This is a genomic window from Micrococcaceae bacterium Sec5.7 (genome assembly GCA_039636785.1).
GTDB lineage: Bacteria > Actinomycetota > Actinomycetes > Actinomycetales > Micrococcaceae > Arthrobacter.
The window spans coordinates 1-95400 of record CP144170.1; the positions used below are offsets into that span (position 1 = coordinate 1).

The 95400-nt window shown below is 60.4% G+C and carries 93 protein-coding genes; 61 read left to right on the top strand and 32 right to left on the bottom strand.

Features of this window, described 5'->3' with window-relative positions:
* The first annotated feature begins 246 nt into the window (after positions 1-246).
* The 6 genes from V3C33_20605 (at position 247) to V3C33_20630 (ending at position 4784) form a co-directional block, all read left to right on the top strand.
* Entirely contained in the window at positions 247-1269 is a 1023-nt protein-coding gene (locus tag V3C33_20605; GenBank protein ID XAS69834.1) for a DUF4192 domain-containing protein, read from the top strand.
* Positions 1270-1333: 64 nt separating this feature from the next.
* Positions 1334-1639: a hypothetical protein gene (locus V3C33_20610; GenBank protein XAS69835.1), complete on the top strand. Its 306-nt coding sequence runs from the start codon at positions 1334-1336 to the stop codon at positions 1637-1639.
* 128 nt (positions 1640-1767) lie between these two features.
* Positions 1768-2928, top strand: coding sequence for a DNA polymerase III subunit beta (locus V3C33_20615; GenBank protein ID XAS69836.1), 1161 nt, complete (start codon positions 1768-1770; stop codon positions 2926-2928).
* A 187-nt stretch (positions 2929-3115) separates the two neighbouring features.
* A complete protein-coding gene (gene dprA / locus V3C33_20620; protein XAS69837.1) occupies positions 3116-4027 on the top strand; it encodes a DNA-processing protein DprA in 912 nt (303 codons plus the stop codon).
* Between the two features lie 105 nt (positions 4028-4132).
* A complete protein-coding gene (locus tag V3C33_20625) occupies positions 4133-4342 on the top strand; it encodes a hypothetical protein (GenBank protein XAS69838.1) in 210 nt (69 codons plus the stop codon).
* 4 nt (positions 4343-4346) lie between these two features.
* Positions 4347-4784, top strand: coding sequence for a hypothetical protein (locus V3C33_20630; protein XAS69839.1), 438 nt, complete (start codon positions 4347-4349; stop codon positions 4782-4784).
* A gap of 101 nt (positions 4785-4885) precedes the next feature.
* Here V3C33_20630 and V3C33_20635 read toward each other — a convergent pair whose 3' ends face one another.
* The gene (locus V3C33_20635) at positions 4886-5629 is read right to left on the bottom strand and encodes a hypothetical protein (GenBank protein XAS69840.1); all 744 of its coding nucleotides are present in this window, start codon (positions 5627-5629) and stop codon (positions 4886-4888) included.
* A gap of 297 nt (positions 5630-5926) precedes the next feature.
* On the opposite strand from V3C33_20635, the gene V3C33_20640 reads away from it, so the two are divergent.
* The 7 genes from V3C33_20640 (at position 5927) to V3C33_20670 (ending at position 9742) form a co-directional block, all read left to right on the top strand.
* Complete coding sequence (locus tag V3C33_20640; GenBank protein XAS69841.1) at positions 5927-6271, top strand: hypothetical protein; 345 nt, start codon at positions 5927-5929, stop codon at positions 6269-6271.
* Positions 6272-6332: 61 nt separating this feature from the next.
* Positions 6333-6725 carry a hypothetical protein gene (locus tag V3C33_20645; protein XAS69842.1) on the top strand — a complete coding sequence of 131 codons (393 nt, stop codon included), beginning with the start codon at positions 6333-6335 and terminating at the stop codon, positions 6723-6725.
* Positions 6726-6872: 147 nt separating this feature from the next.
* Positions 6873-7604: an HNH endonuclease family protein gene (locus tag V3C33_20650; protein ID XAS69843.1), complete on the top strand. Its 732-nt coding sequence runs from the start codon at positions 6873-6875 to the stop codon at positions 7602-7604.
* 27 nt (positions 7605-7631) lie between these two features.
* Positions 7632-7838, top strand: a complete 207-nt coding sequence (locus V3C33_20655; GenBank protein ID XAS69844.1) for a hypothetical protein — start codon at positions 7632-7634, stop codon at positions 7836-7838.
* A 62-nt stretch (positions 7839-7900) separates the two neighbouring features.
* Positions 7901-8524 (top strand): hypothetical protein, encoded by a 624-nt coding sequence (locus V3C33_20660; protein ID XAS69845.1) that lies wholly within the window; start codon positions 7901-7903, stop codon positions 8522-8524.
* Between the two features lie 129 nt (positions 8525-8653).
* Complete coding sequence (locus V3C33_20665; protein XAS69846.1) at positions 8654-9403, top strand: hypothetical protein; 750 nt, start codon at positions 8654-8656, stop codon at positions 9401-9403.
* A 54-nt stretch (positions 9404-9457) separates the two neighbouring features.
* Positions 9458-9742 carry a DUF2314 domain-containing protein gene (locus tag V3C33_20670; protein ID XAS69847.1) on the top strand — a complete coding sequence of 95 codons (285 nt, stop codon included), beginning with the start codon at positions 9458-9460 and terminating at the stop codon, positions 9740-9742.
* Positions 9743-9939: 197 nt separating this feature from the next.
* On the opposite strand, the gene V3C33_20675 is transcribed toward V3C33_20670, so the two are convergent.
* Positions 9940-12708 carry a DNA methyltransferase gene (locus V3C33_20675; protein XAS69848.1) on the bottom strand — a complete coding sequence of 923 codons (2769 nt, stop codon included), beginning with the start codon at positions 12706-12708 and terminating at the stop codon, positions 9940-9942.
* A complete protein-coding gene (locus tag V3C33_20680) occupies positions 12705-15989 on the bottom strand; it encodes a helicase-related protein (GenBank protein XAS69849.1) in 3285 nt (1094 codons plus the stop codon). Before V3C33_20680 ends, V3C33_20675 begins: the two co-directional genes overlap by 4 nt.
* Positions 15990-16281: 292 nt before the next feature.
* Between V3C33_20680 and V3C33_20685 the strand changes: the two genes are divergently transcribed.
* The 7 genes from V3C33_20685 (at position 16282) to V3C33_20715 (ending at position 20474) form a co-directional block, all read left to right on the top strand.
* Complete coding sequence (locus V3C33_20685; GenBank protein ID XAS69850.1) at positions 16282-16662, top strand: DUF3846 domain-containing protein; 381 nt, start codon at positions 16282-16284, stop codon at positions 16660-16662.
* Between the two features lie 141 nt (positions 16663-16803).
* Entirely contained in the window at positions 16804-17760 is a 957-nt protein-coding gene (locus tag V3C33_20690) for a DUF3560 domain-containing protein (GenBank protein XAS69851.1), read from the top strand.
* Between the two features lie 119 nt (positions 17761-17879).
* Complete coding sequence (locus tag V3C33_20695; GenBank protein XAS69852.1) at positions 17880-18089, top strand: hypothetical protein; 210 nt, start codon at positions 17880-17882, stop codon at positions 18087-18089.
* Between the two features lie 41 nt (positions 18090-18130).
* Positions 18131-18352 (top strand): hypothetical protein, encoded by a 222-nt coding sequence (locus V3C33_20700; protein XAS69853.1) that lies wholly within the window; start codon positions 18131-18133, stop codon positions 18350-18352.
* Positions 18353-18870: 518 nt separating this feature from the next.
* Positions 18871-19365, top strand: a complete 495-nt coding sequence (locus V3C33_20705) for a hypothetical protein (protein XAS69854.1) — start codon at positions 18871-18873, stop codon at positions 19363-19365.
* Positions 19365-19655 carry a helix-turn-helix domain-containing protein gene (locus V3C33_20710; GenBank protein ID XAS69855.1) on the top strand — a complete coding sequence of 97 codons (291 nt, stop codon included), beginning with the start codon at positions 19365-19367 and terminating at the stop codon, positions 19653-19655. The genes V3C33_20705 and V3C33_20710 overlap by 1 nt, the downstream gene beginning before the upstream one ends.
* Before the next feature lie 93 nt (positions 19656-19748).
* Complete coding sequence (locus tag V3C33_20715; protein ID XAS69856.1) at positions 19749-20474, top strand: hypothetical protein; 726 nt, start codon at positions 19749-19751, stop codon at positions 20472-20474.
* 44 nt (positions 20475-20518) lie between these two features.
* Here V3C33_20715 and V3C33_20720 read toward each other — a convergent pair whose 3' ends face one another.
* From V3C33_20720 to V3C33_20730, 3 genes are all read right to left on the bottom strand, one after another.
* The gene (locus V3C33_20720) at positions 20519-21124 is read right to left on the bottom strand and encodes a hypothetical protein (GenBank protein XAS69857.1); all 606 of its coding nucleotides are present in this window, start codon (positions 21122-21124) and stop codon (positions 20519-20521) included.
* Positions 21121-21810, bottom strand: a complete 690-nt coding sequence (locus tag V3C33_20725; protein ID XAS69858.1) for a hypothetical protein — start codon at positions 21808-21810, stop codon at positions 21121-21123. The genes V3C33_20720 and V3C33_20725 overlap by 4 nt, the downstream gene beginning before the upstream one ends.
* Before the next feature lie 119 nt (positions 21811-21929).
* Positions 21930-22385: an HD domain-containing protein gene (locus V3C33_20730; GenBank protein XAS69859.1), complete on the bottom strand. Its 456-nt coding sequence runs from the start codon at positions 22383-22385 to the stop codon at positions 21930-21932.
* Positions 22386-22933: 548 nt separating this feature from the next.
* Here V3C33_20730 and V3C33_20735 point away from each other — a divergent pair.
* The 5 genes from V3C33_20735 to V3C33_20755 all read left to right on the top strand — a co-directional run bounded on the left by V3C33_20735 (position 22934) and on the right by V3C33_20755 (position 24819).
* Complete coding sequence (locus tag V3C33_20735) at positions 22934-23161, top strand: hypothetical protein (GenBank protein XAS69860.1); 228 nt, start codon at positions 22934-22936, stop codon at positions 23159-23161.
* Between the two features lie 74 nt (positions 23162-23235).
* Positions 23236-23493 carry a hypothetical protein gene (locus V3C33_20740; protein ID XAS69861.1) on the top strand — a complete coding sequence of 86 codons (258 nt, stop codon included), beginning with the start codon at positions 23236-23238 and terminating at the stop codon, positions 23491-23493.
* Positions 23490-24080 carry a hypothetical protein gene (locus V3C33_20745; protein XAS69862.1) on the top strand — a complete coding sequence of 197 codons (591 nt, stop codon included), beginning with the start codon at positions 23490-23492 and terminating at the stop codon, positions 24078-24080. Before V3C33_20740 ends, V3C33_20745 begins: the two co-directional genes overlap by 4 nt.
* Positions 24081-24142: 62 nt before the next feature.
* Positions 24143-24382: a hypothetical protein gene (locus V3C33_20750; protein XAS69863.1), complete on the top strand. Its 240-nt coding sequence runs from the start codon at positions 24143-24145 to the stop codon at positions 24380-24382.
* A complete protein-coding gene (locus tag V3C33_20755; GenBank protein XAS69864.1) occupies positions 24379-24819 on the top strand; it encodes a hypothetical protein in 441 nt (146 codons plus the stop codon). The genes V3C33_20750 and V3C33_20755 overlap by 4 nt, the downstream gene beginning before the upstream one ends.
* A 122-nt stretch (positions 24820-24941) precedes the next feature.
* Here V3C33_20755 and V3C33_20760 read toward each other — a convergent pair whose 3' ends face one another.
* Both V3C33_20760 and V3C33_20765 read right to left on the bottom strand, forming a co-directional pair.
* Positions 24942-25235, bottom strand: a complete 294-nt coding sequence (locus V3C33_20760) for a hypothetical protein (GenBank protein ID XAS69865.1) — start codon at positions 25233-25235, stop codon at positions 24942-24944.
* A gap of 25 nt (positions 25236-25260) precedes the next feature.
* Complete coding sequence (locus tag V3C33_20765) at positions 25261-27576, bottom strand: hypothetical protein (protein ID XAS69866.1); 2316 nt, start codon at positions 27574-27576, stop codon at positions 25261-25263.
* Positions 27577-28287: 711 nt separating this feature from the next.
* On the opposite strand from V3C33_20765, the gene V3C33_20770 reads away from it, so the two are divergent.
* Both V3C33_20770 and V3C33_20775 read left to right on the top strand, forming a co-directional pair.
* Entirely contained in the window at positions 28288-30273 is a 1986-nt protein-coding gene (locus V3C33_20770; protein ID XAS69867.1) for a hypothetical protein, read from the top strand.
* A 138-nt stretch (positions 30274-30411) separates the two neighbouring features.
* Positions 30412-31968, top strand: coding sequence for an IS1182 family transposase (locus V3C33_20775; GenBank protein ID XAS69868.1), 1557 nt, complete (start codon positions 30412-30414; stop codon positions 31966-31968).
* A 186-nt stretch (positions 31969-32154) separates the two neighbouring features.
* Here V3C33_20775 and V3C33_20780 read toward each other — a convergent pair whose 3' ends face one another.
* Complete coding sequence (locus tag V3C33_20780; protein XAS69869.1) at positions 32155-32892, bottom strand: hypothetical protein; 738 nt, start codon at positions 32890-32892, stop codon at positions 32155-32157.
* A gap of 220 nt (positions 32893-33112) precedes the next feature.
* Between V3C33_20780 and V3C33_20785 the strand changes: the two genes are divergently transcribed.
* The 5 genes from V3C33_20785 to V3C33_20805 all read left to right on the top strand — a co-directional run bounded on the left by V3C33_20785 (position 33113) and on the right by V3C33_20805 (position 35717).
* Positions 33113-33667, top strand: a complete 555-nt coding sequence (locus tag V3C33_20785) for a hypothetical protein (GenBank protein XAS69870.1) — start codon at positions 33113-33115, stop codon at positions 33665-33667.
* A 518-nt stretch (positions 33668-34185) separates the two neighbouring features.
* Positions 34186-34368: a hypothetical protein gene (locus tag V3C33_20790; protein ID XAS69871.1), complete on the top strand. Its 183-nt coding sequence runs from the start codon at positions 34186-34188 to the stop codon at positions 34366-34368.
* Positions 34369-34563: 195 nt separating this feature from the next.
* Positions 34564-34824, top strand: a complete 261-nt coding sequence (locus V3C33_20795; GenBank protein XAS69872.1) for a hypothetical protein — start codon at positions 34564-34566, stop codon at positions 34822-34824.
* Positions 34825-35079: 255 nt separating this feature from the next.
* The gene (locus V3C33_20800; protein XAS69873.1) at positions 35080-35358 is read left to right on the top strand and encodes a hypothetical protein; all 279 of its coding nucleotides are present in this window, start codon (positions 35080-35082) and stop codon (positions 35356-35358) included.
* Positions 35355-35717 (top strand): ribbon-helix-helix protein, CopG family, encoded by a 363-nt coding sequence (locus tag V3C33_20805; protein XAS69874.1) that lies wholly within the window; start codon positions 35355-35357, stop codon positions 35715-35717. Before V3C33_20800 ends, V3C33_20805 begins: the two co-directional genes overlap by 4 nt.
* A gap of 140 nt (positions 35718-35857) precedes the next feature.
* Here V3C33_20805 and V3C33_20810 read toward each other — a convergent pair whose 3' ends face one another.
* From V3C33_20810 to V3C33_20830, 5 genes are all read right to left on the bottom strand, one after another.
* The gene (locus V3C33_20810; GenBank protein XAS69875.1) at positions 35858-37372 is read right to left on the bottom strand and encodes an acyl-CoA synthetase; all 1515 of its coding nucleotides are present in this window, start codon (positions 37370-37372) and stop codon (positions 35858-35860) included.
* A 157-nt stretch (positions 37373-37529) separates the two neighbouring features.
* On the bottom strand, positions 37530-39452 hold the full coding sequence (locus V3C33_20815; protein XAS69876.1) for an FAD/NAD(P)-binding protein: 1923 nt from the start codon (positions 39450-39452) through the stop codon (positions 37530-37532).
* A 3-nt stretch (positions 39453-39455) separates the two neighbouring features.
* Positions 39456-39854, bottom strand: coding sequence for a cupin domain-containing protein (locus V3C33_20820; GenBank protein ID XAS69877.1), 399 nt, complete (start codon positions 39852-39854; stop codon positions 39456-39458).
* Positions 39855-40303: 449 nt separating this feature from the next.
* Positions 40304-40840 (bottom strand): DinB family protein, encoded by a 537-nt coding sequence (locus tag V3C33_20825; GenBank protein ID XAS69878.1) that lies wholly within the window; start codon positions 40838-40840, stop codon positions 40304-40306.
* Positions 40841-40855: 15 nt separating this feature from the next.
* Positions 40856-41398: an HPP family protein gene (locus V3C33_20830; protein XAS69879.1), complete on the bottom strand. Its 543-nt coding sequence runs from the start codon at positions 41396-41398 to the stop codon at positions 40856-40858.
* A gap of 79 nt (positions 41399-41477) precedes the next feature.
* On the opposite strand from V3C33_20830, the gene V3C33_20835 reads away from it, so the two are divergent.
* Entirely contained in the window at positions 41478-42035 is a 558-nt protein-coding gene (locus V3C33_20835) for an ABATE domain-containing protein (protein ID XAS69880.1), read from the top strand.
* A gap of 211 nt (positions 42036-42246) precedes the next feature.
* Here V3C33_20835 and V3C33_20840 read toward each other — a convergent pair whose 3' ends face one another.
* Positions 42247-42660, bottom strand: coding sequence for a helix-turn-helix domain-containing protein (locus V3C33_20840; protein ID XAS69881.1), 414 nt, complete (start codon positions 42658-42660; stop codon positions 42247-42249).
* Between the two features lie 82 nt (positions 42661-42742).
* On the opposite strand from V3C33_20840, the gene V3C33_20845 reads away from it, so the two are divergent.
* Positions 42743-43555: an NAD(P)H-binding protein gene (locus V3C33_20845; protein ID XAS69882.1), complete on the top strand. Its 813-nt coding sequence runs from the start codon at positions 42743-42745 to the stop codon at positions 43553-43555.
* A 266-nt stretch (positions 43556-43821) separates the two neighbouring features.
* Positions 43822-44400: a recombinase family protein gene (locus V3C33_20850; protein XAS69883.1), complete on the top strand. Its 579-nt coding sequence runs from the start codon at positions 43822-43824 to the stop codon at positions 44398-44400.
* A gap of 19 nt (positions 44401-44419) precedes the next feature.
* Here V3C33_20850 and V3C33_20855 read toward each other — a convergent pair whose 3' ends face one another.
* Complete coding sequence (locus tag V3C33_20855; GenBank protein XAS69884.1) at positions 44420-47503, bottom strand: Tn3 family transposase; 3084 nt, start codon at positions 47501-47503, stop codon at positions 44420-44422.
* Positions 47504-47604: 101 nt separating this feature from the next.
* On the opposite strand from V3C33_20855, the gene V3C33_20860 reads away from it, so the two are divergent.
* Positions 47605-47784 carry a hypothetical protein gene (locus V3C33_20860; GenBank protein ID XAS69885.1) on the top strand — a complete coding sequence of 60 codons (180 nt, stop codon included), beginning with the start codon at positions 47605-47607 and terminating at the stop codon, positions 47782-47784.
* A 771-nt stretch (positions 47785-48555) separates the two neighbouring features.
* On the opposite strand, the gene V3C33_20865 is transcribed toward V3C33_20860, so the two are convergent.
* The 8 genes from V3C33_20865 to V3C33_20900 are packed head-to-tail and all read right to left on the bottom strand — an operon-like array spanning position 48556 to position 57448.
* On the bottom strand, positions 48556-49260 hold the full coding sequence (locus V3C33_20865; protein XAS69886.1) for a hypothetical protein: 705 nt from the start codon (positions 49258-49260) through the stop codon (positions 48556-48558).
* 18 nt (positions 49261-49278) lie between these two features.
* Complete coding sequence (locus tag V3C33_20870; GenBank protein ID XAS69887.1) at positions 49279-50850, bottom strand: peptidoglycan DD-metalloendopeptidase family protein; 1572 nt, start codon at positions 50848-50850, stop codon at positions 49279-49281.
* Between the two features lie 12 nt (positions 50851-50862).
* Positions 50863-52803, bottom strand: a complete 1941-nt coding sequence (locus tag V3C33_20875; protein ID XAS69888.1) for a hypothetical protein — start codon at positions 52801-52803, stop codon at positions 50863-50865.
* Positions 52800-55289 (bottom strand): ATP-binding protein, encoded by a 2490-nt coding sequence (locus V3C33_20880; protein ID XAS69889.1) that lies wholly within the window; start codon positions 55287-55289, stop codon positions 52800-52802. Before V3C33_20880 ends, V3C33_20875 begins: the two co-directional genes overlap by 4 nt.
* Before the next feature lie 9 nt (positions 55290-55298).
* On the bottom strand, positions 55299-55856 hold the full coding sequence (locus V3C33_20885; GenBank protein ID XAS69890.1) for a hypothetical protein: 558 nt from the start codon (positions 55854-55856) through the stop codon (positions 55299-55301).
* Positions 55857-55861: 5 nt separating this feature from the next.
* Positions 55862-56206: a hypothetical protein gene (locus V3C33_20890; protein ID XAS69891.1), complete on the bottom strand. Its 345-nt coding sequence runs from the start codon at positions 56204-56206 to the stop codon at positions 55862-55864.
* A 7-nt stretch (positions 56207-56213) separates the two neighbouring features.
* Positions 56214-57224: a conjugal transfer protein gene (locus V3C33_20895; GenBank protein XAS69892.1), complete on the bottom strand. Its 1011-nt coding sequence runs from the start codon at positions 57222-57224 to the stop codon at positions 56214-56216.
* A complete protein-coding gene (locus V3C33_20900) occupies positions 57224-57448 on the bottom strand; it encodes a hypothetical protein (protein ID XAS69893.1) in 225 nt (74 codons plus the stop codon). The genes V3C33_20895 and V3C33_20900 overlap by 1 nt, the downstream gene beginning before the upstream one ends.
* A 296-nt stretch (positions 57449-57744) precedes the next feature.
* Here V3C33_20900 and V3C33_20905 point away from each other — a divergent pair, with 296 nt between their 5' ends.
* The 17 genes from V3C33_20905 to V3C33_20985 all read left to right on the top strand — a co-directional run bounded on the left by V3C33_20905 (position 57745) and on the right by V3C33_20985 (position 72603).
* Positions 57745-58500, top strand: a complete 756-nt coding sequence (locus V3C33_20905) for a hypothetical protein (GenBank protein ID XAS69894.1) — start codon at positions 57745-57747, stop codon at positions 58498-58500.
* Between the two features lie 124 nt (positions 58501-58624).
* A complete protein-coding gene (locus V3C33_20910; protein XAS69895.1) occupies positions 58625-58912 on the top strand; it encodes a hypothetical protein in 288 nt (95 codons plus the stop codon).
* On the top strand, positions 58912-59343 hold the full coding sequence (locus V3C33_20915; GenBank protein XAS69896.1) for a type II toxin-antitoxin system VapC family toxin: 432 nt from the start codon (positions 58912-58914) through the stop codon (positions 59341-59343). The genes V3C33_20910 and V3C33_20915 overlap by 1 nt, the downstream gene beginning before the upstream one ends.
* 492 nt (positions 59344-59835) lie before the next feature.
* A complete protein-coding gene (locus tag V3C33_20920) occupies positions 59836-60729 on the top strand; it encodes a ParA family protein (protein XAS69897.1) in 894 nt (297 codons plus the stop codon).
* Position 60730: 1 nt separating this feature from the next.
* Entirely contained in the window at positions 60731-61384 is a 654-nt protein-coding gene (locus V3C33_20925; GenBank protein XAS69898.1) for a hypothetical protein, read from the top strand.
* A complete protein-coding gene (locus tag V3C33_20930) occupies positions 61381-62043 on the top strand; it encodes an SAF domain-containing protein (protein ID XAS69899.1) in 663 nt (220 codons plus the stop codon). The genes V3C33_20925 and V3C33_20930 overlap by 4 nt, the downstream gene beginning before the upstream one ends.
* Before the next feature lie 2 nt (positions 62044-62045).
* Positions 62046-62876 carry a hypothetical protein gene (locus tag V3C33_20935; protein ID XAS69900.1) on the top strand — a complete coding sequence of 277 codons (831 nt, stop codon included), beginning with the start codon at positions 62046-62048 and terminating at the stop codon, positions 62874-62876.
* Positions 62873-64393 carry an ATPase, T2SS/T4P/T4SS family gene (locus V3C33_20940; protein ID XAS69901.1) on the top strand — a complete coding sequence of 507 codons (1521 nt, stop codon included), beginning with the start codon at positions 62873-62875 and terminating at the stop codon, positions 64391-64393. Before V3C33_20935 ends, V3C33_20940 begins: the two co-directional genes overlap by 4 nt.
* A gap of 1 nt (position 64394) precedes the next feature.
* On the top strand, positions 64395-65267 hold the full coding sequence (locus V3C33_20945; GenBank protein ID XAS69902.1) for a pilus assembly protein TadB: 873 nt from the start codon (positions 64395-64397) through the stop codon (positions 65265-65267).
* Positions 65264-66139 (top strand): TadC protein, encoded by an 876-nt coding sequence (locus V3C33_20950; protein ID XAS69903.1) that lies wholly within the window; start codon positions 65264-65266, stop codon positions 66137-66139. Before V3C33_20945 ends, V3C33_20950 begins: the two co-directional genes overlap by 4 nt.
* Before the next feature lie 72 nt (positions 66140-66211).
* Positions 66212-66442, top strand: coding sequence for a hypothetical protein (locus V3C33_20955; protein XAS69904.1), 231 nt, complete (start codon positions 66212-66214; stop codon positions 66440-66442).
* Between the two features lie 16 nt (positions 66443-66458).
* On the top strand, positions 66459-66878 hold the full coding sequence (locus V3C33_20960) for a TadE family protein (protein XAS69905.1): 420 nt from the start codon (positions 66459-66461) through the stop codon (positions 66876-66878).
* Positions 66875-67300 (top strand): pilus assembly protein, encoded by a 426-nt coding sequence (locus V3C33_20965; protein XAS69906.1) that lies wholly within the window; start codon positions 66875-66877, stop codon positions 67298-67300. Before V3C33_20960 ends, V3C33_20965 begins: the two co-directional genes overlap by 4 nt.
* 47 nt (positions 67301-67347) lie before the next feature.
* Entirely contained in the window at positions 67348-67710 is a 363-nt protein-coding gene (locus tag V3C33_20970; GenBank protein ID XAS69907.1) for a pilus assembly protein TadG-related protein, read from the top strand.
* Positions 67711-67877: 167 nt separating this feature from the next.
* Positions 67878-68480, top strand: a complete 603-nt coding sequence (locus tag V3C33_20975; protein XAS69908.1) for a hypothetical protein — start codon at positions 67878-67880, stop codon at positions 68478-68480.
* A 221-nt stretch (positions 68481-68701) separates the two neighbouring features.
* Entirely contained in the window at positions 68702-69403 is a 702-nt protein-coding gene (locus tag V3C33_20980; protein XAS69909.1) for a hypothetical protein, read from the top strand.
* Positions 69404-69492: 89 nt separating this feature from the next.
* Complete coding sequence (locus tag V3C33_20985; protein XAS69910.1) at positions 69493-72603, top strand: LysM peptidoglycan-binding domain-containing protein; 3111 nt, start codon at positions 69493-69495, stop codon at positions 72601-72603.
* Positions 72604-72726: 123 nt separating this feature from the next.
* Here V3C33_20985 and V3C33_20990 read toward each other — a convergent pair whose 3' ends face one another.
* Entirely contained in the window at positions 72727-73173 is a 447-nt protein-coding gene (locus tag V3C33_20990; GenBank protein XAS69911.1) for a hypothetical protein, read from the bottom strand.
* A gap of 212 nt (positions 73174-73385) precedes the next feature.
* Positions 73386-75167, bottom strand: a complete 1782-nt coding sequence (locus V3C33_20995) for an SIR2 family protein (protein XAS69912.1) — start codon at positions 75165-75167, stop codon at positions 73386-73388.
* A 220-nt stretch (positions 75168-75387) separates the two neighbouring features.
* Between V3C33_20995 and V3C33_21000 the strand changes: the two genes are divergently transcribed.
* Both V3C33_21000 and V3C33_21005 read left to right on the top strand, forming a co-directional pair.
* Complete coding sequence (locus tag V3C33_21000; protein XAS69913.1) at positions 75388-76566, top strand: AAA family ATPase; 1179 nt, start codon at positions 75388-75390, stop codon at positions 76564-76566.
* A gap of 9 nt (positions 76567-76575) precedes the next feature.
* Positions 76576-76905 carry a hypothetical protein gene (locus V3C33_21005; GenBank protein XAS69914.1) on the top strand — a complete coding sequence of 110 codons (330 nt, stop codon included), beginning with the start codon at positions 76576-76578 and terminating at the stop codon, positions 76903-76905.
* Positions 76906-77085: 180 nt separating this feature from the next.
* Here the strand turns inward: V3C33_21005 and V3C33_21010 are convergent, their stop codons facing one another.
* The gene (locus V3C33_21010) at positions 77086-77475 is read right to left on the bottom strand and encodes a hypothetical protein (GenBank protein XAS69915.1); all 390 of its coding nucleotides are present in this window, start codon (positions 77473-77475) and stop codon (positions 77086-77088) included.
* 542 nt (positions 77476-78017) lie between these two features.
* Between V3C33_21010 and V3C33_21015 the strand changes: the two genes are divergently transcribed.
* From V3C33_21015 to V3C33_21025, 3 genes are all read left to right on the top strand, one after another.
* Positions 78018-78848 carry a nuclease-related domain-containing protein gene (locus V3C33_21015; GenBank protein XAS69916.1) on the top strand — a complete coding sequence of 277 codons (831 nt, stop codon included), beginning with the start codon at positions 78018-78020 and terminating at the stop codon, positions 78846-78848.
* A 405-nt stretch (positions 78849-79253) separates the two neighbouring features.
* Positions 79254-79724 (top strand): hypothetical protein, encoded by a 471-nt coding sequence (locus V3C33_21020; protein XAS69917.1) that lies wholly within the window; start codon positions 79254-79256, stop codon positions 79722-79724.
* A gap of 50 nt (positions 79725-79774) precedes the next feature.
* Positions 79775-80713, top strand: a complete 939-nt coding sequence (locus V3C33_21025) for an endonuclease/exonuclease/phosphatase family protein (protein ID XAS69918.1) — start codon at positions 79775-79777, stop codon at positions 80711-80713.
* Between the two features lie 867 nt (positions 80714-81580).
* Here V3C33_21025 and V3C33_21030 read toward each other — a convergent pair.
* The 3 genes from V3C33_21030 to V3C33_21040 all read right to left on the bottom strand — a co-directional run bounded on the left by V3C33_21030 (position 81581) and on the right by V3C33_21040 (position 87259).
* Positions 81581-84019 (bottom strand): hypothetical protein, encoded by a 2439-nt coding sequence (locus tag V3C33_21030; GenBank protein XAS69919.1) that lies wholly within the window; start codon positions 84017-84019, stop codon positions 81581-81583.
* A gap of 424 nt (positions 84020-84443) precedes the next feature.
* Positions 84444-85625: a hypothetical protein gene (locus V3C33_21035; protein XAS69920.1), complete on the bottom strand. Its 1182-nt coding sequence runs from the start codon at positions 85623-85625 to the stop codon at positions 84444-84446.
* 158 nt (positions 85626-85783) lie between these two features.
* Positions 85784-87259, bottom strand: a complete 1476-nt coding sequence (locus V3C33_21040; protein ID XAS69921.1) for a hypothetical protein — start codon at positions 87257-87259, stop codon at positions 85784-85786.
* A 651-nt stretch (positions 87260-87910) separates the two neighbouring features.
* Between V3C33_21040 and V3C33_21045 the strand changes: the two genes are divergently transcribed.
* The 3 genes from V3C33_21045 to V3C33_21055 all read left to right on the top strand — a co-directional run bounded on the left by V3C33_21045 (position 87911) and on the right by V3C33_21055 (position 94218).
* Entirely contained in the window at positions 87911-88141 is a 231-nt protein-coding gene (locus tag V3C33_21045) for a hypothetical protein (protein ID XAS69922.1), read from the top strand.
* A 218-nt stretch (positions 88142-88359) separates the two neighbouring features.
* Positions 88360-93618: a CHC2 zinc finger domain-containing protein gene (locus tag V3C33_21050; GenBank protein XAS69923.1), complete on the top strand. Its 5259-nt coding sequence runs from the start codon at positions 88360-88362 to the stop codon at positions 93616-93618.
* A 12-nt stretch (positions 93619-93630) separates the two neighbouring features.
* Entirely contained in the window at positions 93631-94218 is a 588-nt protein-coding gene (locus tag V3C33_21055; protein ID XAS69924.1) for a helix-turn-helix transcriptional regulator, read from the top strand.
* Between the two features lie 10 nt (positions 94219-94228).
* Here V3C33_21055 and V3C33_21060 read toward each other — a convergent pair whose 3' ends face one another.
* Together V3C33_21060 and V3C33_21065 are read right to left on the bottom strand one after the other, a co-directional pair.
* Positions 94229-94501 (bottom strand): hypothetical protein, encoded by a 273-nt coding sequence (locus V3C33_21060; protein ID XAS69925.1) that lies wholly within the window; start codon positions 94499-94501, stop codon positions 94229-94231.
* Positions 94502-94917: 416 nt separating this feature from the next.
* A complete protein-coding gene (locus V3C33_21065) occupies positions 94918-95202 on the bottom strand; it encodes a hypothetical protein (GenBank protein XAS69926.1) in 285 nt (94 codons plus the stop codon).
* Positions 95203-95400 lie beyond the last annotated feature (198 nt).

The following is a 95400-nucleotide window of genomic DNA, read 5'->3' on the forward strand; positions in this document are numbered from 1 at the left end:
TCGGTGCTGCGCACCTCGTGGCCCCATTTAGGGCTTTAGACAAGGGGCTGCGCCCCTTGTGTCCGGCCTTTGGCCTTGCCCCTCCTGGCTCCTCCGGGGGGTTCCTCATATGCCCTCCTGGGCTGATTTGGAGCTGCTTATAACTGCTCTTGCGTTATCCGTTTGTTATCGAAAGTGGGTTGACAGCTATCTATGGTCCGGATATATTTGTTATGTCAGATCAAGTTAAAAGAAAGGTTCATTCAGATGCCCTCCTCACTTACGGTGAAAAGCTCTGCCGATCTCCTGGCTTTCGTGCCCATCCAGCTCGGCTTCTGGCCAGCTGATTCCCTCGTTGTCATGTCCATTCAGGACAAGCACCTTGGGGCTACGCTCCGCACGGATCTCCCCTCTACAGGGGGTGACCTCCTGGCCTTTGCGCACACTATTGCGGAGATGATCTCGGCCGATAAGGATGCCACCGGCTACGTAGCTGCCCTGTACTCCAATGACAGCCCGGATGGTGCTTACGATCCCCACTTCCGGACCCTCATGAATTGCCTTGCATTTGCGCTTCCCCACGAGCTGACAGGGGTCTTTTTGGTTCAATCCGAACGGGTCTACGCTCTGGACAGTGACGAAACCTTCCCGGTCTCTGACATCAAGGCCAGCCCTGTGGCTTTGGAGCTGGCTTTTCGTGGCCGCGGTTACGCGCAGACCTCGGAGGTCCACATCCCCGCGGCTCCGCCAGCTTCAGAACGGGAAACCGAAACGTACTCCGCACTGTTGGACGCGTTCCGGAGCGCACCCCCACTCAAGGCGCAAGAGCTGGTCCGTAACGTCTGGCGGGACAGCATCCAGCAGGAGACCTTGAGCGAAAGCCAGCTCAAGGGCATGCTCTCGACCCTTCAGGACAAGCTATTCCGCGATATCGCTCTCGGGAACGCATTCAGCCCTGACCCCATCCCCGTCGACGATCACAAGCACCTCGTCAACTACCTAATGGGATCCAAAGAGGTCCAGCCCGACTGGAAGCGGATAGACGCGACAGAACGAGCCCTCAACCAGATGCTCCCGTTGGCGCCGAACGCGTACCGTCCGGCCCCTCTGACAGCATTGGCCCTGATCCAGTGGCAGAAGGGCAAGGCCTCGGCAGCGACTTCCTACCTCAAGGCAGCGCTGGAAATCGACCCCGGCTTCCGTCTGGCTGTTTTACTGGACGAACTCTTTAGGCGGGGCACCATCTGCGACTGGGCCACCTCGAGGTCCACCGCCTACACCCCGTCCTAACCACCGGCCGCTCCTGCTCTTCAGACCAGGAGCGGCCACCACCGCCCCAACAAAAGGAGCACAAATGGCCCGCTTCGGCCCCGTACACACAGCCTCCCTGGATGCCGAAAGCAGCACCCGGAAATTCGCTACCACCACAAAACGCCGGCGGAATCAAGGAACCCCCGCCCCCGGCGAATTCGCCATGAACGCGTACAACGTGCGCCGGAACCTCATCAACCTCAGCGAAGCGCTCACGTACCTGATTGACGAACATGGCACTCTGCCCCAGGAGAGGGCGGGAATCCCCATAGACGGCCTGCAGGCCGCTGCCAGGCACATTTCCGCAGCCATCGACGAACTGCCGGCCGCCATGCCTGAGGTGAGCTAGCCCGCCTGCACGCGTGGCCGCGCCTTGCGTCCCAAGACGAATATTCCTGATGAAACTAGGTTGACAGATCGTGCCCTGTGGCATAGATTTATATATGTCAGATCAAGTTACATGAAAGGCTCACAAACATGGCTACAACAACTCTTGAAAAAACCGCCGTTCCCACCAATGCCGTTGCCACCGGCGCCGAATGGCTGGCAGCCATCGCCGCAATAGCACCCTCGATCTCCGCGAGGCCGGCCACTCCTTTGATGTCATACGCCAAGGTATTCAGCGAAGGGTCCAAGCTCTATCTCCAGGGATACGACTGGGAAGTATCCGCCACCACCGAGATCGCTGAGGACTGCGCACCGATAGAACCGTTCCTGGTCCCCTACAAGTGGCTCACAACCACCCTGAAAACCCTGCTGGGCAAAGACAAGGCTTCACTGGTCGGCCTGGGAGTCGAGTCCGGCAAGGTGGTGCTTCGGTGCGACGGCTACGAGATTCCTGTCGAAGGATCCTCAGTTGCTGACTACCCGAACATTCCGGCCACTGGCCGGGTTTTCGCTGAAGTGGACTCCGCCAAGCTCAAGCCAGCCATGGCACGAGTGGCGACCACCGCATCCCCGGATCACACCCTGCCCATCCTGACCGGGCTGCAGGTGGACGCACATGGGGCTGGCCTGGACATCTGCGCCACTGACCGATACCGGCTTGCCTATGACCACGTTTCAGCTTCGGTGCAGCACGACCGCAAGTTCCTGGTCGGCGCCAAAACCTGGGCTGCAGTGGCTAGGAACGTGTCGGGCGGGAATCTGATGTTCACCGACGTTCCCACGAACGAATACGCCATCGGCATCATCACTGGAAAGACCGTCTACACGGTGGTGGAAATTCAGGGCGACTACCCGAAAATACGCAGTCTCATCGGCGAAGGCCACTCCACCGTAGTGGAGCTGGACCGCGCTAAGCTGCTGGCCATCACCACGGTCGCAGCGAAGCTGACCGAGCGCAACCTCCCTGTCCGGCTGACCATCAGCTCCACAGGTGCCATGGTTGTCGCCGACCCGGATGCCAAGTCACCGCTCGCTGCAGCGAACTGGGTGGCCGGACCCTACTCCGATGGCTGGGTTGTCTCGTTCAACCCCGCCTACCTGCTCGACGCGATCAAGGCGTTCACCACGGACATGATCCGCTTCTCCCAGCAGACCCTGCCCAAGCCCGCCGTATTCACCGAGGCCGGGGTGGCCGCTGAGGACAACGAAGCGTTCCGCCACATGATCATGCCAGTCCGACTGCCGGCCTGATCCCTGTCCGCTCCTGCCCCACAAGGCAGGAGCGGTAGCCCGCACCTTGAATGCCACCAGCCCGCCTGCATATACGCCCTGCTTTGCGTCCCAAGTGGAATATTCCTGATGAAACTAGGTTGACAGATCGCCCGCATGGGCATAGATTTATATATGTCAGATCAAGTTATCAGGAAGGTTCGTTCCAATGAATGAAGACCGCATCGCCCGCGCAGCCCTCACCCGCCTCTTCGAGCCCGGCGACACCGTCGGACTGGCCCTCGTTGCCAAGCACGGCCCCCACGCCGCGCTGCGCATCGCCATCGGAGCCCGCCCATGCTTCCCTTTCGGCGACATCACGGCCGAGCAGCTTTCACACGGTCTTGACCGCTGGAACCAACGCTTCCGCGACCTCTCCCCCGAAGAGGACCTGGCCACCATCGAACGACTCGGCGGGGGATTCCTCACCCCCGACGACGAGCACTGGCCCACCGCACTCAATGACCTCCCGGACGCTCCCCTGGGCCTCTGGTACAGGGGAAACTTGACCGGCGAGATCCCCGCCCCCAGCCGAAGCGTGGCCCTCGTCGGCTCACGCGACAGCACCAGCTACGGCGCATCCGTCACCGGAGACCTGGCCTACACGCTGGCGCAGCGCGGAATCTGTGTCATCTCAGGCCTCGCCTACGGCATCGACGCCCACGCCCACCGTGCCGCGCTGGCCGGAAGCCACGGCGGAGGCCCCGCGACCATCGCTGTACTGGCCGGAGGCCTTGACCGGGACTACCCGTCAGGGAACGCCGACCTTGCGGCCGCGATCCGCGCCAACGGGCTCACGATCTCAGAACTGCCCCCAGGATCCGCCCCCACGCGCTACCGCTTCCTGGCCCGGAACCGCATAATCGCAGCCCTCGCAGGCGTGACCTGCGTTGTGGAAGCCCGCTGGCGCTCCGGCGCCCTGAATACCGCTCACCACGCCGAAACCATCGCCCGGCACGTTGCAGCGGTCCCCGGCAGCGTTCACAGCGCGAACTCCGCAGGATGCCACCGGCTCCTGAAGGAAGGCAGCGCGGTACTGGTCTCCGACGCGGCGGAAATCACAGAACTGCTGGCCAGCTAAAACCCCAGGGAGCCGGCAGTCGCCGGCTCCCGCGAAAGTGGGTTGACAAGCCCACCTCTTTGACGATAGATTATTAAGGTCAGATCAAGTTAAGGAGAGTTGAAGATGGCTTTTGCACCCACCGCAGACCAGGCGAAGTACCTCCAGGATTCCCGCGATGCGGCCGCGGCCGCGCACCAGGGGCATTACCCCGACTATCCGTTCGGAACGTACACCCACGAGGCTTACCTCGATACAAGCTTCAACGAGTACTTCTGCAAGCACTGCGAGGATTTCATGGGCTACGGCCCCCTCCACCCCCTGGCGGGAAGCTAAGTCCATGGCCAGCACCAAAGCGGCCACAAGCCCCGCCAAAACCAACCGAGAAGGATTCCCTGTGGTGCCCTGCTACCGCTGTGGCGGCACCGGCGAATTCTCCTTCAACCAGGTTGACGGCAAACGCTGCTACGGATGCAACGGCACCGGCTGGGCCATCAAACGGGGCAAGACGACAAAGGCCTGGAAGGCCTACCAGGCCGCCCTTGAAGCAGCCAGGACAGTCGCCTGGGAGGATGTCCAGCCCGGCGACGTCGTAGAGATCCAGCTCCGCCGGTTCGCCAAGGTTTTGACCAAGCATGAAGATCCACTCAACCTGGGCAACCTGACTTTCACCTTCGAAAACAACACCACCCGGCTCGGCACACCAAGGCATTTCACGACGATCCTGCGCGATGCCGGCAACCTTCCGGACCCCGCCGAATGCACCAGGGACCTCTAAGTCACTGCTGCCATCACAAGCAGACTGATAGTCCGTTGAGCACAGAAAAGCGGGCGGCCCCTTCCCTGGGGGCAACGGGGCCGGCCCGCTTCGACATCAGACTACATTCCAGCCTCTACCGCGCTTTGCTCGGCGATAGCCAGTGCCTGGGCAAAATTTTCGACCGCTGCGGCGTAACCCTGCGGATCGTGAATAGTCGCGGCCAGCTCGGCGTGCTTCATGGCCCGGATCATCTGGGCAGTCGCCGGCACCCTTAGATCAGACATTGCCGGGGCTTTCATCTGCAGCTCCGGATCGATTTCATATCGAACCCAACGGGCCTTCAGGATCTGGTGCTGGCCGTGGCTATTCCGGAAAGTGTCCAAGCTGGAGGTGGAGGCCCCCATAAGGAACCGCCTCGGTGTACCTGTCTGGTCTGCCACTTGCTTGACGCGTCGACGTTGCCGATTCAAGGCCTCGCGTTCCCACCAACCCGTTCCGGATCCATGAAGCAGCGCCAAATTGTTGGCGTAGATGCGGATTTCTTCGGGCGTCATGGCGTCCAGCTCCGCAGCGTTTTTCGACTCGACGCGCCGCGGCCCTCTGGAACTGGCCACGCTGACGTCCGGGATCGGGAAGACAAACTTCCCGGCGGCGTACCCGAAAAGGCCCGTAATCAGAACACCCCAGTGACTAACCAGCCCCGAGCCAGCCCCCATGATTCCGACGCCGAAAAATCCTGCCGTTGTCAGGAACATCTCGGTCGTCATGCAGATACGACTGCCATTGATCACGAACACCGGCCGGAACATCTTGCGCCGCCGTACATGGAACGCTGCCGCCCTTTTGCTCCACGTCATGATCATGATCGCGCCGTTCCTCTGCTCGGTTGGATGGATACACCAACAAGAGGTGCCGCCACCAGGAACTTCCGGACACCACAGGAGCGGTTTAATTCCTGCCATCCGGGGCGCGGCCGCCAGCGGCCATCTGGAGGCACCGATAAACCCCCGGGGCACCAAAAGGGCCGGCCCAACATCCTGCCATCACCAGGGCAGCCAGGCTTCCTCACAAAGCGAGCACAACAAGGGCGAAAGTGAGTTGACACCTTTAGCGATCTCACATATATTTATATATGTCAGATCAAGTTAAGGAGTTGCGAAATGTCTTCATCCCACGCCACCCAGGGCATCTTCATCACAGGTCACCCGCTGACCGAAGCGGTCTACATCCCCAATCCGTCTCCCGACGAGGACGTCGAGGGCGAATGGCTGCTGAACATTCCACAGGCCGAGATCGTCCTGGACGCCTGGGCCAGCGCCCCGGCCGAGGAGGACGTCATCCGCAGCTGGGAGCGGTTCGAAATCGGCCTGCTGGTGACCGCCCTCGCCATGGAAGGCGAGATCAACATCTCGGGCTGGGAATCAGTCACTGGATCAGACGGCACCGACATCTACAGCACCGACTCGATGCCGTTCGACTTTGAAATTACCCCCGTCCACAACTAAGCGCAGCACGCGGGCCGGAACAACCAACCGGCCCGCGCCCACCCCTCGAAAGGAAATGATTATGTCCTCAACCCCAGCCATCACACCCGGCGCGACCTGCAATGTCGGCAAAGGAAAAACCAGGTGGGAAGTGATCGCCACCGAAGCCAACGGCACCGTCCTTCATCTTTCGAAAGTTGGCGGCGACGGCTACACGAACAAATGGGCACGCCCCGACGAAGTCACCAACGTCCTGGAATCCACACTCAGCGTCACCCTGGGGCAGGTCCTCTCCGCCAGGGAAAAGGCCTCGAAGGCGGCAACGCTGCTCTCGGACCAAATCCGCAGGCATGCGAAGCCGGACAAGTTGACCGAGCTCCTCGCCACCAGCGTCCAGCTCACGGAGACCTACACCTCCCTGTACAAGCAACACCTGGCGGACTCAGGCACCCAGCAGGACCAAATCCAGGACTAAGCCCCAGCCGGTTCGGCCTGCCCAGCCAAGGCAGGCCGAACCCGGGCAGCCCAGTTCAAAAACACGTTCCCCGGGCGTCCGGTTCCCCCGGACCACGGCCACCTCTTGTTGGTGGATCACCCCCCCAATTTCCAAGGAGAGACGGCCATGACGCCCACTCAAACCCCCCAGCATCCCGTCCACCACAGGGCTGTCCGCCTCTTTCGGGCCGGCCTCTGCCTGCTGGCAACCATCGCACTGGCCGGATGCACCCTCACCTGGTCACCACCGGCACCGGAACAGGCACCACCCAGTGCAGCGGCAGGCCCCACCATCACCCCGCAGGCGGCCGCCTCCGCACTGGAAACACTCCAGACGCTGCGGATCCAGGGCCGGGCACCCAAGACCGGCTATGACCGGAAACAGTTCCTCGACGGCTGGCCCAGCGTCAAAGGCTGCGACCTCCGCAACCGGACCCTCGCCCGCGACCTGACCGACATCCAATTCAAGCCGGGAACCAACAACTGCGTCGTAATCTCCGGGATCCTCAACGACCCCTACACCGGACAATCCATCCCCTTCACTCGCGGCCAGGACACCAGCTCCGCCGTCCAAATCGAACACGTCGTCAGCATCGGAGACAGCTGGCAAAAGGGTGCCCAGCAATGGGACGACGACCGCAAGGAAGCCTTCGCCGCAGACCCCGAGAATCTCCTGGCAGTCGACGGTCCCGCCAACATGCAAAAACAAGACTCCGACTTCGCTACCTGGCAGCCCCCCAACAAGAGCTTCCGCTGCCAGTACGCCGCTATCCAGACCCACATCAAGGCCAAATGGGGACTGTGGGTCACACAGGCTGAACACGACGCCATGAGAAACACTCTGTCCGCCTGCGCCTAAGCCACGCCGCCCCTCGAAGGAGAAGCCATGCCAGTCCCTGAGAACCTGAAAATCGAAATCATGGCCCGCGCGCGCACCGCCCAGCAGAGCGCCTCTCCCATGCAGCAACCACCGTGGCTTGCCCGGCTCGTTGCCGACGTCGTACAGACGACCCTGGACCTGGTCGAGCCCCATCTCCACCACACTCCCGGGGGAGAGACCGGCCCCACCGAGCCCGCGGCGAAAGTGGGTTGACAGACCTCCTCAAGTCTTGATAGTTTATTTATGTCAGATCAAGTTTATGGAGGATTTAGAAAATGAGTTGCTACGAATGGGAAACTGCCAGGATCACACTGCCGGCCGCTTCGGTCGCCCCACTAAAGGGGACGTTGCGCAATTATCTGAACGCCACGCACTCCGAGGTCTACCAGTTGGCACTGATGCTGCATCGCCCCCTCGCCAAGCTCACGCCGATGGAATACCGCAACCACCTGAGGAACACCGCCGAGGCGGGCGGAACCGATGCCCGGACAATCGCGATCGAGTTGCTGCGCCACAAGAGCCACCAGCTGTCCGTGCGGCGCCCCACGCATTCCGACGTTGACCGCTGGGCACCGCGGGTTACCGGTAGGAGTGCGAACTTCCCCGCGATGGACCTGCAGGGCTGCGAGGCTGCTGCCATTGAAATCGTGGGGCAGGAATTGAGCTGGCACGTCGAAGAGAACAATCACGCCGTCGAGAACGCCCACGAAACGCCGCTGGCCCGGATCCTTTTCGCAGAGCTGGAGCGGATGGAGTGGCCCGAAGGGGCCGGGGGCTACGGCGTGGGCAACAACGAGTACAACGCCGACTCTGGCGGCCTAGGGGGTGGCGGCAACTACAAGACGTTCGCCTATGGCCCGCTGGGGATATCGGAGGCCATACCTCAGCTTCAACACTGACCGCAGCGGGAGGTGCCGGCAACGGACGCCTCCCGCCCTTCGGCCCGGCAGTGAGCGAAAGCTGGTTGACACCTCCCGCTTGAGACGATAGATTATATATGTCAGATAAAGTTAAGAAAGAGTAAGTCAATGCCCCCAGCTGCCGTCGTTTCGACCCTCTGGGTTTCCGAATGGCTCACGGAGAACCTTCACCATCTGGAGCCAGCCGAGATCGTCACCCTCAGCCATCAGCTCGACGCCGGACGGGATCTGCGGGACTTCGTTATTGAAGAGGCGTTCCAGGCCCTGTATCTGAAGGCCTACGGGCACAGCGAAGCAGATGCCTACATTTTTGAACGAGCGGTGGAGTGCATGCAGGAAGCCGGGAACGCCGATCTGGCCGAGGCCTGCCAGCGCTACGTCCGCGCACTAAAAGAACGCGCAGCCGCCCATACCTCTACCAGCGCCGAGTCGAACGCGCTTCAGGGCGCACCCAAGCGGCTGGCAGGCTTGACGGAGCTGAGTGGGACAACCACTGCCAACGAGCCGTCCGCCTTTGCCTTCCAGGCAGACCGCCCGATCTCCGATGATGAAATGGCCCAGATAGCCGCCATCATCGGCTACGGCTACCGTGCCACCATCTGCGGAGAAGCCATGGGACTGCCGGAGAGGATCAGCAGCTCCGCATTCACGGTGGCTGCCGACACCACCAAGAGCCGGCGGGATGACCTCTCTCAAGCCATCGAACAATTCCTGGACCTCATCCCCACGATCCTCAAAGAGGGCTCCCCCATCCGCGCCACCAACCGGCAAGGGCCCGGAACCAAGGGAACCCGGCTGATCGACGGACTGGGCGAGCTGACACCCTCGCTGACCGTCTTCGCAAACGACGTCATCTAAACCACCGCAAAGGGTGGTGGGATATTAGCCCGCCACCCGGAAAGGCACCACGCCATGAACACGACCCTGATCGATGGCTGCAAGCGCAACCTCGAAAACCCCGACAGCTTTCCCATACCGGAGCCGGAAGCCAAGGAACTCATCCGCCCCGGCTCCTACGTGAAACTGATGTTCGCAACAACTGCCTGCGCAGAACGAATGTGGGTGCTGACCACAGCCCGCAACGGCGCCAAACTCAAAGGCACCCTCAGCAACGAACCCTTCCTGCTCTCAGACGACCTGGCGCTCGGTGACCAGGTGGCCTTCACCCTGGACAACGTCATTGACATCCAGGACTAGGTTTCTCGCCAGCTGGCGAGGAGAACAGCCTCGAACCCGCCGGCTGTCGATATCTTTCCCGCCCCAGCCACCTGGAACGGGCGCAAAGTAGCAAGGATCCCCTGGTAATCCATCACGATTCCCTTGCTTTCCCTGTCCGCCCCACGTTTGGCCGACGTGGTAGTAGTGGGCGTCTCACGTGCTTATGGCATCCACCCTCAAAATGCGGTGGCACCTAGAGATTCTTCGTAGTACCGAAGCAGGGTTCGTTGCCTTTCCTCTTCGGAGGCATGGCTTGCCATGCCGAAACACGCATAAACGGCGTCGTCCAATGACAGGTGGGATTCCTTGATCCCAGAAGGCATTCGCTCGGGATCGTAGAGCGATTCGAGGGTCGAGCCCTTGTACTGCGCTCTGACGGAAATGACGTTCTCGCCTGCATTGATTGTTGCAGTGCGGGAGGATTCGTTTGGAAAGACCACGGGAAAGGTATTCCATACCAGCGTGTTCGAGAAGTTGGTGTCCGCCCGAGTGTGGCCGCCGACGAGCCGCTGCCATGTCGTGAACATCCTCGATGACACGATCGAGAATATGTACCCGTCTGGGTCAGCAGCGGTAAACAGCGTGTTGTTCACGATCATTTCTGGTGAGCCATGCGCTGCAGGGACGTATTCACGGTTATGACCGGTCACTTTAGGGATAGCAAGGAAGGGCGTGTCTGGTTGACGGATACTTGTGAAAAGGTGCGGAGTTGCGGCCTTGGCATTGGCTTCCTTGTCAGAGCTTCCCAGGCGAGCTTGGCGAACAAGTTCAAGACGGTCCCTCAGGACAGGGCTCTGGGACCGCTCTGCCTCGCTGGACTCAACCAACCACAAGACCCATCTCTCGGACCCTTTGAGAAGCGTCGTGTTCGACAGGAACGGCCTCAGATATTTCCTTGCGATTGGATCAGACTCAACTTCAGCCAGCTCCTTAGGCCTGACAACGAGGTGCCCAAAGTCCCAGAGCTTACTCCCCTCGGTCATCGATGGCGTCTTCTTTGAGACTGGCTTACTTGAAGACCGAACCACGATGTTGGGCAATTCCAGAAGGTAGGGGTTGATCTGGGAAACAGACACTTCCTCGGCCTCTCCCTTGCCCGACGGCGAGTAGTCGAATAGTCGGGGCTTCTTGATATTGCTTAGTTTGGACACGCCGACAATAACGACGTGGACTCCTGCCTTTCCTGACGCTTCCGATACCCAATTGAAGGGTCGGTGCGCGAAAGATATACCCCAGCCAGAATCCAAGAGGGGTTGCCAGGTCGCTGCTACTGGCTGCCCTTGGCAGATCGAGCTCGTCGAAACAAAAGCAAAAGACGCCTCCGTGTGCTTCAGGTAATCGGCCGCCTTCTTGTACCAGGCGGTTACGTAGTCCATGTAGCCATGGTGAAGCGATCCCCAGACCGTCTTCATGTCCAGAACCTTGTTCCGGTCCTTTCCGACCTCTTTTTGGCCGGCAAAAGGGGGATTTCCAACGACTATCATGCCGTCATCAGGGTCCGCGATGTCCTTCCAATCGATGCGAAGAGCGTTGGCTACCGTGATTTTGGCGGACTCCGATATAGGAAGGCGCTCTGGAGCTTGACCAAACTTCTCAATCAGCCGCAAATTGCATTGGCGATCCATGAGATGCAGCGCTGTTTCCGCTATTCTGGCCGGCCACTCATCGATTTCAATCCCGAAAATCTGAGTCATTGAAACCCTGAGGTCAATGGTCGCATCCAACGAGCGTTGAACATATTCATCGCCCCGGTGTTCCTGGAGGGCTTCCATTATCTGGAGTTCGAGCTCGCGCAGCTCGCGGTACGCAACAATGAGGAAGTTGCCGCATCCACATGCCGGGTCCAGAATCTTCAGTTGACCGAGCCTTTCACGGAGCGCCTTCAGCGGCCGGGTAGGGTCCTTAAGCTTCTTGGCACGCTCGAACTCCTCGTGCAGTCCGTCCAGGAACAACGGCTTCAAGGTTTTGAGGATGTCCCTTTCGCTGGTGTAGTGGGCGCCGAGTTCGCGGCGGAGATCCTTGGACTTAACCGCTTGAAACATGGAGCCGAAGATTGCCGGGGAGATGTTTCCCCAGTCGAAGCGGCTCGCGTCAATAAGGAGGTCACGCATCTTGGCGCTGAGCTTCGGGAGCTTGATGTCTTCGGAGAAGATTCCGCCGTTGACGTACTTGAACCGTGCAAGGTGCCCGGTTAGTTCAGGCCGGTTTTTCTTATCGGTGTTGAGAACCCCGAATAGTAGTTCGAGCTTGGCCGCAAGGTCAGAGCCATCTCTCTCGGTCTCGAACGCTACAAAGTTCTGGAAGAGGTTTTCTTCGTCCCACATCATCGTGTCGTCTGCAAAGACGAGGAACAGAATTCTCGTCATGGTCACAGAGATCTTGTGCAGATTGCCGGCTGCCTCGGTTCCCTCCTGGGGAAGGTGGGCCTCGAGCTCGTAGTAGAGCTTGGCCATGACCTTGGCAGCCTTGGACGATTCTTCGGATTCCTCGACGTCGAAGGCTGTCCGCATTTTTTCGAGCAGCTTTACGAGGCTGATTTCATCATCGATGTCCAGAGCGATTTTCTCCAGCCGCCGCTCAAGGGCCGAATGATCATTGCCGATGGTGTGTTCGTGAACGAGGAGCTTGGACATATTGGTACCGCGATTTTTGTTGTACCGCGGCCATCGCCACTCTTGTTTGCTGCCGTCGTGGAAGATGATTAGCCGCTCTGTTGAAGTGGCCGATACTTCCCGGTCAATCTGCGCCTGAGTGGATCGATCGGGCAGGCTGTCGCATGACCAAACGTGAAGCCCGTGGTATCCCGCCACCGGGGTCACGTGAAAGGAGTCGTCATCCATTTCAACGATCAATGGTTTGGCTGTTGGCTGATCCCAACCGAGTTCCTCGATGAAGAGGTTCTTGAAGTCGGCTCTGTCGACGTAGGACATGAACTTGGAGGTCACTGTGCTACTCCCATGCTGCAGACGATGCGAATGGAATCCGATTGTTCCTGGTTGCTGAGAACGAGGCGGCCTTCTCTGTGCAGGAGGACGAGGAGGTCGCTCAATTCCGCATCCGAGTACTTTTCAGAGAAAGCCCGGGTGAATCGGCGCTCGGCTTCTTTCGTGAGCGGGCTCCGGTGGACGGCAGTGAGGGCCTTCTCTGCGTCATCATTGGCTTCCATGAAAGTGTTGGCGAGCTTCGCCCACAGGCGCTTGCGTACACCCCTCAGGCGACCTTCCTGGACTGTTTGCAGGGCCATAGGGCCGTGAATGAGCGCTTCCTGGAGGTCTAGGTGATCCGGGCGTTCCGGTGCCGTCGGTGTGTCAATGTCGGCTCGGAAGACTTTGAGTGCCTCGTGGCCTGTAAGCATTTTGAGGGATTCGAGATCTGAGCCGAAGCCGAAGGTGTCCATTGAGTCACCTACGCGGACAAAGCAAGCAACTCCGTCCGCGTTGTCATCATCGTTCAGCGGGCGCGTAGAACTGACGAGGTCCGGCATGGCGATTACACGTTCGGCCAGACCCGGATGGTCCGTTAGGGCCTTGTTCCAAATTTCGAAGGCGAGAGAAGAGGAATCCACGGCGTCGTCGGATTCATCCGCGTCTGATTTCCCGGAGAGGACTTCATCCAGATCCCGGATCTCATCAGCTGACCCGAAGAATTGTTCGTCGGATCCAAAAGCTTGTGCACTGGCGGCCAGCCGGTTGGAGATCCGGGAGCGCAGCTTGAGGACAGTTTCTACGTTCTCGTGGAAGAACGAGTAAATGGTGACGGTGTCCGACTCCTGGCCGACGCGGTCGACACGTCCGGCACGTTGGATTAGGCGGATGATGGCCCAGGGGAGGTCGTAGTTGACGACGATGTGGGCGTCCTGCAGGTTTTGCCCTTCTGATAGGACGTCGGTGGCGACAAGTACCCGGAGCTCGTCGGTTGCGATCGTTGCAACTGCTTCTTGGCCAGGCAGTTTGTTGGAGTGGGGTGAGAACCGTTTTGCGAGAGCCGTTGGATCGTCCGTGTCGCCGGAAGCGACTCCAACGTTTTCTACGCCGGCCGCTCGGAGGGCCTGACCAACGTACTCTGCGGTGTCCTTGTATTCGGTGAAGATGAGGACTTTTTCGTCTGCGTGCACGTCTGTGACGAGGGCCAGGATCTCTTTCATCTTTGAGTCCCTAGCGGGCGTCCAGGCCCCGAAGGAATGAAGAAGCTCCCGTAGATCTTCGTTGTCTCGCTCCAGCGCGGCCACGAGAGTAGTCGAGAAAAGCCTTGAGGCCACCCATTCAATGGAGGCCGGAGCTTTCGCCCTGAGGTGTTCGTACGCCGCGGCTGTGTCGGCGTTTTCCTCGACGTCGATGTCCTCGTCCTTGTCGGAGATGAGCATGTTTTCTAGGAGCGTTCCGACTGGTATTTCAAGGTTGTTCGTCACTGCGTAGGCATAGAGCTCGTTTCGGGCCACGATGCGTTTCAGGGACAGGATGAATGCGTGTCCGCAGGAGGAAAGGCGTTTGTAAAGGCTCGTGCGGATGAAGCCGGCGACGTGGCCGCGTCCTCGCTCGAGCCGATCAATGAAGTCTTGCTCGCCCTCTGTGTAGGTGAGGCCCTTCTTCAGATAGTCGAACAATCGGTAGCGGGGCAGGATGAGATTCTGCAGGGTGTCCAGAGTCTCATCTGATTCCATGATGAACGCAGGATCGTTTGGTCCGAACGTGTGATTGACCGGGATTGCTTTCCGCTCAGGGAAGTAGAACTTGTGCCCGTTGGAAAAGGTGAGGAATTCGCGTTCCACCGCTCCGGAACCATCCGCTGCCTCTTTGAGCTCAGTCTGTGCGTAGTTCTTGCGGATGAAGGACCGTGTGCGACGGACCAGATGCTCGCTCATCAGCCGTTTCCAGTCGTCGGCCTCTTCGGAGCGCCGAAAAGCAGCCAGGGTCCGGATTTTCCCGTCGACTTTGTCGTAAAGCCTGTCGTCGCTGGCCAGCGCCGCAGTCGGTTCGATGCCTAGGTCCTGGTCGACACCGATATAGAGGCCGAGTTGGTTGGCGACGTCTTCAAAGCGCAGGTTGTAGGGAGTGGCAGTCAAAAGTAGGACCTTGGAGGAGGCGTCCTCGATGTATTTCCTGATGGCCTGATAGTCACGGCGCGTGTCGTTGCGCAGGGTGTGCGATTCATCGCAGATGACGAATCGGTATGGGCGCAGATCCGGTAGTTCTTTGTGAGCCCTGGTGTAGGAAATGACCCGCCCAGGGATGTCATAGGCATCAAGGTACTCCTCCCACATCTTCACCAGGTTCTTGGGGCATAGAACCAGTGGTGTGTAACCCTGGTCGAGATACAGCATGAGCGCGGTGGCTGTTGCCGTGATGGTCTTGCCGAGGCCGACGACGTCGCCCAGCATGGAGCCGCCGCGCGTCTCAATGCGCCGGGCAAGCGTTTGAACAGCGCTTGCCTGGTAGACAAGGAGCTCGTCCCGAACCGATGGAGGGAGACTGTACTCTGCGAGACCTTCTCGGACATCTCTTGAGAGGTGGTAGCAGACCTTGAGGAAGACTTCATAGGGAGTCCTCTGGTCCGAGGCCCAGGATTCCTCAAGTAGTTCAATGAGGTCCGAAGTCAGCTTCAGCGAAAACTTGTCGTTCCATCGGTCCTCGAACCACTGGGCGAGATCCGCCGCGGCCGTGTAGTCCAGGACGTCGACGTTGAGCTCATAGTTACGATTCAGGCCGGCCGATGTGAGATTAGACGAACCGACATATCCGGTGACCGGGTTTGTGTTGTCCTGCCTGTGGAATATGTAGGTCTTTCCATGGAGAGGACGTCGGGTGTGGACCTTGATTTCTACGGCGCCACTATCCAGCTGCCGCTTGAGCGCCTGAAGAGTTTCCCGGTCTGAGGCTTTGGGAATGCCCCTGACCAGCTGCTCACGCAGGCTTCGAATAACTTCATCGCGTCGGGCCCGGGCCTTGGAATTATCGACCTCGGTATTAATGGTTGCGGGGGCCATATCCGCCTGGAGACCGTCCAGCAACTGCCGGTCGGCGCCGGCGAGTACCATCCCGACCAGAATCCGCGTTACGGGCTTATCATGCTTCTCGGCCTTCGTATCGACGATGTCTTGGAACGTTCTCCAGCCCCGCAGATCAAAGTACCCCACCGCGACATCCAGCCGTTCCATCGACTCAAACGACTTGGCCAGCTCGGGGCCGATCAACCGGCCCTCAGCAATGTTGTCAAATATCCGAGTCAACGCATTCCCTTCCCCATACCCGGCAGCCCATTCCTTTGGGATGCCAGCTAGGTAAACATATCCTGACCCCGCTTCTACTGGAGTGAGGTCAGATCCAATGTGGCGGCGAACCACATGAGATGGTGCCGGGCCGGCTCTGAAGGTCCTGCTTCACCCGATCAATAGACTTTGCCTGCCCTGTTACCAACAATTCCTCTTGTCGGTCTAAATCCGGGCGAAAGTAGGTTGACAGGTTAACTCCGATGCTGATAGTTTATTTATGTCAGATCAAGTTAAAGGAGAGGTCAACATCATGACTGCAGTTTCCATCCTGGTTATCCCGGCGGACTCCGCCGAAGCCGTTCGAGTTGAGAGCATCGAGCCCGGCCTGGAGCCCTTCCAGAAACTGGTGGGCGGCTACATCGAGCAGCTCCCCGGGCGCGACGCCCCGGGCGTGAGCGGGTACTCCTGGCTCGCCTATGTGAACGAGGAAGGGAAGCTCGAAAACCTCCCGGTCAACGAGAGGGCGACAGCTTTCATGCACTCCGTCGGAGGCATCCACGACTGGGACGCCATCAATGGCGCCATGTTCATCATCGGGGAAGGTGACGGCGAGGAATCCGACTATGCGGACATCCCGCCCCAGCTCCTTCACTTTGCCGGCCAGAGCATGGACATCAGCATCCCCGCCTAGGGATTCAGGCGATCCAGGAGGCGCTCCGGAAAAGCCCGGAGCGCCTCCCCCCTTGCCCAAATCCGGCCAAAAGTGGGTTGACAGTTCCTCCTTAGTGACGATATATTTATGATGTCAGATCAAGTTAAGAGAGGTTGGAAAATGCTGAACATCAAACACTCCCACGAAGAGGGAACCCTGATCGACGGAACCGCCAAAGGAGATGGCACCGCGCCTATCCTGAAGGCCAATGCCTGGCGCTGGTCTTCCGGGCTCGGATCCTGGTATGTCCCCAACAGCCGTGACAGGTTCGCCAAACTCCACCAGATTGAGGCAACGGCAAGCGCTTTGCGGTCCGCGGGCTTCGCTGTCGAGATCGAGATCGACGACAACCCCCGCGATGCCGTCACCACGGAGGCTGCCCGGCAGGAAAGGGCTACTGCCCGCATTGCCTCACTGAGCGCCAGGGAGGCCCGCAAAGCCGCTATCGCCCGGGGCGCCGCAGATCGCCTGAATACGATCAGCCAGACTCTGCCGCCCTTCGGCCAGCCGATCCTCATGGACCACTACAGCGGGCCCCGGATGCTGCGCAAGGCGGAAAAATTCCGCAATGCCGCCGACCGGGACATGTCTGCCCGGGCCGCTGCGGGGGAAGCTGCCAGGCGCGTTGAAACGGCAGAACAGACGATGAAGTTCCGGGAGACTCCCACCGTCGTCGCCAACCGGATTACCCGCCTCACGGCGGAGGTCGCGCGTCTTCAGCGGCAGATCTCCGGTCACGAACGGACGCTCTACACGGTAGGCGACGTCAAGCACACGGAAGTCACCCCGCCAGCGACCGGCGCCCACAAGGAACGCCTGAAGCTCATGCTGAAAGTAGCCACCGAGCAGCTGGCGCATTGGACCGGGATCCGGCAGCAGCAGATTGCAAACGGTGAAGCCAATGACTACGGGCCCGAGTCCATCAGCAAGGGCGACCACGTCCGCCAGGGAAAGACCTGGCACGTCGTCCGCCGGGCAAACGCCAAGAGCGTCTCCGTGCCGGCCAGCTACAACCCGGCCAGGACCGAAACGATCGCCTACACCGACCTCACCGGCCACAAGCCAGCGCCGCAGTAGCCCCGCATGGGGCGGCCCAGGCGACCGCCCCACATTTCCCGGCTTCGCTGTCCGGAACCCCGCGTTCGCCAACACCTCTTGTTGGTGTCAGCGTTTCACCTCGCTCAGAGAGGAACACCATGTCTATCTCAGCAATAGCCCCACACCCCGCCTCCATCACCTGGACGCAACTGCACACAGCCATCGTCCAGGCCCTGCGCCATGTTGAGCCTGGAAGCCCCGCCTACATCACCGCAGACGTCCTGACAGACGAACTCCTGGACGCACTTACATCACCCACAGGAACAGAACCTGCGACCGCAACCGGTCAGGGAAGCTCGCCCGAATAGGCCCCGGCCGCCAATCCACTCCAGTACTCGAAGGACACAACATGCCCCGCAAATTCGCAAACCTGCGCCCGACAGAACAACACCTGCTCAAAGGTCGCTACCCTGGCCACGTCTTTGAGCCAGATGAAGACGTCACAGATCCCGGCCGGCCCTACGCTTCACTGATAGCCGAGATCACCCCGCAACCGCCAGCACCCCGCTCGGACGCTTCACTGCCCGAAGAGCCCATGCTGCCCCTCTTCGAAGGAAGTGGTGCGGCATGAACCGCCCGCCACTCGATGTCGATGCACCGGAGATTGACATCGGCCAGCTCGGCTTTGGCAAAGGCTATGCCCGCAAGACGCAATGGGCGGCCGCGCGTCAGGCCACTCCCGCCGGCTACCCCTACGTGGCATGGGAAAGCTACCCCATCCTTCAAGCGGCTAAAAACCCTCTTGCTGCCAATCCAGGATCCTCGACCCCGTTCCTGCTGGAAGGCGTTTTCGGGCGCCCAGGCTCAAGCGTGGATGAAAGCTCCTGCTATGTCGGAGCGTGCGCATCCAGGGCTTTGGAACGGCGAGGAATGGGCTGTGGTACCTCTGGACAGACCACGCAGACGTCAGGGACGCAACTGAGGCCTGCAGGCCCACAACAACGATCGAAGCAGCTTTCCCCCGCGGTGGGGGCTGGAGGTTGCCTTCGACGGATCCGCGTACCTTGATTTGTCCACAGGAGATCCCCAGAGCCCTTCCTGGGACGTTTTCCGTAAATAGACTGCCAGGAGCAAGGAAAGCGGGAATCCATGACCACAGCCAGATACGCCCAGAACACCGCCGTCGACAGTGCGACCTCACGCGCGGAGATTGAACGCACACTGGCCCGCTACGGGGCCACAAGCTTCATGTACGGATGGGAAGAGAGCCGCGCAGCCATCGGATTCGTCGTCAACGATCGCCAGGTCCGGTTCGTGGTTCCCATGCCGGATCGCAACGAATCCCGGTTCACCCACACCCCGGCCAAGGGCCAGCCCAGGACACAAGAGGCCGCGGCCAAGGAATACGATCAGGCAGTCAGGCAGAGCTGGCGAGCTCTGGCCCTGGTCGTCAAGGCAAAACTCGAGGCGGTAGCGGCCGGGATCGTCTCCTTCGATGAAGAATTCTTCGCCCACCTTGTGCTGCCCGACGGCCAGTCAGTCTTCAGCCACGCCAATCCAGCAGTGCAGCGCGCCTTCGAAACCGGCCAAGTGCAGCCACTGCTGCAAATTGGCCAGAATCCCACCCCCGGAAAGGAAAGCTGATGGCACAACAGGCCGAGAGCGTAGCCGCAATCCCGGACCAGCCGGCCACCAGCCGCTTTCCAAAAATGCTCACCCTTGAAGATGTTAGAGATCTCCTCAACGTAGGCATGCCCGCCGTTCGGGCGCTGGTCGCATCCGGAGAACTTCGAGGCGTACAGCTAAGCGGCCGCCGCATGTGGCGCGTCAGTGAAGACGATCTGGCGGACTACTTGGAGCGCTGCTATCAAGAGACCCAGCAACGCATCGCCACGGGCAGCGCAGAACTGATTCCAGGAACAGACGATGACTAGCACGACGATGGCGGCGGAAAGTCTCCTGTCGTTGGAAGTCCGACCCAGCGTCATAGTCAGGCAGATGAGCCACGACATGGAGGACTATCAAGCATGAATACTCAGGAAGTACGGGCAATGCTGGATGCTCTCTTGACCGCCATTCCCGCTGTGGTCGCCGTTGTCGCTTCAGTCGTCGGCGTCCTCGTTGCCATTGACCAATTGACTCAACGTGCACGGATGCGACGGATAGCCGAGTGGTCGAAGGCGCTGGCAGAAGAGGAGAAGAGCCCGGATCGGAGTGAGGTTCTATTGCGAGTGAAGACATGGGCGACGGGCTATGTATTGGCTACCGTCTTGGTTCCTGCCCGCCTCTTTCTAGAGGCGGCATTCTACTGCCTCGCTGTCCCCGCGATGGTCATTTGGACAGTGAGCACCTGGACATCGCTCAGCTTGTCTGTCGTTCTTGCGGGCTTCGCCGCGCTCTGGGTGCCACTTCGCCGGGCAATCCGCTCCTATTTAGAGCGTTACCGCATCGCCGCCGAATACTTCCGTGATGGAAAGGTGGTCGCACCGAGACTAACTATTTTGTACCAAATGGAAGGCGGGACCCGACCCGAGTTCTTGTGGAGCGCTCTGCTCGCCGGCGGCATCGTAGCAGCGAGTGTGGGTACCGGTCTTCTAGTGGGCGACGCTAAGAACCAGGCTGGCGCTTTGCTCTTCGTTATCGGCCTTGGCCTCAGTTCAATCGGCGTCGCGTTCATCCGGCGTGCTACCCCGCCGCTTCTGCACGGTGGAACCCATCTTCACCAGAGCAAAGAGTCTTCGCCTACCGGTTGAACTCGCAACAAGGCCCCACACGTTTAGATTTGGGGAGACTGGTACTAATCCTCAGACTTTTTGGCGGCAAGAGTTGGGCGAATTTCGACGCTATAGCCTTGATTTACCGGCTGCACCCTCGACTCAACGATGATCTTTTCGGCGCCGTCGCGCTTGACCTTCATCCCGGTGACCCCAGACATCAGCCGCTTTCTCTTGCCCCGCCTAATGTCACTCGCCAGGGAAATGGCGGCATGGCGCCTCGAAAGATCGTAGGTCTTCACGGTAACCCAGCGTCCCAGCTTGAGATCCTGGACAACCTGAGTGGACGGCCTCTTCGACCCTTTTCCAGCCGGCAGCCCCAGGTCAGATGTGCTGCGCTTGTCGCTTTCGTTCTGGTTGCGGAATTCTTCAACCACCCACCCCAAGGACCGCTCGTCGATCCTATTGAGTTCCGGGATTTTCTTGAGAACGTCTTTGGCTGACATCTCTTTGAAAACGACACCCTCGACGTACCCAGGACCCGCCTCCAGCTCCGGGTACCTGTGCCAGCTGCCGGTATTTGGAACGTAGACGAAGAACCGACGCGGACTGGTTTTAGCCCTGGCCCCTATCCACAAAAGATTTCCATCTTCATCGAGTACTTGCTCATACCCGTACTGGTCAGTCACTTCTTCCTCCTCTCCACCGACGTTCCGCCGAGCTTCTTTAACTTGTCTATACCTGGTGGACCAGGAAGTGAAGCGCTACGCTCCGTCATCTGCATCTCCAGATCCGACCTGCGAGGATCCCCAGGCTCCAGCTGGCGGGCCTCCTCATAGATCAGATGGACCTCATCTTTGATCTTCTGGGAATGCTCCGAGTGGACCTGCAGCTCGAAAAGCCGCCCCTTGGGACTTCGCACAGTAAGGTGCAGGCCCTTATAGCTGCTTCCATCAACATATGAATGCTCAGCTTCTACTACCTCATACCCCTGACTCTTCAAGTGCTCCACGGCCGACGTAGCGGTAGGAACCAGGTGGTCGTGATCCGCCGCTTCGATTGTGTACCTGACGATGTCGGTCATCCTGGATGCCACCTCCGCCGGCGACATGGGACGCGCAGAGGCAGCGGCCAGCTTCACGCGATCGCGTATCTTGCGAGCGAGCGAGGACGGGGACTTCATCCTGAATTCGAGTCCGGAGGCGCGGGCACCGGAAGGAACCGAAGCCATGATGTCAGTGGTTATCTGCGATTCATCAGCCGCTACATCCGCCAGTGTTCCGATTGCCTCCGCAACAACTGCGGCCGGCAGCGCCGGCTTACCCGGCTCCACAGCCCACAGCTGGTCCAGCTCTGGTTCCTGATGACCTTCCACGGACCAGGTTACGTCTGGACGGTCCTCGGCATGCTCGGGCAGGAGATCCGCGTGACTCAGCTGCTTGAGCCTCCTGGAATCCCTGCATCTGCGCCCGCCTTCGGCACAAGATCTACACATCAGGCAGCTGCCAGCAGCTTCCTGGCCAGGGCATACTTGTTCCGCAGCCTCTCGGCCGTCTGGGGATCCAGGCGCGAAACCCTCTCAGGGGAAGTATTGTCTGCCAGATCCGCAGTCTTCACCATGACGGCCAGCGGATTCGACCTGACCCGGGCGAAGTAGTCTTCCATTCCCTCACCGGCCCGCTTTGTCATCGAGTCAACCGCGGCAACAACCGAACCGGGAAACCCTGCTTCAAGGAGATCCTGCAGCGAGATCTTGGTGTCTTCAACGACGTCGTGCAACCATGCGACCGCCACCGCTTCATCCGGCGCATCAACGAAGAGGGACCGCACGAACTCAGCCACCCGGGCCGGGTGCTCAATGTAAGCAGCGCCGGCTTTATCGGTCTGCCCTTCGTGTGCCTCTGCAGCCAAGCGCGCGGCTCGGGCTACAAGGTCCTGGTTGCGTTCCATGCGTCCAATCTATCGATTTCCTGACCGCGAAACAAGGGTGACACCCTTGCCCGCCCAGCCGGATGGCCGCAAAAACGAAGGAGACCCCCACCAGGCAAGAAAGGTCTTAATTGTCAGATCAAGTCCGCTGCCTGGTGAGGGCCATGATCCGCCGGAAGCAAAACTGTCGCAGCGGATGCTATCGAGGCTACATCAACCGGTGCTTGCGAATCCATCCACGCACTGCCTACGATGAGCGGGAAGGGCGGCCCCCAAACCTCCTGTCGAGTCCTGGGGGCCGCCTTCTTCTTTGCCCTCACACAGGCACTCCCCAGGCGGCCAGAACGCTACTAGATTGATTCGGCCACTGCCGCCGGCCAGTTCCGGGCAGACGCTCCAACCTTGCAACGAAACCCGCTTGACACCTCTCTTTTCTGACAGTAGTTTTATATATGTCAGATCAAGTTAAGGGAGGGTGAAATGCTCCGTTCGTCTCAGAACCGCACTGCGCCGACCCGGCGCTCTGCCCCCCGGACCCTGGCCTCCGCCGGGACCGCAGGAACCCAGCCATGAAGATCAACCTGCACGAGGACGCCGAATCGTCCGATGTCGCACAGTGGGCCGCCTGTAACAGAATTCTCACCGGCCATGGCTGGAGCGGTCAGGACGCGGCCGCCATCGAAAACCTGATGCTCAAAAACCCCTCATTCCGCCGGCGCCTGCTGTTGCTGTATCTCGCCGCCCAACAGCACGGCAAACCCGCCGGACAGCCGCTGCCGGGAAAGTCCCCGCAATAGCCAGCCGGATTCTGTCCGAAACCTTCATTCACCGGCCCCTCTTGTTGGTACCGACACCAACCAAGGAGCAAGCCATGAATCAGCCCGCCCACACCAAGCAGATCGCCGCGATCTTCCCAGAGGAAGCGAGGGTCATTGAATCTAGCGTGGATCCGAATGTCATAGTCGACCCCTTCCAGGTCCCCGGATATTCGGAGGACCTCAGCTGCCGCGAACGCGAAGAGATCCTGGACGAAGCCGAATGGGCCCTTGAGGACCAGGCCGAGCCGGAAGACTCAGCATCCGGAGAAACCCCACACCTCAAGCGGGCTCTTTCCCAAACCCTTCGGTGAGATTAGTCAACGACAGCGGACGGCATGACTCAAAGCGCAGGCATGCCGTCCGCTTTCGTATCCGAAAATTACGAATCACGATCACCCCGGGCGCTGCCATCGAAGGCTCCGCGCTTGCGGCCTCCTGGTGGGTGATCACCTCGCTCGCAGCCTCCCCCACTCACATAACACTGGACACCGTCCCGCCGGCCCTTCTTTTCGGCGCCGCCTGCTTCGCAACCGCTTTGGCCCATGAAGCCGGGCACGTTCTCTGCAGCCTGGCCCTCAGAAGACGAGTCCATACCATCCACGTCGGAGCCTCATCGTTCATTCACCACGACCAAGGACACCCCGTTGAGGATCTTCTGATTCTTACCGCGGGCCCCGTTACCCAGATCCTTGCCGGAATAGCACTCCTGGCCGCGGGCTTCCCCGCCGGGAACACCGCCATTATGTGGGCCGGCACTTTCAGCATGGCTTCCGGCTCGGCGCAGCTCCTGCCCATCGGCCCCGTCACCGCAGACGGGCGCAAAATCTGGAGGAGCATCACCCTGCGTCCCAATAAGGAAATTCCTGATTCCGGGGGATCCTTGTCGAAAGCTGCTTGACAGCAGGCCGGTACGTTACTAGTTTTATATTTGTCAGATCAAGTAATTAGAAAGGTACCGTCATGCAAAACCCATCCCTGCCTCTGCCGTCCCCGAAGCACAGTTCCGCAGCTCCCGGCCAGGCAGCATCCTGCAACAACTCCAGCTCAACGTCCAAGGGGCGGGTCACCAACTTGAGGGACTTCGCCCAGGCCAAGCTGCGCCTTTCGGACAGCACATTCGAAAGGCACCTGGTTTCCGTAGCCGACTCCGACTACCAGGCGCCGGCCAGTCACTCTGTTGACCTGGAGCGGACGCCATGACCCCGCGCGTGCTCAAACTGCTACAGGACAAACGCCAGGCGATCGACGCGGCAACCGAGAAGCGCGAGGATGCCATCAGCGGCCTTGTGCGTTGGATCTCCTCAACCCACAGTGCCTCCGGCCGGTCCCTGGTGGAGCTGATCCGTGAAGCCGGATTGAGCCGGCAGACATACTACAAACGCCAGGCCGCCGGCACGAACCAGGGCGTGACTCAGGACTTCCATGCACTCCGAAAGAGCTTTACGGAGGCGGAATCGGAACTGGAGACACTGCGGAAGGAGCGCCAGGAACTTGTAGCAGAAGCTGCAGCTCCGACCGCCGAGGAAGTCGCCCGGGCAGCCGGGGTAACAGCGACCTGGGTCAGGGTCCTGCGTCGCCAGCTGGCGAACGAGGGCACCGAAGCCGGCGCACCGCGGCCTGACAAACAGCACAGCTAACAAGTTTGCCGCTCAAACGGGAACGCGGCGCAGGCCTGGACCTCACCCAGTGGCCGAATACACCAAAAGCCCTCGTGGTGACTGCGACTTCCAGTCACCACGAGGGCTTTTGTTATGCCAGGTTATGTCGCCTGGTGCCGCCGGCGCTTCCTCACCGCTGAGTACAGGGCACCCAGCAAAGCCAGCCACACAATTCCGCCGGCGATCAGGATCCTCGGCATATCCAGCCCAGCTGACCCGTCCCCACCCAAGGGAACGGCAACGCTGCTGGTAACCATCAGTCCCTGCTGGAGTGCCCAGGCCTGGATCGGTTGGAAGAAGCCAACCAAGCTGAAACCGCCCAGCACCCCTGTTGCCAGCAGGATCATGATGATGGTGAAGAACTGGTCTTCAATGCTCTCCGTCGATTCGTTCATTGCTCATCCGCTCCTTGTGCTGGTTTCATTGCTGTTTCCGTATGGGGAAAATCTCGCCTTCGGGCGCAACAATGGTTTCGTCCGCACCATCGTCGGTGACACAGGCGATCACCCAGTGCGCCTCTTCTGATTCGTCGGCCATGGAATCCGCGACGATGCCCCAGATCCCTTCACCTTCATCGATGAGGACCTTCGTCCCTGGAACGATGTCCTCGATGCGAAGGGTTTCGATCTCTCCGAAGCCGTCTTCGGGTTCTTCTTCCGCGGAATCCTCTTCCTCAAGCTTCTGCCTGATGCGAAGGTCCGAGACGCTGGCCAGGCTTTCTCCGGATTTCGCACGGGATGTTGGCGGCATCTTCTCCGGTCCCGTTTCGGAGGATTCCGGATCACCGGCGCGGACAAGCCGGAGAATCGAGCGCTCGGGCTCAGTCTCGGTCACTTCAGTGCTGATCTGTGTGTCCTCAACGTCAGCTTCCAGATCTGTGTCCCTTCCGGGTTCTTCCTGATCGGATTCGGTGTCGTCCGGTTCTTCATAGTCCAGGGGGACCATCCTTGCGTTGGCGTACTCGGAATACGTAGGGGGCAGCTCTTGGCTCATCCCTTCCTTGGAGGGTTCTCCGAAAGTTGATGTGGGCAGCACGATCTTCATCTTTGGATGCAGAGTCTGGGCGGGTTTGAGGCCGTCGAGAATGGCCAGGTCTTCGGGTTCTTTCGCTTTGCGGGGGTCTGGTGTCCAGTAGGCCTGGAACTCGACGATGTCCCCGGCTTCGTTCCTGGTGGTCCCGCGGCCGCGGATGTTGGTTGGAACGGCTACGCCAGCGGTCGGGTTGTTGTACATCATCCGTGCGCCGTCCATGTCTAGGGGGCCCATGGAGACGCGGCAGCTAAGGTTCAACCGCGGTTCACCGGATCCGAGCACCTCAGCGTCTGGCCGCTGCGTCAGCAGGACGATGTGCACCCGTGCTGTACGGCCGGCGCGAAGAACGGCATTTACCTTGCGCGACGTCGGAACTTTGGCCGGCTCACCCTGTTGCTTGATCTCTGAGTACCAATCGGCCAGATCTTCGCGGAAGAGTGCGTATTCATCCAGGAAGAGGCAGTACGGCTGGAAGTCGTCTTCTTCCGCCTCGCCGTTGACGATCTGCGCATAGCGGTCCTGCATCAATTCAAGGGCTGCGTGGACCAGGCGGACCTGCTCTTCCAGGATGGCGCCGACACATCTGACGTTGGGCCAGGACTTGTATCCAATGAACTCGATGAGCTTGGCATCCGAGACGTCGATGAGCCAGCCTCTTGCCGCCAGTTCGGTCAGGATGCTGTGGGCCACGACCGTCTTGCCTCGGCCGGTGCGCCCCACGATCAACATCATGGGGTCAAGCCAGGGACGCCAGGCCATATGCTCGCCGGTCTCATCGATCCCGTAGCGAAGTGGTGTCTTGTAGTTTTCCTGGGGCGTGCCCACCATCGGAGATATGGGCGGGTGGGCAATGAACGTGGGAAGGTCTGGCCGCAGCGTGAACGTTGCAGTGTCCTCTTCCGTGTTCCAGTCGACCTTCCACCTCCCCGGGATCTGGACAGAGAACTTGTGTGCCTTGTCCTTGCGGACCAGGGCGCTGGTGAGGTTCATACCGATGTTGTGCTGGACGTGCACTTTCGAGAGTTTTTCGTTCTCCCATTCCAGGTCGATCCTGGGAGCATCCTCGCTCGGTGCGGAGAACAGCTTGGTCGCGATCTTGGTGACGCGCTCGGTCAGCGGATCCTGATCTTCTTCCGCAGCAATTTCTTCCGCACCGGGATCGACCTGGTAAACGAGCTGCCGCTTCCGGGGGTCATGCTTGACCAGCTCATAGGTCATACCGACCCGATCGGAAAGCAGCTCTGCCAGTTCCTCACGGAGGGTGGCATTGCCGGCCGCCCCCTGGTCATAGGTGATTCTGATCTTGGCTGGATATCCCAGCCAGCCGCCGGACCAGCGAAGTACTTTCAATGAATTGCGTGTCAGGTACGTGGAGACAAGCGAGGCGATGTCCTCGGTGGCTCGATCGGAAAGAGCCGCCCTTTCCTTCCGCCGAAGACCGAGGGCAACGATCCCGCCGCACACCACTCCGGCGGCGAGGACCGTCGGTGCCACCGCGCCGGCGGCCGCCTGCAGCAGCTCGGCGCCCACGGCCACCCCGGTTGCCGGCGGAACCGCTGCCACACCAAACTTCCAATCCTGGGGCTTGGGTTTGAGCGTGGGGGCAATCCCGGATTGGACGCGCTCATATCCCCACTGGTGAACACCCGGCTCAACCGGCCGCACGGGCATAGGGGGCTTCTTGACGCGCTGCTTTGTCAGCATCTGATCTCCTCGGTGGTCGACTCTTACCAACAAGAGGGGCCGCCAAATTGCGAAAACGGACAAATCCGGTGTTGCTATTAACTTGACAGGGTGATTAGACTCGGCAAGGAGTTGCGCCTTCAGGCCAACCTCTGCAGACTCCGAGTCTCGATCTCACCCAATCAGCGTTAGCAATATATGCTCCGCGCATTCCTGGCGCAGGCACCACGCAGTCATTGATGTCCTGTCTCATTTAAGTTGAGGCAATCTCACTACAGATGAGGCATTGCCCGTTTTTGTCTCATTGCAGTTAAGGCATTGGCGCGGCGGGTCTCACTTCACTTAAGGCATGGGCTCTTTGCTATGGTCTCTATGACTATGTGCGCAACGAGGTGATCCTGAAGTTAGTTGCTGCCTGACTGAGTCACTCCGCAATCGGTAGTCGACGGCTTCCCGGCCATGCACCTAAACTGCGGAATCTGGTTATCATCCGAATGTTCTTCCGCCTATTAACGCCAACCGCCGGGCCAGGGACTAGGATTGGCCCCACTGACGCTTCGCCACAACGCAGGGATCCAGCATCAGGGGGTACACATGTCTCTTGAGGCCCAAGGTTACGAAATTGTAGGCACTTCAATATTCGGGCCTGAGCCCCTGTCCGGAATTCACCTTGATATTCGGTCGGGGTCCACAATGTTGTACGGGAAAAACGGCACGGGCAAAACTCGCCTGTTGGACCAACTCACCTATGCATTTCAAGGGGCTGGGCAGCCCAAGAAGGCGTCTACGCCACGGCCTCTAGTCCACATTTCCGTCGAAGTCCGCCCCTCAAGCGGGGACAACAATTTCGTGTTGGCGCTCTACGAAATGCTCGACGTTTCCAGAGAGCTCCAATCGGAAGACGAGCACCGTGAAGAATTTCAATCGGCTCTATTGGGAAGAGTCAACAACTGGGAAAACCTCGAGCTCGACGATGCCATTGAACTGCTCGAATACACCGAACTCAAGACGAGCGAGGGATTTCACCTATCGCTCATGCCGTCAGGCACGCTGGTAGACCCCCGATGGACCGTCTATTTGTCCGCAATCCTTGGCGTTGAGGATATACAGAAGATGGCCAACTACGGCGCACAGCTAAGCAACCTCCATCGCGCACACTGGGAGGGCACAACACCAGATTGGGAGACTTGGAAGTCGACTACGTCGCCTTTTAGGTTGGCTCAAGCGAATGAGTGGTACACCGAACCATTCGACATCATTCGCGACGGAACGACGGCTGCACCAAAATACGTTCCCACCAACTCCTCACCAATGGACACCTGGCCGGCTCATATCCCGGTGCCACTGCTCGGGATCGGCTCGATTTCACGGGCCCCGGCTCAAGTATTCGTCAATTCGATGCCCCTAGAGATGATCCAGCAGAGTACGCTCTCGCGTGTTTCCAGGACCCAGTTGAAGGCACCCATTGTCGAGGCGTCAGCGGGATCCGAAATAGCCCTGGCGGATAGCGTCCAAAAGGCCGTCACCTTGGCCGAGACGGAGTCCAACCGGATCCTGGATCTCGTAGCTGACTTCCCATTCCAATTGCGATTCGACACCGGCAATCCCTCTGACTGGTTTGCCGGCCACCCGCCAAGATGGGTTGCCGTCCCTCGCCGCGGCGAAGCAAACAAGATTCCGTTGGATCATCTCTCATTCAGCGAGCAGAAATGGGTTCGATTCGCATTGAGCCTGTTCCTCAGCAAGTCAGATCGGGGCAAGCCGCTCGTGGCCATCGTTGATGAACCTGAGCAGGGGCTGCACAGGCAACGTGAAAATCGCATCTCACTGGGGCTTCACAGGCTCGTAGCCGAATTCGACGATGTCGCGATAATCGGCGCGACTCACTCTCCGGCATTTCTGGATCCACGACACGGTTCGAACCTGCTGCACCTGTCCCTGACCGGCGACGGTAAATCGATGATGACCGGGCTGGAAATCGGTGCTGGTCGGAAGACACTCAACGAAGAGTCCAAGCGTCTGGATGTTACCCCAAGCGACATTCTTGCCATGACTCGCGTGGCTCTCGTGGTTGAGGGGACTCACGACCAGATTGTCTTGGAAAAATGCCTGTCAGACGACATACACACGTCTGGAGCCAGGGTGTTCGTTATGCGCGGGACGGACAACGCTGCTGCCCTTCCCGACATGCAATTTCTGTTTGACGCCCTCGATGCGCCGATCATCGTTGTATTCGACAATGTCGTCCAACGGAGGGTCAGGCCTATCTGGCAGCGAGCCGTGGAGGCTTTTGGGGCTAAAGATCCAAAGCTAGCCGAGCGAACTCTGGCGGAGCTCGAATCGAAATCGGCCACCAAGGAAGAACGCGCGTTGGCTGAGCTTGGCAGACGCGCCATTCAAGTTGGGAGGCTGAGCCGAATCACTCCCTTTGGCCTCGGGAAGCCGGACATCCTCGACTACTTATCACCGAAACATTTCAATCTGGATGCCGACGATTGGCAGCCGTTCAAGACTGCGTTTGCTTCCAAAAAACGCACCGACGAGTCGTTCAAGGACTTTATGCGACGCGAATACAGAGCCAAAATCAACGTCGATGCCATCAACATAGCTGCGAAAACCATAGGCACAGTCCCAGACGACTTTGCTCAGCTTGGCAGGTTGATTCGGAAACTGGGATATCTGGGAGCCATTGACGACCTCGAAGTCTCCGTCGACTAACGTCGATTTTTCACGACTTGTTGGTTGGGGTCCCGTTCCGCGGAAAGGCGATGAACTCCTCCTAGGACGCTGCTGATTAATCCGGCACTTTAAGGCGCGCCTCCGGGCGGATTCCCGGGGATGGTTAAGACTTGGTGTATGCAGGGTCGCGATGATGGTCAACGTCAGCTTTTGGATGCCGATGCCCTGGCCGGGCATATGCTCCCGGCCGGGTCGGTGTTCAGGTTCCTCGCCGAGAACCGGCACGAGTTGTTCCCGGACGATGCGTTCGCGGACCTGTTCGCCTCCGGCCGCGGCCGCCCGTCGACCCCGGCGGACGTGATCGCTTCGGTCATGGTCCTGCAGACCCTCCATAATCTCTCCGACCGCGAAACCGCCGAGGCATTGACCTTTGACCTGCGGTGGAAGGCGGCGTGCGGGTTCGGCCTGGATCAGGGCGCGTTCCACCCGACGGTGTTGACGTATTGGCGCCGGCGCCTGGCGAAAAGTGACCGTCCGCACCGTATCTTCGAGGCCGTCACGGAGGTCATCGCCGGCTCGGGTGCGCTTTCCGGACGCAGGCGCCGGGCCATTGATTCAACAATCCTTGAGGACGCGGTGGCCCGGCAGGACACGGTCACCCAGTTGATCGCGCAGATCCGCCGGGTCGGCCGGGAAATCCCCGGCGCGGACCTGGTGGTAGCGGGTCTGAGCGGCCATGATTACGCCAAGCCCGGGAAACCCGACATCGCCTGGGATGACAGGGGTGCCCGGGATGATCTCGTGTCCGCGCTGGTCGCCGACGCCCTGACCCTGCTGAGCAGTATCGATGCCGAATCCCTGGACGATGCGCAGCAGGAAACGGTCGCACTCCTGGCCTTGGTCGCCGGACAGGACGTCGAACCGGCCGAAGGGTCCGACGGCACGGACGGGCGGTGGAGAATCGCCCGCAAGGTCGCCCCGGACCGGGTCATTTCCACGGTTGACCCGGAAGCCCGGCACGCGCATAAGAGCCGGCAGAAGAAGATCGACGGGTTCAAAAGCCACATCGTGATAGAGCCCGAGACCGGCCTGGTCACCGCCGCGGCCCTGACGAAAGCGGCCGGCGCGGACAACAGCGACGCGGCCCGCGGTGCCGAACTCATTGCCGCCGACACCAGCATCGGAACCGGGCAGGTCGACGTTTTGGGTGATTCAGCGTATGGCAGCGGCGATTTGCTGGCCGCTGTCACTGCCGCCGGCCATACCCCGATCATCAAACCGATGCCACTGGGCCGTGCCGTCCCCGACGGTTTCACTGTCGATGACTTCAGCATCGACGAGAGCGCGAAAACCGTGACCTGCCCGGCGAAGATCACCCGTGCGATCAGTGCGAAAGGACGGGTAAGTTTTGGTGGAGCCTGCGCATCGTGCCCGCTGATGAGCCGGTGCACGACGGCGAAGAACGGGCGGAAAATGCAGATCCACCCCCACGACCGGCTCCGCCGTGAACACCGGGCCAAGGCTACTGACCCGGAGTTCCTGGCGGACTACCGGCAACACCGGCCCATGGTCGAACGCTCGATCGCGTGGATGACCCGCGGAGCCAGACGCGTCCCTTACCGCGGGGTCACCAAGAATAATGCCTGGTGGATGACCCATGCTGCCGCAATCAACCTCAAACGACTCCTCAACCTCGGATTGACCGGCCGGAACGGGACGTGGGCACTTGGATAACACCCCGGACCAGGACCGCCACGCAGAGACCGGCCCGAACGGCGGCCAGAAGCCCCGCGGAGCGCCCAAGACTGGCGACGGACCAGGATTTCAGCCCCGCAGGGCCCCAACCGACGTCCGGCTCCGGCAAAAAAATGGCCCTCCGGAATACCCGGGCGTCATAGATCCGCCTAAATCAGCAGGCTCCTAGGTCTGCCGCCGGCCATCTCTCCACCCATACCGCGGCTGCAAGTCCAATTTCGGCGGGCTTGTCCATCCTGTCACGCAGTACCCCCACCCCAGCGGAGCGTTTAGTGGTTGGAGCCCTTCTGGCCCGTGGCCCGGCCTCCATCCCCACATGAAATCGATTAGAAGGGCCAGATACGGGAACCGCCCTGGATGCTTCTCGCTGGAGCGAATAGCTCTTCGGGTGAGGGTCTGATCTAGACGCGCAAACCATCGTTGGCGTTCGAACCACGCGTCTCTGCGCCTCGGCTGCCATCGCCGCTTGTCAAGCTGAACAACGCTCGTCGTTGTCTTCTGCCAGGCCTTGCCGCTTGCGTCTACGAAGTTGATGACCGGACCGATGATTTCAAGCCCGGTGAGGGGATCAGGCGAGGCAAAGACGAGCTTACCGCCAGGCTCCAGAAGCGCCTTTGATCGTTCAAGGGGGAGGTAGACGACGGACCATCCGTGAGGTTTGTTGCGTTCGAACGTCCACATGCGTCCGTATGCCACGCCAACGTGGGAGACAACGATGGCGTGCGTCCCATCATTGCGAATGAGGATTTCGGAGTGGTTATCCTCTGTGATCTGGCCGGTCGCCCAGGACTCGAAGATCGAAACGCTCGTTACGTGACGGAGCCTCTCGCGATGTTCAGTGCGGAGAAAGGTAAGGCTTGCAACTCCCAGGGCGATCCAGGCAACCAGGTCACCGAGTTCCATTTGTCAGCTTCCAATCAGTTAGGTCGTTCAATTATGAGACAAACACGCAGAACCCACTCAGCCAGCTTGGGACAATCCCAAGATTTCAGTGCGATCTGTCCCAGGACAATTGAGACGAGGCATCTCACCACAATTGGGCATGCGACTCGCCGTACGTGTCTAATGGCCAGGGTGTTCCCGGCGCTAGTTCCGTCGGCTCGTGGACAATAGAGTTCGCAGCATGGACACGTCGAATTTGATAAATCTGGGCCTCCTAATACTCACCGCATTGGGGTTTGCGCTGACAGTTTGGCAGGCGTTCGACGCCCGGGCATCACGTGATAAAGCACAAAAGGCGAGTCGCGATGCTGCCGAACATGAAACCGCAGCCCTTGCGGCTGCACGACGATCTGCCAGTGCCGCTGAGTTGTCGGCCCAGGAACAACGGCGATCCGCAGACGCCCTTGAACGGCAGGCAGCCATCGCCGAAGCTAGCGCCTATCCCTCAGAGAAGTGGCTCGTCGAGCCACTCGGAGACGCATCGATCGACCAAAAGTGGAAGGTAACCAATCAGACCGGTGGAGATGTCACTAGCGTGACCGTTGGTACACCCAACGGCTATGACGAACAATGGATCAAACCAGATAGTGAGGCTCCGATCGACCTCGCCCGGAACGAAAGCACATACTTTACATTTCTGCACCGACATACGTCACCGACTAGCGCAACGATCTGGATCTTCTGGACCCCCGCTGACGGCTCACAACAGAGACAGTTCGTGAAGTCGATTCCCTGAATGGGGTGTGCGCGGTGCAGTGTTGGCCGCCCGTCATCTCCAAAACGCCGCGGGGTCCCTTGCTTTTACCATGACCCAGACGCTAAACAAGAGCCAGGACATTTGGGCGCAGGGACGTCGACAATAGGCCTCTGCGAACTTGAGAGATGATTGGAAAGAGGCCCACCCAACATGACACCACGAGTGAAGTTCCTCTTGAACGTCGGGCTCGTTCTACTTGGCCTAGGTATCGGGGGTCGAGGACCAATGCGCGGGAAAGTAGCGCTAAGGATCAAGATGACCACGCTGGCGCGGCTTTCCCTGGACCGCGATGGGGAGTTTGCCCTGTTCAGCGCGAGCAGTCACCTAAACATCCGTAGACGTTGCATTGGCCCGGACACGGCATGCTTTACAGCTCTGACCTGCGGAAACGTTTCAAGTGCAGAAGGTTACCGGGCACTCCCACCAGCCTTAGCGCCAGTTTCCCGCGCATTGGTCCCCGACCCCCGACACCCGCACAGGTGGAGAAGCCGCGCGTCATGACCCGGCTGCAGAAGCTTGTCGCTGAGCAGCAGGCCAAGAAGACGGCAGAGCAGGCACCGGCGGAGAAGAAACCCGAAACCGAGGCCCAGCGGCAATCGCGGCTCATGGCCGAACGCGCCCAGCGCGAACAGCAACGGACGCAGACTGAGAACCTGCGCGGTCCCGGCCTGGGACTCTAGCGAGCGTCGCTAACATGGGGCGGCTTGTGAAAAAGTGAAATATCCAACGCTAAGATTTTGCTTGCGCGGTGCAGGAACCTACCTTGCCGGTGTCCGGAAGAATCAGGCCGGGACTTGGTGGTCCATTTCGGAAACTGAGAGATCCTCCAGCCATGCCACCGCGGCCGGACGCGACGTGAAAAACTTTTGGAGACTGTGCTGGCCTCGCTGTACCCAAGCGGCAACGACCCGGTCAATATTCATCGTCCCGACCATGGCGACGGAAGAAACGAACCGGGTGTCCCGGTAGTGGTTACACGCTTCGACAGTCAGGTTGACGTCGATGATTTCGATCAACAATGGTCGCTTCCGGCCAGCGCTGAGAGCCTCCACAGCGAGCACAGATTCCGCAACGTCTTCGGCCTGAAGAATGGAACCGGGCACCCAGATCAAGTGAAGGGTCCCGCCGGCATGTAGGCTCAGCGTCCCTTTTCCACCTGCAAGCACGATCTCTGCCACGAATTCCCCTGCGCCAGAGTATCCGCAAAACGTGTGCCGCGGTAGGTCCTGTAGGTCAAATTCGGCATCCCAGCTGAATGCCGAAGTTGACCTAAAGGACCAACCGGCGGCCAGCGGAAGCCGTCCAGAACGGCTCCCTGACTCGATAATTTCCCCGATGCTGAGGCTAATATTGTCTTGCAATATTAGCTAATATTGTGCGACAATATCATTATGGCAATCAGGTGGACAGACAGCGCAGACAAGCACGGCATAGACCGTGAGGATGCACTGAATGCGATCCTCCACCAGATCTACCACGTTGAACAGTTCGACGAACCCCGGGTGGACACCGGGGCCCGTCCGGATCTCTTTATCGGTCCGACCCGCGACCGGCGCATGATGCTGGAAGTCATGGCGGTCATCACACCGCCGAACGACATCCTTGTTTTCCACGTCATGGAAGCACGCCGCAACATACTCGACATCGCAGAAAGGGGAACCACAGAATGAACACGAAGAAGGCCAAGGGCGGCCATACAGAGGAACTGGACCCGCAGGAACAGGCCCGCTATGACGCCCTCGCATCCTGGGCGGAAACCGCCGACATCGCACCCGGTGCCCGCATCACCAAAGCCACCGGCCCCGAAGCGGGCAGGGCACTGCTGGAAACCGCCCTGGGCTCCCCCGAGGCTGTACGGCGGGCTGTAGGAAAGCCATCCCTCAGCAAGAAGGGAACCTCCCCCTCACGCTCCGTCCGACTGCCCGAAGATATGGATGCCCAGTTGCTCGCCCGGTCAGAGCAGGAACACCGCAAGCCAAGCGAGGTACTGCGCGAAGCCCTGCGCGAATACCTGGCTAAAGCCTCCTGAGGCCGGCCCCGTGAATCGGGGCTGAATCTGGATTCACCCCCACCCCGCCGACCTGGGAAAAAGTCGAATATCCAACTAAGGGCTTCCGGTCAGGGCTTAACACTGCCTGAGTCCACACCGCCCGAGGAAATCGGAATAACTCATACAGGGATCATTGAGCGTTGGGTCTTTCCGTTAATCGACTTGGGCAGCCGGTCGACAACCTTGCATTGCATGAGGCGAATCCCGGGGTCCAGTTGCTGATTGGCCCAGTCCATGATCGCCGTCGCGTCTGTGGGGGCCGCGGGACCTGAAGTGCTCGGGGTCTTGGGCTCGCGTAGCACCACGTACGCGTGCGGTACGTAGCCACCGACCGGGTCAGCTCGTCCGATCACTGCGCTCTCCAGGACAGCCGGATGGTGTTCTAGGACCGACTCAATCTGGGCCGGCGCGACGAGCACCCCGAAGGTCTTGAAGACATCGTCCCCCCTCCCAAGCAGAACGAAGCTGCCGTCGGACCTCCGTTCGGCGTAGTCACCGGACCACTGCAGGCCGTCGGGGGTCGTCTCCATGACTCGCTCACCGTGGTCGGTGATGTATCGCAAGAAGCTAGGCGAAGATGCACCGCGGTAGTAGAGGCGGGCTGCAGGCTCGCCCGGCTCGTGCCTGAGCTCGATCTGGTATCCGGGAAGCAACCTGAGTCCGGGGCCTACCTGAGTAGCGGCTGGGAACTCGCCAAGGATGGCAGTGGCCTCTGACTGGCCAAATCCCTCGCGCACGCGGATGCCCCAGTCGTCGGTGAAGCGTGTAGCGGTGTGGTTTCCGAGTGCTTCCCCCACCGTGGTCACGTCCCGGAGCTTGGACGGCCGTGATCCGGCGGAGGTGCGGATGCGGCGAAGAATGTTCGCCGGGGCACAGAGTGTGTCGACTTGGTTCTCTTTAAGGAAGGAACCTAGCTCCGGGATCCGATCCTCAGGGGGTGGGGCGACGAGTGTTACTCCGGAAGTGAGTGGGACCAGAAAGCTGCTCCAGAAGAACTTTGCCCACCCAGGGGAGCTCATGTTGAGGTGACGTTCACCGGCCCGAAGTTGGTTCCAGTACAGCGATGCCAAATGAGCGATGCTGTGGGAACGGTGGCTATGCAGAACCAGCTTGGGGTGACCAGTGGTGCCAGAAGTGAAGACGCCGAATGCCTCCGCATCAGCCGACGTCGGCGAAGCGGGAATGAACTCTCGCAGTGCCGTACCCCGCTGGCTGTTCACGGCCGCAGCGTAATTGCCGTCGGCGAACGGATACGAATAGCTGGCGATCTCAGAGACGGGAAGGACAAAGGCGTCCAGGACCTCGTGATTGGGGTGGACCTCGTCGACGATCACAAGGGAGGCCCCTGCTGCGTCGGCCCTGTAGGACAGCCCTTCGCCGTGCAGACCAGGGTGGATGGGCACACACACGGCCTGGACCTTCAATAGGGCCAGCAGGACAATCCAGAGCTGTGCGGTCTGCTCCATTTGGACGACCACGCGTCGACCGGCCAGACAACCGTGAAGCTCGCTGAGTCCGACGGCCAGGTCGTCCGAGAGGATCGACATGGTCTCGTAGGAGGTCTCGACATACTCGGTTTTGGTGTGGTCCCAGGGGGCGATGAGCGCCGGTTGGCGGTTGCGTGCTGAGAACATGTCGAAGTATTCCAGTGCCCAGTTAAACCCATCCTCGCACCCTGGCCAACGGAAGGAAGTGAGAGCGGCATCGTAATCGTCGTAGTTCTGAACTAGGGCGTAACGAGCGGTTAAAAACTCGACAGATGCAGGGGTACTCCTGCCGGAGTTCCAATTCTTAGCGGGCATGGTCGATGCTCCTGGCTGCTACGGTCTGCAGGATTGTGGTGGCGATGCGATCGGCGTTCTGGAAGAAGCCGCCGAAGACTCCGGGGCGACCGTTGCCGATCTGCGTGAACCAGTTGACTCCCTCGGTGGGGATGCCGATCCCGTACAGGTTTGGGATGAGACATCCGGTAGTGCCACGGACGTTACCGGATTCATGAGAGACATCGATGCACTCCTGCTCCGTGCGGGTCGGGCCGGAAGGGTAAACCCACCGCCGAATCATTCCTTGGGCCAGCAATGAGGGGTAGAGGGACGAGGTGGAGCCGGCCAAGCTGTACTTCGGAACACGTGCATCGATGATTCGGTCCATCCGCAACGGGTGAGTGTGGGTGGGCGAGTCGATGAGCAGGTCCCCGTGATCGGTTTCGTGCAAAGAGGATCCGGGTGGGGCAATCCGCACGATTCCGGCATCCATCAGTGCTATAAGCTCTTGGAGTCTGCGCACTGGGGGCCCGGCCACGAGCAAGCCGTACATGGCGGTGAATCGGCCGCGGAATTCCCGCTCGTAGCTGTCCGCCTCAAGACGTCCGTCTTCCACGACCAGGCGCGCAGGGCCTCGAAGATCGCGGAGCGTGTCCAACGCAGCTTTGAGGGGGTTGCTCAGGTTGCCACCTAGTGCTTCTCGGATATCGTTCTCAAGGAAGGCCCGCAACTCGGCGTTCCACTGCCGGGTCGTCTTGAATGTGCGACCCATGAATGGTCGAGACAGAGCGTGGAGATCGATCTGGAATGGGTCCTCAATGCCCGCAGTGATCGCCGCATTGCGGACAGCCTGCCGGGGGCTGTCACCACCGGCCACATGCCGGCACTGTTCCAGGAAGACCGCCCGGGACTCGGGCCCATGCAGCTGTTCGAGTCGCACAGCAGTGTGAACCATGTCGGCTTCGGCAAGCATTACGTCCAGGACATCCCGGTCGAAGTTCAGAGGCCCGCTGCCGCGCAAGGCCAACATGCGTTCTGCCGTGCAGATGACTGGCGAATACTGGTGGTCGGCCGACTTCTGGTTCACCCCGCGTGCCAGGATCGGTGTGGCAGACCGTGAGTAGCCGATGATCTGTGGCTCCTCTCCAGACCTAAGGTAGCGCAGGCCGCCATGGTCATCTTCGATAAACTCGCCACGGCGCGCGACCGTCAGCAACGCCGTGATGTCGTGGAAGGACAGGCCCAGGCCCAGCGCCAGCACTCGCTCCCCGCCCCGAATATCGGAAAGGCTCAGACTGGCCGCAGAATCCCCGACAATCACCCGCCGAGAGTCCAAACGAACCCCTGGGGCGATCTCGGTATCCTTGGCCACGCTGTGCCCGGTGGCCAAGACAACAGAGTCGGCGAGGATCCGCTCACCGGAGGCCAAGTTCACCACGTACCCACCGGTCCGCTCGGTCCCCCGACCTGCCATAGGGCGCAAATCGACGCAGGTGTCAGTGCACAGCTCCACTGAGATGTGATCCGGGGCATGACGCACTATCTCCGTGCAGGCGTCATCGAGGTACTGTCCATAGATAAACCGCGGCTCGTAACCTGCATCGGACTGCGGTAACCCCTTAGAGGACAACCACCGCTCAAGTGAGGGACCATGACCAGCCCGTGTCGGACCAGCGTCGGGGCTGCCAGAGAAGATAGTGACCTCTCGGGCCGGGGTGTTCATGAGAAGATGCCGCGATTGCCGCGGGTCCCAGATCCGTCCGGCGCCCGGCCACGTGCCGTCGACCAACCAGATCGTCATGTCTAAGCGGTCGGCATCTTCGCTGTTCGAGAGCAAGCGCTCGAGAACCGACAGGCCCCGCGGCCCGCCACCGATGATGACGACCACATAATCATCCACGGCGGCCTGGTCTGGTTGGGTCTCTCGGGCAGCGATCGCGACATCCCCCATGGGTCAGCCCTCGTTCTGCTCGTGCGGGGGAACCGGGGTGCTCGGCTGTGTCGGGTGAGTGCGGATCGCTAGGAAGGTGCAGCCTTCCTTCGAGGACATGGAGTGGTAGGTGCCCGGCTCCTCCACGATCAGTGTCCCTTTGGGCCACGAACGCCCGTCGCTGTGCTCGATGATGCCATCCAAGACGAGCATCAGCTCGTAACCCAGATGCTGGTGGAAGTCTCCGTGAGCCCCCGCAGGGAAGCGCACGAGCAAGCCGACGGAGGGGTCCTCTTCGGAGGGGGCCCAGAGCATGTGCCGGTCCACCTGCTTGCGGCCGGGCTCGACCCAAGGCTCCCAATCGATTTCGTTCATGTCGAAACCGCTGCGCAAAACATTGTCGATGACATCTACACGTGCCATGAAGATCCCCCAAGTGCATTCGATGTGGCGGACCCCGCTAGTGGGGCCCGCTCGGTCACCCTCGAAAGAATCCACGTTGGAAGCAAACAAAGGAATAACGAAAAGCATCTACTACAAAAATGGTTTTCTGCCAAGGAGAACGCAACTTTAGAAGAGACAATATGCGGCAGAAAGAAATGCCCACTTGTAAATTGAATTTGCCAACGGACTAAGCAGGGCGCAGGGTGCCGTCAACAATGTCTTGGATTCGGGAACAGAGCGTTACGCGTCGCAGTGTTGGCGGTAGGGGGCGTCTCTGGCCGCCAGTGATGCTCGCCGTTGGCGCAGACCCTCGGGTGGCAATGCGGACGTCCGCCGGTACAGGGCCGGCGGGTTACCGCTCTGTTGCCTGACGCGGAAGGGCAGGCCCTCCACGATCACTCGGTGTGAGGGAGGGCCTGCCGGTGAGGTCAGTCGTTAGCGGTTTGAGCTTCCTGGATACGGCGGAGGTCCCAAAGATGGTGCAGGGCATCATGTTCGTTGCCACGGGCAATTTCGAGAACACTTTGTGGTCCACGGACCCGGTGGATCAGGATTGAGTGCGGATCGCTCACTGAGGAAAATGATTCGACCCACTCCTGGCTGGCCTTTCGCAGAGCCCACAGCGCTCCTGCCAGAGTTGAGGCGCCATAACGTCGCGCGATGGCCAAAGCGTCCGGGGAGAAGCTGTCAACATCGGTCGTTCCAGTGGCTACGACCCCGGCCATGCGTTCAGCCCATGTTCGCAGGGAGTCTGCGACATGGCATACGTACTCGGTGGCTGACCATGCCTGCGGGTCGAAGCGCCACTGCCCTTCCAATAAGCGGGCCTGCTGATCGACGGCGTCTGGATAGGCGCCTATAGAAGTTACGATCGTGTCGAACGTGCGATCCCATGTGTATTCACACTCGCGGCACGGGGACCCGAAAGTCCGCTGGCCCCATGTCGGTGTCTCTGCGGTGGTCATCTGCCGGTCTCCTTGTCAGATCCAATAGGTCGGGTAGGTGGCTCCGCGTAGCTGAGACCGGAGGATTCCAAACCCCACGAGGATGCACGCGGCGATGCCGGCGCACACCACAAAAGACACTTGTCCCGTCGTGGCCATGGTAGCGATGACTGCGGTGGCGGCCGCCGGTGAATGAGGCATCCTCAACAGCAACATCGCCCCGATGGCCACACCGCCGGCAATCGCGGCCGCCCAGATCGAATGGCTGACCAGTCCCGCGCCGACACCGACCAGGGCGGAAACGACCTGACCCCCGATGACGTTCCGGGGCTGGGAGAGGGGCAATTGAGGGGCTCCGGCCACGAGTGCCATGGACGCGGCCATCGGAGGGATGAGCAGGAGGTGGCCCGACAGCACACCTAGCAGCACGAGGCAGACCAGGGCAGCCACGCTGGTAAGGGTCGCTACAAGGAGGGTTGCCGCCGGAAGCCGGCCAGGGGCTTTGGAGGACCAGCGTGAACGGGGCTTGGGAGGATCGACGGCTGAGGCGGTTGCTAGGGGAGGACTTGTAGCGGGCATAATTTTCTCCTGAGGTTACTAATGTTCTAAAACAATTAGAACGTTAGCAGAGCGGTTCTGAAGGTGGAAGAATGAAGACATGACCCAACAGCAGCTCGTCACCGGACAACGGCTGGCCCTGGATCTGGTGAACAGCACCTACATCCAAGGAGGAACCCGCGGGCGTCTGGTTGACTCGATCAATTCCCCGGAGCTGTTGCAGGACTGGTGCGCACAGCGAGCAGAAGACCTCGCACCCGCCGGTCAGCCAGGGAAGCTCGATGACGAGGACCTGAACCACATCCGCGGACTGCGGGCAGCGATCAGACACGCCTTGGATGCCCTGCTGAATGACCATCAAATTGACCCAGACGACGCCCAGACTGTGTCGGACAACGCAGCGCGGGCCCACCGGCTCGTGGCGCTCTCGCCTAACCTCGAGATCCGTTATGACTGGTCTGAATTCGATTTCGGGACAAAAGCGATCACGCTGATCGCTGAGGACGCTGTCTCCCTGCTCGCGGGAAGGGCCGCAGGAGTTCATGCATGCCAAGCCCCAGGATGCATCATGTACTTCATTCCCACCACAGAGCGGCGACGGTGGTGCAGCACAAGCTGCGGCAACAGGGCCCGTGTCGCCCGACACCAACGGAGTTGAAGCCATAAAGGAACCCTGCTGGCAGCCGCTCGAACCACTCCTGACCTTGATTCAACGCTGCAAGGCAGGTATTCGTGTACCTGGTATGCCTGGGCAACGAGGTGTTTCATGTCCTAATTGCGGGGACTTCCGCCTCCTCGTCGGGCTCTCCCATTCGCCTCAAGGCCGCGTTCCAAAAGGGGGAACCCTGAGCGGTCATTCCATTCGTTAGCTACCGGATCGCGTGGTCCGGGTTTTCCTCGTCGTAGAGGTCCCGCGATCGTCCAATGGCATGTTTATTTGCCAATGACCAGTCTGCGAGCTGCTTGACCAAATGGGTGAGGCCGCTGCCGCGGGCGGTGAGTTCGTAGGTGACTTGCGCTGGGACCGTGGGGTAAACGGTCCGGGTGAGCAGACCGTCACGTTCAAGGCGCCTGACGGTCAGCGTCAACATCCGTTGGGAAATCCCGTCGATGGCTCTCTGCAGTTCCCGGAAGCGCCGCACGCCGGAGGCCAGTTCGACGATGACCAGGACTGACCACTTGTCCCCGATCCGGTCGAGGACGTCGCGGATGCCGCAGTCCGGGTGGTCGGTGCTGCCGCACGGTTCCAGGGCAGCGGTTACCCCGGTGTGACTGCCTAACACGAAAGTGCCTCCTTGTGGCATTGCCCAACGTTACTGAAGATGGGTCTAGTTACTGAAAAGAACCAGCGGAAGAAGCCAGTCTATGATTCTCGTTACCGGGGCCTCGGGCCAGCTCGCCCAGGCAATCCTCCACCATCTCAAAGAAGCCGGAGTCGATGCGGTAGGCGGTACCCGCACGCCGGGCGACGACCCGCGCCAGCGCCTGCTCAACTTCGATGATCCAGACACCCTCGACTTTGGTGGTGTCGGCACCCTTGTCATTGTCTCCGCCGGAACGGCCGAGGACGACGTCGTAATTGCCCGGCACGAAAACGCCGTCACCGCCGCCGAACGCAGCAACGTTCAGCACATCATCTACACGAGCGTGGCCGACGGCGGCGACCACCTGGGATTTGCCCTGGCCCACCGCTGGACCGAACGACGTCTGCAGCAGGGCACCGTTCCCTGGACGATCCTACGGAACGGCCTCTATGCGGAACTGATCGGACAACTCCTCACACCTGAAGCGGGCACAATCACGGCGCCGTTCGGCCCCGGCAGTGTTGCGGCGATCGCCCGTCAGGACCTGGCTGAGGCGGCATCATTCGTCGCACAGGATCCACGGGCACACGCCGGACGAACGTACAACCTCGTCGGCACGGAGGCGATCTCCGCGTTGGACGTCGCAGAGGAATTGGGAGCAGCCTACAAGCCCGGCACACTCGCGGACCTCCGCAGCGCCTTGAACACCGCAGGGCTTCTGCCGTTCCAACCAGCCATGCTGCTATCCATACACACCGCTGTCGCCCACGGATTCCTTGACGAAACCACCCAAGACATCACCCAGCTTCTCGGGCGGGCCCCACGGAACCCGCTGACCGTTGCTGCTGCTGCCGCCCAGGGACAATGGCAGTAGCAATTGACTGTTCTGCCAGGGGGGCGGTCAGCAAGGATGTCTCGCGTCAGTTTTTAGACGAGTGCACGTCAGCGTACGACCCCAACCACACACCGGCAGATACAGCCACGACCGTTCGTCGAGGACCGTCCGCAGTCCGGTAACGATCGTTCGCAAGACACCCCAGGGCATGTTCGAAAAGGCACGGAAACACGGAGCTCATTTTGTAACACTTGCCGTGTACTCGCCTATGTAACGTTCTACCGGGTTAGTGATACGTTTCCGATATGCGAATCGGATACGGACGGGTTTCAACCCGGGATCAGCACCCCGAAGCCCAACACGATGCCCTGACCGCGGCCGGCTGCCAGCAGGTCTTCCTCGATACGGCCTCCGGAAAGCTCGCCCGCAGACCCGAACTCGACAAGGCCCTGCTCTCGGCCAACCGGGCAGGCGATCAGCTCGTCGTCACCAAACTCGACCGGCTCGGCCGGTCGTTGGAAAACCTCATCGACTTGTCCAACACCCTGCAGGAGCGCGGTGTTGACCTCGTCGTCCTTGACCAGGGCATCGACACATCCACCGCCACCGGGCGGATGTTCTTCCAGATCCTCGGCTCGATCGCCGAGTTCGAACACGCCCTGATGTCCGAACGGACCCGCGACGGGCTCGCCGCCGCCCGCGCCCGGGGGCGGACCGGCGGCCAGAAGCCGAAGCTCACTCCCCGGCAGGTGAAGATCGCCCGGGAAATGTATGAAGAAACCGGCACCGACGGCAAGCGGGTTCACACCGTGTCGGCAATCGCGGCCGAGTTCGGTGTCACGAGACCCACAATCTACCGTCATTTCGAGACCCAGAAGGGGTAGCCGGGGTTCTCTATCCCGGCTACCCTTGGTCGGGTCCGTTTCCGGCATCACTGCTTTCAGGGTCACGGAATGCCCGCCACGACCCGCCGAAGTCGGGGAGCTGGAACGAGTAGTGCCCGTGGACGTTGATGTGCCGGCGCAGGTATGCCGATAGCCGGGCCACGTCTTCCTCGGCAATCGGGTGGCCCTGTGCCCGCAGCGTCTCCAGTGCCCGGTCGAGATAGACCGTGTTCCAAAGTGTCACGCAGTTCAGCACAAGGCCTAAAGCGCCGAGCTGGTCTTCCTGTCCCTCGCGGTAGGCCCGGTGCAGTTCGCCTTTGCGCCCGTGGAAGATGTGCCGGGCCAGGGCATGGCGGCCCTCCTGAAGGTTTCGCATGCCCTTCATCTCCCGCCGATATTGGGGGTCATCGACGAATGTCAGGACGTGGAGCGTTTTGAAGATGCGACCGTAATGAGCGAGAGCTTCGCCAAGGTCGGTGGGACGGCCGTCACGCTGGAGAATGCGGATGACGTCGTGGGCGGAGACTTCCCGGGTATGCACGGAAGCAACCACGCGCAGGATATCGGGCCAGTGGCGGCGGATCTTCCCCACATCGATCCTGCCCCGGGCGGTCTTGTCCAGAGCGCCGTAGTCTGCGCCGGCTTTGATACGCCACAGCTTTGCGTCCGGCAGATCGGCCAATACGGGCCTGTAGTCAAAGCCGAGGAGAGTAACGAGGCCGAACACGATGTCCGAGTATGACCCTTGGTCGGTGATCAGCACCTCCGGGCGTTGACCGCTGTCGGGGCTGATGACGAGATCCACGAAGTGGAGGGTATCTTTCGGTGTCCCGGAGACAACCTTGCCGGACAACCCCACGGACTGGTCAGAAATCATGTTCAGCCAGGTCACACCTTTCTTGCGGTGGAAGTATTTCGGGTTAGGCCGGGCATCGATGGTCCGTACGGGCACGAGGAACCGCATCCCGTCGACCGCGGCGACCATCCCCCCGCCCCAGGCCTGAGGGAGGGTAAGTCCGGCCTGGGCGTCGATGAGTACGGTGTTCGCTGCGGCGTAGGTCTCCGGACGCAGGTAATGCTGGTCGACATGCGCCAGCCGGCCGGCGGTCAGGGCAGCCACTTCGCCGGTCACCGGGGAGAGCCCGACATTCAGTGCGTGCGCCGTCAGCAGGGCCGCGACCGAAACATGGAGATCAGCAAGTCTTGTCCTGGCACCGGACACGGCCGTGAACGAGGCGGCGAACGCCGGTTGCCATTCCATCACTTCCAGGATCTGCTCGGAAAGGTCAACCTGCGGGATCATGCCGGACAGGCGTCTGCGCAGGTCGAGCAGGCTCGGGCGTTCGACCAGGGCCTCGTCCTTGCCGAGGTGCAGCCTGCCTCCCGTGTCAACGGTGATATCGGTATTGGCGACCATGCCGCCTGCGGTTGCACGCCATGCCGCGTCCAAGTCCTCCGCATGTTCGGCCAGCAGAGCGTCCGGACTTTCCGGGAGCAACAGCGCCCCCAGTGCCGGCCCCTTGGCGGCCTCCCACGCAGGACCCGACAGTAGCTTGGCCCGGGGATCGCAGAACCGTTCGGAGGTCAGCGCGAAGATGTCGCGGTGCTTGAGACCGGCGTGGAAGAGCTCCAGCACGCAGAAAACATAGGCATTGCGGTCAACCGTGCCTTCCGGCCGGTCCTTGGCAAAGACCAGTTTCTGCCACCAGCCTGACGGGACGAGCTGCACATCCACCTTGCGGGCATCGAGGTATCCCTTGGGAACCCGTGCCGTCTCCTTCACCTCGAGCAGCTGTACGAGATCCTCCATGGCCCGCAGGACCCGCTGTGCGTCGGTGGTGGCGCCGAATCTGATGCTTTGGCACAGCATTTTCACGAACCCTCTTACCGAGTTGTACCTCTCCAGGACCGTGGCCCGCCATGCCCCGTCCGACCCGGCCTGCGGTGGTGGGGTGATTTGCGCCAGTCCCTCTACAGCCGCCCGGATCTTCGCCCTGGATCCCACTGCCTTTTCGATCATTTCCCACACCATGCCCAGTGGAATGTTCTCGCCCAGCTCTTCGGCCTCGAACAACACCTCCACCACGGACTTCACCAGCGCCGCGTCTCTGGCCACACGGGGGTAACGCCTCACCGTCTCCTTGTCAGCGGACTTCGCCGCCCGCCCGAACAGCTCATTGGCCATGAGCGCATCGAAGAGTTCCAGGGCGTCATCGGTGGCTTTCGTTTCAAGCCATGTCAGCGTGGCCAGCAAGGTCGCGGTTCGCATGCTGTCCGGATGCCGGGCCAGTTTCGGCGCTTTTTCGTTCATTCCGGACCTGGCCAACTGCAACATTCGCCGCTTGGAAACGCCCGTACCCGCAATATCGATCTCTCCCAGACGCAGGGCCGCGATTTCGGACACCCGGTCCAGCGCCTTCATCATCGACCGACCCGATGGATCCCTGCGTGGCGGATGACGCCACAAATCCAATTGGGACCGCCGCCCCTGTCCAGGGACCAGAAGCACCCTATCGAGTGCCGCTGCCTGATCACTTGTCACCACCGCAGCAAGAGCATCATGTAACCGGGATTCGGCCTTCTTCCTGACGCCGGCCACCTGATCTCGGAGGGTGCTTACTCCCGGCAACAGCACGCGGCGCCCGCGTAGCCAGGCCACCGCCGCGAAAAACAGCGTCTTCGGCCCTGCGTCACTGGTCCACGCCTGCCGGTCCACCCACTCCAACAGCTCCGTTTCGATCGAGGCGTAAGTGACGAAACCGTATACCTCGGCGATCTCCCACTGGTGCTCGAACCGAGTCTGCTTCCGTTCCATGTACCGCTTCACACACGACGGATCGGCCACGCCTACCTGCACCGCAACAAAATCGACGACAGCGGTTGGAACATCCACGGGATCATCCAGGAATGCACCCAGATGACGAACGGTCACAAGCTGGAGTCCGAACCCGAGCCGGTTGTGGTCACCCCTCCGCTTCGCCACCAGCTCGCGATCCAAGTCATCGAGGAAGAAAAACCGATCCAACACCGACTGTTCCGGAGCTTCTAGCGCATACCGTCCGTACGCCGCCTCTTCGGCAGCCGTTAAATATTCACCAGCCATGCTCTCTCAACGATCGACGCTAGCAATCGTTGCGATCGGTTTGATCCTTAGCGCTACTTTTCCGCGGAATGGTCCTCGACCCCCGTATCCTCATTGGCATCATGCCCGCACTCGTCTTTGGAAACTTTGAACCTGTTTGTGGATCGGCTTGGTTCCGCGGCATTGGTGGTCCGATTTGCACTCCTGCGCTTCTAATGCCGACCGTTTTCTCCTTGATGCTTGCAGTACTAGGTATCGCCTTGCTGATCGTTGGTTTGGCCATGAAGCAAGGGAATGAATAGCACACACTTTGCGGCGCCTCAGGAGCTATGCACTTCTCCAGATCTCTTCATCCCGAGTGGATTTGATGCATCTGCAGGGCCTGACTGTTCGGCAGATAGCTGACCTCTGCGGGGGCGGTGGGGCCTCAGACCGACATATCCGGATTCACAAGGGCCCGGCCCTCGGGTTCCAAGTGAAGCATGGGAGTGCAACAGCCCAAGGTTGAGCGCTTTCAGCGGATCAGCAGCCTCTTGGGAGGTTGTCCATGCGCACTCGTCGGCGCTACGGCAGCGGGCCTGGCCCCTGAAAACCACCAACACTAAACGAACCGCACAGCTACGCCAGACGATAGGGTCATTCTTCGATCTGCCCCAACTTGGATGAGACAACCAACCTCAATTTGTCTCATTCAAGTTGGGGCAACCCCTCGATTCAGACACTCGCTGCCTCAAGTTATCTGAGACAGGACAATTGAGCCTTTCAGAGCCCACCAGGCTGTCCTTCACTTACCTGGACGCCTTTCCCTCGGCTCACCCACCGCGCCTTTTCCGCCCGGTCACGGGCATCTCAGAAACCATGCCGTGGTCCCTGCCGGCAGCCGGAACAGATCATGCGCTGCACTCACCTGGTCTTTGCACTGACCATGCCGGGCAGGTTCCATGCACCGGATAGCCCCACCCATCAGCGTTCTCCTGCCCGGGACATGCACGGCGCAACAAAGAATGGGTTGGCGGAATGATCCGCCCACCCATCTCCTTTTGAAGCTCCCCGGGATCCTGACCCGGTGTTATCTACTCTGAGTGCTCAGCGTGGTCGTCGTGGACATAATCATCAATCGTCGGTGGATTGGCCGGAGTCAACACCGGACGCGGGAGTTCCGGGACCGAGCCCGAAACGGGAGCGGTGAAAGCGGCAACCTCCCAGCCTGCAGCTGCCTTCTGCACGATCACCATTTTGGTGAAGGGCTCGAAGGATTCCGGCACTGCCCCCTCAGCTGCAGTGCTGATCCGGTACCTTGCCAGCACTGTCACCAACCCCTTGCTGAGGTCCTGGCTTTGCACGATTTCCAGATCATCGATGATGGCCTGGCGCACGATTCGCGCCTGCACGATCTCATTCCATCCACGATCGCTTCCCTCCTGGCCGTACATGGATCGCAGCTCGGAGCCATAGGTTGCGGTCGTGAACCTGGTGGCCCGTTCCACCCAGGAGACGGCGGTGGAATCGTCCCAGCGTTGGCCGGTGTAGGCCAGGATGAAGCTCTGGACGGTTCCCAGGACTGCCGCCTCATCGGTGGGAAGCAGGTCCTGGGAAAGGTTGGGATCCTTGCGCGGTGTGGCCGGGGTAGCCGGCGCAGCATCCGATGCCGGGCTTTCCACCGCAGTGGCCGGCGGCTCTTCTGCCGGCGGGGTGCTGGCCTTGGATACGGCACCGATGATCATGAAGGCGATGGCTATGGCCAGCACGGCCACGATGATGATGGTTTTCTTTGTCACGGGGATTGCCTTTCAAGATCAGCCGTCGATGAAGGTGAAGTATTCGCTGCCGGGGTTCCAATCAACGGGGTGCAGCAGTGTGCCGGCTGAGGGGTTCAGTGCGCTGTACATCATTCCGTCGCCGGCGTAGATCCCTACATGGGACCAATGGTTGGTTCCATCGGGGATCTGAACGACAAGATCTCCAGGCTGCGGGTTGGTGGTTTTCTTACCCACCTCCCATTGCTCCGTGCGCGGGATCCCCTGGATGCCGGCCTTGCTCAGCGCCCACAGGACATAGCCGGAGCAGTCCCAGGCTTTGAAGTCGGTTCCGCCCCAGACATAGCTCCCGCCCAGGCCCTCACGGGCAGCAGCAATGATTTTGCCCCTTGCTGATGAGTCAGCCCCGGGCAGCGGCTTACCGGCGCCGAAGTCCTGGCCGGGGGTGCACCCGGTGTTGCCGCCGCCGCCAAGCCGGGCCAGCAAGGCCCGCGCAACAGGCTCCCATTTGCTGTAGGCATCGGGGACTCCCGAGCGCTGGACGGCCTGGGCCGCGTCGTTGAGGCTCAGTTGTTCCCATCCAGGAATCTGCAGCAGGCCGGGCGGCCAGTTGCCTGGGGAATCGTGGATCCCCCAAAACTTCAGCGCTGACTCTTCCGGATTCATCAGATCCGCCACGGTCCCCCAGCCTTGTGAGGGGCGCTGCTGGACCAGGCCCACTGAGTCATGATCAGAGCCGACGGCGTCGTGAGCCACGCTGAGCGATTCCGGCACGGAGGCGTTCGCATACATTCTGAAGTTGGACTCCTGCAGTGCCGTCATCAGGAATACGAGGACGCCTTTTTCGTTGACGCCTGCGGCCCGTCCTGCTTTGACCGCCCGCTCGGCGTAGCCAAGCTTGGTTGCGTTCAGCTCGATGGTGATTCCTGCTGTCGTCGTGCCGGTGAATCCCGTCTGGGCTGCCGGCGCGGGTTCCTCGGGCTGGCCGACGGTGACGGTGCCAGGTCCGGATCCGTTGCTCCCGAGGGTGACTCCCCTGGATTTCATGAAGGCAACGGGATCCACGATCGCCCCGTTGACATGGACCTCAAAGTGCAAGTGTGGTCCGGAGGACATTCCCGTGCTCCCGACGTTTGCCAGGGGCTGGCCTGCGCGGACTTTGTCGCCCTTGCGCACTTTCGTGGATCCGTCCTGGGCGTGCCAGTACCAGATCTGCACGCCATCGCCGGCGTCGATGATGATGCCGTTGCCGGTGTCTCCTCCGGGGTTGGTGTCGCCGTTTCCGTAGGCTGCCACGACGGTTCCCCCGGAGGCGGAAAGGAAGGGCGTGCCATCCGGCGGTGCAATGTCCTGTCCGTTATGGAATGACCCTGCTCCGGCGACCGGCGCAGGCCTGGGCCCATACGGGGAAGTCAGCGGGCCCTCAACCGGGTTGGTCCAGCCGCCTGCGCTGATCGATCCGCCGATGGTGCAGATGTCCGTGCCTGAGCCGCTGCTCTTGCTCAGCACGGCACCGACCAGAATGACCGGCAACGAGGCGACGCAGCCGGCCAGGATCAGGACCAGGGCGAGAATGCCGGCGACGAGAGCTTTCTTGTTTGTCTTGTCCATGCTTTGACAGGCTCAGCCGTTGGCCCTGCGGGCCGCGGCCCGCTCTTCGTATCTGTTGGCCTGCTGGGTGCCTTTGGCGAGCCGGGCCCTGAGCTTCTCAGCCCGGTCAGAGGATTGCTGGGCTGCCAGCTTTTCGCGCAGCTGCGATTCCTTGGCTTCCAGCCGGGGGCGGCTGATGTGCCGGCCCTGTGATTGCCGGTTGTCGACGGCATCCAGCTTCGTGTGGATCCGTTCCTTCTTCCGCTCCAGCTGCTCATCGGCTTTGGAGACTTTCTGGCGGAGACTTTCGTTCCGGGCCGTGCGTCGGGTCGGTTCATGCGTGACCCGCCGCGTTGCTTCCTTAGCTTTTTCTGCGAAGGCCTGGGCCTTGGGTATGACAACGGTTGCGACCTGGACGCCCTTGGCGACCGGGGCCAGGCCCGGGACTTTCGACGCTGCGCTCAGTACCTTTTGCAGTTTGGGGCCGCCTGCCGTTTTCACAGCCTTGCTGGCTGCGGTCCCCGCTACACCGGCACCGGATACCGCTGTACTGAGACCACCGCCCTTCGCTTGACTGGACAGAGCATTCGAGGTCTTGATCGATTGCGCCGTCCGGACTGCCTGCTGCGTGCCCTTGATGACCTGGCGTCCGTTGACCGGCTGAGAGGCGCCACTGTTCTTTGCCCCCATGAAGGAGGACATCTTGGCCGCCACCTTGTTACCCCAGGCGAGCAGCCTCTTCCGGAATGAGAAGATCAACACCGCCCCGCCGATGTACAGAAATCCGAGCAGGACGAACTTGTTGGGGCCGAGGCTGTCCAGGGCGTTCATGATCTCGATGACGAACCTCAGGTAGAGAACCAGAACGGCCAGGGAAGCCACCATCATGGCCAGGGACGCTGCCACGGCCGCGAGATCCTGCCAGAATCCGCCTCGCTCCTCCCCTGGCAGCAAGGCAGCGTAGCCGGAGGGTATGAGCTTGATGACCCGGAATCCCAGATACACCACGGTGGCGATCAGTACGAGGCCCAGGACCATCGCCATGATGACCAGGAGCAACATGCTGAGCATCACGCCGCCGAGGACGTTGATCTGCCCTGAGGGATGCTCGATGAAGAATTTCGCCTCAGGATCGCAGGCAGCGACCGCATCCCGGACGCGGTTATCCCCCGAATCCCCGGTTTTGACTTCCTTCATCTTGGTGTCGAAAACTGACTCGCATTCGCCCGTGAGCTTCTTCCCGAAGCTGACGTACATCGCCGGCTCCCTCATGAAAATATCGGTCAGCTGCTGATTGAAGGACTGGTCGATCACGTCCTGGGCGGTGAGACCTGCGGCCGTCTGGTTAGCCCCATCCGTGGCAATGGCCACCGCCACCTGGCCACCGCCGTTTATCGACTTTTTGAGCCATCCGTTTTCACCCAGGATGGTCGTGGCCGGGTTCGCCAGGATCCCCGTGAGCAAAGCCGCCACGATCGCAGTCGTGACCAGGTTGATGGACCCGTGGGAGTACCTTCCCTTGGCGATCTGCCAGCCGTAGACCAGGCCGCTGAGGGCAAGGGCGAACGGAATCCAGTTCAGGCCACCAAAGAGCGTCTGGACGGTGACGGCGAAGCCTTCCAAAGGTGAGGTGACAACAGTTACCCATTCGAAGGAAAGCAGCCACTTAAAAAACCACATAACGAAGTTCAGGGAGTCGGTCAGAAAAGGCCACAGGATGTCCACATAGATTCCGATGGCCATTTTCGACATGTTGTCCATGCCCCCGCGGTCGAACGGAAGCACTTTGTACTTCTCCGCCGGCACGCCATGAGAGTCCTGGACACCGCCCAGCTGGTTGGCGTCGGGGTTTTGCGGATCCTCCGCATGGGCTTCCGGAGCTGCCAGGATCAACAGGGCTGTCACCAGGCACAGTGCGGTGATGACCCGAAGTAGCAGCGGCCTGGCCAGGACATAGGCTGCAGCTCTGCTCACGCGGCATCCGCATCGGGAGTGGAGAGGATCGCCTGGTAACGCTCATCCCGTGCCGGGCGCAGGATCTGCAGCTTGCCGTATCGCTGGGCGGCGTCCCGCATGAGTCCTTCGCCTTCCCTCCCGGGCAGGACCTTGTTGTTTTCATCCATCGGTGACAGATCGGTTGTGACAAGCTCAACCAGATCTTCATCAGTTGAGTCCAGCCCGAGCCAGTCCAAGGCGCGGATGGCAAGGTTGCGGTCGGTGTGCCTCATGACGATGCGCACCGGGATGAGACCACGGACGACTTCGTTGCCGAAATCCTCCTGGGCGTCATGGCTGCCCAGTCCGATGGCTGCCTTGTGTTTACGTCCTTCCCTGACGAAGGTCTCGACAACGTAGATGCCTTCCGTTGAGAGGGTGATGTGGTGGGCTTCGTCGACGATGAACAAGGACAGCTGGCTGACGTCCCTGAAACAAAACTCCTTGCCGATGCGGGCCATGAGTGCGTACAGGCTTCGGCCGAAGATCTTCTCCACGGACAGCTGGGCGAACAGGTGGGCGTTACCCAGTTCCGCAGCGCTGGGAAGTTCGGTGCCCCTCGTGCACATGACGATGCCCTTGGCGTCTAGCGGCAGCGGCGGCAGGGTCCCGTCGAAGAGTACTTTCCCGAGTTTTTTCCTGGCGAAGGCATTCATCCGCCTGGCCAGCTCTTTGGCTCCATCAAGCTGGCAGTCAGTGCTGAGGTGTTTGAGGACACCTCCGAGAGATTCGATGCCTTCCTGAAGGAGGTAATCCTTGTCCATGACTTCGGAAAGGATGATCCCCATGTCATCGGTCGGGGCAATGTTCAGCAAGGTGGTGAACACTGTCTCGACCATGGAAGCGCCGGTCAGGGCACCGAAGATCCTCAGCGGGTCCAGGGAGTACTGGGGGTTGGCGATTTCCAGCGAAATGCAGTCGGTTACCGAAGCCCCGAAGTGGGCCCATTCCATCGTTCCGGATCGGTCTATGACGAATATGGAGCCGTTTCTGTCGATGACGTCGCCGGCTTGTTTTTTGAGGAAGAAGGATTTTCCCGCGCCCAGCTCGGCGCAAACCCCAAATGAACCTGACTTGTTTCCGATCATGGATCCCCCGATGTCCAGGAGCACAGGTGTCTGGCGTTCGGTGGAGATGTTCATCGCGACAAGGCTTCCCTTGGTGGCACCGAGTTCTGTTGATGCGAGAGGAATTGCGCCTGCAAGATCCCGTCCCGTTGTCAGCTGCGCATATTCGCGTACCTGGCGGGAGGTGGGGATCCCTACCTGCATCCCCCACCACAGCTCTTCCTGTCCGCCCAGTGGAGCTTCCAGGACCAGCTCCATGGAGGAATAGAACCTAGCGACCTGATCAGCAAGATCTTTGGCTTCTTGAGCCGTTCGGGCGCCGACAGCGAAGATCGCTGTCATCTGAACCTTGGTTTCCTTGTCAGAACGGTTGAGAGCGGATTGAAACGCCGAAAGATCCCGGGCGACCGCGTCCAGTTCTGAGCTTGATCCGGTAATACCCTCGTCGGTGCGCTGCCAGTACTGATCCGCCAGAGTCGCTTCTGCTTTGGTGTTCTGCCTTTTTGCAATGTCAGCGCCTGTGATTGTCAGGCGGAGTACAAAGTCGACGTCCAGGGGAAGGGAATCAGCCAGGTACAGCCATTCCGTGCCGGGGAACATCATTCCCCCCTTGGGTGTTGCCGATACGGCCTGCAGCACCTGGTAGGACGGCGTATCCGACGCGGCCACCTTGAGGTACCTGCGCTCGAAGGGGTTCCTGATCTTGCCCTCCCCCACGTCGCTCTGCCCGGCCTCATCCAACCAAGGGTTGGGTATGGACGATCCCATCTGGATGATCTCCTCAGTCACATCGCCGCCGAGAGTGGATGTCGGCACCCGTCCGTCTGCCCCCAGGCCGCGCTGCTCATGGTGAATACCCATCCAGATGTGCTCTGCCGGCGTTGCCTTCCTGGGCTTGAACACTGACGGGATGAGCTTCTCGATTTGATCGGCTTTTTGCTGATACGAATCGATCATCTTGGCCGACGGGACGATCTGAGGAAGTGCGAGCATCTCAGCGAATTCGTGCTGAAAGACACCTATCGCTTGCTGAAGGGATTCTTTTGGACCAACCTGCAGCGGAACCGAAAGCCAGAATGCCCGAGTACCCAGCCGGATGTCTTCCAGAGCATTCAGTGTCTCCAGCACCTCATCTGCCCACGAAGGGTTGGCCTCTAGATCAACGCCCTCGATCATCTGCTCCACAACGGAGGCAGGATCCACATCAGCAGTGAGGCCGGACAGGAGCGCTTCCCCTTCAAACGCCTGGAACAGCGCCTGGTGCAGAGCCTTGACCGTCTTCTTGATCTTGACCGGGCAATAGCCGTACGGAACCGGCTGGAGCCGGAAGGAAGCCCACACCGTGCCGGAACGGGTAAACATCAGGTTCTTTCTCATGGCGGTTGCCGGTGTTCGCATTCTGTACTCCTACTTCTGGCTGCTCGACTGAGCCATCAGGCGTTCAATGGCAGTCACTGCACGGTTTTCCCGGTCACTCACCGGTTCGATAACGGCTGGAGCTAGTGCCGGCGCCTGAGCGGCCGGGTGCGAATCAAGGTGTTGTTGCGGTACCTTCGGCAGGTCAATGTGATGGTCACTGACGATGGTCAGGCCTGAAACGTAGTGGGGCTTACGGAACTTCAGAGACGCATTGGCGAGCTTGCCGCCGGATGGTGCGCTCCAGGCCCCGAGAGCGCCCGCCGCGATCATGACGGGGTTCCTGTTTTTCGTCCGGATCATCCCGGCCAGATGGACGGGCACCAGCACAACCACGACCAAGGTGACGAGGTTTCCGATGAGGCCAAAACTGGCCCACATCCCCCACGTAAAGAGAGCGAGCATGATCATTGCGGCCCCGGTAATGCCCTGGGCCGCTGTGTAAGGTCCGCCGAAAATCTTGGTGCCGTCCGGGAGACGGCCCATCATCAGCGGATACTTACTTGTCCTGTAAAACCGGACGATCTCATGCTCTTCGTTCTCGCTCATCGCAATCAGACTCCAGAACCAGGACGATCCGGAAGGGACGCCGCGACGTTCGAGATCGACGTGGGGACGCCTGTAGCGATGGTCTCGTCAATCTTGGTGGAGAACACTCCCAGCCCGCCGCTGACCAGGAAGATCAACGCAGCGCCGATGACCGCGGCGATAGCAGTCGCCATGATGGCCTTGGTCTTGTAGGCCACTCCCAGCACGATCACGATGGCGGCGATCCATGACGCGCCAACGAGCGCTCCATTGGCTTCAGCGATCTGGCCGTTGACCAGGCCCCAGAATCCGTTATCTGATGCGGCGCTAACGGAGGTTTTGACGATAAGAGCTTCGGTGGTGAAGAACATGGTTTTCCTACTTTCTGGTGGGTGAGGGTGTTGACGTTGGTGCGGTGGCAGCCGGGTCTGTCGTGGTCAGTTCAGTGACCTCCCAGCGGCCGGCCCTGGCCTCAAGGACCAGGGAGTATTCGGCAGTGAGCTGCTGGCCTTCCACTCCGAGGAGCTGAACTGTTGTCAGCGTCCGAATTGAGGCACCGTCTTCCGGCGCCTGGACTGGAGGTGTGGAAGCTCTGAACTGCAGGGGTTTCACGCCGGTGAAGGGCGCCGGGCTGACTGCAGTGATCGCAGTCCCAGGGGCCAGGTACCGGGTAATGTCACCCGTTCCGGCCAAGTAGGCCTGAAGGAAGCTGGTAATCGACTGGGCAAGAGGATCCGCGGCCGCCACGTTCTGGCTGAAGCCACTTGATACTTCGGGACGGAGCAGCGGCGACGTCACGACCAGAGGCAGTCCCACTGGTTTGATACCTTCCGGCGTGACCCGCAGACGCACCTGGAAGTAGCGCTGCGGCCACGTCGAAACAACCTGCCCGTCCTGCGCCTTGGAGGCCTCCCGAACCTCAGCGGCAATCTGAACCTGAACGACTCCGTCCGATGACTTCTGGCCGATCGAAGCCACCGCCAGGTTCCGGTATTCGAATCCCTTCTCCGGCAGCGAGATCCCACCGATATCCGTGTAGGAGTCCAAACCTGCAGAGTTGTTCCTGGTGGCAGTGAGCCAGGCAGCAATGTAGGCCTGAGCCATCGACCCGGCGCTCTGGTCAACCGTCGACGCCGTCTGCGTAGCTTTCACCGGCTTCGCCTGGGCTGTCGGAGTAAACCCACCGGTCACGGCCACCAGAATCAGAGGCCAAATCACCAGGGCCGCCCAGCAACCCAGAGCGATGGCCTTGGTGGACAACGCCTGGCCCTTCGTCCACGGATTGGTTTCCGGCCGCTTCCCCGAGGTCAGATTCAGACTCCAGCGCTTGGGCTTCGCCTCGGCCGGCGACCGGCTGACCGGCGCCTTGCCCTTGTTCTGGATCCTCATCAGGCCACGCCCCTCTTCAACCGATGCGCTGCCTTGTTGCCGGATTCGAGCCGGGGTGAAGTCAGGTACTTCCGCAGCCGCTGCTGTGCCGTGGCATCAAACGGCTGGCTGTGCACCTCGGCAAGCCGCTTGGTCAACTCGCCATGGACGGCAAAAGAGGTCGCAACGTCCGTAAGATCCGCTGCGTCTTCGTCCTCTGTGAAACTGCTCAATTCAGTAGTCATGGTCGGCCCTTCGTCTCCTGGTTGGGGTGTGCTTACCAACAAGAGGGGCCCGCTTAAGGCCAAACCGGACAGCTGCAGCGAACTTTTCTTTTTCCTTCACGCCCGGGCGTCCGGATCCCCGTGTTTACACCGAATTCCAGCCACAGCAAGGGCCATCACCGGACAAATTCCGGCCGGTGACATTGCCCCACCAAATGAATCAGCAAGCAGTCCAGCAAGGGGCAGTTTCCTTCTCTGGTCCTAGAGAACCGCGCACGCGAGAGGCGCGACATCCGGACCTACGAAGGAGACACCCAATGCCTACCGCCGTATTCACCCAGCTCCCCTGGCACCCCAGCGTCGACTCCGTCGAAGCCACGTTCGCGGAGTACGCACCCCGGTCCCCCAAAGGCGCCTACCCGGCTCTTGGCAACGTCCCCCTCGAGGAGCTGCGGAAGTACTGGTGGGAGCCGATCAGCGGAGAAAAGCGTGACGAAGTCATTCATGAGTTCCTGACGGCAGCGCAGGCCGGTGATGCGCTCGCCCAGCTGGCGCTGATCAAGCTCCTGGTGCCGAAAGCCATCAAAGTGGTTGCCAGCTCACGCCAGCTGCGTCTCTACTCCATGGACGATGCAATGGGCATCTACATCACCGCACTGTGGGAAGCGATTCTCACCCACCCGCTGGCCCGCAGGAAGTCCCTCATCTTCTCCCTCGCCATGGAAGCCCTGGGCATCGTCAACGGTCACGTCAAGAGCAGCCGGCGGCCCGTCGAATGCCCCCTGGAAGATTGGCACGATGCAGCCGCCGAACAGCAGCTGCAAAGCGCATCAAACCGCACAGAGGAAGACCTGGCCGAAGTTCTCGCCTGGTCACTGTCGGCAGGAGTGCTGACACGCGACGAAGTAGTTCTGCTCACCCGGTACTACCTGGCCGGAGACATCCCCAACTCAAGGCAGGACCTCATGGAAGACCACGCTCTCAGCGCAGAAGCCCTGAGGAAAAAGGCGTCGCGGATCCGCAGCAAACTTGTCGAAGCCGTCCGGACAGAAATCACCGAAGCAGGCTGGTAAGCCACCGACTCCCCCACCACCAAAGACTGGCGTCACCGAGCCTCACCGCACGCCAGATCTGCCACCCGTTCCGGGAGACGTACTACAGTAGTACACTGGGGTGTATCAGAACGGAGGCCCTCGCGTGAGGATCAAGAAGAGCATTACGAGTCGGGAATTTAACCACTCCTCCAGCGAGATTCTTCGCCAGGTGCGGGAAGGTGACGTAATCCCCGTGACCTACGGCCGGGATGGCGCCGTTGTGGCCTACATCGTTCCGGCATCCACCTTGAGGAACCACGAAGCGGTAGAAGAGATTCACCGCGCAGTCACTTCCCCCCGTTCAGCTGCCCGGGATGTGGTCATGGGATCCACGGTCAAAATCGACTCCACACACACGCTGGATGAGATGCGTGAAGGAGAACGCTACTAATGCCGCTCACCAGCGCTGGATGCTACATCGACACCTCTTCCCTTATCCGCCTCCTCACCCCACAGCACCCCTCCCGCCAGCCCCTCCTGGATTATCTGGACCAGGGCTCGCTTTGGGACCAGTTGTGCACCAGCAAGCTGACACACCTGGAGACCACTCGGGTAGCCATCAGGGATGGCAATAAGGCACTGGCCAAAGATGTGGGCAGTTTTCTGAACGAGATCACGGTCATGCCCATCACGGATGACGTCCTCGAACGCGCCATGGAGATCCCTTTCCACATCAAGTCCCTTGACGCCATCCATGTTGCTTCCGCAGCAGCTGCGTCTGTGATCCTGACATCGGACAAGAACATGACGAGCGTCCTGCACCAACTCCAGCAGGATCCGAACTCGTCCGCCAGGTACCCCTTCCGGGCGGTCATCGGATAGACCCCCTCCCTACCGTCCACCCGAGGCACCACTCCAACCACACACGCTTGGGGATGCTTCTGGTTAACCCTTGACGGCGCTGGGCACGGCCTTACTCTCACCCCTCTACGCATGAGCAATGTGCAGTCGCCATGTTGTGCATGCATAGACAAGATGCATTCACCATGCGTTCACCATGCAGTCATTGTGCCTTCAAGATGTGTTGTGCATTCGTCACCAGCTCATTGGAGTTATCAAGTCGACATTTCGAGAATGCATGTCCTCTGTATTCACCACACATTAGATACGCACTGCTTATGTTCTAGGTATTCCTTGTCCATATGCCCACTACATACTGCCAATATTGGCCATATACCTTGCCTGTACTTGCACAATATCTAGCAAGGGGGTAGTGTGCGCGTTATGGACTCGACAACCAACTCTCTGATACCTCCTGCCAATACCGCACCTGCATCGATCCTTACTGAGGATGACTTGTTCAGGTTGCGGCGCGTGATCGTTATAACCAACGGCAAGGGGGGAGTGGGTAAGACGTCCGTTACGACGAATATCGGCACCCTGCTCGCTCAAGCCGATTACAAGGTCCTCATCGTCGATCTGGACTCCCAGGGCAACGTGGCCAACAACTTGGGCTTCGATGAAACTGACAAGGACGACGGGGGAGCGGCTCTCCACTCCGCAGCCATCTACGGGAGGGCCCCGGAGCCAATCCGAGGGATCCGTGCCAATCTGGACGTCTTGCCCGGAGGCACATTCACCGATCAGCTTATGGACGCTGTCCACGGCGATTCCCTTCGCGGCGGGAAGCTCAAAGGATGCGTCGCACGCGCCATCGCTAAGATCGCCCCGGAATACGACATCATCCTCATCGACACGCCCCCCTCGTCAGCCGGGTACGTCTACGTCGAAGAGGCGATGCTCGCCTCCCGATGGATCCTTGCCCCCCTGCGGCCGGAACCCAAGTCCATCAAGGGCCTGGAGAGCCTCGCAGACCGCATCTCCCGGGTCCAGTCCGTAAACCCCTACATCCAGCTGCTGGGCGTCATCCTCTTCGGCGTCCCCACAGGCGCGACACGGGTTGAGAAGCGCCCCCGCGACATCCTGGGCGAGAGGCTCGCCGGCATCGCCCCTACCTTCAGCGCAAAGATTCGGAACGTTGTCGCAGCCGATGCCGATGCCTCATTCCGCGGGGAGGCTGCGCACGAGCTCGCAGCAGAAGTCGCCAACCAGGGGCCCTTCTGGGAACGGCTGCGCAACGGAAAGTCATCCGGGCCCACACTCGCCGGATCTGCCGGATCCCTCGCAGAGGACTACATGTCTCTCGCGACCGAAATCGTCGACCACATGAAGAGCCAGGAAGAAGCACTTGAAGCAGGAGCAAACTGACATGGAGTCAAAGAAGAGCCTCAGCGCACTGGGCGGCCTCAAGCGCACAGCAGTACCTCCCTCAGCCAACCCTGCCGGAAGCGACCAGTCGGCAGATACTGAGCCCCAGCCCCAGCCGTTGCCAGCGGCACTCGTGCCGGCCGCTGCTCCCGCCTCGCAGCCCGCTATGCAGGCAATCGCACCGCAACTCAATCCAGCGGTCCAGCCCGCCCATTCCAGCCCGGCGGGGGAGCAGGAAAAGGCGCCCACAGAGGACCGCGGCGCCGCGGTTCCGGGCAACCTCACCATCCGAGGATCCAAGGTCCTGATCCAGGCGCTGGAGGCTCACAAGGAACGGACAAAGCTCTCGTTCCCCAACGTTCTCTTCAACGCCATCGATGCCACCATTGACGTTCTCCCCGGGCTCCTGGAGAGCAAACGTGTGGCCGTCCCTAAGGCGAACCTCTTCGGGCGCCCACAAACGGTGCAAGTAATCGAGGAAGACGCCTCCGAGAAACACAGCAAGGCCATGCGGATCGGCGGCCAGCACATGGATGTACTGAACCATCTCGCCAATGAGTACGCCGGCGGAAACCGCAACAGGCTGATCGTTACGGCGTTAAGCGAGTACCTCAAGGACGAAATCGAACAGATAACGAAGGGCCAGTCAAAATGAGCGCGGCAACAGCGACCGCTCAGGACACCGAGAAGCCTCGCAAGGCCCGCTCCCTGGCATCTCCTGTCCAGTCCAAGCCCCGGCTGCCCATCATCGGAGCTGCCATCGCACTCATCATTGTGATGGCGCTCCTCTTCGTCTGGATCCTGCAGTCCCAGGGACGCAGCGAGACCGTCTTCGCAGTAAAGGGGGACATCGCCCGCGGCCACATATTCGAGGTGGACGATCTCACCGCCGTTCAAATCCCAGAAGGCGAACCGATCCCGCACTTCCTGACCACTCAGCAGGGTGACGTCATCGGCAAAACAGCCGTCGTGGATATCCCCGCAGGATCACTCGTTGTCCCTAAGGCCATCAGCTCAGGCGCCGGGCTTCCGGACGACCAGTCACTGGTTGGAATGTCACTGAACAATTCCCAGCTGCCGCCCTACCCGCTGACTAACGGCGACAAAGTCCGCATCGTCAGCACCCCGGCCAACCAGGCTGAGGTCCCCAGGGAAACACCCCAGGCTGTCAGCGCCTCCGTCGTCTCCACCGAAAAGGACACCGTTTCCGGGCAAACCCTGGTCGCTGTGATGGTCCCTAAAGCAGACGCCCCGATCCTTGCAGCCAAAGCCGCCACCGGACGCGTTGCCCTGATCCTGGACGGGGATAAGTAGCGATGGCCACCACGCTCATGTTCAGCGTCTGCGGATCCCCGGGCATCACCACCGCGGCCGTCGCAGCAACCCGACGCTGGTACCGAAACTCAATCCTCCTGGAAGCCGATACCTCACGGGCCTCGGCTGTCCTGTCCGGTTACCTCAAGGGAACGGTCACTGGAAAAAAGAGCCTCATCAACCTCGCTGTTGCCGCGGCCCAGGCCGGCCACATTGACTACAACGACATGTGGGCCCAGCTGCACCCCCTGGACAGCGACAACGTCCAGGACGCCCAGCAGTGGGTACTGCCCGGGCTCATGGACCCCAAAAGTGCGCCCTCGCTCGATCACCTCTGGGGCGATGTTATCTCCGGAGCAGATACATTCGAATCCGCCGGAACCGATGTCATCATCGACGCCGGGCGCTGGAATGTCGGGGACGTCCGATCTGCGCTGATGCGCTCAGCTGACGCCGTCGTACTTGTCGCCCGTCCCACCATGCCCGACGCCTTCGCTGTCCGCTCCCGCCTTGAAGATATCCGGGCAACCTTGGGGGATATCGGCCACAGCGATCACCTGTCGATCCTCACCGTGGAAAAGCCCGGCACCGAATACCCTCCGACTAAAGTCGCTTCCAGTCTCGGCCTGAGGCTCATCGGCTCGCTCCCCTGGGATGACAAGTGCGCGTCAGTATTCAGCGACGGCGCACACATCACCAACAGCGGCAGGTTCGAGAAAAGGCCCTATATCAAGGCCGTCGACTCTCTGGTAGAGACACTGCATCAGGACCTTGACCGTCGAAGGAGCCTGCTGAACGAGGCCCTGGACAACGAAGTGGAGGAGCTCTCGTGACCACCAGTCCGGAAAACCTCGACATTTTCAAAGACCTTCCGCTTGCCGACTCGACCGCGCCGGCCCACCCTGCAGCCGGACATCTTGCAGCTGCAGCACGCCGGGACACCGGCCGCCGCCGGATTGCCGCAGTTCCTGACCAAGGCACCCCAGCCCGGCCTGTTGAGGCAGAGCCTCAGGAAGCTCCCCGGCCCAGGGCAGCGGAATCGGCAGACCTCGAACCTGCCAGCGACTGGACCCTCATCGAAAGACTCGCTGTCGAGATCTCCGAGATCCGACAGACACGGGACGAAACCCCGGAGAACAAGGACGAAATCGGCCGGGCCATCATCGCCGGTGTCCTCGCTTCCCTGGATGAGTCACGCGTCCGTGATGGAATCCCGCGCCTCACCCAAAGCCAGCACCAGGCGCTGCAGGTCGTCCTGTTCAACCAGGCATACCGAATGGGCGCGGTGCAACCGTTGCTGGATGATCCCACGATCGAGAACATCCATATCAATGGTTTCGACCGGGTCATCGTTCGCCGCTCCAACGGCTCCGATGAATGGCATCCGGCCATAGCGTCCAGCGACGAAGCTCTTATCGAAATGATCCAGACCTGGTGTGAGGAACGGGGGGAGGGCGCACGGGAGTTTAATGCCCAGAATCCCAGGCTCTCCATGATGCTGCCCTCCGGGGACCGTCTCCAGGCTGCGCACCCGCCGATCGCACCCCGTCCGACTCTCACCATCCGTTGCCACCGCATCAAAAAGATCACCCTGGACGATCTTGTGACCCAGTACGGAATGCTCTCCCAGGCCGCGGCCGACTTCCTCTCAGCCTGCGTCAAAGCCAAGATGTCCATCGTCGTGTCCGGCCACCCAGGCGCCGGCAAGACGACATTCGTCCGCGCTTTGTGCGCCAGCATGGGTCCATGGGAACCGGTCATCACCATCGAAACCGAGCGGGAGCTGCACCTCAGCGAAGACCAGCACTACAACCTCAAGTCCCTGGAAGCACGTCCGGGCCAGGGCGAGCGGGATCCGCGAACCGGGGAAAGCATTGGTGGGGTTTCGCTGCGTGAACTGGTCGCAGACTCTCTTCGCTTCGACGCCCAACGCATCATCGTTGGAGAACTCCGCGACGACGAGACGGAAGCGGTGTTCGGCGTCTTCGCCGGCGCGGCAGGATCCATGACCACCATCCACGCGAAGACCGCCAAAGACGCCATCGCCAAGCTGGCCGACCTGCAGCAGAAGCGGATCGGCACGTCCCCGGCTTTCGCCTACCGACAGATCCAGGACCATATCCAGATCATCGTCCAGCTCTCCCGATTCTCCGGACCAGGCCAAAAGCGCCACGTCACGGAAATCGCTGAAGTACAGCCCGGCGGCGACGGGGAAGCGCCCATCGCCAGCCTGATCTTCAAATCCCGCACCCGTGGCGGGGACGCAGTATTCCAGGAACTGCCTCGCGATGACATGCTCTGGGAGCTGGAACAGCATGGATACGACGTCGAACAGTTGAGGGCCGGCTGAGATGAACACCATCCTGGCCATACTCTGCGCCCTTGGCACCGGCTTCGGCATCCTGTGGATCATCCTCGAATTCACCAGGACACCGGGGCAATCCCGGCCAACCAGCAACCGGCTCTCGCCATGGGCCCGCCTGCGGCAACGCCTCGGTCCAGGACAGGCTCTGGCCCTGGTCCTGGGGATCGCCGGCGGACTGCTGCTTTTTGCCCGCACCGGCTGGCTCGTCACACTCGTTGCCGTGCCGGCTGCAGCGCTGCTCCTCCCGCCGCTGTTCAGCACCTCAAAACAGATCAAGGAAATTGCCCAGCTCGAAGCTCTCGAATCCTGGGCCAGGTCCCTGTCCGGGCTCCTGGGGACAGGATCGACCACCCTGACCGGAGCAGTTGTCAGCAGCCTGCCCAATGCGCCTGAAGCCATCCGGCCACAGCTGAACAACCTCGTTGTCAGGCTCAATTCCCGCTGGTCCCACAAGAGGGCCTTCAAAGCCCTCGCAAACGAGCTGAATGACCCCACCGCCGACCTGCTGGCCGCACACCTGATCCTTGCTTCCAAGATCAAAGTTTCGGGCCTCCAGGACGCCCTGGACGACCTCGCCCAAACCATCTTTGAAGAGATCAGGCAGCGCCGGGAGATCGACGCCGCCCGGGAAACGAACAGGACCACGGCCAAGTGGGTGACCATCTTCACCGTAGGGGCCATGGTAGCTGCGGCTACTTTCCTCGCGGACTTCTTCTCCGTCTACCAAACACCCATCGGCCAGGGCATCCTCACCCTCATCATCGGCGCCTACGCCGTTGCCCTGAAATGGATGCACTCACTGACCAAACCGGATCTGCCGCCGCGGATCCTCGTTGACTCGGAAGGAGCCCGGGCATGATCTGGACAACCCTCATTATCGGAGGCACCGTCGGCCTCGCCCTGGTTTGGATAGTCGCTGAACTCTCCCCCCGCCACCCCAAACTTTCCGCTGCGCTGGAGAACCTGGGAACAGTCGAGGTCGACACCAGCAAAGCTGATTTCCGGGCTCAACTCGGACGCCTCATGCAACGTGGAGTCCTTTCCAAATTCGGCGTCAACAAAAAAGACCTGGCCCTCGTTGGAGCAACCTCCGAACAGCACTCAGCCAACCAGGCCCTTATGGGAATCATGGGCCTGGTGATACCGCCGGCATTTGGCACCGTGTTCGTCCTGATCCTGGGGCTGCCGGCACCCATCCTCATTTTCTCCCTGCCCGTAAGCCTGGGCCTAGCCGTACTGCTCATGTGGGCAACAAACCTCACCATCACCCAGAAAGCGGCCGAAGCGCGCCAGGAATTCGCCAGGGCAGTGGCAACCTACATCGAACTCGTAGCGGCCGAACGCAAACGTGCCACGGCGGCCACCATCGCCCTGGAACATGCAGCCGACGTCGCAGACTCCTGGGTGTTCGTCCGGATCCGCCAGGAACTCCAGCTCGCCCGATACAAAGGCCAGCGGCCCTGGGATGCGCTGAAGCAGTTCTCCAAGGAAATCGGTGTCCCCGAGCTATCAGACCTGGCCGACATCATGCGCCTGGCCGGAGCCGAAGGCGCCAGCGTCTACGAACCGCTGCGCGCGCGCGGAAAAGGCCTGCGGGTCCAGCTTCTCAACGAAGCCCGTTCCAGGGCCAACGCAGACTCGGAACGCATCACCATGCCAATGGCCCTGATGGGCCTGATCTTCATCGCACTCATCGCCACCCCACCACTGTTTAAACTAATCACTAGTTGAATGTCCGGAATCGGCCATTCACGGCACCTCTTGTTGGTGTACGGGGGTAACCATCAAACAAAGGAAAGACAAATGAACCAGGCTCTTCTCCGCGTAGCTGCAACGCTCCACATCGCTGGAGTCAACTTCAAATCAGCGGTTCACAACCGGCGACTGTTGCTCAAAGACGATCCCAAAGAACGTGGATCCCTCACCCTGGAACAGATCATCTGGACCGTCGGAATCGCCCTCGTCGCCGCCGTCGTGCTCGCCATCGTAGTAGCGGCGATTAACTCCAAAGCGGCGGAACTCCCCGGCGGCTAAGCCCGGGAGACCAGTCATGGCCACCACTTCAAACACTCAGCTCCGCCACCGCTTACCAGGTGACGGGGCTGAACGTGGTTCCGTCAGTCTGCAGGGCGTCATTCTCTACCCCGTGTTCATACTGCTGATATTCGGAATCCTGCAGACCGCGTTCTGGATGCACGCCCAAAATATAGCCCAGAGCGCAGCATCAGCAGGATACGCAGGGGCGAAAGCCTTCAATTCATCCTCAGATGCCGGGCAAAGCGGCGCCTACAACGTGCTCTCCGGAACCACTGACACCCTGCGAAACCAAAACGTCCAGGTGGCCCGCTCCGCAACAAGCGTCACCGTCATCGTCACCGGGACAGGTCCATCCATCGTTCCCGGATGGGGAGGACCTGCCGTCAAAGCAACGGTCAGCGGCCCCCTCGAACGGTGGGTCGACGCACCATGAAGCAGACCCAAGACAAAGAACGGGGATCCCTGACCCTCGAAACAGTCATCCTCGCCGGCGGCGCAATACTCCTCATCGGACTACTTATAGCCGGCGTCCGGATCTCGTGGGCAAACAACGCCGTCCAGTCAGCTGCATCCTCAGCAGCCCGGGACGGATCTCTTGCCCGAAGCGCAGACCTCGCTCAAGCCAGGGCAAACGAAGCGGCCAGCGTCTCGATGGCCCAAAGCGGTGCGACCTGCAGCGGACAAAACGTATCCCTGGACACCAGCCGATTCCTGGCACCCCTGGGACAGACCGGGATCGTTACGGCCAACGTCAGCTGCAACGTCCCACTTTCCAATCTCCTTCCCGGGCTGCCCGGCTCCATCTCAGTCAATAAAAGCGCCAGCTCGCCCGTCGACCCGTACAGGCAGAGGTAGCCGTGAAGGCCAGCAGGACTGCAGAGCAAGAGCGCGGATCCGCGACGATGTTTTTCGTCGTTCTTTTCCTCGGGCTCATGATCGCCATCGGCCTCGTGGTTGATGGCGGTGCAAAAACCACGGCACAACAAGAAACAAGATCCGTGGCGGAAGCAGCCGCACGCGCAGGCGCCAGTGCCGTCACCGGATCAACAGTCACCGGCGGGTCCCCGATTGTTAATCCCCAAGCAGCCCAGGCAGCAGCGCAAAGCTACATCACCGCCGCCGGCCTCACCGGAAGCGCCAGCACTTCAGGGACCACCGTCACAGTGAACGTCTCCAAGACAACTCCAACGGTTTTCCTTGGACTGATCGGGATCTCAAGCCTCACCAGCCAAGCGACCGCCAGCGCCGAAATCCTCAAACGATGAAGGAGAACCATGCCACTCAAACCCTTGATATGGGCAACGGCATTAGCCGCCCTGGCCGCCGTCTCACTCGCCATCACCATCACCATGCTTTCCACCCTTCACTCGCTCCCATAAAGGGCGAGGAACACACACTGGCCCAAACGCCGCAGAGGAAAAGGACCCAATCCATGAAGCCCACCAAGATTGTCATCGGATCGATCGCCCTCGCCGGCGCACTCGTTCTAAGCGCATGCCAGGGTGGTGCAACTCCAGGGACAACAACCACACCAACTGCCAGCGAAACCGCTAAGGCCACACCAACACCCACCGCCACCGACGTGAGCGCCCCCACCACCGAGGGACAGGCTCTCAAAGACGGGCTGGGCGCGGTACAGAAGTATGAAACCGCGATGGAGGAAGCTGCCAACGCAAAGAGCCTTGATACGACTCAGGTGAAGGCCGTGTCAACTGGTCCGGCACTCAAGTTTGCTGAAGACTTCGTGGCCGCCTCTTCGAAGTCAGCCACGAAGTACACCGGGCTTAGCACCGTGACTCTGAAGGAAGGTTACGCAAGCAATCTGACGGCAGGGGATCAAAGCCTCGAATTTGGCTTCACTGACATGTCGGTCTGCGTTGACTCGTCACAAGTCAAAGGAACGCGGCCAGATGGTTCCGCTGCCCCGACATCTGAAGCCCCGCGTGCGTTGTACCAGTTCACTGCCGAGTACAACCCCACGAGCAAGTTGTGGATGGTCACGAAGGTTACCCAAGACGCGGTGATCCCATGCTAAAAAAGGCCTCTTTGCTGCTGCTTGCTTCTGTGCTGGCTTTGTCCGTCGGCGTACCGGCAGCTCAGGCAGTCCAGCCGATGAGTGGCGGCTGCGCCAACAATCGCTGTGACGTTGATGTGGACGTTCCAGGCGCGTCTCCTGGCCCGGGCGGTTCCAAGCCTGGTGGAGTTGATGTTGTTCTCCAGCCTGGGCCGACGGAGTGCAAGCAAGGCGATAAGGAAGTGGACTGCACCAGCGATAAGGGTTCGTGGTCCAACGCCGACGAATGCTACTGGCGCCTGGCTGATCCTCAGAAGGCACCTCCCGGGGGGAAGACGGCTGGCGACGGCGCTTGGTACGAATGCACGCGTCCGCTGGGTGGCCAACTTGGTCTGGCCGCCATCTCGTCGACGCGCTGGCTGGACCAGCCGCCTCCTGGCGTTGTTGCCATCACTCCTGCCCAGGCTGCAGCCCAACTGCTGCGTCAGTTCGTGTTCCAGGGCGTACCGATCGGCATTGCACCGGAAGCCAAGGCCGGATCAAAGGGTTCCGTGGGTCTGCCTGTCTGGATGTGGGTTTCCGCCCCGTCCCAGCAAACCTATGGGCCCTGGGCGCAGAGCGCCACCATCGGCGGCGTGGCAATCACCGGGACCGCCCACGTCACCAGCATCGACTGGAACATGGGAGACGGCACCGTCATTTCCTGCGCCAACGCCGGAACCGCGTACCAGGAAGGTTTCGGGCTGAGTCCCTCACCCACCTGCGGCCACATGTACACACGGATGTCCAAGGATCAGCCGGGCGGTAAATACACCGTCACGGCCACCAGTAACTGGACATTCGACTGGACGGCCGGCGGACAGACCGGAACAGCCACAACAACTGTCCAGAACTCCACGCAGATCGAGATCGGCGAAATGCAGACGGTCATCGTAAACCGCTAAGCCCGGGTGCGGGCCACGAAAGTTAATTGACAGAGTGGTCCGTTACCGCCTAAGTTTTATATAAGTCAGATCAAGTAAAGGTTGAGGTCATGAAGAAGTTCATCTCCGGAATCGCGGCACTGGCAGGTCTCGCAATCCTCCTGGTAGGTATTCCAACGGCACTCGTGGCACTCGCCGGAAACCCCATCCCGTCCTGGGAAACCCTTGTCCAGGGGTTGACCCAGCCGGACTGGACGGGGTCCTTCCTGACAGGCCATGTGCTGCCCGTGATTGCCTGGGTGGCGTGGCTGACCTTCGCCATCGGCATCGTAAGCGTCATTCCCTCTGCCATCCGCGGGATCGATCCTCCCCGGATCAGGGGCCTGGCCGTGCAACAGGGTGCCGGCCGCGTCCTCATTGGCGCTGTCCTGGTCATGTTCGTGGGTCTCGGCAGCGCGACAGCCGCCACCGCGGCCACACCCCATGACATGCCAACCGCCAACGAAACCAGCGTCTCTGCAGCACAGACACCAACACCGACGACGTCGGTAGCCCCTCTTCAGACATCTGCCCCGGCAGTGCAGGAGACCACCTCCAACCCTTCGGTGCCAGTAAAGAACGGTGATTCGCTCTGGTCGCTGGCAGAGGCACACCTGGGCGATGGAAACCGCTTCGCTGAGATCGCCCAGCTCAACTACGGGGTACCGCAGCAGGACGGCGGCTCCCTGAGCGAAAACCACTTCGTCAACGCCGGATGGACTCTCCAGCTGCCGGCAGACGCGACAATCGGCGCTGACAAAGAAATCACCGTCCAGGCAGGGGACACTCTCGAAACTCTGGCGGCCGCCGAATATGGAGATCCCTCCAAGGCCCCCGTAATCTTCGCCGCATCACAAAGCATCACCCAGCCCGATGGAACCCAGATCGGCAACACCGGGCAGGTACTTCCCGGCTACCGCCTGATCGCTCCCGATACAACACCTGCAGCCATCGCACCCGCCTCCAGTTCGCCTGCCCTCACAACCCCTGCAGCTGAGCCCGAGGTCGCTCCTCCGCTGGACTCGCCGGCTCCCCAAGCCGAAGTCAGCCCCGCTGCTGAGGCCCCCGCCGAAGCTGCTGCCCCGGACACCGCACCGGCTGCATCGGAACAGATAACCGAAGCAGCTCCTGCCCCGGCCGCGCCAGTAGAAGACATCGAAACAGCAGCCGACACCGGTGAAGAGTCCGCCGGCGATGCGTTCCCCGTCTCAACGCTGTGGGGCGCCGGCGGCATTCTCGCTGCAGGTTTCCTAACCCTGATCGGTGCCCGGCGTGCAACCCAGAACCGCAGCCGCCGCGTAGGTCAGCGAATCGCCGTCCCGTCCCACGACATTGCCGTTACCGAGCTGGAGCTTCGGGCAGCTGAAGATCCGGCCGGCGTCGACGACATCGATCGCATCCTGCACCACCTGGCCGATTGGGCATACGAAACCAACCAGGAACTGCCCAAACTGTTTGCCGTCCGGCTTTCCCCTGGAACAGTCGAGCTTTACCTTGACCAGGCGTCGGAACTGCCGGAACCGTTCGAAGCCGTTTCTGACGATAACTGCGCTTGGTCCATTGACCCCCGCCGCGTGACGTCCTTCGAGCCGCAGACCTCCGCCCCTTACCCGGCGCTGGTCACCCTGGGGCAGGATTCCGCCGAAGGCCACATCCTCGTTGACCTGGAACAAATCGGCGCACTGAACCTTGCTGGGGACCCTGAGATGACGGAGGGCGCTCTCACTGCCATTGCCATTGAACTGGCTTGCTCCAAGTGGTCTGAGGAGCTGCGGGTCAGCGTTGTAGGTTTCGCTTCCGAACTCCCTTCCGCCTTCAACACCGGCCGGGTACGGCACATCAAAAACATCCAGGAACTCGTCAGCGATCTGGAGGCCAGGGCAAAAACTGACTCTCTTCTGCTGGAGGAGCTGGACCTCAATTCCTCCCACGATGCCCGGATCTCCTCAAAGAGCCAGGATCCGTGGCCGCCGGAGATCATCCTCCTGGCGCAGCTGCCCGACGAAGAAACCACCGCTCGCCTGGCCGCCCTGATCCAGAACGTTCCACGCGTGGGAATTGCCGCGATCACCCAAGGGCATCTGGCAGGAGAGTGGTCACTGGACATCGGCAAGGACCGCATGGCCAAGCTGTTGCCGGCCGGTATCGAACTTCAGGCTCAGGTCGTGGCCGGAGCCAACTACACCAACATCCTCTCCGTGCTGCGCTCCACCATCGAAGAACCACAGCCGGCACCACACGTCGTTCCCGAGATCAAGGTTGCCGCCGTCGTTGCCACCCCCGCGATCGCGGAACCGGAAACATCGCCTGAACTCTCCCCGGTGATCGTGCCCGACAGCCCGGCCAGCTTGATCGACATCGACAGGCGGAAGAACCGGCCTGCGCCGGCGGCCGAGGAAATCCGTATCGAACTCCCCGACGCTCCTTTCGTGCGGGTCCTGGGAAACGTCCGGGTCGAAAACGCCCATGGCGTACACCCGGCAACCGTCAAGGGCGCCAGCGTTGCCCGCGCAACGGAAGTCATCGCCTTCCTGGCACTTCACCGGAACCAGTCCACCGAGGAGTATGACCAGAACATCCATCCGAACAACGTCATGACGGCCAACAAGCGCAACCCGCTGATCACCCGGGCCCGTAAATGGCTCGACTCCACCGGCGACGGGCAGGATTACCTGGTCAAATTCGACGTCGCCAAGTCCTATACCCTCCTGGACACCGTCCGGACAGACTGGGACGTGTTCCAGGAACTGGTGGGCCCAGATCCCCTGGACGCATCCGACGCACGCTTGGAAGCCGCCCTGGAGCTTGTCACAGGCCAGCCCTTCCAGGGCATCCGTTCCGGACGCGGCGCCTGGGGATGGGCCGAGCTGGACCAGCAGAAGATGATCGCCGCCATCAGCGACGTCGCCTACGAAGTTGCCGAACGGGCAAAGGAAACCGGCAACCCTGCACTCATGCTCAAAGCGGCGCTGCGGGGAACCATGGTCAACCCCTCCTCAGAGATCCACAAGAGGCACAAGCTTCTCGCCTACGCCATGAGCGAGGACCAGGAAGGTTTCAACCGCACCGTCCAGCAGATCTTCGACCAGTGCGAAGCTATGGAGGAAGAAGCACCCGAACAGGAAACCCTGGACCTGATCAACCAGCTCGAAGTCCGCTTCGAAAAACTCAAAGCCAGCTAGCCACCTGGTACATGGGACATAAGAATCCCCGTGTTTCCTCCCGCCAAAACGGAGTGGAAGCACGGGGATTCTTATTTGTCGTATAGGTGATGGGGCGGGAAAGGATTGACTCGTTTCGAGCACCTACCGAAGATCCCGCGGCCGCCCAAACAGAGAATCTCTCAGCTCCTGCCACTCTCCCGCAGCCAGCCCATGGCCGGCCTCCATTTCAGCCGTCATGAATGTCAGCAGGTCCTGCACACTGATGATGGGCAGTGCAGTCAGGAACTGGCGGCGGTGAAGCGCGGCCACAAAGGTCCTCAAATACAGTCCGGCCCAGATCATCGCGTTTTCCCCCTTGAGGATCCTGGCCAGGGGACGGCCAAGGGCTTGCTGAAGTGCCAGGTCAACGTCCTTCTCTTCACATTGAGCCTCTGCCACGTCAAAGGCCGAAACCTGAGCAGCCGAAATGACCAGGTCAGCGAACAAATCCGACGCGACGGAGACGGACTCCGGACGATGAACAGCCCTTTGCTGCGGGCGGGATGACCTGCCACCTACCGGAACTGGCTTGATGGACGCGATACTCATGGTTCCCCCTCTGCGTTGACCGGCGCGTTCAGCACCTAGAAACAAGAGGGGACCTGATCGGGGGAAACCGGACAGTGTGAACCGTCAGTTTTTTCAAATGCCTGACAGCGTCACGGGCTGATCTGGGCGCTAGCTGATGATTTGAACTTCGACGTCGGTTTGGCGATCGCTGCCGGCGTAGTTGAGATCAATGTCGGAGGACCGACAATGCCTTACCAGCGCTCGTACGTTGCAAGGAGAGCAGAAAGTTCGTCTAGTTTTGCAGCGAAAGGATCTTCCTCTCCATTGGCGACGGGCGACCAACTCCACGCCTGACGATCGCCGTTAAGCTCAAAGTCCTTCTGCCACATATTCTTCTCACTCGAACGAGTGGCGCCATAGCAATACTTGCCTGACGAAGGGCGACTAGATATCGGAGTAAGGAACGCATGAGCCATAGCCATGCGGTACTCCGCCCGGCAAAAGTCCCTCTTAAAGTCGTCGCCGGACCCAACCAGATGTCCAATCAACGTTTGCATGTCATCGAAAATAAGCTCACTTTGGGGATACATCCACTGCGTACCATTCCACCGCGGGGCCGCCTTCGCCAGCGCGTGGTCCACCACCCTCTCGTCCTGAAGAACCATGAAGGCAGGCTCTGGATCGCGGCTGGAATAACTGTCTCTCCACTTCGTCTCTGTTGCCACACGGATAAACACGTCCTCCCGGTCTTCGGTCACAGCCATCATTGCGATCGCCCTCAACGTCAACAGCGCAGGGTAATGCGCCAAATTGACCCAGGCATCCTGGTAAGGGGAAACATGCTTCCTGGCCTTCATCAGCTGCTGAACTGCCCACACCCAGAGCTCCGCGTGGACACGATCACGATCGAGTGCCACCCCCGTTGCCATGAGGCGTACCAGAGTCTGAGAGTGGCTTCGCAGAGCCAGACATTCATTGTCGTAGGAGACAGCAAAGTCTTCTCCTGAAGGAAAGGAACCGCCCCGCTCACGGATGTATGAGGCAATGCCCTCTATTTCGGAGGTCAAAAGTTCGCGGATCTCAATGTACGACTCTCGGTGGGGAAGGAGTCTTTTTAGACGGGCGACAGCCATGTCTTCGGTCAGCTGCGGCGCGGCCAGGGCGTCCAAGGATTCAAGCCGTTGCTGAAGGTCGGGAAAGAATTCATCTGCAGTGACTCCGCTGATAACCGCGGCTGTATGTTGTTCGATCAGCGTGTCGGCGGCAGACCCCAGCCCGTACAACGTGGACCAGTACAGGGGGTAGCGGCGGCTATGCCTACCTTGTAGCGCCTCCACCAGGGCTTTGTCCCAGTCGGCTGACCATCCGTTGATGATCAGACCAAAGTTTTCCATGACCTCTTGAAGGATTTCGTGCGTTGCTGGCCCGTACTCCGTCAGCTCGGCGAGAGTGTTCTTCTGGTCCAGCGACTTGTAATCACCGTGGAGCTTGATAACAGTACAGTCGGCATGATGGAGGGGTTTTCGTGCTTTAATCGCGCTCTCGGTGGACAGCACCTGGTACGGCACCGATGCCTGGTCTAGTGCTTGCTCGATGAGGCTATCGAAATTGGTTGTCAGGATGACTCGGATGGCGCCTCGGCGGACAAGTTCAGCGATTGCATGGTGCGCCTTACCAGGCACCTTGCGGTTGTCGGCTCGGTCTTCGTCCGTTGGTTCGAAGTAGCCGTGAAGGAGGGCGCTCCGCGCGGCCGGCGTTCGCCCCAGAGACTCGAGGAGTCCGGAGTAGCCAAGTTCTTTGCTGTCGCCATGCTCGTCCCACCATCTAGCTACCTCCTCATCGCCGGCATCAGCGCTCAGTGGCGTCCCCGCGACGGCAGATGCCTGCCGCACTAGATCTTTGATGACACCCCAGCCCGTGGGGATTCCCGCGCCAGTAGATGACCCGGAACCAATAAGGAGGGCATAGACGCCTGGCTGGGCTTGCACGGACAAAGCAAGGCCAATGCGAGGATCGATGGTGCGAGTAGTCATATCGCCACAATAGGTCAAGGTGGTGCTGGCTTCTTGCTTTGGTCGTGAGCCTGGCCGTTGGCCGAAGGGCCAGTGAACTGTCCTGGAAGGGTGCTGCCGGCGGAATAGGACCCGACGAACTTTGGATTGATTCGGCATCGCAAGCGTAGCCACTTATAGAGACTTCTACAGGGTTCTAAGGAAATACTGATTTGTCCCTAGAAGTTGCTACATTTGATTCATGCAGCTTGAACTTAACCCCTACAACCCTGGCTCCGGGGCGCAACCAATGCACCTCGCGGGCAGAGACGCCGAGATTGCAGCGTTCGATCTACTGATTGTCAGGACAAAGAAGCACTTGCAGGCACGCCCCATGGTCCTCTCGGGACTGCGGGGCGTTGGAAAAACGGTCCTTCTACGGCGACTGAAGGGGCTGGCTGATCATCACGGGTGGATCACCATCAAGCTCGAAGCGCGCAGAGGTGAGAGCGCCCAACAGGAAGCCCGGAAAGTCATTGCGGCCGAACTGCAGAGCGCTGCTCGCCGTCTGGTACCTCTCCTGCAAGCTGGAGACTATGTCCGGAAGGCGCTGTCGACGGTTACCTCGTTTACTGCAACAGCCGGCGTGAAGGGAATTTCGCTGGGTGTGAGTGTGGATCCTACGAGAGCATCCACCGGCCACCTGGAGATCGATCTGAAGGACCTGGTCGAAGACCTTTCCACGGCGCTCAAGAAGCAACGCAGCGGCTTTGTCATATTCATCGACGAGATGCAGGACCTCGACGACGAGCTACTGGGGGCGCTGATCTCAGCCCAGCACCATGCCAACCAGGAACAGCTGCCATTCTTCGTCGTCGGCGCCGGCCTTCCGAACCTGCCAGGCCGCCTAGCCGAGATCCGCAGCTACGCCGAAAGGGCATTCGACTACAGAATCATAGGCAAACTCAGTCCGGACGCGACCCGGGATGCGTTCACACAACCGGCCAAGTCCGTCGGCCAGCACTACTCCCACGAAGCCCTGGAACTCATGATCGAAGCATCGGGGATGTACCCATACTTCGTACAGGAATTCGGCAGCGCCATGTGGGAATCCGCGCTCAAGAGCCCCTTCACCCCCGATGACGCAGATGCTGCAATCACGCTGGGCCGCGAAAAACTGGACGCAGGCTTCTTCGTCGCCAGATGGCAACGAGCAACCAAGGCTGAACGCCGATTCCTTCACGCAATGGCACAGGACGGAGAAGGACCCTCCAGCACCGGTGACATCGCATCCAACATGGGAAAAAAGCCCACGGCCCTGGGGCCCGCCCGGGCAACACTCATCGATAAAGGCCTGATCTACTCTCCAGAATACGGACACGTTGCGTTCACTGTCCCCGGGATGGCAGGCTTCATCGCGCGACAAGAACTACTGGACTAGGCTCCCATCATGGATCCTATGGAACACGCACCTCTCGGACTTCAAGCCGGCGACATCGTAGCTATCGACCTTACCCACCCTCTGCGCTACGCACACGATACGTTCCGAGGGATGATTCGCCTCGAAGTCGATACCGTCTCCGCACTCGGCATATCGGGCCGGGGAAGTTCAGTCGAGGGGTTGATCGTGCCCAAGAAAGGTAAAGACTACGAACGCGTGGGTGGACACCCAGACGAAAGACCTGAGTTCTTCCCCTGGTCGTCAGTGCAAAAACTATCCGTCCTCCATAAGGCTGCGGATTATCAGGCGTTGTGGGATATCGAAGCGAGCTGGGACTAATATCTGCCCATCAGTTCAGAGCACTGATGGGCAGCGTGAACAATCCCCGGGGACCATCGACTGTGGATTTGATCGCTATGTGGCGCCTTCTGTGAGGGTCCACCGAGATGTCCTAGGTCTAAGGAGCGGAACACTCAGCCACCCCTATCGATGACCGAGCATCACGGGCTGAGCTGGGCGCTAACTGATGATTCGAACTTCGACGTCGGTTTGGCGATCGCTGCCGGCGTAGTTGAGGTACCCGCGAAGCATTGGTGACTGCCCAAGTTCGTCGAGTGGCGTCGAGGGCAACGGGGTGTGGATGATTCGTGGGTCATCGCCCAGCGGTCTGTAGTCGAAGTTTTCTTGCCGTGCCGCATTGTGATCGAATGCAAAATTCGCAATACATTCACCGTCGAGGAACTTGATGCCCAACTGTCGAATAGTCTGGCCGTCCTGGCTGGCTCCATGGATTCCAATAAGGAACGTATCCAAGGAAGGCACTGGCCCGCTCAGCTCATACTTCACGATAAAGGACCCGTTTCCCGGGTAGAGGAAAACGGCATTCAATGAGGGAACGGAGATTGTCATCTCCACAGCCTACTGAGCGCTCCTCCCAAGTCATATCAAAGAACTCGAAAGACAGGCTCCTGGGTGGGATCAGTCCCGGGTCTGGCCAAATGGCGCCCACTCACAGATCCGTCCGGATCGCGATCAGCTTTGTCCTCTCCGGCACTCCGGCTTCCAACGCCGCTTTTGCGGCCTCATATGTTGCCCCAGGGAATGTCAACCGTTCGGTGCTGCCGTCAGAATGTTCAATGGTGCCCGTGATCTCAATGCATCCAGCCTATGTCCGCCGGGATTAGCTCCGGCCTTGCTCGTGGCATAGTCCGCTATTCGAAACCGTAGATACTCCCTAAAAATGACGAATAGGGCGCTCTGAAGCCGGAACCATATTAGGAGAATCCCCCCTTCCGAAGGATCTTCGCAGGATATTCCGCAGGCTTTCGCAAGGATTTCCCGTGAACCCCATAACTGGCCGTCCTCCCTGTAAGGATTGTCTGGACGGCGTTTCGGGCCGCGTTCAATGCTCCTTGGGTCCGCCGGCAGGGAGAAGCTGAGGAAGGGGAGCCATGACGCCTGACAGAGCATCACAGGATTTTTCGCCGCGACAGGACAAGATCACCAAACCCGGCGGGCTGAATGATCGGACCGCAGGACAGGCAGTCATCGAGAAGTTGCTGGGCGATAGGGAGGGCGAGCCCTCGCGTTCTCTTCTGGGGCGTATTTTCGGCGCTGACCCACTGAGCCCGGACAACTACTCCTGGTACAAGGGTGCTCTCGGTGAGATAACAGTCGGGGAGGTCCTTGAACGGTTAGGGCCTGCATGGACGGTCCTGCATGCCGTCCCGGTCGGCGCCGGCACATCCGACATTGATCACGTCCTGATAGGCCCGGCCGGCGTTTTCACCCTTAACACCAAGAACCACGCCAGCCAATCCGTGTGGATCGCAGGCCAAACGCTGATGGTGGCCGGAAAAAAGCAGCGCCATCTCTACAACGCCAGCCATGAAGCGGCCCGGGCGGCCAAACTTCTGACCCGCGGCGTCAATGCGGCCGTGGAGGTCACCGGCGTTGTCGTCGTCGTCGCCCCGAAGAGCATAACGGTCAGGGAAAAGCCCTCCAGCGTAGCGGTGGTAACAGACCGGCAGCTCCTCCGGTGGCTCAACGGCCGCCCGAATGTACTCACCCCAACGCAGGTGTCTGTGATCGCAGCGGCAGCCATCCGGCCTGAAACGTGGCATCAGAACCCGCCTGTCAGCGCTGACCCCGCAGCCGTTCGGTACGAGTTCGCCGCCCTGAAGACTCTCGTGGACAAAGCGCGGCGACGCCGCGCAGGGTGGATTTTGGCTCTCTTGATCGGGGCCCCGCTTGTCCTGGCCACCCTTTCAAACATTTTCTGATCCCTCCGCCCAAGCCGTCGGTCAAGAAGCTGGACCTCCAGGAGTGAGCCGCCGCAGCCCTGGAACACCACTATCAGGAGGTTCCAGGGCACCGCACCGGGCGTTAGCTCAGGCTCTCTGACAGCAGTAGGATCAACCCGCCGAGGACAAGGGTTGCGGTTACCGCTGCCAGCCCGCAGCCGATTGTTCCGCCCACACTATTCGGGAACAGTCCGAACCGGCTGATAACCGGGACGATCCAGTGAAAGAAGGCCACGCCTGCTGCAATAAGCAGGACTCCAAAGACGGCAAACATAATGCTCCAATGCCTGATGCGAAGCCTCTCCGAGAGGCAAGCCCTGGTGGGCTTCTACATGACATGTGTACGGCGATTGCCATCCGCGCCAGATCTTTTAGTGTGGGCCTATGACGAACGAACTCTTTGCCTGCGATGGCCGGGTGGACGACGAGAAAATGTACGAACTTCTCGGCGTAGGAACCGAAACCGACACCCTGGACTACAAGTCCACTCTGGATCTCAGCCGAGGTGCCGAGAAGCAGAAGATCGAGTTCGCCAAAGACTGCATGGCGATGATGAACCTCCCCACGGGGGGCTATCTCGTCATCGGTGTAGACGGAACCGGAGCGCCGGCACTCGACGTCGCCCCAATCGACAGGAGCCACTTCGACACTAGAACGCGCCGTGTGGAGTGCCCCACGTGGCCCACACCGAGAGCCATGTACGAGGCAGGCGACCACGCAGGCATCTGGAATTGTGCTGACCTCGCAGTTGCGGGGCCACCGGAACCTCTGACGCTGGTCCATGCAGCCGTGCAGGATGCTGCCGCCACGATTAGGCGCGTCATCATCAGTGTCCAGGCTCGCCTCCAGACCTAAAGGCCGGTGTGGCTGCTTGTATCCCGAAATGCTTCTGCTTGCATGGAGTCATGACTGAGCAGCCGCCACCAGCGGTGACAGAAGACCTGGACCGGCTGCGGACGGCACTGGACGGCGCCATTCCCCCCAGAACTGTGTCCAATCTTCTGGTCGGAACGTGGAACATCCGGGCCCTGGGCGACCTGACCCCCAAGTGGGTGGCCAAACCCAGGGACACACCCAAGCGGGATTGGCATGCGCTGGCCTGCCTGGCGGAGGTGATCTCCCGGTTCGACATCGTCGCCGTCCAGGAATCCCGCCGCAACCCGAAGGCCCTCAAACACCTGCTGGCCACCCTCGGCCCGCAGTGGCAGGTCATCATCTCGGACGTGACCGAAGGTTCCGCAGGCAACGGCGAACGCCTCGCGTTCCTATACGACAGCGAACGGGTCCAGCCCTCGGGCCTGGTCGGGGAGATCGTGCTGCCACCGATCGGGGATGACCCGGCCCGTCAGTTCGCCCGCACCCCGTACACCGCCAGCTTTACCAGGGCCGGGGTCGAGTTCACCCTCGCGTCCGTACACGTGTTGTGGGGCAAGAGCCCGACCGAGCGCCTGCCGGAGATCACCGCCTTCGCCCAATGGATGCGGGAATGGGCGGTCCGGCCCAACGATTGGAACTCAAACTTCATTGTGCTCGGGGATTTCAACTTGGACCGGGTCGGCGACCCGCTTTACGAGGCATTCATCGCTACCGGCCTGTGGCCGCCGACAGAACTGGACAAGGTTCCGCGGACGATCTTCGACAACGACAACACCCGGCACTTCTACGACCAGATTGCCTGGTTCTCCAAGGCCGACGGCACGTCGCTGCTTCAGGGCCTGACCTACGGGCAGCGGGCCGGCTCCTTTGACTTCATCCCGCATGTCTTCCGGGACCTGACCCGCAGCGAGGTGTCTTGGCGGATCTCGGACCACTATCCGCTCTGGTGCGAGTTCCTGCTGGGCTGAGCGCTGGATAGTGGCTCTTAGTATCTGATGTGCATCAGGTCATCGGGTCTGGTTTCGGCGGCGTCGCGGTGCCTGTACGCCTATGCCCCAGACCTGGCCGCCTAGACGACACCTGGGCCAGTTGGAAAGGATGTAACCATCAGGGCAGCCCAGCCAGATCGCTGACGAACACAGCCATCTGAGGGGGCGCGTGGGCATCTGGAAGACAGGAACCTGTGAGTTGGATCGGGATCGGCAGGGTGTCCAGGTCGAAGTGGACGCGGGTGCTGAATGGTTGCTTGCACCACGGGATTGACCAATGATGTGCATGGCGGCGCTCGTCAACCTTGTTGGAGGAAGGACTGTTGGTCTTTGCTTCGGGGAGCGACCGCTAGTAAGGGGGGCTGGTCCCTGGTCTCAGCACGTCGGGGGTGCCAGCCCCCACCCATAATTTTGGCTGCTTGTCTTCAGACGCCCCGCCGCCCCGGATCCGAGCTGAGCCCTGGTCAAACCTCAACGGTCCAGACCGCTCATCTGCGGATTCCATATGATCCTGCGCGGGGGCCTCTCAAGCACGAGTCAGAGACGATTCAGTCTGCTTTGAGACCGACGGCGATCTGCTGCCTCGGCTCCTCCCGTTGTTGCTGGTGGCTCCGGCGTCGCTCTGGGAAGGGAGCATGGGAGCGCCCCGATGCTATTGGGGGATGCATCGAGGCGCTTGCAAAAGCATATTAGGAGGACTTTTTCAAGTCAAACTGCTACGGCAGCATCCGAGAACCACACGACCGAGCCGAAGCAGCGCCACGGATTGGCGGCGTTTTCATAGCGCTAAATGGGCGGCGTTTGGTGTTCGTAAGCCGATCCCTCACCGTACTGCTACGCTACGCCTCAGATCGTCGGTGTCTTGGTTGAGGCCGGCTGCTTTAACAGTTCAGCCTCCGCAGGGTCGGTGTCCGTCTCGGTGTGTTCTGTGCTCGTTGTCGGCGAGACCGCATCGGACGGGTCTTTGCTCGAATCATCCTGGTACTGCAAGCGGTCCAGCTGTCCAAGTGCCGCTATGGCGTCACGGAAGGCATCGAAACGAGGCACTGCTGGGTGTGCACGATCACCCAATTCGTACTCACGCTCAATCGCGGCGAGGGTGAGTCGTGCTCTGTCAGAGTGCGTGTCATTCGGCATTGCGAGGGAAAGCTGACGGAGTAACCTACTTGCATCGTACTTTCGGATGCCTGCGGGGTGGTCGCGAAGGAAAGCTTGGATGTGACGGGCTAGTTGATCGTTGGCGCGTTCGTCGGACTCGTGGTCAGCGGCGTCCTCAAGGCGTTGGGCGAGGTCACCGAGCAGCAGAGTGAAGCGCCTTCGCAATTCATCGGCGCCGTCCACCTCGGAGTTGAGTTCTAGCAGCTTGACGACTTCCCGGGCAAAGCCGGCTTTCTCGATGTGTTCATCGGGGAAGACCGCCGCGATAGCTGTCTCTAGCGCATCCCAAACAGCGTCCGTTGAACGTGCGAACTCCAAGATCAGTTCGACCGAAAACTTTTGCCCCGTTGACTCAGTCAGACTGATGAAACGAGCGATGTGATTAAGGGCGGCGCGGCGTGCGATCGATATGGGAATGAGATCCTCGATTTCGACCGGGGTGGTTCCCCAATCGGTTTGAACACCGTGACGTTCAGCCCATGTGTCTATCCTGACGATGTACGAGTCCTGCAGTACTCGCTGTTTTCGCATGTCTCCGCGTTGCAGGACGCGCTCGGCTCTGCGGCCCGCATCGTCTCCGTCCAGCAGTGCTACACACGCTGGTTTGACGGTGTCTCGACCGCGCGCCAGGTAAACCATGTATGGGATTCCGTCGGCTCCGCCGCTGCCGACAATAGTTACCCGGTTTAGATCCATCACGGACGCCGTGGTCTGCTCCCGATCGGCAATGTGAGCTGACAGGCCGGCCAGCAGCACCTGATCGCCAGCCCCCTCCACGAAGAGATTCTGTCCACCGATGAATGCAGTCTCCGCTATATAGACGCCCAACGAGGATCGGAGAGGTTCATATCGGTTGTTTGCTGCGTCTCTAACGACACGAGTACCCTCCTCGTCCGCTCCCTTGTCCAGGACGCGTATGCGTTGGGGTGCGTTCTTATCGATGAGAAACGGTGAGTGGGTGACGTAAACGACTTGGCCACCAGCTCCTCCGTCTTCGGGGTTGGCATAGTCGTGCAGGATGCGCAGGAGGTCCTGCTGTCCCACGCTGGATAAGTACGCGTCGGGTTCATCGAGAAGCAGAATCGCCGAGCCGTTGCCCGCGAGGCGGTGTGCGGTGAGTTGAACAAAGTAGCTGAGAAAAAACCGTAGGCCCTGGCTGCGTTCTTTGAAGGAGTATGTTGACGCTGTGCGGTCTTGAATAGTAAGTGCAAGTTCGTGTTCGCGTGCCTCGACGAGCAGATCAAACTGTTTGTCTTGGGTCCACCAGCGTTGGATATTGAGGTTCTCCTTGATTGCCGCATTCATGCGGCCCACAAGCCCCTCGACGTAACCCTCCCGGCCTTCTTCGAGCCCGCGCTGCAGTTCAGCGAAGGACTCTGGGGCAATTTTCGCTGCATCAATCAGCAACTTGCGCGCGAGCTCAAACTCAGCGTCTTCATCAGCTGTGGACATACTGCCGGCAGTGTTTTGCGCCGCCAGCAGCGTGGCAAGAAGCTGATCCAGCATTCCCGCGGCCGGATCTGAAGCGTCGATGCCATCAAGCAGCTGACTGCGTTGCGGGCGGCGTAGCGAGCGTCGGTTGTGTCCGGCGAGACGCCGGATGGAGACGCTGTCTGGGATAGCGAGGTCAGTAACCATCTCGAACACTTTTGGGAGACGACTTTGGACGATGGCCAGATCTTCATCGGTGATGGCAACGCGTTGACCGTCGATGACGAGGAAAGGTGCGCGGTCACCGGGGCGGAAGAGGGCGAATCGTTTCGCGTTCTCTAGTGCCCTGATCCCGATCGGCGTTTCGTTGGCTTCCAGTTCCAGCCAGGCACCGAACTCGGGGTATCGCAGCTGATCCACCTGGACGGAGTACTGCGCAGAGTATCGACAAAAATCAGCCCGATCAATGCGGTCTAGGCCGAGTGCAGCCTTTATTGCCCCAAGAAGGTGGCTTTTTCCCGACTCATTCGCTCCGACAATCGCGGTGATATCGGTGTCGATTGGGATGCGTACGAATGGATACCAGGGGCCCTCCTGGTCCTCCCAAGACTCACGGTCGGCACTCGGCCGGGCTTTCAATTCGAAGTCGAAGTTGAAGGACTTATAGAACCGAACGTCAATGCGTGTCAGCTTCATCGGCGGACGCTCCTAAATATTCGTGGTGGACCTGCAAGGAGCTTATCGAACTCCTCCGACACTTCGATGCGACAGGCGCCCGTAAGCCGGTCCGCCACCGGCCGCTATTCAGTCCTGGCACGTGGCGGGAAGCCCTGGGAGGATGATCCGGTAACCGTGCGGGCTCTCGCTGCAATGCTCAGGGACTTCCGAGCAGACTGTGACACACCAACTGCGGACCGCTAGTGCGGAACGGGACCGCTTACCTGGCCGAGCTGGTGATCACTCTGGCCACGGGCCCTGTTCATCGCCCTCGATGACCTCGCCCGAGCCGCCGGGACCGACACAGGGCAGCTAGCTGTTGGACAGGGCGGAACTCAGGGCGCTCAGTGAGGGCCGGTAGGCCACCGTTTGGCTCCGGTGAAAGTCGCTCTGGCCCTTGCATTCACGAAGATGCCGCCGGCGAATGCCCTGGGGCAGCTTTCTGCATGGCGTCCTTCACCCGGCCTATTACTTGTTCAAGTCGATAACCCGGGTGCACCTCGATGAGTACACAGCCGTACTGTCTGCAGATGTCTAGCTTTCGTGCGTCTCGTTCCTGCTGAAGCTCGAAGGCTTTGGCGCCGCCGAAGTACTCGACGGGGTTTGAATGCTGTGCCCCCTGGTACTCGATCCCGATGCTGTAATCGGGGAGATAAATATCGAGGCTCTGTGGGGCGAGCCAACCTGGACGGGCCTGGTGCACCACTCGTTCCTCTGGGAATGCCGCCTGCACCTGGCGCAGGAGTGCCATCTCCGACACCCATCCCTCCCCGACTCGGGGAATTTCAGCACCGTCTCGAGCAACGTTTTCGGCTTCCCGGGTGAGAGCCCGACACCGAGCGAAAAGGAGCGCAAAAAGGAGACTCCACGAGACCCAGGGGGCGGGCCAATCAATTGGCTCCTCATACCCCGGCCATACCTGGAATGCTCCGGGCGGTTCTCGTAACGTGCTACTCCCACGCGCTTCCGCGAGGAGAGCCCTTACATGGTCACCCGTGAAGCGCTGCACGACCTCATCTTCGACGCCGGCCGCCACTTCGTTCACTGATCTGTCGGCAGTCACCCGACTCCAGAAGTCCTCTACGAGGCTGACGCCATGAGCGGCGTGGAAGTCATCGAGCCGCGCCTGAAGCGCGTGGAAAATCGCCTCCAGGTGCCCAATGCCCTTCCTGGTGATTCCGTACTCCGCCCACCTAAATACTTGCATTGCTGTCAGCGGAGGGTGGCCGAGATGCGCCGAGAGTGTCAGGTGGTGTGACGGACTAACCTGGTCGCCGAGCGCGGCGTAACCGGAAGCGAAGTCGCCCTCAAGAAAATAGAAATCAGCCAGCGCGGACTCCGCATAAAGAGGTCGGTCAGCGCCACGGTATGCACTCACCAAAGACTCCAGCGTGCGCCTGGCCCCAATCGGATTCGTCCGACGCTCGTCCAATAGCTCGTATAGCAACATCGACCCGTACCCCGACTGTCCCTGCACGTCCACCGGGTCGCCGGCGAGCAGCGACGGGAGGAAGGTGCGGCGGTAGAACGACTTCTGCAGCCGGTTCATCTCCGGTCGTTCCAAGCCAGAGTAGAACTTCGGCACTCGACGCGGTGCTTTTGGGGTGGCTGAGGCCCCGGCTCTGTCTTGTTCCATGGCCCCATCTTCTACGAGAGTCACTCACGCCGCCTGGATTACTCCAATGAAAAGTGAGCGAAGCACTTGCCGCCGGCCACCAGGGCAGCCACATGCGGCGGCGAGCCTCATTCCGCCTTCCCTCTTCCGGTCATAGGGAGGAAGACCCTGTCGAACGTCTCGTCAATCAGCTGGTTCTCGGTTTTGTCGAAGTCGGGAAGTACCTCGGCGAGGGATTTTGACAGCATCCACGTATTCAGGACGTCGTCCTGGACGATGGCAAGAAGGGCAGTTCCTACCTGGGATGGTGAAAGCACCGCCAGCATTTCGATGTCCCGAAGGGACACGGTAAGTACAGGCAGGCCTGGATCCTTGATGGTCATCCTGACGGCGCGATCGTTCGCGTGATAGAAGGGTTCGGCAGTGACTACAAGCCCGATCAGGGGGCGGCCAGAGGGTATCGCAGCGTATGCCGTATTGCCCGTTCGGATTTCGGCTGCATTGTTCGCAAGCTGACGGTAGGCCTTGCTTATGGTTTCGTTGGCCTCCTGGAGACCTATAAGCGTGCCCGCTCTGGCCCCCAGTTTCATTTGTGCTGATTTACACTCGATCAATATCGTGGCCTGCGGTGTGATGAGGAACCAGTCGGAGGAATCGATGCCGCCGACACCTTTCTTATTCCATCGGAATTCCTGGAAGACAGTGTGTTCTCCCGTGTGCTGGAGCTGCCGGCCTGTGTAGGCCGCGACTCGCGCGCCCATGATTGCTCCGAAGTTCTTATCCGCCCAGAGCCGCATTCCGCGGTAGTAGAGGTTTTGGGGCGCCATCGCCCGAAGGAGAAACTGTGGCTGCGGCGCATATCTGAGTCCGTCGCCGATATCCATGAGAGGCGTTTTGATCAGGGGATTGTAGGCGTAGCGCTGATAGGCCGGCGGAAGCTCGGGCGCGGATCTACCGTCTGCACGTGCTTCAGCTATGGTGGCCGTCAGTTTGTCCATAACGGCACGGGCTACCGCTGCTGCAGGGACCATCTCTCCGAGCGCTTGGTACGCGTCGGAGGCGAGCCACTGGGGATCGAAGTGTCCTCCATTTTTCATGACGCCGACTGCGATCATGAAGGATACTGCCAGGGCATCCTCGATGGATCCGCCGAGAAGTTCTGTCCAGTCCACGCTGCCCGGCCAGCCTTCCGTGCCCGGCGTGTCCACCCATAAGAGGTAGGCACGTGCCAACTCCTCCTTAATGGGTACCTGATACGGGATCTGTTCGTAAACGTAGCCCCCCAGTACCGATAAGTAACTGAAATCAGGATGGTCTTCCTTCTCATCGTGTGAGATTGAGAACAGATTCCGCATACGAGTCACGGCGCGATCGTCCACTGGCTTGCCGCGGTGATCGTTGCTGTAGAGAACACAGTCACGGGCCATGGCTGCATAAATCCACGGTGGAAAACCGGCCGGCCAACTCTTGTCCCACTGCATGGCGATGTCTTTTTCGTCTGCCGCTCTGGCTGCGATGGCTGGAATCAGATCTCGGGGAGAATGCCTGCGCACCGCCTGCCTGAAGTCTGCATATGGAGGATATCTCCGCGCGCTGCCACTCATGCCACCAACTTACTTGACGCCAATCCTTGCTGGGCGAAAGGTGCCAGCACTCTGCCAGTCAGAGTCCTGAATCCAGATATCCGGCGGACCTTTTCTGAGCAGCACCCCTTGCATCCCTGCAACCATGGGGATTTCCACGTCCTTTGATCAAAACCATCAAAAGTGGATGGCCGCCCCCTGCCCTGGGCGATTCGATCCATCGCCATCCAATTAGGGGCACTTTTCATCCAGTTTCCACCGGTGTCCCACCTTTTCTTTTCCCGAGGGTGGGACACGGCAGATGGCTCTGACCTGCTAAAACTCCAATCCAGGCAGTTCGGGATATCCGGGGGTGGGACAGCGTTAAAGCGCTCTGAACTGCGGAAACGTTGTTCTTTGGTCATTTTGTCCCACCTGTCCCACCTTTTGAAAAACAGGTGTTCCGTATGTGCGCGCTTGCGTGCGCGCGCGTGCGCGCGCGAGGCTCCTTTTGTCAAGACAGGTGGGCAAAAAGAATTTTGAGGATGTCTGTCCGGTTTCGTCCGTCCGGGTCCCCTCTTGTTGGTAGACCATTCCTACTGGAGAGAGATTAGAGACCTTGACCACGATTAACGCCACGCCGAGGCTGTTGGGCTCCAAGATCTTGAAGCATGATCGCAGTACGTTGGAGCCATGGCTAAAGATAAGCGCTACTACGGGGATCGGAAATGCATCAGCGCCCGGGTGCCTGATGAGTATCACTCAGTCTTTGAAGCACTCGCTGCCCAGGAAAACCTTTCTGTGGGCACTTGGGCCGTCAAGAAGCTCTTTGAAGTCTCAGACCTCCCTGTTCCTGATTTCGTTGAAAAGCAGGCTCAGAAGAACCGCAGCGCCCAAGGGGGTCAGTCCTCGACAGCCGCTTAAAACAAGAACAGCCGCCCTGCGAAGGCAGCTGTTCTTCAATCCTAAAGACCTGAGCTCTGACGCCAATCAAGTTCTCAGATCGATATTTGCTATTAGAAGGACCCCCCAGGAGGAGGCCTTGGTATTGCTATGAGTATAGCCAACATGATTCATGTTGCGCGAGAAATCTCCGCCCGCGTGTCTAGCGACTTTCGGGGCGGGGTTCCCGCGTGACATCAATGACTCCTGCCCCAGTCTCCAGATCATCCCTGGACCGGGTAATTGCTGCGCTTGAAAACCGGGGCTACCCGATCAAGCGAAGCGATCGCTTTATGACCCTGTGCCCCTGCCACGCTGACCGCACCCCCTCGATGCATGTCACTTGGGAAGATGGCAAGGTCATGCTGTTCTGCTTCAGCTGCAGCAATTCAGGGTCCGCCACCTTCGAGGACCTTGCACGCGGTATTGGCCTTGAGCCATCAGATCTTTTCGATGAGCCGCTTCCGCCGCGTGATTCCCGACCCAACGCCTCCGTGACCAAGAAGCCGGTGGAACGGCGCAAACCACTCCCACAGATCCTGCCATCGGCCGATGACTCGAACGGTGCGCTGCAACCCCGCCATCGTTTCGAGACCACCGCGACTTATGACTACGTCGATGCTGAGGGGAATCTCGTTCAGCAGGTCATCCGTGAGGAATGCAAGGTCAAGGCGCATCCCTCGAAGCGCTTCAAGCAGCACTTCGTTGACACCGCTACCGGTGAGATCGTCAATCAAAAGCCCGCTGGCTTCGTCCCGGTCCCCTACAACCTTCCTGCGGTCCTGGCAGCCGTGCAGGCCGGAAAGACCATCTATTTGGTGGAAGGGGAAAAAGACGCTGATACCGCGGCCGCTCACAAGCTGGTGGCCACGACCAACGCCCAGGGCGCCGGCGTCTTTCCCAAAGAACTTGCCATGTGGCTCCTTGGCTACCGTGAAAACGGCGAGGCGCTGCAGACGAAGGTCCGCGTCGTCGCTGACCGGGATCTCGCCGGCTACCGTCGAGCCGCGAACCTTTACCAGGTACTCACTGATATCGGGGTCAAACCGACCATCGTTCTCCCCGCCACCAAAGACCCTAAATCCGATCTCACCGATCACTTTGAAGCCGGATACGGTACCGGAGATTTCATCCCGACGTCGCTGCAGACCGTCCAACTCCTGGCCCAGCTCGAAGACATCCGCCAGGCTCTCAAGCACGTCGACGCTGCCTGCGAGCAAAGCGAAGCGCGATTCCGTCTCGCTCTGGACACATCCGACGAGACAACCCAGGAAGAAGAAAAAAGCGCCGCTGAATCCTGGGCAAAGGAAGGGTCCCGTCGGCTCAGCAGTATCCGTGAACTTGCTGACATCGGTGGCGAGGTAAACGCCGATGACGCACAGCTGGTCACCGCCATTGGTGAAGTCCGTGACCAGGCCTTCGCCAGAGTAAATGACACTTACACCACCCTTGGCCTAAAAGCCCCCGCCTCTGTCCTGGACCGTCAGGGCGGCGAAGTCGTTCCCTTCGCAAAGCCGACCGGCCCCGTTGTGGCCCCAGGCGTCTACGCCGACGATCCTGCCCCCCACGTCCCCAACACGACCGTTACCTACCGGGTCAGGCGCGGCGAAACCGTGAAGGTCACCGAGAAGTTCTCCGAAGACGAAGGCGTGAAGTACCGCTACGACAGCGTCATGAACTGCTGGGCCGAGGTGATCGATCAGTTCGTCGAAGACGACGGCCTCGAATCAGAGTTCTCCCGCCCGTCCTTGGGCATGAGAGTGAAGTTCCGCCGGTGGCGCCGCGACGAAAACCAGCGCCCCATCAGGCTGCCGGACGGTTCCTTCGAAATCGAAGAGCAGATCGTCACCTGGACGGCCGACACCATCCAGAAGGGGAAATGGGCAGAAGAGATCCCCTGGTACGGCGCAGCTGCCCTGGCCTCAACCAGCCGGCGTGGCAAGGACGCAGCCTTTGACGGAATTCTCAAGGCCGTCCAGGGACCAGCCCAAAAGACCGCGAAATACACCTCCACAGGATGGAGGGAGACCCCCGATGGTCGAATCTTCATCCATGCCGGCGGGGCCATCAGCGCAACCGGTCCCGTAGAAGCAGACGTCGCTCTGCCTGACGCGATGGCCGTATACCGGATGCCTGACCCCACGACCGACGCCGGACGCCTCCGCGAAGCCTGGATGGAAGGCGTCAAGCCGCTGCTCAAGGACATTCCGGCCCGGATCGTCTACCCGATGCTCGGCTTCGTTTTTGAGTCCGTTTTCGCCGACAGAATGAAAGTCACCCTCCACTTCCAAGGTGGTCGATCGTCCTACAAGACAGCCTGCGCCAATATCGGTATGCAGTTCTTTGCCCCGGGGATCCACTTCGGCAACAAGCGCGAGGTTGTCTCAGGTGCCAACTCGGGCGGAACCGCCCTGGGTATTCTTCGCACCGCCGCAATCTGCGCCAACATGCCCGTCCTGGTCGATGACTTCGCCCCTGACGGCGATCCTAAACGCGCTCAAAAGAAGCTGGGCGACGTCGCTCGCATCAACTACAACGGTTCCCTGCGCGCCGTCGGAACAGTCAACGGCGGTGTTCGCAATGACCGGCCACTGAATACCGGGTTGATCACCACCGGCGAGCTGGGTCCGGACGACTCGGCCGAAACCCGGTTGCTGACACTGCTGCTCTCGCCAGGTGACATCCAAAACGCACAGGATCTGTTTCCCCGGCTGGAACACACCGTGGCCCGCCGAGGCCGTGCCCTTCTGGGTTCATCGCTGATCCAGTACCTAGCAGAAACCTTGGACGAGGAAATTGCCGAGCGCGCGCACTGGCAGGACCACCGCGGAGAACCAGGGAACCCTTACGACTTCTGGGTGGAACAGATCCGCAAGCTCCCTCATGATTCCAGCTTGGAAGGCCGCTTCTCAGATTCGGCCCAGTGGTGCTCCCACGGGATCCGATTGATGCTGCGCATGATGGTCACCCGCGGGGCTCTCAGCCAGGAAGAAGCCACCAACATCCTCGCCCGGGCTGACCAGGGAATCCTGGAAGCTCTGGCCTTGCAGAACGATGTGGCCGGCGACTCCGGACACCGCCTGATCAACTACCTCAAGGACGCCATCGCCTCTAACGAAGCGCACCTGAGCAATGCCGACGGCGGCATGCCCGAAGACGCGCACAATTTCGGCTGGGTCAGCCGGGGATCCAGCACATTCAACGGGATTCTCCAGGAACAGAATTGGGTACCGATGGGCACCAAGATCGGTGTCATCAAAAATGGCCGGGCATTCCTGATCCCAAGCGTTGTACTCGGCATCGCCAACCAGATGGCGAGCCGGGCCGACGCCACCTTCGGCGAATCCCAGGTCAGCATCGCCTCAGCTATGCTCTCTCACGGCTGGATCGTCCCGGACAGGGACGGCAAACACGCCAACCAACGCCGCATCTCAGGGAAGAAGATGCGCGTCTGGGACATCCCGATCGCCGTACTCCTGGGTGAAGACGACATCCCTGATGACGGGCCCGGCTCAACTCCTGAACCACCTGTCGCGCCGGCCTCGCCGCCGCTTTTCCCGGACGGCACCCCTGCCGGGCCAACCAATGATGCGCCGGTCCCCGGCACCCACCACCCATCTGACGAGCTGCAGCCCAAGGAGGGCCAGATGCCACAAAGCCATACCTTCGTCGACGTCACCGGCGAAGTCGTCCTCATGGATCACCTCAGTCAGTGGGAAGACTGCATCAAGTGCCAGGAACAGGCCGCCGGCGCGATCGACGGGCTTCCTATCCACATGAAGTGCTGGAACGCCTCCATGGAGGCTCTGAGAGTCGAACAGCAGTCACTTACGGCCAACGCCCCGGCTGTCGTTGTAGACCCTGCCCCCACAGCTCCGGCGCCGGTCGAAACGCCACTGCCGGCCACCAGCACCATCGAAGATGAATCTGTGCCCTTGGAGGATCCTGCTGACCCAACCGCTGCCTCCAAGCCCGAAAGCGAATCAGCACAGCTGCCCACCTTCGATGCCGCCTTGGCTGTCCTGGACGTCGACGGCCTCCATATTCCAGGCCAAGCACTCCGTCCGCTGGAAACCATGCCTGCTCACATGGGCGAAGTCGCAGACCTTGCAGCAAGCCTGAACCTGGGCACCATCGTCCGGAAGACCAAGAATCAGGCCGGAAAGTGGAACTACAAAGCCGCTCCGGGCCAGTTCTACATCACCATCGAGGCCACCAAGCTGCTGCTGGGCCTCGAGGACCTGCCCGGTGACCGAACCCAGCGCAACGAACTCATCAAAGCCCACACCACCGGCCATCCCTTCGTGACCCAGGCCCTGGACCAGGGCTGGCTGATGAGCAAGGAAGGCAAGTTCCTTGGTGGAACCACTCGCATGTGGCGCAAAGACGACAACCGCCGGGCCATGATCACGCTCATCCCCATGCTCGGTGACGACGCCTATCCTGCCATCGTCGAATTCCGCAAGGACGGCAAGCCCAAGGGCCCGGCAAAAGCTGACGTCATCGCCACCCGTCTCCAGCGCCTGGCCGCCGCACTGCAGTACCCCTACACCGTTTCGGCCAGCAGCACCGGGCTGGATCTACTGTCCGAGACCCGGAAGGACCGCGAAGAAACGCTGGCACCCCTGGAGCCGGTTCCGCCGGCAACCATCCCCGGGCTGGTGCTGGACTACAACTGGTCCCGCAAACCCTCTGCCGAAGAGGCTGAACACGAGTTCATCCACGCCTACGACCGTGGAGCCTCATACCTCGCAGCCGCTGACACCGTCTTTGGCATCGGACACGCCACCCACCTGACCAACAACCCAACGTTTGACCCGAAGCTGCCCGGTTACTGGCGAATCAACATCCCGCCGGCAGAAGAATGGCTGCACCCGTCAGTCTTCAACCCCCAGGGCACCATGTCATACGACGACTACTGGTACACCACCGAAACGCTCACTTTCGCCACCAAGGATCTCGGCTACGAAATTGAGCCGCTGGAAGCCTACGTCTGGGAAAAGTCAGGACGCATCTTCTCCGGATTCGTCAAGCGCATCGTCGACGCCAGGACCCTCCTGGACACGGCAGATCCCGATGACCAGGCTGCCCGGGACATCATCAAATCCATGTACGTCCGTACCTTCGGCATGATCGGATCCCACGAGCACCAGGCCGGCCGTCAGGGATACGCCCCCGAACGCTACGACACCATCAAGGGCCGGGCCGGCGCCAACATCCTGCGCAGAATCATCGACATCGGCAAGAAAACCGGCCGATGGCCAGTCGCCGCCTACACCGATGCGCTGCTGTACACCTCCAACAACCCCGACGGTGCTGCCGCATGGCCTGGTGAACCAAAGACCTTCGGCCGCAAACCGGGCCAGTACAAGCACGAAGGCACCGCCAAGCTCGCGGACCTCCAGAAGTACCTCACCGGCTCAGGCTTCGACCTCGAAGCCCGCAACCTGTTCAAGTAAGGAGGAGCCACCGTGTACGAAGATCCCAAACCACCCACACCCACCGAGCGGCGCAGCACCTTCTTCGCTGCCCTTACCGGACGGAAAGGCGCAGAAGTCTCGGGTAAATCCACCAACATCGTGGGGATGCTCCAGACGCTGTTCCCCAAAGAAGGAAAGATCGATACCCGCCGTGCTGCCGAACGTCTGGGAGTCAGCCAGCGGACGGTGCAGCGCTGGGCGAAAGGCGAGCAGAAGCCGAAAGCTGACAACCTTGCCGCGCTGAACAAGCGCGCACGGCAGGCTGCCACCACAAAGGCCGGCCGTGCCGCTGCCGTTAAGAGCCAGCTGCACGGCAAACTGGCCCGGCAGGGCGCGAAAATCACCATCCGCGGCCATCAGGGCGTACCTGGTACCAGCGCTTACGGAGATACCTACACTCGTTTCCGGTCAGCAACACTGAAGATGACGCCAGAGCAAATGCACGATCTCTACATCGCCTACGCCGAGCACGGAGACACCGGGCTCCACGATTTCCTCGAGCAGCAATACAGTGAAAATTACGGTGCGGGCCAATGGAATATGGACTTCATCAGCAACATCGACCTCAACGAGATCTAGGAGCAGCGGCTCAGGTGGGTTCCGCGGCCGCCAGCGGAGGCAGCGGTGCCGCCTCCAGGACGGCCGAGGAGCTCCCCTGCAGCCGCTGAAGGCCCCGAGGACCGTGAATCAGCGGCAGGGCCAGCCGCCAGTCATCGCAGGCCTTCAGCAAGGCAAATTTTGCCGCCTGCGCCTGGAAGTAGTTGGGGTAGATCTTTCTTTCAAAAATGGCACCACCGCCAGCTCCTGCAGTGACCCTGGTCAGAGACTTTTCGTCGAGCCGGCCAATTCGCGGAATCCACACACCAATGCTCCTGAACCACACCAGGTACAGCACATGAGGCTCAGTCCAACCTCTCTTGTGCCAGTCCTCACCCCGAACGCCTTTCAGCTTTAGCGTCTCGGCAGCATCGACAGCATTTCGCCATTGCACCCGCTCCTGATCTCTGACCAGATCCGGAACTGCTACCAACCTGTGAATATCGTCTCTCCAGCGCGCCGGCAACCTGGTGCGGACCCACCGCCGCACAGTCCCTATCGACACCAGGCATTCTTGGGCCACGGCCGCTGCGTCCAGCCGGCCATCAGGCTTGAGAGCATCCAACGCCAACCCCAGCACAAAATGAACCTGCGGACCATCAAACCAAGCCGAAACACCAGGTGCCCTTGAGGGAGGCCGGACCCCAACATTCTCGGAGGAACCGAGCAGCTCCGGGATCCTCACGACTCTGCCGGCTTATCCTCACCCTCGGCAGCTTTGGTCGCCACCTTGGTTGGCCGGCCCCGCCTATTCGGGTTGCGAGCCGCCCTGGCCGCCATATAGTCCTCGATGTCCTTCCGGGCGTAAATAGTCACCTTCTGGACCACCGGCTGAGGAAAATCCGGATCAAACTTCGGCTGCTTCTTGCGCGCGGCCGAAGCCTGGGTGATGAAGCTCTGCGGCTGGATACCCAACAGCTCGGCAGCCTCATCAGTAGTCAGCCAGCCCTCGCCCAGAATCGACATTTTTCGTCCTCACATTCCTCGTTAGCAACACGAACGGAAATCACATTGCATCACCCATTAATGTATCTCAGATCAACTAAAGAGTCTGCTTTTCGCCAAAAGATCACAAAAGCGCATCGCAGCGCGCAGCCGGCTGGCCCGCTCCCCCCAATCGCGGAGCGATTGGGGGGAGCGCAAATCACAGCAAAGCCGCCCACA

Bases quoted from the DNA above. Each gene is read 5' to 3' on its own strand.
- V3C33_21000 (XAS69913.1), top strand. From the start codon at position 75,388: ATGCAGCTTGAACTTAACCCCTACAACCCTGGCTCCGGGGCGCAACCA.
- dprA (XAS69837.1), top strand. From the start codon at position 3,116: ATGAATGAAGACCGCATCGCCCGCGCAGCCCTCACCCGCCTCTTCGAG.
- V3C33_20825 (XAS69878.1), bottom strand. From the start codon at position 40,840: ATGACCACCGCAGAGACACCGACATGGGGCCAGCGGACTTTCGGGTCC.
- V3C33_20785 (XAS69870.1), top strand. From the start codon at position 33,113: ATGGACACGTCGAATTTGATAAATCTGGGCCTCCTAATACTCACCGCA.
- V3C33_20880 (XAS69889.1), bottom strand. From the start codon at position 55,289: ATGCGAACACCGGCAACCGCCATGAGAAAGAACCTGATGTTTACCCGT.
- V3C33_20905 (XAS69894.1), top strand. From the start codon at position 57,745: ATGCCTACCGCCGTATTCACCCAGCTCCCCTGGCACCCCAGCGTCGAC.
- V3C33_20690 (XAS69851.1), top strand. From the start codon at position 16,804: ATGCTGAACATCAAACACTCCCACGAAGAGGGAACCCTGATCGACGGA.
- V3C33_20635 (XAS69840.1), bottom strand. From the start codon at position 5,629: ATGATCATGACGTGGAGCAAAAGGGCGGCAGCGTTCCATGTACGGCGG.
- V3C33_21025 (XAS69918.1), top strand. From the start codon at position 79,775: ATGACTGAGCAGCCGCCACCAGCGGTGACAGAAGACCTGGACCGGCTG.
- V3C33_20850 (XAS69883.1), top strand. From the start codon at position 43,822: ATGCGAATCGGATACGGACGGGTTTCAACCCGGGATCAGCACCCCGAA.
- V3C33_20860 (XAS69885.1), top strand. From the start codon at position 47,605: ATGCCCGCACTCGTCTTTGGAAACTTTGAACCTGTTTGTGGATCGGCT.
- V3C33_20625 (XAS69838.1), top strand. From the start codon at position 4,133: ATGGCTTTTGCACCCACCGCAGACCAGGCGAAGTACCTCCAGGATTCC.
- V3C33_21020 (XAS69917.1), top strand. From the start codon at position 79,254: ATGACGAACGAACTCTTTGCCTGCGATGGCCGGGTGGACGACGAGAAA.
- V3C33_20900 (XAS69893.1), bottom strand. From the start codon at position 57,448: ATGACTACTGAATTGAGCAGTTTCACAGAGGACGAAGACGCAGCGGAT.
- V3C33_20760 (XAS69865.1), bottom strand. From the start codon at position 25,235: ATGAACGAATCGACGGAGAGCATTGAAGACCAGTTCTTCACCATCATC.
- V3C33_20815 (XAS69876.1), bottom strand. From the start codon at position 39,452: ATGGGGGATGTCGCGATCGCTGCCCGAGAGACCCAACCAGACCAGGCC.
- V3C33_20950 (XAS69903.1), top strand. From the start codon at position 65,264: ATGATCTGGACAACCCTCATTATCGGAGGCACCGTCGGCCTCGCCCTG.
- V3C33_20670 (XAS69847.1), top strand. From the start codon at position 9,458: ATGAACACGACCCTGATCGATGGCTGCAAGCGCAACCTCGAAAACCCC.
- V3C33_20935 (XAS69900.1), top strand. From the start codon at position 62,046: ATGGCCACCACGCTCATGTTCAGCGTCTGCGGATCCCCGGGCATCACC.
- V3C33_20975 (XAS69908.1), top strand. From the start codon at position 67,878: ATGAAGCCCACCAAGATTGTCATCGGATCGATCGCCCTCGCCGGCGCA.
- V3C33_20730 (XAS69859.1), bottom strand. From the start codon at position 22,385: ATGGAACGCAACCAGGACCTTGTAGCCCGAGCCGCGCGCTTGGCTGCA.
- V3C33_20700 (XAS69853.1), top strand. From the start codon at position 18,131: ATGCCCCGCAAATTCGCAAACCTGCGCCCGACAGAACAACACCTGCTC.
- V3C33_21065 (XAS69926.1), bottom strand. From the start codon at position 95,202: ATGTCGATTCTGGGCGAGGGCTGGCTGACTACTGATGAGGCTGCCGAG.
- V3C33_20985 (XAS69910.1), top strand. From the start codon at position 69,493: ATGAAGAAGTTCATCTCCGGAATCGCGGCACTGGCAGGTCTCGCAATC.
- V3C33_20685 (XAS69850.1), top strand. From the start codon at position 16,282: ATGACTGCAGTTTCCATCCTGGTTATCCCGGCGGACTCCGCCGAAGCC.
- V3C33_20965 (XAS69906.1), top strand. From the start codon at position 66,875: ATGAAGCAGACCCAAGACAAAGAACGGGGATCCCTGACCCTCGAAACA.
- V3C33_20945 (XAS69902.1), top strand. From the start codon at position 64,395: ATGAACACCATCCTGGCCATACTCTGCGCCCTTGGCACCGGCTTCGGC.
- V3C33_20885 (XAS69890.1), bottom strand. From the start codon at position 55,856: ATGAGCGAGAACGAAGAGCATGAGATCGTCCGGTTTTACAGGACAAGT.
- V3C33_20735 (XAS69860.1), top strand. From the start codon at position 22,934: ATGAAGATCAACCTGCACGAGGACGCCGAATCGTCCGATGTCGCACAG.
- V3C33_20855 (XAS69884.1), bottom strand. From the start codon at position 47,503: ATGGCTGGTGAATATTTAACGGCTGCCGAAGAGGCGGCGTACGGACGG.
- V3C33_20655 (XAS69844.1), top strand. From the start codon at position 7,632: ATGCCAGTCCCTGAGAACCTGAAAATCGAAATCATGGCCCGCGCGCGC.
- V3C33_20890 (XAS69891.1), bottom strand. From the start codon at position 56,206: ATGTTCTTCACCACCGAAGCTCTTATCGTCAAAACCTCCGTTAGCGCC.
- V3C33_20610 (XAS69835.1), top strand. From the start codon at position 1,334: ATGGCCCGCTTCGGCCCCGTACACACAGCCTCCCTGGATGCCGAAAGC.
- V3C33_20995 (XAS69912.1), bottom strand. From the start codon at position 75,167: ATGACTACTCGCACCATCGATCCTCGCATTGGCCTTGCTTTGTCCGTG.
- V3C33_20695 (XAS69852.1), top strand. From the start codon at position 17,880: ATGTCTATCTCAGCAATAGCCCCACACCCCGCCTCCATCACCTGGACG.
- V3C33_20800 (XAS69873.1), top strand. From the start codon at position 35,080: ATGGCAATCAGGTGGACAGACAGCGCAGACAAGCACGGCATAGACCGT.
- V3C33_20750 (XAS69863.1), top strand. From the start codon at position 24,143: ATGCAAAACCCATCCCTGCCTCTGCCGTCCCCGAAGCACAGTTCCGCA.
- V3C33_20660 (XAS69845.1), top strand. From the start codon at position 7,901: ATGAGTTGCTACGAATGGGAAACTGCCAGGATCACACTGCCGGCCGCT.
- V3C33_20915 (XAS69896.1), top strand. From the start codon at position 58,912: ATGCCGCTCACCAGCGCTGGATGCTACATCGACACCTCTTCCCTTATC.
- V3C33_20665 (XAS69846.1), top strand. From the start codon at position 8,654: ATGCCCCCAGCTGCCGTCGTTTCGACCCTCTGGGTTTCCGAATGGCTC.
- V3C33_20755 (XAS69864.1), top strand. From the start codon at position 24,379: ATGACCCCGCGCGTGCTCAAACTGCTACAGGACAAACGCCAGGCGATC.
- V3C33_20705 (XAS69854.1), top strand. From the start codon at position 18,871: ATGACCACAGCCAGATACGCCCAGAACACCGCCGTCGACAGTGCGACC.
- V3C33_21015 (XAS69916.1), top strand. From the start codon at position 78,018: ATGACGCCTGACAGAGCATCACAGGATTTTTCGCCGCGACAGGACAAG.
- V3C33_20640 (XAS69841.1), top strand. From the start codon at position 5,927: ATGTCTTCATCCCACGCCACCCAGGGCATCTTCATCACAGGTCACCCG.
- V3C33_20830 (XAS69879.1), bottom strand. From the start codon at position 41,398: ATGCCCGCTACAAGTCCTCCCCTAGCAACCGCCTCAGCCGTCGATCCT.
- V3C33_20790 (XAS69871.1), top strand. From the start codon at position 34,186: ATGACCCGGCTGCAGAAGCTTGTCGCTGAGCAGCAGGCCAAGAAGACG.
- V3C33_21005 (XAS69914.1), top strand. From the start codon at position 76,576: ATGGATCCTATGGAACACGCACCTCTCGGACTTCAAGCCGGCGACATC.
- V3C33_21040 (XAS69921.1), bottom strand. From the start codon at position 87,259: ATGAGTGGCAGCGCGCGGAGATATCCTCCATATGCAGACTTCAGGCAG.
- V3C33_20820 (XAS69877.1), bottom strand. From the start codon at position 39,854: ATGGCACGTGTAGATGTCATCGACAATGTTTTGCGCAGCGGTTTCGAC.
- V3C33_21050 (XAS69923.1), top strand. From the start codon at position 88,360: ATGACTCCTGCCCCAGTCTCCAGATCATCCCTGGACCGGGTAATTGCT.
- V3C33_20775 (XAS69868.1), top strand. From the start codon at position 30,412: ATGCAGGGTCGCGATGATGGTCAACGTCAGCTTTTGGATGCCGATGCC.
- V3C33_20835 (XAS69880.1), top strand. From the start codon at position 41,478: ATGACCCAACAGCAGCTCGTCACCGGACAACGGCTGGCCCTGGATCTG.
- V3C33_21030 (XAS69919.1), bottom strand. From the start codon at position 84,019: ATGAAGCTGACACGCATTGACGTTCGGTTCTATAAGTCCTTCAACTTC.
- V3C33_20645 (XAS69842.1), top strand. From the start codon at position 6,333: ATGTCCTCAACCCCAGCCATCACACCCGGCGCGACCTGCAATGTCGGC.
- V3C33_20765 (XAS69866.1), bottom strand. From the start codon at position 27,576: ATGCTGACAAAGCAGCGCGTCAAGAAGCCCCCTATGCCCGTGCGGCCG.
- V3C33_20710 (XAS69855.1), top strand. From the start codon at position 19,365: ATGGCACAACAGGCCGAGAGCGTAGCCGCAATCCCGGACCAGCCGGCC.
- V3C33_20925 (XAS69898.1), top strand. From the start codon at position 60,731: ATGGAGTCAAAGAAGAGCCTCAGCGCACTGGGCGGCCTCAAGCGCACA.
- V3C33_21045 (XAS69922.1), top strand. From the start codon at position 87,911: ATGGCTAAAGATAAGCGCTACTACGGGGATCGGAAATGCATCAGCGCC.
- V3C33_20955 (XAS69904.1), top strand. From the start codon at position 66,212: ATGAACCAGGCTCTTCTCCGCGTAGCTGCAACGCTCCACATCGCTGGA.
- V3C33_20870 (XAS69887.1), bottom strand. From the start codon at position 50,850: ATGGACAAGACAAACAAGAAAGCTCTCGTCGCCGGCATTCTCGCCCTG.
- V3C33_20805 (XAS69874.1), top strand. From the start codon at position 35,355: ATGAACACGAAGAAGGCCAAGGGCGGCCATACAGAGGAACTGGACCCG.
- V3C33_20740 (XAS69861.1), top strand. From the start codon at position 23,236: ATGAATCAGCCCGCCCACACCAAGCAGATCGCCGCGATCTTCCCAGAG.
- V3C33_20990 (XAS69911.1), bottom strand. From the start codon at position 73,173: ATGAGTATCGCGTCCATCAAGCCAGTTCCGGTAGGTGGCAGGTCATCC.
- V3C33_20810 (XAS69875.1), bottom strand. From the start codon at position 37,372: ATGTTCTCAGCACGCAACCGCCAACCGGCGCTCATCGCCCCCTGGGAC.
- V3C33_20780 (XAS69869.1), bottom strand. From the start codon at position 32,892: ATGGAACTCGGTGACCTGGTTGCCTGGATCGCCCTGGGAGTTGCAAGC.
- V3C33_20930 (XAS69899.1), top strand. From the start codon at position 61,381: ATGAGCGCGGCAACAGCGACCGCTCAGGACACCGAGAAGCCTCGCAAG.
- V3C33_20605 (XAS69834.1), top strand. From the start codon at position 247: ATGCCCTCCTCACTTACGGTGAAAAGCTCTGCCGATCTCCTGGCTTTC.
- V3C33_20650 (XAS69843.1), top strand. From the start codon at position 6,873: ATGACGCCCACTCAAACCCCCCAGCATCCCGTCCACCACAGGGCTGTC.
- V3C33_20715 (XAS69856.1), top strand. From the start codon at position 19,749: ATGAATACTCAGGAAGTACGGGCAATGCTGGATGCTCTCTTGACCGCC.
- V3C33_20845 (XAS69882.1), top strand. From the start codon at position 42,743: ATGATTCTCGTTACCGGGGCCTCGGGCCAGCTCGCCCAGGCAATCCTC.
- V3C33_21010 (XAS69915.1), bottom strand. From the start codon at position 77,475: ATGACAATCTCCGTTCCCTCATTGAATGCCGTTTTCCTCTACCCGGGA.
- V3C33_20970 (XAS69907.1), top strand. From the start codon at position 67,348: ATGTTTTTCGTCGTTCTTTTCCTCGGGCTCATGATCGCCATCGGCCTC.
- V3C33_20895 (XAS69892.1), bottom strand. From the start codon at position 57,224: ATGAGGATCCAGAACAAGGGCAAGGCGCCGGTCAGCCGGTCGCCGGCC.
- V3C33_20630 (XAS69839.1), top strand. From the start codon at position 4,347: ATGGCCAGCACCAAAGCGGCCACAAGCCCCGCCAAAACCAACCGAGAA.
- V3C33_20615 (XAS69836.1), top strand. From the start codon at position 1,768: ATGGCTACAACAACTCTTGAAAAAACCGCCGTTCCCACCAATGCCGTT.
- V3C33_20960 (XAS69905.1), top strand. From the start codon at position 66,459: ATGGCCACCACTTCAAACACTCAGCTCCGCCACCGCTTACCAGGTGAC.